This window comes from Microbacterium sp. 22215 (genome assembly GCF_052045655.1).
Taxonomy (GTDB): Bacteria; Actinomycetota; Actinomycetes; order Actinomycetales; family Microbacteriaceae; genus Microbacterium; species Microbacterium phyllosphaerae.
This window is the reverse complement of record NZ_JBQEPC010000005.1, coordinates 223,124-335,564: the sequence shown is the minus strand read 5'-3', so window position 1 is coordinate 335,564 and position 112,441 is coordinate 223,124. Positions and strand designations below refer to the sequence as shown.

110 protein-coding genes (2 of these 110 cut by a window edge) are annotated in these 112,441 nt (G+C 68.6%); 53 read left to right on the top strand and 57 right to left on the bottom strand.

Translation table 11 applies throughout. The annotated features are described in order from the left end of the window. The 4 genes from ACTJKH_RS11285 to ACTJKH_RS11270 form a co-directional block, all read right to left on the bottom strand. Positions 1-501: the 5' portion of a hypothetical protein gene (locus ACTJKH_RS11285; RefSeq protein ID WP_440736985.1), read on the bottom strand. 402 nt of this gene lie to the left of the window's left edge; 501 of the gene's 903 nt are visible here — the first part of the coding sequence; the start codon lies at positions 499-501; its stop codon lies beyond the left edge, outside the window. Beyond that, positions 498-1,121 carry a TetR/AcrR family transcriptional regulator gene (locus tag ACTJKH_RS11280; RefSeq protein ID WP_259161112.1) on the bottom strand — a complete coding sequence of 208 codons (624 nt, stop codon included), beginning with the start codon at positions 1,119-1,121 and terminating at the stop codon, positions 498-500. The genes ACTJKH_RS11285 and ACTJKH_RS11280 overlap by 4 nt, the downstream gene beginning before the upstream one ends. A gap of 230 nt (positions 1,122-1,351) precedes the next feature. Then, positions 1,352-2,785, bottom strand: coding sequence for an argininosuccinate synthase (argG, locus tag ACTJKH_RS11275; RefSeq protein ID WP_440736984.1), 1,434 nt, complete (start codon positions 2,783-2,785; stop codon positions 1,352-1,354). A gap of 50 nt (positions 2,786-2,835) precedes the next feature. Further along, complete coding sequence (locus tag ACTJKH_RS11270) at positions 2,836-3,249, bottom strand: winged helix-turn-helix transcriptional regulator (protein ID WP_440736983.1); 414 nt, start codon at positions 3,247-3,249, stop codon at positions 2,836-2,838. Between the two features lie 99 nt (positions 3,250-3,348). Here ACTJKH_RS11270 and ACTJKH_RS11265 point away from each other — a divergent pair, with 99 nt between their 5' ends. The 6 genes from ACTJKH_RS11265 to ACTJKH_RS11240 all read left to right on the top strand — a co-directional run bounded on the left by ACTJKH_RS11265 (position 3,349) and on the right by ACTJKH_RS11240 (position 8,773). Continuing rightward, positions 3,349-4,719 (top strand): MFS transporter, encoded by a 1,371-nt coding sequence (locus ACTJKH_RS11265; protein WP_440736982.1) that lies wholly within the window; start codon positions 3,349-3,351, stop codon positions 4,717-4,719. Positions 4,720-4,732: 13 nt separating this feature from the next. Further along, positions 4,733-5,524 carry an NAD(P)H-dependent oxidoreductase gene (locus ACTJKH_RS11260; RefSeq protein ID WP_440736981.1) on the top strand — a complete coding sequence of 264 codons (792 nt, stop codon included), beginning with the start codon at positions 4,733-4,735 and terminating at the stop codon, positions 5,522-5,524. A gap of 132 nt (positions 5,525-5,656) precedes the next feature. Next, complete coding sequence (locus tag ACTJKH_RS11255; RefSeq protein ID WP_440736980.1) at positions 5,657-6,364, top strand: ZIP family metal transporter; 708 nt, start codon at positions 5,657-5,659, stop codon at positions 6,362-6,364. A 300-nt stretch (positions 6,365-6,664) separates the two neighbouring features. Next, entirely contained in the window at positions 6,665-7,285 is a 621-nt protein-coding gene (locus ACTJKH_RS11250) for an ABC transporter ATP-binding protein (protein ID WP_440736979.1), read from the top strand. Further along, complete coding sequence (locus ACTJKH_RS11245) at positions 7,285-8,502, top strand: FtsX-like permease family protein (RefSeq protein WP_440736978.1); 1,218 nt, start codon at positions 7,285-7,287, stop codon at positions 8,500-8,502. Before ACTJKH_RS11250 ends, ACTJKH_RS11245 begins: the two co-directional genes overlap by 1 nt. Beyond that, positions 8,489-8,773: a response regulator transcription factor gene (locus ACTJKH_RS11240; protein WP_440736977.1), complete on the top strand. Its 285-nt coding sequence runs from the start codon at positions 8,489-8,491 to the stop codon at positions 8,771-8,773. The genes ACTJKH_RS11245 and ACTJKH_RS11240 overlap by 14 nt, the downstream gene beginning before the upstream one ends. Positions 8,774-8,812: 39 nt before the next feature. Here ACTJKH_RS11240 and ACTJKH_RS11235 read toward each other — a convergent pair whose 3' ends face one another. From ACTJKH_RS11235 to ACTJKH_RS11190, 10 genes are all read right to left on the bottom strand, one after another. Next, on the bottom strand, positions 8,813-9,229 hold the full coding sequence (locus ACTJKH_RS11235) for a PIN domain-containing protein (protein WP_440736976.1): 417 nt from the start codon (positions 9,227-9,229) through the stop codon (positions 8,813-8,815). Beyond that, positions 9,213-9,446 carry an AbrB/MazE/SpoVT family DNA-binding domain-containing protein gene (locus ACTJKH_RS11230; protein ID WP_440736975.1) on the bottom strand — a complete coding sequence of 78 codons (234 nt, stop codon included), beginning with the start codon at positions 9,444-9,446 and terminating at the stop codon, positions 9,213-9,215. The genes ACTJKH_RS11235 and ACTJKH_RS11230 overlap by 17 nt, the downstream gene beginning before the upstream one ends. Positions 9,447-9,485: 39 nt before the next feature. Further along, a complete protein-coding gene (locus ACTJKH_RS11225; protein WP_440736974.1) occupies positions 9,486-10,613 on the bottom strand; it encodes a hypothetical protein in 1,128 nt (375 codons plus the stop codon). Further along, positions 10,607-11,395 carry a hypothetical protein gene (locus ACTJKH_RS11220; protein WP_440736973.1) on the bottom strand — a complete coding sequence of 263 codons (789 nt, stop codon included), beginning with the start codon at positions 11,393-11,395 and terminating at the stop codon, positions 10,607-10,609. Before ACTJKH_RS11220 ends, ACTJKH_RS11225 begins: the two co-directional genes overlap by 7 nt. Next, a complete protein-coding gene (locus ACTJKH_RS11215) occupies positions 11,392-12,483 on the bottom strand; it encodes a VWA domain-containing protein (RefSeq protein WP_440736972.1) in 1,092 nt (363 codons plus the stop codon). The genes ACTJKH_RS11220 and ACTJKH_RS11215 overlap by 4 nt, the downstream gene beginning before the upstream one ends. Continuing rightward, entirely contained in the window at positions 12,480-13,466 is a 987-nt protein-coding gene (locus tag ACTJKH_RS11210) for a VWA domain-containing protein (RefSeq protein ID WP_440736971.1), read from the bottom strand. The genes ACTJKH_RS11215 and ACTJKH_RS11210 overlap by 4 nt, the downstream gene beginning before the upstream one ends. Continuing rightward, positions 13,457-13,948, bottom strand: a complete 492-nt coding sequence (locus ACTJKH_RS11205; protein ID WP_210096552.1) for a hypothetical protein — start codon at positions 13,946-13,948, stop codon at positions 13,457-13,459. Before ACTJKH_RS11205 ends, ACTJKH_RS11210 begins: the two co-directional genes overlap by 10 nt. Then, positions 13,935-14,822 (bottom strand): DUF58 domain-containing protein, encoded by an 888-nt coding sequence (locus tag ACTJKH_RS11200; protein WP_259161079.1) that lies wholly within the window; start codon positions 14,820-14,822, stop codon positions 13,935-13,937. The genes ACTJKH_RS11205 and ACTJKH_RS11200 overlap by 14 nt, the downstream gene beginning before the upstream one ends. A 7-nt stretch (positions 14,823-14,829) precedes the next feature. Next, positions 14,830-16,002 (bottom strand): AAA family ATPase, encoded by a 1,173-nt coding sequence (locus ACTJKH_RS11195; RefSeq protein ID WP_440736970.1) that lies wholly within the window; start codon positions 16,000-16,002, stop codon positions 14,830-14,832. Between the two features lie 167 nt (positions 16,003-16,169). Next, on the bottom strand, positions 16,170-16,889 hold the full coding sequence (locus ACTJKH_RS11190) for a Pr6Pr family membrane protein (protein ID WP_440736969.1): 720 nt from the start codon (positions 16,887-16,889) through the stop codon (positions 16,170-16,172). 109 nt (positions 16,890-16,998) lie between these two features. Here ACTJKH_RS11190 and ACTJKH_RS11185 point away from each other — a divergent pair, with 109 nt between their 5' ends. Then, positions 16,999-19,161 (top strand): adenylate/guanylate cyclase domain-containing protein, encoded by a 2,163-nt coding sequence (locus ACTJKH_RS11185; RefSeq protein ID WP_440736968.1) that lies wholly within the window; start codon positions 16,999-17,001, stop codon positions 19,159-19,161. A 1-nt stretch (position 19,162) separates the two neighbouring features. Continuing rightward, entirely contained in the window at positions 19,163-20,605 is a 1,443-nt protein-coding gene (locus ACTJKH_RS11180) for a mechanosensitive ion channel domain-containing protein (RefSeq protein WP_440736967.1), read from the top strand. A gap of 20 nt (positions 20,606-20,625) precedes the next feature. Here the strand turns inward: ACTJKH_RS11180 and ACTJKH_RS11175 are convergent, their stop codons facing one another. Then, a complete protein-coding gene (locus ACTJKH_RS11175) occupies positions 20,626-21,561 on the bottom strand; it encodes a DMT family transporter (protein ID WP_440736966.1) in 936 nt (311 codons plus the stop codon). 365 nt (positions 21,562-21,926) lie between these two features. Between ACTJKH_RS11175 and ACTJKH_RS11170 the strand changes: the two genes are divergently transcribed. The 9 genes from ACTJKH_RS11170 (at position 21,927) to ACTJKH_RS11130 (ending at position 31,226) form a co-directional block, all read left to right on the top strand. Further along, a complete protein-coding gene (locus ACTJKH_RS11170) occupies positions 21,927-23,213 on the top strand; it encodes an adenylosuccinate synthase (protein WP_440736965.1) in 1,287 nt (428 codons plus the stop codon). Between the two features lie 7 nt (positions 23,214-23,220). Further along, complete coding sequence (locus ACTJKH_RS11165) at positions 23,221-24,330, top strand: lactonase family protein (RefSeq protein WP_440736964.1); 1,110 nt, start codon at positions 23,221-23,223, stop codon at positions 24,328-24,330. A gap of 58 nt (positions 24,331-24,388) precedes the next feature. Further along, positions 24,389-25,762 carry an MFS transporter gene (locus ACTJKH_RS11160; RefSeq protein ID WP_440736963.1) on the top strand — a complete coding sequence of 458 codons (1,374 nt, stop codon included), beginning with the start codon at positions 24,389-24,391 and terminating at the stop codon, positions 25,760-25,762. A 223-nt stretch (positions 25,763-25,985) separates the two neighbouring features. Then, positions 25,986-27,419: a dihydrolipoyl dehydrogenase family protein gene (locus tag ACTJKH_RS11155; RefSeq protein WP_440736962.1), complete on the top strand. Its 1,434-nt coding sequence runs from the start codon at positions 25,986-25,988 to the stop codon at positions 27,417-27,419. A 171-nt stretch (positions 27,420-27,590) separates the two neighbouring features. Beyond that, positions 27,591-27,893, top strand: coding sequence for a DUF427 domain-containing protein (locus ACTJKH_RS11150; protein WP_194764477.1), 303 nt, complete (start codon positions 27,591-27,593; stop codon positions 27,891-27,893). A 64-nt stretch (positions 27,894-27,957) separates the two neighbouring features. Next, positions 27,958-28,845: an ABC transporter ATP-binding protein gene (locus tag ACTJKH_RS11145; protein WP_440736961.1), complete on the top strand. Its 888-nt coding sequence runs from the start codon at positions 27,958-27,960 to the stop codon at positions 28,843-28,845. Beyond that, on the top strand, positions 28,842-29,522 hold the full coding sequence (locus tag ACTJKH_RS11140; RefSeq protein WP_210096562.1) for an ABC transporter permease: 681 nt from the start codon (positions 28,842-28,844) through the stop codon (positions 29,520-29,522). The genes ACTJKH_RS11145 and ACTJKH_RS11140 overlap by 4 nt, the downstream gene beginning before the upstream one ends. Then, on the top strand, positions 29,519-30,250 hold the full coding sequence (locus tag ACTJKH_RS11135) for an ABC transporter permease (protein ID WP_259161056.1): 732 nt from the start codon (positions 29,519-29,521) through the stop codon (positions 30,248-30,250). Before ACTJKH_RS11140 ends, ACTJKH_RS11135 begins: the two co-directional genes overlap by 4 nt. A gap of 52 nt (positions 30,251-30,302) precedes the next feature. Beyond that, positions 30,303-31,226, top strand: coding sequence for an ABC transporter substrate-binding protein (locus ACTJKH_RS11130; protein WP_440736960.1), 924 nt, complete (start codon positions 30,303-30,305; stop codon positions 31,224-31,226). 88 nt (positions 31,227-31,314) lie between these two features. Here the strand turns inward: ACTJKH_RS11130 and ACTJKH_RS11125 are convergent, their stop codons facing one another. Then, positions 31,315-32,604, bottom strand: a complete 1,290-nt coding sequence (locus ACTJKH_RS11125) for an AI-2E family transporter (protein ID WP_440736959.1) — start codon at positions 32,602-32,604, stop codon at positions 31,315-31,317. Between the two features lie 94 nt (positions 32,605-32,698). Between ACTJKH_RS11125 and ACTJKH_RS11120 the strand changes: the two genes are divergently transcribed. Together ACTJKH_RS11120 and ACTJKH_RS11115 are read left to right on the top strand one after the other, a co-directional pair. After that, positions 32,699-32,998, top strand: coding sequence for a chorismate mutase (locus ACTJKH_RS11120; RefSeq protein ID WP_042541193.1), 300 nt, complete (start codon positions 32,699-32,701; stop codon positions 32,996-32,998). Positions 32,999-33,136: 138 nt separating this feature from the next. Continuing rightward, complete coding sequence (locus tag ACTJKH_RS11115; protein ID WP_440736958.1) at positions 33,137-34,303, top strand: ROK family protein; 1,167 nt, start codon at positions 33,137-33,139, stop codon at positions 34,301-34,303. A 142-nt stretch (positions 34,304-34,445) separates the two neighbouring features. Here ACTJKH_RS11115 and ACTJKH_RS11110 read toward each other — a convergent pair whose 3' ends face one another. The 3 genes from ACTJKH_RS11110 to ACTJKH_RS11100 form a co-directional block, all read right to left on the bottom strand. Further along, the gene (locus ACTJKH_RS11110) at positions 34,446-35,366 is read right to left on the bottom strand and encodes a carbohydrate ABC transporter permease (RefSeq protein WP_440736957.1); all 921 of its coding nucleotides are present in this window, start codon (positions 35,364-35,366) and stop codon (positions 34,446-34,448) included. A 2-nt stretch (positions 35,367-35,368) separates the two neighbouring features. Further along, complete coding sequence (locus ACTJKH_RS11105) at positions 35,369-36,181, bottom strand: carbohydrate ABC transporter permease (protein WP_440736956.1); 813 nt, start codon at positions 36,179-36,181, stop codon at positions 35,369-35,371. A gap of 178 nt (positions 36,182-36,359) precedes the next feature. Then, entirely contained in the window at positions 36,360-37,604 is a 1,245-nt protein-coding gene (locus ACTJKH_RS11100) for an extracellular solute-binding protein (RefSeq protein ID WP_259161041.1), read from the bottom strand. A gap of 290 nt (positions 37,605-37,894) precedes the next feature. Between ACTJKH_RS11100 and ACTJKH_RS11095 the strand changes: the two genes are divergently transcribed. The 5 genes from ACTJKH_RS11095 to ACTJKH_RS11075 are packed head-to-tail and all read left to right on the top strand — an operon-like array spanning position 37,895 to position 42,401. Beyond that, positions 37,895-38,791 (top strand): SIS domain-containing protein, encoded by an 897-nt coding sequence (locus ACTJKH_RS11095; protein WP_440736955.1) that lies wholly within the window; start codon positions 37,895-37,897, stop codon positions 38,789-38,791. Positions 38,792-38,815: 24 nt separating this feature from the next. Next, entirely contained in the window at positions 38,816-39,808 is a 993-nt protein-coding gene (locus ACTJKH_RS11090) for an ROK family protein (protein WP_440736954.1), read from the top strand. Further along, positions 39,805-40,746, top strand: a complete 942-nt coding sequence (locus ACTJKH_RS11085; protein WP_440736953.1) for a 1-phosphofructokinase family hexose kinase — start codon at positions 39,805-39,807, stop codon at positions 40,744-40,746. The genes ACTJKH_RS11090 and ACTJKH_RS11085 overlap by 4 nt, the downstream gene beginning before the upstream one ends. Beyond that, positions 40,743-41,597 (top strand): class II fructose-bisphosphate aldolase, encoded by an 855-nt coding sequence (locus tag ACTJKH_RS11080; RefSeq protein WP_440736952.1) that lies wholly within the window; start codon positions 40,743-40,745, stop codon positions 41,595-41,597. The genes ACTJKH_RS11085 and ACTJKH_RS11080 overlap by 4 nt, the downstream gene beginning before the upstream one ends. Positions 41,598-41,624: 27 nt before the next feature. Then, a complete protein-coding gene (locus tag ACTJKH_RS11075) occupies positions 41,625-42,401 on the top strand; it encodes a DeoR/GlpR family DNA-binding transcription regulator (RefSeq protein WP_210096573.1) in 777 nt (258 codons plus the stop codon). A gap of 774 nt (positions 42,402-43,175) precedes the next feature. On the opposite strand, the gene ACTJKH_RS11070 is transcribed toward ACTJKH_RS11075, so the two are convergent. From ACTJKH_RS11070 to ACTJKH_RS11050, 5 genes are all read right to left on the bottom strand, one after another. Then, on the bottom strand, positions 43,176-43,502 hold the full coding sequence (locus ACTJKH_RS11070) for a hypothetical protein (RefSeq protein ID WP_440736951.1): 327 nt from the start codon (positions 43,500-43,502) through the stop codon (positions 43,176-43,178). An 899-nt stretch (positions 43,503-44,401) separates the two neighbouring features. Continuing rightward, on the bottom strand, positions 44,402-46,837 hold the full coding sequence (locus ACTJKH_RS11065; protein WP_440736950.1) for a CHAT domain-containing protein: 2,436 nt from the start codon (positions 46,835-46,837) through the stop codon (positions 44,402-44,404). A gap of 274 nt (positions 46,838-47,111) precedes the next feature. Continuing rightward, complete coding sequence (locus tag ACTJKH_RS11060; protein ID WP_440736949.1) at positions 47,112-48,686, bottom strand: S8 family peptidase; 1,575 nt, start codon at positions 48,684-48,686, stop codon at positions 47,112-47,114. A 120-nt stretch (positions 48,687-48,806) separates the two neighbouring features. Next, a complete protein-coding gene (locus ACTJKH_RS11055; RefSeq protein WP_440736948.1) occupies positions 48,807-49,289 on the bottom strand; it encodes a hypothetical protein in 483 nt (160 codons plus the stop codon). Then, positions 49,286-49,912: an RNA polymerase sigma factor gene (locus tag ACTJKH_RS11050; RefSeq protein WP_440736947.1), complete on the bottom strand. Its 627-nt coding sequence runs from the start codon at positions 49,910-49,912 to the stop codon at positions 49,286-49,288. Before ACTJKH_RS11050 ends, ACTJKH_RS11055 begins: the two co-directional genes overlap by 4 nt. A gap of 168 nt (positions 49,913-50,080) precedes the next feature. Between ACTJKH_RS11050 and ACTJKH_RS11045 the strand changes: the two genes are divergently transcribed. Next, entirely contained in the window at positions 50,081-50,299 is a 219-nt protein-coding gene (locus ACTJKH_RS11045; protein WP_259161027.1) for an SCO4848 family membrane protein, read from the top strand. A 3-nt stretch (positions 50,300-50,302) separates the two neighbouring features. Here ACTJKH_RS11045 and ACTJKH_RS11040 read toward each other — a convergent pair whose 3' ends face one another. Together ACTJKH_RS11040 and ACTJKH_RS11035 are read right to left on the bottom strand one after the other, a co-directional pair. Beyond that, on the bottom strand, positions 50,303-50,761 hold the full coding sequence (locus ACTJKH_RS11040) for a GyrI-like domain-containing protein (RefSeq protein WP_440736946.1): 459 nt from the start codon (positions 50,759-50,761) through the stop codon (positions 50,303-50,305). 152 nt (positions 50,762-50,913) lie between these two features. Then, the gene (locus ACTJKH_RS11035; RefSeq protein WP_440736945.1) at positions 50,914-52,224 is read right to left on the bottom strand and encodes an MFS transporter; all 1,311 of its coding nucleotides are present in this window, start codon (positions 52,222-52,224) and stop codon (positions 50,914-50,916) included. Positions 52,225-52,299: 75 nt separating this feature from the next. Between ACTJKH_RS11035 and ACTJKH_RS11030 the strand changes: the two genes are divergently transcribed. Beyond that, positions 52,300-52,881: a winged helix-turn-helix domain-containing protein gene (locus tag ACTJKH_RS11030; RefSeq protein ID WP_440736944.1), complete on the top strand. Its 582-nt coding sequence runs from the start codon at positions 52,300-52,302 to the stop codon at positions 52,879-52,881. 105 nt (positions 52,882-52,986) lie between these two features. Here ACTJKH_RS11030 and ACTJKH_RS11025 read toward each other — a convergent pair whose 3' ends face one another. The 4 genes from ACTJKH_RS11025 to ACTJKH_RS11010 all read right to left on the bottom strand — a co-directional run bounded on the left by ACTJKH_RS11025 (position 52,987) and on the right by ACTJKH_RS11010 (position 56,266). Next, a complete protein-coding gene (locus ACTJKH_RS11025; protein ID WP_440736943.1) occupies positions 52,987-54,099 on the bottom strand; it encodes an FUSC family protein in 1,113 nt (370 codons plus the stop codon). Between the two features lie 168 nt (positions 54,100-54,267). Then, positions 54,268-54,954, bottom strand: coding sequence for a hypothetical protein (locus ACTJKH_RS11020; protein WP_440736942.1), 687 nt, complete (start codon positions 54,952-54,954; stop codon positions 54,268-54,270). Then, positions 54,954-55,871, bottom strand: a complete 918-nt coding sequence (locus ACTJKH_RS11015) for an ABC transporter ATP-binding protein (RefSeq protein ID WP_440736941.1) — start codon at positions 55,869-55,871, stop codon at positions 54,954-54,956. The genes ACTJKH_RS11020 and ACTJKH_RS11015 overlap by 1 nt, the downstream gene beginning before the upstream one ends. Further along, a complete protein-coding gene (locus ACTJKH_RS11010; protein ID WP_440736940.1) occupies positions 55,868-56,266 on the bottom strand; it encodes a GntR family transcriptional regulator in 399 nt (132 codons plus the stop codon). The genes ACTJKH_RS11015 and ACTJKH_RS11010 overlap by 4 nt, the downstream gene beginning before the upstream one ends. Positions 56,267-56,475: 209 nt before the next feature. On the opposite strand from ACTJKH_RS11010, the gene ACTJKH_RS11005 reads away from it, so the two are divergent. After that, complete coding sequence (locus ACTJKH_RS11005) at positions 56,476-57,525, top strand: S66 family peptidase (RefSeq protein ID WP_440736939.1); 1,050 nt, start codon at positions 56,476-56,478, stop codon at positions 57,523-57,525. A 588-nt stretch (positions 57,526-58,113) separates the two neighbouring features. Here ACTJKH_RS11005 and ACTJKH_RS11000 read toward each other — a convergent pair. From ACTJKH_RS11000 to ACTJKH_RS10990, 3 genes are read right to left on the bottom strand one after another with little or no spacing between them, the layout of a single operon-like run. Then, a complete protein-coding gene (locus ACTJKH_RS11000; protein ID WP_440736938.1) occupies positions 58,114-58,914 on the bottom strand; it encodes an ABC transporter permease subunit in 801 nt (266 codons plus the stop codon). Next, complete coding sequence (locus tag ACTJKH_RS10995) at positions 58,911-59,843, bottom strand: ABC transporter ATP-binding protein (RefSeq protein ID WP_440736937.1); 933 nt, start codon at positions 59,841-59,843, stop codon at positions 58,911-58,913. Before ACTJKH_RS10995 ends, ACTJKH_RS11000 begins: the two co-directional genes overlap by 4 nt. Continuing rightward, positions 59,840-60,496 carry a TetR/AcrR family transcriptional regulator gene (locus tag ACTJKH_RS10990; RefSeq protein ID WP_210096588.1) on the bottom strand — a complete coding sequence of 219 codons (657 nt, stop codon included), beginning with the start codon at positions 60,494-60,496 and terminating at the stop codon, positions 59,840-59,842. The genes ACTJKH_RS10995 and ACTJKH_RS10990 overlap by 4 nt, the downstream gene beginning before the upstream one ends. A gap of 61 nt (positions 60,497-60,557) precedes the next feature. Between ACTJKH_RS10990 and ACTJKH_RS10985 the strand changes: the two genes are divergently transcribed. From ACTJKH_RS10985 to ACTJKH_RS10965, 5 genes are all read left to right on the top strand, one after another. Further along, on the top strand, positions 60,558-61,673 hold the full coding sequence (locus ACTJKH_RS10985; protein ID WP_440736936.1) for a class I SAM-dependent methyltransferase: 1,116 nt from the start codon (positions 60,558-60,560) through the stop codon (positions 61,671-61,673). A gap of 434 nt (positions 61,674-62,107) precedes the next feature. Then, entirely contained in the window at positions 62,108-63,412 is a 1,305-nt protein-coding gene (locus ACTJKH_RS10980; RefSeq protein WP_440736935.1) for a quaternary amine ABC transporter ATP-binding protein, read from the top strand. Next, positions 63,412-64,440 (top strand): ABC transporter permease, encoded by a 1,029-nt coding sequence (locus tag ACTJKH_RS10975; protein WP_440736934.1) that lies wholly within the window; start codon positions 63,412-63,414, stop codon positions 64,438-64,440. Before ACTJKH_RS10980 ends, ACTJKH_RS10975 begins: the two co-directional genes overlap by 1 nt. An 82-nt stretch (positions 64,441-64,522) precedes the next feature. Continuing rightward, positions 64,523-65,440 carry a glycine betaine ABC transporter substrate-binding protein gene (locus ACTJKH_RS10970; RefSeq protein WP_440736933.1) on the top strand — a complete coding sequence of 306 codons (918 nt, stop codon included), beginning with the start codon at positions 64,523-64,525 and terminating at the stop codon, positions 65,438-65,440. Positions 65,441-65,603: 163 nt separating this feature from the next. Then, on the top strand, positions 65,604-67,073 hold the full coding sequence (locus ACTJKH_RS10965; protein ID WP_440736932.1) for a lipase maturation factor family protein: 1,470 nt from the start codon (positions 65,604-65,606) through the stop codon (positions 67,071-67,073). Between the two features lie 84 nt (positions 67,074-67,157). Here the strand turns inward: ACTJKH_RS10965 and ACTJKH_RS10960 are convergent, their stop codons facing one another. The 7 genes from ACTJKH_RS10960 to ACTJKH_RS10930 form a co-directional block, all read right to left on the bottom strand. Further along, a complete protein-coding gene (locus ACTJKH_RS10960) occupies positions 67,158-67,925 on the bottom strand; it encodes an ABC transporter permease (protein ID WP_440736931.1) in 768 nt (255 codons plus the stop codon). Next, a complete protein-coding gene (locus ACTJKH_RS10955; RefSeq protein ID WP_440736930.1) occupies positions 67,922-68,707 on the bottom strand; it encodes an ABC transporter ATP-binding protein in 786 nt (261 codons plus the stop codon). Before ACTJKH_RS10955 ends, ACTJKH_RS10960 begins: the two co-directional genes overlap by 4 nt. Next, complete coding sequence (locus ACTJKH_RS10950; RefSeq protein ID WP_259160990.1) at positions 68,704-69,075, bottom strand: DUF1048 domain-containing protein; 372 nt, start codon at positions 69,073-69,075, stop codon at positions 68,704-68,706. Before ACTJKH_RS10950 ends, ACTJKH_RS10955 begins: the two co-directional genes overlap by 4 nt. Before the next feature lie 2 nt (positions 69,076-69,077). Next, entirely contained in the window at positions 69,078-69,431 is a 354-nt protein-coding gene (locus ACTJKH_RS10945) for a PadR family transcriptional regulator (protein WP_440736929.1), read from the bottom strand. 242 nt (positions 69,432-69,673) lie between these two features. After that, entirely contained in the window at positions 69,674-71,029 is a 1,356-nt protein-coding gene (locus ACTJKH_RS10940; RefSeq protein ID WP_440736928.1) for an anaerobic C4-dicarboxylate transporter family protein, read from the bottom strand. Beyond that, complete coding sequence (locus tag ACTJKH_RS10935) at positions 71,026-71,766, bottom strand: Type 1 glutamine amidotransferase-like domain-containing protein (protein ID WP_440736927.1); 741 nt, start codon at positions 71,764-71,766, stop codon at positions 71,026-71,028. The genes ACTJKH_RS10940 and ACTJKH_RS10935 overlap by 4 nt, the downstream gene beginning before the upstream one ends. Before the next feature lie 120 nt (positions 71,767-71,886). Continuing rightward, a complete protein-coding gene (locus tag ACTJKH_RS10930; RefSeq protein WP_440736926.1) occupies positions 71,887-72,612 on the bottom strand; it encodes an SGNH/GDSL hydrolase family protein in 726 nt (241 codons plus the stop codon). 41 nt (positions 72,613-72,653) lie between these two features. Here ACTJKH_RS10930 and ACTJKH_RS10925 point away from each other — a divergent pair, with 41 nt between their 5' ends. Beyond that, positions 72,654-73,112: a cytochrome C5 gene (locus ACTJKH_RS10925; RefSeq protein WP_440736925.1), complete on the top strand. Its 459-nt coding sequence runs from the start codon at positions 72,654-72,656 to the stop codon at positions 73,110-73,112. A gap of 11 nt (positions 73,113-73,123) precedes the next feature. Here the strand turns inward: ACTJKH_RS10925 and ACTJKH_RS10920 are convergent, their stop codons facing one another. The 5 genes from ACTJKH_RS10920 to ACTJKH_RS10900 all read right to left on the bottom strand — a co-directional run bounded on the left by ACTJKH_RS10920 (position 73,124) and on the right by ACTJKH_RS10900 (position 79,199). Continuing rightward, positions 73,124-74,125: a magnesium and cobalt transport protein CorA gene (locus ACTJKH_RS10920; protein ID WP_210096606.1), complete on the bottom strand. Its 1,002-nt coding sequence runs from the start codon at positions 74,123-74,125 to the stop codon at positions 73,124-73,126. 280 nt (positions 74,126-74,405) lie between these two features. Further along, entirely contained in the window at positions 74,406-75,245 is an 840-nt protein-coding gene (locus tag ACTJKH_RS10915; protein WP_440736924.1) for an SDR family NAD(P)-dependent oxidoreductase, read from the bottom strand. Beyond that, complete coding sequence (locus ACTJKH_RS10910; RefSeq protein WP_440736923.1) at positions 75,242-75,991, bottom strand: spermidine synthase; 750 nt, start codon at positions 75,989-75,991, stop codon at positions 75,242-75,244. The genes ACTJKH_RS10915 and ACTJKH_RS10910 overlap by 4 nt, the downstream gene beginning before the upstream one ends. After that, the gene (locus tag ACTJKH_RS10905; RefSeq protein WP_440736922.1) at positions 75,988-76,887 is read right to left on the bottom strand and encodes a hypothetical protein; all 900 of its coding nucleotides are present in this window, start codon (positions 76,885-76,887) and stop codon (positions 75,988-75,990) included. Before ACTJKH_RS10905 ends, ACTJKH_RS10910 begins: the two co-directional genes overlap by 4 nt. An 89-nt stretch (positions 76,888-76,976) precedes the next feature. Continuing rightward, entirely contained in the window at positions 76,977-79,199 is a 2,223-nt protein-coding gene (locus ACTJKH_RS10900) for a glycoside hydrolase family 3 C-terminal domain-containing protein (RefSeq protein WP_440736921.1), read from the bottom strand. A 232-nt stretch (positions 79,200-79,431) separates the two neighbouring features. On the opposite strand from ACTJKH_RS10900, the gene ACTJKH_RS10895 reads away from it, so the two are divergent. From ACTJKH_RS10895 to ACTJKH_RS10870, 6 genes are all read left to right on the top strand, one after another. Beyond that, positions 79,432-80,766: an MFS transporter gene (locus ACTJKH_RS10895; RefSeq protein WP_440736920.1), complete on the top strand. Its 1,335-nt coding sequence runs from the start codon at positions 79,432-79,434 to the stop codon at positions 80,764-80,766. A 93-nt stretch (positions 80,767-80,859) separates the two neighbouring features. After that, positions 80,860-81,453, top strand: a complete 594-nt coding sequence (locus ACTJKH_RS10890) for a TetR/AcrR family transcriptional regulator (RefSeq protein ID WP_440736919.1) — start codon at positions 80,860-80,862, stop codon at positions 81,451-81,453. 152 nt (positions 81,454-81,605) lie between these two features. Then, a complete protein-coding gene (locus tag ACTJKH_RS10885; RefSeq protein ID WP_440736918.1) occupies positions 81,606-82,187 on the top strand; it encodes an ArsR/SmtB family transcription factor in 582 nt (193 codons plus the stop codon). A 10-nt stretch (positions 82,188-82,197) separates the two neighbouring features. Further along, complete coding sequence (locus ACTJKH_RS10880) at positions 82,198-83,739, top strand: serine hydrolase domain-containing protein (RefSeq protein ID WP_440736917.1); 1,542 nt, start codon at positions 82,198-82,200, stop codon at positions 83,737-83,739. 129 nt (positions 83,740-83,868) lie between these two features. Beyond that, positions 83,869-84,753 (top strand): alpha/beta fold hydrolase, encoded by an 885-nt coding sequence (locus ACTJKH_RS10875; RefSeq protein WP_440736916.1) that lies wholly within the window; start codon positions 83,869-83,871, stop codon positions 84,751-84,753. Further along, positions 84,750-85,850: a M20 family metallopeptidase gene (locus ACTJKH_RS10870; protein ID WP_440736915.1), complete on the top strand. Its 1,101-nt coding sequence runs from the start codon at positions 84,750-84,752 to the stop codon at positions 85,848-85,850. The genes ACTJKH_RS10875 and ACTJKH_RS10870 overlap by 4 nt, the downstream gene beginning before the upstream one ends. Positions 85,851-85,949: 99 nt before the next feature. Here ACTJKH_RS10870 and ACTJKH_RS10865 read toward each other — a convergent pair whose 3' ends face one another. Beyond that, positions 85,950-86,666, bottom strand: a complete 717-nt coding sequence (locus ACTJKH_RS10865) for a TetR/AcrR family transcriptional regulator (protein ID WP_440736914.1) — start codon at positions 86,664-86,666, stop codon at positions 85,950-85,952. Between the two features lie 167 nt (positions 86,667-86,833). Between ACTJKH_RS10865 and ACTJKH_RS10860 the strand changes: the two genes are divergently transcribed. From ACTJKH_RS10860 to ACTJKH_RS10830, 7 genes are all read left to right on the top strand, one after another. After that, entirely contained in the window at positions 86,834-88,666 is a 1,833-nt protein-coding gene (locus ACTJKH_RS10860; protein ID WP_440736913.1) for an alpha/beta hydrolase family protein, read from the top strand. Positions 88,667-88,796: 130 nt separating this feature from the next. Beyond that, positions 88,797-90,497, top strand: a complete 1,701-nt coding sequence (locus ACTJKH_RS10855; RefSeq protein WP_440736912.1) for an ABC transporter family substrate-binding protein — start codon at positions 88,797-88,799, stop codon at positions 90,495-90,497. A 40-nt stretch (positions 90,498-90,537) separates the two neighbouring features. Further along, a complete protein-coding gene (locus ACTJKH_RS10850) occupies positions 90,538-91,503 on the top strand; it encodes an ABC transporter permease (protein WP_440736911.1) in 966 nt (321 codons plus the stop codon). Beyond that, positions 91,500-92,402 (top strand): ABC transporter permease, encoded by a 903-nt coding sequence (locus ACTJKH_RS10845; RefSeq protein WP_440736910.1) that lies wholly within the window; start codon positions 91,500-91,502, stop codon positions 92,400-92,402. Before ACTJKH_RS10850 ends, ACTJKH_RS10845 begins: the two co-directional genes overlap by 4 nt. Continuing rightward, complete coding sequence (locus tag ACTJKH_RS10840; RefSeq protein WP_440736909.1) at positions 92,399-93,406, top strand: ABC transporter ATP-binding protein; 1,008 nt, start codon at positions 92,399-92,401, stop codon at positions 93,404-93,406. The genes ACTJKH_RS10845 and ACTJKH_RS10840 overlap by 4 nt, the downstream gene beginning before the upstream one ends. Next, positions 93,403-94,419, top strand: a complete 1,017-nt coding sequence (locus tag ACTJKH_RS10835) for an ABC transporter ATP-binding protein (protein ID WP_440736908.1) — start codon at positions 93,403-93,405, stop codon at positions 94,417-94,419. The genes ACTJKH_RS10840 and ACTJKH_RS10835 overlap by 4 nt, the downstream gene beginning before the upstream one ends. 46 nt (positions 94,420-94,465) lie before the next feature. Beyond that, a complete protein-coding gene (locus ACTJKH_RS10830; RefSeq protein ID WP_440736907.1) occupies positions 94,466-95,557 on the top strand; it encodes a tartrate dehydrogenase in 1,092 nt (363 codons plus the stop codon). 11 nt (positions 95,558-95,568) lie between these two features. Here the strand turns inward: ACTJKH_RS10830 and ACTJKH_RS10825 are convergent, their stop codons facing one another. From ACTJKH_RS10825 to ACTJKH_RS10815, 3 genes are all read right to left on the bottom strand, one after another. Beyond that, positions 95,569-95,919 carry a TraR/DksA family transcriptional regulator gene (locus ACTJKH_RS10825; RefSeq protein WP_440736906.1) on the bottom strand — a complete coding sequence of 117 codons (351 nt, stop codon included), beginning with the start codon at positions 95,917-95,919 and terminating at the stop codon, positions 95,569-95,571. Between the two features lie 277 nt (positions 95,920-96,196). Further along, positions 96,197-96,520, bottom strand: a complete 324-nt coding sequence (locus ACTJKH_RS10820) for a cupin domain-containing protein (RefSeq protein ID WP_440736905.1) — start codon at positions 96,518-96,520, stop codon at positions 96,197-96,199. 111 nt (positions 96,521-96,631) lie between these two features. After that, positions 96,632-99,172: an MMPL family transporter gene (locus ACTJKH_RS10815; protein WP_440736904.1), complete on the bottom strand. Its 2,541-nt coding sequence runs from the start codon at positions 99,170-99,172 to the stop codon at positions 96,632-96,634. A gap of 72 nt (positions 99,173-99,244) precedes the next feature. Here ACTJKH_RS10815 and ACTJKH_RS10810 point away from each other — a divergent pair, with 72 nt between their 5' ends. Continuing rightward, positions 99,245-99,814 carry a TetR/AcrR family transcriptional regulator gene (locus ACTJKH_RS10810; protein WP_440736903.1) on the top strand — a complete coding sequence of 190 codons (570 nt, stop codon included), beginning with the start codon at positions 99,245-99,247 and terminating at the stop codon, positions 99,812-99,814. A gap of 9 nt (positions 99,815-99,823) precedes the next feature. Here the strand turns inward: ACTJKH_RS10810 and ACTJKH_RS10805 are convergent, their stop codons facing one another. The 4 genes from ACTJKH_RS10805 to ACTJKH_RS10790 all read right to left on the bottom strand — a co-directional run bounded on the left by ACTJKH_RS10805 (position 99,824) and on the right by ACTJKH_RS10790 (position 104,308). Further along, positions 99,824-100,531, bottom strand: a complete 708-nt coding sequence (locus ACTJKH_RS10805; RefSeq protein ID WP_440736902.1) for a DUF2786 domain-containing protein — start codon at positions 100,529-100,531, stop codon at positions 99,824-99,826. 255 nt (positions 100,532-100,786) lie between these two features. Beyond that, a complete protein-coding gene (locus ACTJKH_RS10800; RefSeq protein ID WP_440736901.1) occupies positions 100,787-100,933 on the bottom strand; it encodes a hypothetical protein in 147 nt (48 codons plus the stop codon). A gap of 33 nt (positions 100,934-100,966) precedes the next feature. Further along, positions 100,967-103,297, bottom strand: a complete 2,331-nt coding sequence (purL, locus tag ACTJKH_RS10795; protein ID WP_440736900.1) for a phosphoribosylformylglycinamidine synthase subunit PurL — start codon at positions 103,295-103,297, stop codon at positions 100,967-100,969. Positions 103,298-103,366: 69 nt separating this feature from the next. Beyond that, a complete protein-coding gene (locus ACTJKH_RS10790) occupies positions 103,367-104,308 on the bottom strand; it encodes a helix-turn-helix transcriptional regulator (RefSeq protein ID WP_440736899.1) in 942 nt (313 codons plus the stop codon). Positions 104,309-104,408: 100 nt separating this feature from the next. Between ACTJKH_RS10790 and ACTJKH_RS10785 the strand changes: the two genes are divergently transcribed. Continuing rightward, positions 104,409-104,873, top strand: a complete 465-nt coding sequence (locus ACTJKH_RS10785; RefSeq protein ID WP_440736898.1) for a VOC family protein — start codon at positions 104,409-104,411, stop codon at positions 104,871-104,873. A 108-nt stretch (positions 104,874-104,981) separates the two neighbouring features. On the opposite strand, the gene ACTJKH_RS10780 is transcribed toward ACTJKH_RS10785, so the two are convergent. Continuing rightward, entirely contained in the window at positions 104,982-106,379 is a 1,398-nt protein-coding gene (locus ACTJKH_RS10780; RefSeq protein ID WP_440736897.1) for a serine/threonine-protein kinase, read from the bottom strand. Between the two features lie 260 nt (positions 106,380-106,639). On the opposite strand from ACTJKH_RS10780, the gene ACTJKH_RS10775 reads away from it, so the two are divergent. The 3 genes from ACTJKH_RS10775 to ACTJKH_RS10765 all read left to right on the top strand — a co-directional run bounded on the left by ACTJKH_RS10775 (position 106,640) and on the right by ACTJKH_RS10765 (position 109,004). Continuing rightward, positions 106,640-106,867: a DUF2188 domain-containing protein gene (locus tag ACTJKH_RS10775; RefSeq protein ID WP_259160906.1), complete on the top strand. Its 228-nt coding sequence runs from the start codon at positions 106,640-106,642 to the stop codon at positions 106,865-106,867. Between the two features lie 8 nt (positions 106,868-106,875). After that, positions 106,876-107,622: a 3-keto-5-aminohexanoate cleavage protein gene (locus ACTJKH_RS10770; RefSeq protein ID WP_440736896.1), complete on the top strand. Its 747-nt coding sequence runs from the start codon at positions 106,876-106,878 to the stop codon at positions 107,620-107,622. A gap of 200 nt (positions 107,623-107,822) precedes the next feature. After that, on the top strand, positions 107,823-109,004 hold the full coding sequence (locus tag ACTJKH_RS10765; RefSeq protein ID WP_440736895.1) for a MalY/PatB family protein: 1,182 nt from the start codon (positions 107,823-107,825) through the stop codon (positions 109,002-109,004). 198 nt (positions 109,005-109,202) lie between these two features. Here ACTJKH_RS10765 and ACTJKH_RS10760 read toward each other — a convergent pair whose 3' ends face one another. The 3 genes from ACTJKH_RS10760 to ACTJKH_RS10750 form a co-directional block, all read right to left on the bottom strand. Further along, positions 109,203-109,583, bottom strand: coding sequence for a type II toxin-antitoxin system VapC family toxin (locus ACTJKH_RS10760; RefSeq protein ID WP_440736894.1), 381 nt, complete (start codon positions 109,581-109,583; stop codon positions 109,203-109,205). Next, positions 109,580-109,843 (bottom strand): type II toxin-antitoxin system Phd/YefM family antitoxin, encoded by a 264-nt coding sequence (locus ACTJKH_RS10755; RefSeq protein WP_440736893.1) that lies wholly within the window; start codon positions 109,841-109,843, stop codon positions 109,580-109,582. Before ACTJKH_RS10755 ends, ACTJKH_RS10760 begins: the two co-directional genes overlap by 4 nt. Positions 109,844-110,285: 442 nt before the next feature. Next, positions 110,286-111,464 (bottom strand): MalY/PatB family protein, encoded by a 1,179-nt coding sequence (locus tag ACTJKH_RS10750; protein ID WP_440736892.1) that lies wholly within the window; start codon positions 111,462-111,464, stop codon positions 110,286-110,288. Positions 111,465-111,620: 156 nt separating this feature from the next. On the opposite strand from ACTJKH_RS10750, the gene ACTJKH_RS10745 reads away from it, so the two are divergent. Both ACTJKH_RS10745 and gnd read left to right on the top strand, forming a co-directional pair. Further along, entirely contained in the window at positions 111,621-111,965 is a 345-nt protein-coding gene (locus ACTJKH_RS10745; RefSeq protein ID WP_440736891.1) for a hypothetical protein, read from the top strand. 112 nt (positions 111,966-112,077) lie between these two features. Continuing rightward, positions 112,078-112,441 carry the 5' portion of a phosphogluconate dehydrogenase (NAD(+)-dependent, decarboxylating) gene (gnd, locus tag ACTJKH_RS10740; protein WP_440736890.1) on the top strand. 704 nt of this gene lie beyond the right edge of the window, so 364 of the gene's 1,068 nt are visible here — the first part of the coding sequence; it begins with the start codon at positions 112,078-112,080; its stop codon lies off the right edge, out of view.

The window sequence follows — 112,441 nt, the reverse complement described above, 5'->3', positions numbered from 1 at the left end:
CCATCCGTCGGGGCTGCCGCCGTGCCGGTCGGGGGAGACGAGCACGATGCCCTCGGTGCCCTTGCGCAGGATCGCCAGCTCGCACAGAATGCGCACGCGCGCGGCCGGATCGACGTTGCCGATCGGAACACCGGCCAGCTCGCCGAAGCCGAGCTGGGAGAGCCACCGGCGGGCGTGCAGAGGCGTCGCGCCGACGCCGGCGAACATAAGCTCCTCGCCGACGACGCCCGCGAGGGTGATGTCGGCGTGCGGGTCGCTGACGTCGGGGGCATCGACGAGAGCGATCGTGCGGCGCAGCATCCGGTTGTTCGCCGTGCCGTCGATCGTGACGCGGCCGGTGTCGGGCTTCATTCGGCCGCTCGCGATGAGGCCGAGCACGCTCGGGCGCTGCTCAGTCTCGGCGAGGGCGAAGCGCACGGCTCCGGAGTGGAACTCCAGGCTCATGGACGGCAGCGCCTGGCCACCCTTGCCCTTGCTGACGTCATGCAGGGTGACTCTCATGCGCTGACCTCCTGAAGGTCGACGATGTCGGGGTGGGCGGTCAGCAGCTCATCGGCTTCACGCCACGAGAGCCCCGCGATGCTGAGCAGCGTGCGGACGGCGAGGTTGGCGGCGCCGGTGCTGGCGGCATCCGTGCGCGACACGACCGTGCGGGCGACCTCTTCGATGAGTCGCGCCAGGGTGGGTGCCGCGAGGTCGGTGCGGAAGCTGCCGTCATCCTGACCTCGGCGGGCGAGCGCGGCGACCGTGCGGCGGAGGGGGGCGAGGGCGTCGGCGGTGTGCTCGACATGGGCCTCGTCGAGGGCCAGCGCTGCGGCGACCTGCACGTGCGCCGCCTCCTGCCAGAGCCGGGCGGCGAGGCGGGCGAGGGCGATGCGGGCGTCGGCGTCGGTCACGGATTCGGCGATCGCGTTGAATCGCTGCGCGCCGACCGAGATGAGCTCGCGGATCAGTGCCTCGCGGTCGTCGAAGTGGCCGTACAGGGTGCGACGCGAGAGGCCGGCGCTGCGGGCGATGACGTCGATCGAGGCTCGCGGGTCGGCGGCCAGGGTGGCGCGGGCCGCATCGAGGATGCCGGCGCGGTTCTCGACGGAGTCGCGGCGGGGAGCACGGGTGGTCATGGACCCATCGTACTTAATGTGCACAGGTGTGTGCAAGATAACTCGGAGGACTCACAGGGTCTGAACAGTGGGCCGTTCACAACTCAGCACGGATCGCCGCTCTGAGCCTTTACCAGCACGATCCAGCGTCGAGGCCCGACGTTCATGCTGAATTGTGAACGCCGAACCGCCGGACACACGCAAGAGGGGGCGGATGCCGCAGCATCCGCCCCCTCTCTGAAACCGACAGATCAGTCGAGTCCGGAGTCGAACGCAGCGCCCTCGGATGCGTTGTCGACCGCATCGGCGAGGTTCTCATCGACCTCCTCCACGGAACCCGTGATCTCACCGGACTCGCCGGCGGTGACGCGGCCGACGAGTTCGCCGGTGGCGCCGCCGATGAGGCCGAGACCCGCATACTGCTCGAGGCGCGAGCGCGAGTCCGCGATGTCGAGGTTGCGCATCGTCAGCTGTCCGATGCGGTCGACCGGGCCGAAGGCGGCGTCGCCGACGCGCTCCATCGACAGCTTCTCGGGGCCGTACGACAGGTTCGGCGACGTGGTGTCGAGGATCGTCCAGTCGTCACCGCGACGCAGGCGGATCGTGACCGAGCCCGAGATCGTGAGGCCGACCCAGCGCTGGATCGACTCGCGCAGCATGAGCGACTGCGGCTCGAGCCAGCGGCCCTCGTACATCAGGCGTCCGAGGCGGCGACCCTGCTCGTGGTACGTGGCGAGGGTGTCTTCGTTCAGGATGCCGTTGACGAGGCGCTCGTAGGCGATGAACAGCAGCGACATGGCCGGGGCCTCGTAGATGCCGCGCGACTTCGCCTCGATGATGCGGTTCTCGATCTGGTCGCTCATGCCGAGGCCGTGGCGTCCGCCGATCGTGTTCGCCTCCTGCACCAGCGCCACCGGGTCGGTGTACTCGACGCCGTTGATGGCGACCGGGCGACCGGCCTCGAAGGTGACGGTGACGTCTTCGGTCTCGATCGCGACCGAGGGGTCCCAGAACTTGACGCCCATGATCGGGTCGACGGTCTCGAGCGAGACGTTCAGGTGCTCGAGGGTCTTCGCCTCATGCGTCGCGCCCCAGATGTTGGCGTCGGTCGAGTACGCCTTCTCGACCGAGTCGCGGTACGGGAAGTCGTGGGCCTGGAGCCACTCGCTCATCTCCTTGCGTCCGCCGAGCTCGGTCACGAAGTCGGCGTCGAGCCAGGGCTTGTAGACGCGCAGGCGGGGGTTGGCGAGCAGGCCGTAGCGGTAGAACCGCTCGATGTCGTTGCCCTTGTAGGTCGAGCCGTCGCCCCAGATGTCGACGCCGTCCTCCTTCATCGCACGCACGAGCAGCGTGCCGGTGACGGCGCGGCCCAGGGGCGTGGTGTTGAAGTACGTCTTGCCGCCGGAGCGGATGTGGAAGGCGCCGCACGAGAGGGCGACGAGGCCCTCCTCGACCAGGGCGGTCTTGCAGTCGATCAGGCGCGAGGCCTCGGCGCCGTACTCGAGGGCACGGCCGGGGATCGACTCGATGTCGTCTTCGTCGTACTGGCCGAGATCTCCGGTGTACGTGTAGGGGACGGCGCCCTTGTCGCGCATCCAGGCGACGGCGACGGAGGTGTCGAGTCCTCCGGAGAAGGCGATGCCGACGCGCTCGCCGACGGGAAGTGACTGGAGGACCTTGGACATGGTTCCCAGTCTATCGGCGGCGTGTCGCCTGTTTCTGACGCACGGGTCGGTCAGCGTGCGTCGGCGGATTCGAGTTCGTCGAGCGTCTCCGGCTCGGCCGCCATGCGTGCCAGTCCGCGCCGCTGGTGCGCGGCGTAGCGACCTCCCCAGTCGGTCAGCGCCTCGACGAGCGGCATCGATCCGCGGCCGAGGTCGCTCAGGCGGTACTCGACCTTGGGCGGGACCTGTCGATAGACCGTGCGGATGAGCAGCCCGTCGTCTTCGAGTTCGCGCAGCTGGCGGGTCAGCACGCGGGCGGTCGGCTCGTCGAGCAGTCTGCTGAGCTCGCCGAATCGCAGCACGCCATGCTCGCCGAGGAGGCTGAGGATGCTCGGCTTCCACGCCCCGCCGAGCACTGCGATCGAGACCTCGGCGTCGCACGCGTCGCCCCATTCGCGGACGATGCGCTCCGTCTTCTCCCTCATCCGTCTGCCCTCCACTGGGCCCATAGTATCCAAACGGTCACTATGTACCAAGAATGACCGTACTTGTCTGAAGTGTACCCTCGGCGCGAGACTGAGGCAGTGACTTTCCCCCTTCCCGCGGCTGACGCCCGGCCTCGTGCGACTCGGCATCCGTGGCTCGCCATGATCCCCCTGCTCCTCGGCATCCTGATCGGTGCGCTCGCGATCAGCAGCATGTCGACCGCGCTTCCGGCGATCCGCGGCGACCTCGTCCTCAGCGACAGCGGCGCGCTCTGGCTCGTCGACGTGTATGCACTCTCTCTGGCGGCGACGCTGATCATCGCCGCCCGGATCGGCGACGCGTTCGGGCGCAAGCGGATCGTGCTCCTGGGACTCGCCGGCTTCGCCGTGCTGAACGCCGTGGGCGGATTCGCGCAGGACGGGATGCTGCTGATCGTCGTACGCGCGCTCCTCGGCGTCGCCGAGGCGTTCGTCGTGGCAGGCGTCGTCGCCACGATCGGTGCGCACTATCACTCACGTCAGCGCGTGCTGGCCTACGGGCTGTGGACCGCGACCTTCGGAGCCGGCAGCGCGCTGGGCCCGGTACTCGGCGGGCTGGTGACCGAGGGGCCGGGGTGGCGCTGGCTGCTGCTGGGCAGCGTGCCGCTCGCGGTCGTGGCGGGGGTGCTCGCGATCTGGCTCGTGCCCGACTCCCGCAGCTCGCGGCCGCCGTCATGGGACGTCCTCAGCATCGTGTCGTCGATCGTCGCCCTCGGGGCTCTCGTCTTCGCCCTGCATGAGGTGCTCGCAGCCCCGCTCGCCGCTGGCATCGCCGGGGTCGTCGCGGTCGGAACGCTCGTGTTCTTCATCCGCCGTCAGCGCACCCTGCCTGAGCCCCTCATCGACATGCGACTCTTCCGAGTGCCGGGATTCAGTCCCGCCATCGTGCGCATCGTGGCGAGCGGCGGCGTATCGACGGCGTCCGTGCTCCTGGTGAGCCTGCACCTGCAGGATGCGCGGGGGTACAGTGCGGCCGAAGCCGGCATCGCGATCCTTCCGCAGGCGGTGGCCATCGCGCTCGGCGGAGTGCTCGCCCCGCTGTTCCTCCGGTGGCTGACGTCACCCACTCTCACCGTGCTCGCGCTCGTGATGCAGGGCGCGGGCCTCGTCTGGCTCGCGACGGGCGTCGATCTCGTCGCGATCCCGCTCGTGCTGGTCGGGCTGGGATTCGGCGTCGCGGCCACGCTCGCCGCGACGACCCTCTTCGACGTGACCACCGAAGACGACGCCGGCCAGGTGGGGGCGATCCAGGAGGTCGGCTTCGCCCTCGGCGGCGGTCTCGGGATCGCCGTGCTCGGCACGATCGCCTCGATCACAGGGTCTCGCGGTTTCATCGTCGCGCTTCTCGTCGCCGCCGCGATGGTCGTCGTCGCCGCGCTGGCGCCGCTCCGGAGTCGCACCGCCGGGCCCTCGGTCCTCGAACCCCGCTGAGAGAAAGGCAACCGTGTCCGCATCACGCCCGACCGTCCACTGGATCTATGCACACCCCCAGGAGAACTCGTTCAACGCCCGGCTGTTCCGCGACGGAGTGGAGGCGCTGTCGCGCGACCATGACGTGGAGATCACCGATCTGTACGGTCAGGGATTCGACCCCGTTCTCGCCGCCCCCGACCTGGGCGAGCCTCTCGGCAGGGAGGGCAGCGTGGTCGACCTCATGGGGGAGGCGTACGCCTCGGGCCAGCTGCCGTCGGAGGTGATCGAGGAGCAGCGCAAGCTCGGGTCCGCCGATCTCGTCGTGCTGCAGTTCCCGCTCTGGTGGTACGGCCCGCCCGCGATCCTCAAGGGGTGGTTCGATCGCGTGTTCACGAACGGCTTCGCGTACGGTCCTTCCGACCCCGAGACCGGTCTTCCCCTGCGCTACGGCGACGGTCCGCTCTCCGGGCGTCGCGCCCTCGTGATCGTGACCGCGGGCGAGGACGACCGGTCGATCGGGGAACGAGGCGTGAGCGGAGACCTGGACTCGCTCCTGTTCCCGCTCACCCACGGGACCCTCTGGTACACCGGGATCGAGCCGCTCGACCTGCACGTCGTCCACGATGCCGACGGTCTGGCGCCCGCACAGGTCGACCTTGAGAGCGCGCGCCTGGTCGAGCGGCTCTCCGAGATCCGTGACGAATCGCCGACCAGCCCATATCGCCGACTCCGTGACGGTGAGTATCACGGCACCCGGGCGCTGCGAGCGGATCTGCTTCCCGGACGCACCGACCTCGGCATCCATCGCGTCCCGATCGACTGAGCGGAGGGCGTCGAGCGGCGAGCACTGCGCGAGCGAACCCGGTCGAACGGATGCGGCCGCTGCGCGCGTGCGCCCCGCGCCTCTGCCGATTCCGACGCAGCGGTGGCAGAGTGGCCCTGAAGGAGGCGGCACATGGGCGCAGCGATTCTCTGGGGTGTCGTCGCGGCCTCGCCCCTGTTCGTCGGAGCGGTGCTCGCACTCCTGCGTAAGTGGCCGCCGCGCTGGCTCGGCATCGTGCTCGGCTTCGGCGCCGGCGCGCTCATGGCCTCGATCGCGTTCGAGCTGTGGGAGGAGGGGCTCCACCTCGCCGGCCCGATCCCGCTGGTGATCGGCGTCGCGGCAGGAGCCCTGGCCTACTTCATCGCCGACCGGATCCTGGATGCCCGTGCCGCGAAGTCGAAGGACGGAGGGGCCGGTGCGCCTCTCGCCCTCGGTGCGCTGCTCGACGGCATCCCCGAGCAGCTGGTGCTCGGCATCGGCCTCGCATCGGGCGAACCCGTGAGCATCGCGCTCGTCGTCGCGATCATCGTCTCGAACCTCCCCGAGTCGATCGGCTCGGCCGCGGATCTGCTCGAGGGTGGGATGGCGAAGTCGCGCGTGCTGCTGCTCTGGGCCGGCATCGCCCTGCTCTGCGCGCTCGCCACGGTCGCCGGCTTCGCGCTGGCGAGCGCGACCGGTGATGCCTTCCGTGCTGGGGCGAGCGGTTTCGCGGCAGGTGCCCTGCTCGTGATGCTCGTCGACTCGATGGTGCCTGACGCGCAGGAGAAGGCCAAGCAGCTGACGGGGCTGGCCACCGTGTTGGGCTTCGCGCTCGCCGCCGGTCTGTCGCTCGCGAGCTGAGTCTCCTCCGAACGCGGCGACGGCGGTCATTCTGATGTGCCGTCATACGTGTTGCTGTGACCTCAAATGTAGACAAAAGTAGGATGCAGGGCTGCGATGGGGCATTCACACTGAACGAGTCAGTTCATCACAACGCTCGCGATCGTGAGCGGCGACGATCGGAGATGAGATCACGCGGCAGTGGAGCGACGACCTGGATTCGCTGCCCCTAATCGTGCGGCGCAGCGTCGCCGCCGACCCGCTCCTGCTCGACCGCCTCGGGATCTTCGAGCCTCGGGTTGGTTTTCGGAGGCCACCTCCATGATCGAGCTGATCGATGTCTCGAAGACCTACGGCACGGGCAAGGTCGCGCTGCATCCGACCTCGGTGCGATTCGGAAGAGGTGAGCTGGTGTGGCTCAGCGGCCGGTCGGGATCGGGCAAGAGCACGCTCCTCGGCATCGCCTCGCTGCTCGTCCTCGAGACCACCGGGACCGTGATCGTGGACGGCCAGACGGTCGCCCGCGACGATACGACCCGGAACCTCGTCCGCGAACGGCGATTCGGGATCGTCCCGCAGGCGCCGCGTCTCTTCGCCGAGCTGACACCCGTGCAGAACGTCATGCTCGCGGCACCCTCGATCACCCGGGAGGACGCGGAACGCGCGCTCGGTCTCGTCGGTCTCCGCCAGCGAGCGGCGCGCAGCGTGAAGACCATGTCGGGGGGCGAGCAGCAGCGCGTCTCGATCGCGCGAGCCCTCGCGAAGGACCCCGACGTCCTGTTCGCGGATGAGCCGACATCATCGCTGGATGACGCGAACGCGAGCGCGATCTGGGGGATCCTGCGGGACGCCGTCGACAGCGGACGCGCCGTCGTCGTCGCCTCGCACGACGCGCGGATCGCCGGTCACGCCGACCGTCGTGTGGCGATCGGAGGGTTGTGATGCGGCGTGCGAGCGCACTGGCGCGCTGGCTGATTCCCAGCCTCGTCCGGGCCAACCGATCTCTCGTGATCCTCTCCGTGCTCGGCATCGCCGTGTTCGGGACCCTCATCCCCCTCGGCTCCGACACCGCGGATTCGGCGGCCACGACGAAGGAGGGCCTCGGCGCCGCTGTGCTGCGCGCGATCATGATCAGCCCGTCGATCGAGTCCGACGCCCCGGGCGGCCTCTTCCATGCGGATGACCTCGCCGAAGTGCGGGCGGTCGAGGGCATCGAGGCCGCCGTCGGGTGGGCTCCGACAGGTATAGAGGTGTCCTCGGGGTCGACGACCGTCGGGCCTTTCCTGACGTCGCGATTCTCGCCGCTGCAGCCGCCCGTGACGCACGGTCGCGAGCCCGTGGCGGAGGGGGAGATCCTTCTCGCCGAATCCGACCTCGACGAGCTCGGCGCCGACGTCGGCGCTGTTCTGACCGCCCGGCACGATCGCTACGTCTCCGAGAACCTCAGAGAGGGCGTGGCCGTTCAGGTCACGGTTGTCGGCGCGTTCGACGATGGCTTCGCCGGTCTCGACGGAGAGGACGTCGCCTACGCTCTGCCGGAGTGGGTCGACAGCATCCGGGCCATCGGGCAGGGTGTGCCGGCGGATGAGATCCAGAGTCGACTGGAGTACCTGGAGATCTACGCGGTGGTGGACAGCGCCGATCGTCTCTCGGAGGTGGTGGACGAGCTGCGCAGCCGAGGGTACGTCGCAGGAGGTCTCGGCGCGCTGCTGTCCGCGGTGCAGCCGGTCCAGGCCGCACTGCAGATGGCGAAGGTCGTACTGGGAGCCCTGCTCGTCGTGTTCCTGCTCGTGGTCGGTGGAGGAGCGGCGGCGGCCCTCGTCGGCGCGAAGCGCGCGGAGATCGGCGTGCTCCGCGCCTTCGGATGGCGTCGAGGCCGTGTGCTGTGGGCGTTCGTGGCGCAGTTCACCCTGCTCGGCGCCGTGATCGCGGTCTCGGGTGCGACGCTCAGTGCTCTCGGCGCGGCTCTCCTGGCCCTCGTGTTCCCGACGGGCGTGTTCGGACTGCCCCTGGTGATGGGGATCACGGCCGACTCGGTCGCCTACTTCTCCGCGTTGCTGTTCATCCCGCCGCTTGCGTTCGCCGCCGCGGCGTTCCTCCCCGCGCTTCGAGCGGCATCCATCCCGCCGGACGAGGTTCTCCGCGATGTCGGCCGGTGACGCGAACGCGGAGCCCGAGCGCGACGACGATCACGTGATGGGCGACGCGCAGCACTCCCCGCAGCGTCCGGAGCTGACGGCGCGGGAGCTCGCCATCGTCGAGCTTCTCGCGCGGGGTCTCTCCAATGCGGAGATCGGCGAGCAGCTGCATCTTGCGGAGGCGACCGTGAAGGCCCACCTCGGCCGTGTCATGGCCAAGTGGCAGGTCAGAGATCGGCTTCAGGTCGTGCTGGTGTTCCTCGGACACCTCGAGCCGCGCTCCGCCCGATGAAGGGGACGCCGAACGGTCGCGTCGCCGGCCGGCATCCGATCAGATGATTCGGATGTCGGTCTTGAGCTTCGCGTAGGTTCCGATCGCGCGCCGATCGCAGGTGAGCAGCGTGATGCCGGCTGAGCGCGCCGCGAGTGCGACGAGGCCGTCGTACACGGCGCCTCCGGCGACGCCGGCGCCGGCCAGCTCGGATACGGCCCGCACCGCCTCGTCAGGGGGCAGAGCGACGGATCCGGGAAACTCGTGGTCGATCACCCGTGCGGCGGCCTCGGGACTCAGCCTGCTGCCGCCGGGAAGTCGGGTGAGCACCGAGTATGTCTCGAGCAGGGCGTGCCCCGACAGGCCGAGGACGAGGCCCGTGCACGCCGACCGGACCGCGTCGTGGCCAGCACTGTCTTCCATGACGAGAGCGATCGCGTCGCTCGTGTCGAGGAGCAGATCAGCGCTGGTCGACAAGCCGGAGCTCCCGGATGTCGTCTGGCGTGAGAGTGGCCCCGCCGCCGCGGACGACCAGGCGTCCGTCCTTCTCGACGAGGTCGTCAGGCGCGGCGACCTCGATCCGGATGCCGGTGCCGTCGATCATGATGTCGACCGGACCCGGAAGGATGCCGAGGCGTTCACGGATCGACGCGGGGATCACGATCCGCCCTGCTTCGTCGATGGTCGTGCGCATGCCATGACGCTACCTTCGCAGTGGTGGACACGACAGGGTTCACCGGAATCCCGGGTAGTCCTTCAGCTTCTCCTCGAACTCGGCGCGATCGGCCTCGCTGAGCACGGCGCTCGCGATCACGACCATCTGCAGACCCTCCAGCGGTTCTCCGGTGCGGGCGCTCTGCGCCTCGCGGTTCGTGAGGAAGTCGCCCGTCGGATCGTTCGAGAGGTCGTAGATGTTGGCGTACAGCCGCGTCGGGTCGGGGTAGTTGTCGGTGTAGTACTCCCAGGTGTGCTGCCTGCTGGGATCCTCGCTGCCGTACAGCTTCGCGATCACCGAAGGGTCGAGACCCGAGTACTCGCCGTTGAAGGAGTACAGCGGCGGCATCCCGTGCTCGGCGACGACCTGGTCGATCGTGTTCATGACATCGAGTTTGAGGCTGTAGCCGTGGATCGGCTCGGTCGTCGCCCACCCGACTGAGGTGTACTCGATCAGCATCGACTCCCCGCCGTACCCGTTGCGCTCCGGACGCAGATCCTCGTCGCCGACCTTGACCCACTCGTATCCGTACTCGGCGGTGATGCGCTCGCGGATGTCGGCGAACAGCGCGTCGGCCTCGGCCCTGACCTCTTCCAGCGACTGCTGGTTCAAGGCATCCTGCGGATCCGTGTCCTTGATGCCGGGGTAGGCCTCTTCGTGCTTCTGCTCGTCGGTCTTCATGCCGTCGTAGCTGCCCGAGGCCGACGTCTGCAGAGCGCCGATGCCGCCGACCGTGGCGACGTTGAACACGAGCGTGATCGCGAGCGCGATCACGGCGAATCGGCGCCCCCGCGACGAGAAGAGGGCCCCGATGATCACCGCGACGACCACGAGCTGCAGAGCCAGCATGGTCACGCCGTAGAGCGCATCGGTCGCGCCCACCGCCATCGTGATCAGCAGGATCAGCGCGAACAGGATGCCGACGATCAACGCGCTCCATCCGAGCGCGTTCGCCGGCTTCCGCTCGGCGGCGGAGGCCTCGGATGCCGTGGCCGTCGCGGTCGCCGCGGGAGCCCCCGGCACCAGCGTCGTGACGGGACCCGCCTGTCGGCGTGCGTTGCGGTAGCCCCCCGGTGGTGGGACGGGTGGCGCACCCTCGGTGCCGGCGACGTAGCGCGCCCGCTGCTTCTCGTGATCCATCACCATGGCTTGTCCGTCCCGGAGCCGCCGCCGTCATCGCCCTGCTGCTGGTCGCGCTCCTGCGTGCCCTGTTCGAGCTTGTCCTTGAGGTCGTCGAGCTTGTCGTCCGACGGCTGCTCGTCGGGTTCCTGCGGCTGCTCCTCCTCGGGGGGAGTCTGCTCCTCGCTCTGCTGCTTCTGCTTGAGCCGGTCTTCGAGGTCGTCCTTGCTCTGCTGCATGTCGCGATCAGGGTCCGAGGACTGCTTCTCGGCCTCGTCGCTGCCGCACTCCCCGGGCATCTCGGTCGTGATCGTCAGCGCCTCGCCGTAGAGCTCGGCGGCACCCGCTCCGTCACCGTCGGCGCGGGCCGCGTCGCCCATGCGCTCGATCACGAGGGCGAGGTTGATGCGCACGCTGCAGACCTCGACACCGGTCGCGAGCCCGAGGGACTCCTCGAGCTTCGCGCGCGCCTCGGGGAGCTTCTCGGAACCCGCGAGAGCCGTGCCCACATTGAACGGCGCCTTGTACGGCTCGAACCAGTTGAGGAACTCCTGGCCGCGTGCCGAGGACTCGGAGCCCGCGTAGTCGTCGGCCACATACGAGGTGATCGACTGGTGCGCGAACGCGTACATGCTGAGGATCTTGCCGACGAACAGCAGCGCGGCGAGCGTGAGCGGCAGGGTGCCGATCGCGATCCAGCGACGGATGAGGCGACGGCGACGATTCGAGGCGAGCAGTGCCGCGGCGGCCGCGGCCCTCAGATCGGCGGGGGCGGGAGCTGCGCCCTCACGGGTCGACAGGTCGGTCATGCGGCACCTCCGGCGGTGTCGGTGCCACGAGTCGCCCCGGTCGACGGGTCGGCGTCGGCACGTGGTTCCTCACGACGCCCGCGGTCGCCTCGGGCAGCACGGGCGGGCCGCGCGCGCAGCAGACGCAGGCGCGCGACGAGCATGCTCGCCCTCGCCAACTCCACCCCGAGCAGCGCCACGACCACGAGAGCGGCGATCCAGTAGAGCTCGGTGACGTTCCCGACCGATCCGGACTCGGAGTAGCTGGTGGTGGTCGACGGCGCGTCCGGCAGAGTCAGCTCGGCGTCCGCGCTGCGGTGCTGGTAGTCGACGCCGAGCTGTTCGGCGATCGCCTCGAGGTTGCCCTCGTCGATCACCGACAGCGCGTTCGACCCCTGGTACTCGATGTACTCGCCCGAGCCCGACCCGTCGACGCCGCCTGTCGTCAGCTGCATCGGACCGCCCTCGGCGGTGCCGTAGCCGAGGACGGCTCCGGCATCCGTGAACTTCGCACTGCCGTCGAAGGACTCCGGGTCGGTCGTGACGGTCTGCTCGCCGTCGCCGAAGTAGAACACCATGCGCGAGCGATCGGGAGACGCCGTCGCTGCGTTCGAGAGGGTGTCGGCGAGCAGCTGGTTCGCGAGGCCGATCGAGCTGCCGCGGGATTGGCTCGTTACCTCGGGACGAAGGACGTCGAGTGACGACACGAGCGAGGTGGTGTCGGTGGTGAGCGGCATCCGCAGATCGGCGGAGGCATCGAACGTGATCAGCGCGAAGCGGGCACCGGGGTACTCGTCGACGATCGCCTGCACATCGGACCGCACGCCGTCGAGGCGAGGCTGATCGCCGTCCCAGTCCTCGGCGACGATGCTGGCCGTGGTGTCGACGACGAGCACGATGTCGGTGTCGGTCGCGAGGGTCTCGGTGGCGCCGCCGGGGATGCCGGGCCGCAGGAACATCACGAAGCACGCGAGAAGCATGACCAGTCGCATGACCCACAGCGCCTTGTCGCGGCCCTTCGCCCTGATCAGTGCGATCACGGCCAGGGCCGCCACCGGAGCGCACAGCAGCACGAGGAGGAAGACGTTGAGCACGGGCTGGAAGATCACAGTCTCACCCTCCAGAGCACCACGAGGAACGAGAGCATCGAGATCATCAGCACGACGATCCAGAGGTTCGGGGTGTCGGTCCAGACCACCTGCGCCTGGCCCTTCAGCTCGGTCGCCTCCTGCTCCTGCACCTGCTCGACGATGTCGCCGACGGTCGTGGTGTCGCGGAGGCCGTAGGCGGCTCCGCCCGTCGCCTCTGCCGCCTTCGAGAGCTCGGCGCTGACGTCGGCATCCTTGCCCTGCACCGGATTGAGTGCGAAGACCCGCACGCCGATCGACTCGGAGTACGCGGCCGCCTCATCGAGCGTCACGATCGATGCGCCGTTGATCTCGTTGTCGGTCGCGAAGATGATCGACCGCGAACGCTCGTCGTCGGGGTGATCGAACGCCATCGCGCACGCGGCGAGGCCGTCGCCGATCAGCGAGGCGCCGTTGCCGTTCTGCGTGCCGACCCAGTGCTCGGGGAGCGGCTCGTTGTAGTCGAAGCTCTCGCGCATGCTCTGCAGGTGTCCGCGGATGAACTCGTAGTCGTCGGTCAGGGGGAAGATCTGCACGGGGGAGCTGTTGAAGATCGTCAGGCCGATGCGTTCGCCCTCGAAGTCCTCGAGCAGCTCCTCGAAGACGGTCAGCACCTCGACGTCGACCTCGCTCATCGAACCCGAGACATCGAGGCACAGCATGATGTCGCGGCTCGTGTTGACGGGCTGGATCGTCTGCGACGACATCGGGCGGGCCGACACGACACCGGCCGAGAGCGCCGCGACCACACCGAGCAGCAGGATGCTCGACAGCGCGAGGATCCTGCGGTTGAGCGCCTGGCGGAACGTGGGCAGTGCGCGGAGGCGCTCGGCGCGGGCGACACGAGCGCGCTCATGCGCCTCGGTCTTCGCACTGCCGCGCAGGCCGAGCACGGCGCCGATCACGATCGCGATCACGACGACGCCCGCGGCGACGAGGATCAGCCATCCGTTCGCTAGTGCCATGTGCGCACCACCGTTCGCGCGGCCTCGGCACCGGCCACCGGGTCGATCGCGGGGCCCTGACGGAAGATGCTGGGGTAGTAGTGGCGGCCCATCGCGTCGATCAGGGCGGGGTGCACCCCGCGCGACACGAGGTCGTCGAGGGCGAGAACCGGCGCTTCGAGGCCGCTGTACTCGTTGACGAACGTGCGCACGACGCGGCTGAACTCGAGGTTCGCGTTGCGGGCCGAGAGTGTGCGGGCGCGGTAGTCGTCTTCGATGCGCTGGATGCGGTCGAGGTACTCCACGCGCAGCTGCGACAGCACGTCGGTGGTGAGCAGCTGCGGGCCCTGCGCCTCGCCGGTCAGTGTGAGATCGCGCCGAGGGCGCGTCAGGGCGGCCACGAGCCAGGCGGCCGAGATCAGCAGGATCAGGATGCCGAAGGCGAGCAGGAGCCATCCCCAGCCGTACTGGGCCGGGGGATAGAGCTCATCAGAGCCGGGCATTCGACCTCCGATTCAGCAGCTGCAGCAGCTGCGAGACGGCGTCGTCCTGACCAGCCAGAACGCTGTGGCTGATCTCCATGCGCTTGAGGACCTCGGCCAGGTGGGCCGCATCCGCCTCGGTCTGGGCCGTGAGCTCGCGGATGATGTCGAGGTCGCCCTGCACGAAGTCGGGCACCTCCCACATGCTGTCGACGTCGCTGCGGATCGTGTTCGTCGTGTGGTCGAGCACCGGATCGGCATCGCTCACGGTGAGCCACAGGACGTCGTGCTGCACGCGCAGTCGGCGCAGCATCCGCTCGGTCTCATCGGTCACGGGGGCCTGGTCGGTGATCACGACCACGATCATGCGTCGCGAGATCGTGCGCGTGACGTACGAGAGCAGGGCGTCGCGGTCGCTCGACGCGGTGCTCGAGTCGATCGCGTGGTCGATCGTGCGCAGCGCGTGCTCGAGGGCGCCTTCGCTGCGGCCGGGCGCACGTCGGCGCACCCGGTCGGAGTCGCCGTAGACGAGCGAGAAGTCGTCGCCGTGGCGAAGAGCCAGCACACCGAGGACGCCCGTCGCGAGGATCGCGAGATCCTTCTTCGACTTCTCGTCGTGGGCGAGGGCGGCCATCGACCGCCCGGTGTCGACCACGAACAGGATCGTGTGCATCCTCATCGCGCGGTGCCGCTTGACGAGCGGCGTGCCCAGCCGCGCCGTCGCACGCCAGTCGATGTCGCGCACCTGATCGCCGTACTCGTACTTGCGCAGATCCTCGAAGTCGAGGCTGCGGCCGTGCAGCAGCGACGCGTACGCGCCGTCGAGCGCGTGCAGCGACTTGCGCGACGAGTGGATGAAGAGCTTGCTCTTCACCTGGGTGATCAGGCTGGCCATGGCGGGATCAGGGCGTGGGCACGGACGCGAAGATCTGGTCGATGATCTCCTCGCTGCGGATGCCCTCGGCGTCGGCCTCGAAGGTCAGCAGCACGCGGTGGCGCAGCACGAGGTGACGGAGCGAGCGGATGTCCTCCGGCAGCACGTGTGCCCGGCCGTTCAGCAGGGCCAGGGCGCGGGATGCCTGCAGGAAGGCGATGCTCGCACGGGGGCTCGCGCCGTACTTGATGAAACGGGCGCGCTCCTCGCCGATGTAGGGCGCGGGGTTCCTCGTGACATAGGCGATCGAGACGATGTAGTTGCGGATCGCCGGGTCGACGTAGATGCGGCTCGCGACGTCCTGCAGCATGTGCACGTCGTCGAGGCTGATCGCGCTCGACACGTGGCGGTCGGGGTCGAGCACGCCCGAGTCGATGCGCCCGAGGATCTCGAACTCCTCAGCGGGGCTCGGGTACTCGACGATCTCCTTGAGCAGGAAGCGGTCCATCTGGGCCTCGGGGAGCTCGTACGTTCCTTCCTGCTCGATCGGGTTCTGCGTCGCGATCACGAGGAACGGCTTCGGCAGGTGGTGGATCTCGCCGCCGATCGTGGTCTGGTGCTCCTGCATCGCCTCGAGCATGGCGCTCTGGGTCTTGGCGCTCGATCGGTTGATCTCGTCGAGCAGCACGAAGTTCGCGTGCACCGGGCCGAGCACGGTGCGGAAGGAGCCGGTCGCCGCGTCATAGATCTGGTTGCCGGTGATGTCGCTCGGCAGCAGGTCGGGGGTGCACTGGATGCGCTTGAACTGCGCCTTCACGGTGTCGGCGAGGGTGCTCGCCGCCGTGGTCTTCGCGAGCCCCGGGACGCTCTCGAGCAGGATGTGTCCGCCCGCGATCAGCGAGATCAGCAGGCTCATCCGCAGCCGCTCCTGACCGACCATCTTGGCGGAGTATGCGTCGGACACCGTCTTCAGCACCTCGCTCGCGCGGCGGAGCTCGGCCTCGGTGGGGGCCTCGGACTTCTTGCTCGCCGAGGTCGACGCGGCGGGGGCTGCCGGGGCTGAGGCCGGGGCTGCCGTGGCGGCTGCGGCGGCGCGGGTCGCGGGGGCGGGCGGAGCCGGCGGGACCGCCTGAGCAGAGGGCGCGGGCGGAGGCGGTGGCGTCGAACCTGCGGAGGGGCCGGGCGCGTAGGGCTCGTTCATCGGTGTGTCTCCTCGTTCCCACGGGGACGCGTCGACGATCCCCCGTCGACCAGCGTAACCGCATACTCTCCGGCGGCTCGGGCCCGCGGGTGGGGACTTCTCCCCATCGGTGAGAGCGGCGTCAGCCCGCCTTTCTCGTTCGAATCGCGCACTTGGCGACTTTCACGTCACGGTTTCTGCAAAGTGCGCGATTCAAAAGCGGGGGCGCCGCGCCTTCGACCGATCCAGACCACGAAGCACGCGACGCCGATGATGGCGATCGCGATGCCGACGATGTAGCCCGAGACTCCGAGGTAGCCGCCGGGCACCCGGTGCGGGTCCAGGAACGGATACGGGTACCACCACGGGTCTCCGGTGGCCGGAGCGATGATGAGGTTCGCCCGCACGAGCGTGTAGACCGCCCAGGCGATGGGGAAGAGCGCGGTGATGAAGACGGCACCCCAGCCGAGGGCCCGTCGCCGGGGCGCGAACAGCACGTCGGCGAGGAGGAACAGCGGGATGACGACATGCAGCACCTCGTTCGACCACGGAACGGTCACGCCCTGGGGCAGCTCGACGTTGCGGAGCAGGGTGTTGTAGACGATGCCGGTGACGATCATGTAAGTGCTCACGCACACCAGCAGAATCGCGAACCATTTCGGCTCCCGCTCGGCGCCGCGGCGGTGGCGCAGAGCCCAGATCGCGCCGACCGCGAGCACGATCGCGGCCAGCAGGTTCGACAGGATCGTGAAGAAGCTCAGGAAGTTCGCAGCCACCGTGGGAGTGTGCCGGCCCCACTCGGTGCTGGCGGCGAGGGAGTTCTCGATGCTGCGGGAGAGCTGCGCGATGATCGCCGCAAGGGCGAGCACGGCTGCTGCGAGTCGTGCAAAGGGCCACCAGGTCGTCATATCCGCCTCCGCGCACACTTTATCGGTCACGAAGTGTCATTGTCCCTAGACCGATATGTCGATATGTCGATAGCGTCAGCCGCAGAGCACACGCGGCCGGGAGGGGCACATGAGCGAGGGCACTGCGGGGACCACGACAGGCACGGAGACGCGAAGAAGACCGTGGCGGGGGAGGGTGGGCCTCAGCATCCAGTCGAAGCTGCTCATCATGCTGCTCGCGGTGAGCCTCGTCTCATCGGTGATCGTCGGGACGATCGGATTCCTCAACGGTCGGCAGTCGCTGCACGACTCGGCGGTCGACCAGCTCATCACGATCCGCTCGATGCGGGCGGCGGAGATCACGGATGCCCTCGAGACGGTGAAGCGCGACGCCTCACTGAACTCGCGCAACCTCAGCGCGCAGACCCTGTCGACCTCGATCAACGAGGGATTCGAGGAGTTGCAGACGCACGAGCCCGAGCCGGGTGAGCGCGAAGAGCTCGAGGCGTACTACGCGGATGTGTTCATTCCGAAGCTCGAGGAGCGCACCGGTGACGAGTACGGCGACAGCGCCTTCATCCCCGACTCCGTGGCCGGGCAGCACCTGCAGTCGCACTTCACGACGCAGAACCAGGACTTCGACGCCGACTATGACACCCTCCTCAACGACAACGACCCGGACGACGGGACGCTGTACGGCGAGGCGTCGGAGCGCTACGGCGACTACTTCACGCGTCTGGTCGAGGAGGCGGGGTATGAGGATGCTCTGCTGATGAACCTCGACGGCGACGTCGTGTTCTCGGCGTACAAAGGGCCGGAGCTCGGCACGAATCTTCTGACCGGGCCGTATCGCGACTCCGTCCTCGCGAGCGCGTACGCGGACGCGATCGCGACGAACTCGGTGAACACCGTCGTCCTCACCGACTTCGAACGCTGGATCCCCTCACTCAATGTGCCGACCATGTGGGTCATCTCGCCGGTCGGCAACAGCAGTCGCATCACCGGGGCCATCGCGTTCCAGGTGTCGATCGACACGATCAACGACCTCACCACGGGATCCGAGGGCTGGAAGGAGCAGGGGCTCGGCGACACCGGCGAGGTCTACCTCGTCGGCCGCGACGACCTGATGCGCAGCAACTCTCGGCGGCTGATCGAGAACCCCGACAATTACGCCGAGATCGCGATCAACGGCGGCGTCCCGCCGAGCGTCGCCGAGCGCGCCGTCGAGGTGAACGGCACTGTGCTGCTGCAGCAGGTGAACACGCAGGCGGTGGCGGATGCCCAGGCCGGCCGCACGGGAACGACGATCGGCCGCGACTATCTCGGCCGCGAGAGCGTCACCGCGTACGCTCCGCTGGAGGTCGAGGGGCTCGACTGGGTGATCATCGCGCGGATCGACTCGGAGGAGGCGTTCGCACCGGTGAGCGACTTCACCCGCACGGTGCTGCTGTCGTTGCTCGGCATCCTGCTGGGTGTCTCGCTGTTGTCGCTGCTGCTCGCCCAGGTGTTCACGCGTCCGGTGCACCGGCTCGTCGGTGCGGTCCATCGCGTCGCCGAGGGCGACCTCGATGTGCAGGTGCCGCAGGGCGCCCGCGACGAGTTCGGTGACCTCGGCAGCGCGTTCAACGACATGGCGTCGAGTCTGCGCATCAAGCAGGAATTGATCGACGAACAGCAGGCCGAGAACGAGAAGCTCCTTCTCACGTTGATGCCCGAGAGTGTCGCCGCGAAGTACAAGCAGGGTGACGAGGCGATCTCAGAGGCGCACGAGAACGTCTCGGTCGTGTTCGCCGAGCTCGTCGGCTTCGACGACTACGCCCGCGGACTCAGCACCGAGCAGGAGATCGGCCACCTCAACACCCTGATGCGGGGCTTCGACGAGGCCGCCGAGAAGGCGGGCGTCGAGAAGGTCCGCACCCTGCGCGGCGGATATCTCGCATCGTCCGGCCTCATCGTGCCCCGGGTCGACAATGTGCGCCGGAGCGTCGACTTCGCCAAGAACCTGCTCGGTGTCGTCGAGCGGTTCAACGCGCAGAACGGCTCGTCGATCGGCATCCGTGCCGGCGTCGACACGGGCACTGTGACGAGCGGTCTCGTGGCCCGGACGACCCTCGCCTACGACCTCTGGGGCGATGCCGTGAACCTCGCGTACCGGGTGCGCTCGGTGACAGGCGAGCCCGGCGTCTACGTGAGCCAGACCGTCTACGACCGCACTCGCGAGATCTTCACCTTCACCGAGGCGGGCACGGTCGAGGCGCACGGGAAGAGCGAGACCGTCTGGAAGGTGAGCTGACATGCTCGACGACGCGTTCCGCGACGGCTGGGGCTGGTGGGTCATCGCCCTCGCCGTCGGCGTGCCGGTGCTGCTCGTCGTCCTCACCGAGCTGATCAACGGACTCCGGCGCCGCAACAACCCGCTCGCGGGACCCCTGCGCCTGCTGCGCAACGGTGTCATCCCCGTCGGTGCCCTGTTCGCGCTGCTGGCCTTCGCGATCCAGTCGCCCGCTGACCAGGTCTGGACCCGCGTCGCCGCGACGATCTTCGGGTTCCTCGTGATCCTGCTGCTGCTGTCGTCGTTCAACGTGGCTCTGTTCGCGAACGCCGCCGAGGACTCGTGGCGCAAGCGCATCCCGACGATCTTCGTCGAGATCGCTCGGCTCGTGCTCGTCGCCCTCGGCCTCGCGCTGCTGTTCTCCTGGGTGTGGGATGCCGACGTGGGTGGCTTGTTCACGGCCCTCGGCGTCGGGTCGATCGTGATCGGCCTCGCGCTGCAGAACGCGGTCGGCGGCGTCATCTCGGGTCTGCTGCTGCTGTTCGAGCAGCCGTTCAAGATCGGCGACTTCCTCGATGCGGCCGGCGTCAGGGGCCGCGTGGTCGAGGTGAACTGGCGTGCCGTGCACATCGACACCGGTTCCGGCATCCAGATCGTCCCGAACTCGAGCCTCTCGGGGGCATCGTTCACGAACCTCTCCGAGCCGGACGGGCCGTATTCGGCATCCACCGACGTGAAGTTCGCGACCGATGACCCGCCTCACGAGGTCATGGCGCTGTTGGTCGAGGTCGCGGACGCCCTGCCGATGCTCGCCGATCGAGAGCGCGCCTCCGTCAGCTATTCCGGTGGCGGGGCCTACGGCGTCTCGATCCCGGTCGCGGGGCCGGCGGATGCCGGACGTGCACTCTCGATGTACCTGTCGTGGGTCTGGTACGCGGCGCGGCGGCGCGGCTTCGCACTCGACGGCGATGCCACCGACCCGATATCCGAGCCCGGCCGCCTGGCAGAAGCGCTCGTCTCGATCGCCGGGACGCTGCATCTGCACGACGATGATCTCGAGGCGATGACGCAGGCCTCGCACCTCGAGCGCTACGGCGTCGGCGAGGTCGTCCTGCCCAGTGGTGTCGTGCCCGACGAGGTGCGCGTCGTCGTCTCGGGCCGCGCGGTGCTCGCGATCGAGGTCGACGGCGGGCGGGTCGAGTTCGCGGCGGCCGAGAGGGGCGATCTGATCGGTCAGACGGCGCTCACTCGTGAGCGGACGCAGGCCGTGACGGTCGCGGGCGAGATCCTGACCGTGCTCGTGCTGCCCCTCGCGACGATCGACGAGCTGATCCGCACCCGTCCGCGCCTCGCCGCCGAGATCGGGGAGTCGCTCGAACTCAAGCGCAAGCTCGCGGGCGACATGCTCGCGAGCGTCGAGGCGCAGCGCGGGTCGATCCGTCAGCGCCGGTCGGTGTCGCGCTGAGCTGATTCGGCAGACCGAGGTCAGCGGATTCGGCGGCCCCACCGCATCCGGGTGACGAGTACGCCGAGCAGGCAGAGCGCGCCCCCGACGAACATGAGCGGAGTCGGCACCTCGCCGAGGATCGCCCATGACATCAGGATCGCGATCGCGGGAACGACGTAGGTCGTGGCTGACGTCTGCCCGGCAGTGCTGCGCTGCAGCACGTACGCCCAGGTCGTGAACGCGATCGCGGTCGGGAAGATACCGAGATAGACGACCCACAGCGTCGAGTCGAGCGGAGCCGTCTGCAGAGCGCCGATCAGGCTGCCCGTCCACGGGAGCAGTGCGACCGTGCCGGCGGCCGCGCCGAGGAACGTCAGGGTCGTCGCATCGGTGCCCACGCTGAGCAGGCGCTTCTGCAGCAGGGTGCAGCCGGCATACATCACGGCGGCCAGCAGTGCGAGCAGCAGCCCGGTGATGTCGGGCCCCTCGCTCGTCGACGAGTTCATACCGATCAGCACCACGCCGAGGAACGCGATCGGGGCTCCGATGATGAGCGGCTTCGGGAAGCCCTCGCGCAGGAACAGTCCGCTGAAGACGACCACCATCAGGGGCGCAAGGTTCACGACCATCGCCGCCGTGCCCGCATCGAGGGTGCGCTCGGCGGCGTTGAGCGCGAGGTTGTAGACGCAGAACCACCCGACGCCCCACACCGCGACGAGCCACCAGTGGCGGCGCTCGGGAAGACGGATGCCGTGACGCACCGCGATGATCGCGAGCACCACGGTGCCCACCGCCATGCGCAGTAGCGCCAGGGCTCCCGGGTCGAAATGCGGACCCGCACCGCGGATGCCGATGAACGCCGACGCCCACAGCACGACCGTCACGAGGGCGGCGATGAGCACGAGCGGACCCTGTGTGCGGGGCTTCGCGGGATTCAGGCTGTCGTCGCGCTGCACGCGACCGGTCTTCGGCATCCTTCGATCCTGGCACCGGCCACCGACATCGGCGATGCGCCGGAGCGACAGCATCCGTCGCTTTTCTGTCAGTGGTCTGCCGTGCTTCGCAGTTCGTCGTGCCCGCCGCACGTCTCGGCTCTTCCGGTCGCACTTCGTGTCGCGTCCGATTGCTCCGTCGCAGTTCGTGCCGCGTCGCGACCTTCCGAGCGGCACGAACCGCGACGGGAGTGGGGGTTCGACCGTCCGAGCGGCACGAACTGCGACGGGAGTTCACCCGTCCACACCCGAAACGGCTCCGAAACAGGCCTTCGGTAGGATGGAGTCGCCCGACAAGGGCCAGCTCATCAGCCGGTGCAAACCCGGCGAAAGCAAGGGGGATACCCATGCCAGGAATCGTTATCGTCGGCGTCCAGTGGGGCGATGAGGGCAAGGGCAAGGCCACCGACCTGCTCGGCGAGCGCACCGACTGGGTCGTCAAGTTCAACGGCGGCAACAACGCAGGCCACACGGTCGTGGTCGGCAACGAGAAGTACGCGCTGCACCTGCTGCCCTCGGGCATCCTGTCGCCCGGGGTCACCCCGGTGATCGGCAACGGCGTCGTGATCGACCTCGAGGTGCTGTTCAGCGAGCTCGAGGCCCTCGGCGGCCGAGGCATCGACGTCTCGCGTCTCAAGGTGAGCGCCAACGCGCACATCATCACCCAGTACCACCGCACGCTCGACAAGGTCACCGAGCGCTTCCTCGGCAAGCGCATGATCGGCACGACCGGCCGCGGCATCGGCCCGGCGTACGCCGACAAGATCAACCGCGTCGGCATCCGCGTGCAGGACCTCTTCGACGAGAACATCCTGCGCCAGAAGGTCGAGGGCGCCCTCGACCAGAAGAACCACCTCCTGGTGAAGATCTTCAACCGTCGTGCGATCACGGCCGACGAGATCGTCGAAGACCTGCTGTCGTACGCCGAGCGACTGCGTCCGATGGTCGCCGACACGGGCTACCTGCTCGATGAAGCCCTGCACCGCGGCGAGGTCGTCGTGTTCGAGGGCGGCCAGGCGACCATGCTCGACGTCGACCACGGCACCTACCCGTTCGTCACGTCGTCGTCGGCGACCGCCGGCGGCGCCTCGACCGGCTCGGGAGTCGGCCCCGGTGCCCTCGACCGCATCGTCGGCATCGTCAAGGCGTACACGACCCGTGTCGGCTCGGGTCCGTTCCCGACCGAGCTGTTCGATGAGCAGGGCGAATGGCTGCGCTCGCGCGGCTTCGAGTTCGGCACGACCACCGGCCGTCCCCGCCGGGTGGGCTGGTACGACGCCCCGATCACGCGCTACGCGACCCGCGTCAACGGCATCACCGACCTCGTGCTCACCAAGCTCGACATCCTCACGGGTCTCGAGCAGATCCCGGTCTGCGTCGCCTACGACGTCGACGGCACGCGCTTCGACGAGGTCCCGGTCAACCAGACCGACTTCCACCACGCGACGCCGATCCTCGAGTACTTCCCCGGCTGGAGTGAAGACATCTCGACGGCACGCACCTTCGACGACCTGCCGCAGAACGCCCAGGACTACGTGCTGGCGCTCGAGAGCATGAGCAACACCCGCATCTCGGTCATCGGCGTCGGCCCCGAGCGCGACCAGGTCATCGTGCGTCACGACCTGCTCGACTGAGCGCGCTGTGACCCGGTTCTGGCTCGGAGGCTACGGCTCCGCGATGGACGGCTCCGCCGACGGCATCGGCCTGCTGGCGGGGGATGCCGACATGCAGACCGCCCTCGAGTACCGCGGCGCGGTCACGCAGACCCCGTCGCCGTCGTGGCTGGCGCAGCATCCGACCCTCGACGTCGTCTACGCGGCGCTCGAGGGGGATGCCGCGGTGCAGGCATTCTCTCGAAGCGGTGAATCCACGCTGCGGCCGCTCGGAGAGCCGGTCGAGGCCGGCGATTCGGTCTGCCACGTGTCGGTCGCGCGGGACGGATCGTCCCTGATCGCGAGTTGCTACGGCGACGGACGGGTGGTGCGCATCGGCATCGATCCGCAGGGACGCCTGGTGCCGGATGCCGTGAACAAGGCCGCCGAGCTGCGTGCGGCGCTCCTCGGCGAACCGATCGAGACGTCGGCGCCGGCGGGGGTCGCCGCGGCGGCATCGGATCCGTACGCCGGCGAACTCACGGCCGGCGGAGAAGAGCGCATCTCGCACGCGCACGCCTCGGCGTTCCTGCCCGACGGGCGCATCGCCACGACCGACCTGGGCTTCGATCTGGTGCGGATCTGGCGCCAGGGCCCGGCAGGCCTCGTCCTCGATCACGAGGTCGTGCTGCCGCTCGGCACCGGCCCGCGCCACATGGTCGTGCACCCCAGCGGCCACCTGCACGTCGTCACGGAGTACTCGTGCGAGGTGTTCACGCTCGCCGCCGGCCGAGACGGCACGTGGGCCGTGGCCTCGTCGGTGCTCGCGAGCCCGATCGCCGAGATCGGCGTGGACTTCCCCGCCGAGCTCGCCCGCACGCGCGACGCGCAGTTCCTCTACACGGCGCTCCGCGGGGGCAACACGATCGCGGCGCTGCGCGTGCGCGGCGGAGGCGAGAGCCTCGAGCCGATCGCGCTCGCCGACTCGGGCGTCGACTGGCCGCGGCATCACCTCGTGCACGAGGGCAAGCTCCTCGTCGCCGGGCAGCGCTCCGACACCGTCGCACTGATCGACCTCGATGAGCGCACCGGGGCGCCGCTCGGCATCCGTCACACCGCCCAGGCTCCGACGCCGACGCACTTCCTGCCGGTTCGCTGACGCGCACCCGCTGATCCCGCTTGACCTCAACCTTTGTTGAGGTTCTACGGTCGTGCTTATGACCATCGACACGGGTGGGGCGCAGACCGCGAAGGTCGCCGCCCCCGGCATCATGAGCGGCGCCTACCTCTGGATCACCATCGGCGCCTGCGCCCTGGTGTTCCTCGGGGCGTTCGAATCCCTCGCCGTCACGACGGTGATGCCGGCGGTGAGCGCCGACCTCGACGGCGATCGTCTGTATGCGCTCGCCTTCGCGGGGCCGCTCGCCACCGGGGTGATCGGCATGGTCGTGGCGGGCAACTGGGCCGATCGCCGCGGACCCGTCGCCCCGCTCTACGCGTCGGTGGCGCTGTTCGTCGCCGGACTCCTCGTCGCGGGCCTCGCACCGACCATGGAGGTGCTCGTCGCCGGGCGCTTCGCCCAGGGCCTCGGCAACGGCGGGCTGATGGTGGCGCTGTACGTGGTCGTCGCCCGCGTCTATCCGCGCGAGCTGCATCCCGCGATCTTCGCCGGATTCGCCGCCGCGTGGGTCGTTCCGTCGCTCGTCGGGCCGACCGTCGCCGGGGCGGTCACAGAGCTGTGGAGCTGGCACTGGGTGTTCCTCGGCGTCGTCTTCCTCGTGGTCCCCGCCCTGCTGATGGTCGTCCCCGCGCTCCGCGGGCTCTCGGGCGACGGCGATGCCACGATCCCCTGGGCGTTCGGTCGGCTGGGATGGTCGGTGCTCGCCGCGGTCGCGGTGCTCGGTCTGAATCTCGTCGGCGACGTCCCCGGCGTCGGCCCCGTGCTCGCGGCGGCAGCAGTCGTCGTGGCGCTCGTCGCGGTCCGGGCGCTGCTGCCCACGGGAACCCTGCGTGCCCGACGCGGTCTGCCCTCGGTGCTGCTCGTGCGCGGACTCGCCGCCGCGGGGTTCTTCGGCGCCCAGGTGTACATCCCGTATCTGCTGACCGATCGATACGAGGTGTCGCCGACCATCGCGGGGCTCTCCCTCACCGGCGGTGCCCTCGCGTGGTCGGCCGCCGCCACCGTGCAGGGGCGCATGGGCGTGCGCCTCTCGAGCGTCACGGCCGTGCGGATCGGCACGCTCCTCGTCGTCGCGGGAGTCGTGCTCGCGCTCGCCGCAGCGGTGCTCACCGCGCCGGTCGTCGTCATCATCGTCGCGTGGATCGTCTCAGGGGCGGGCATGGGGCTGATGAGTCCGCGGACCAGCGCTCTGACCCTCGAGATGTCGGCGCCCGAGAACCAGGGCTTCAACAGTGCGGCCATGACGGTGGCCGACTCCTTCGGAAGCGCCCTTGCGCTCGCGATCACGGGCGTGCTGTTCACCGGGCTCCCGGCGGTGGCCGATCCGTTCGTGGCGGTCTTCGCCCTGGCCGGCGTCATCGCGCTCGCCGCGGCGGTGCTCGCGCCCCGCGTCGCTCCGCGGGGTGCGTGACCGCTGACGTTCGCTATTCAGCATGGAATCGGGCGGCTGAGGCGAAACCGGTCGTTTCCGGGTGGGTTCGGGGCGCTCGTGCTGAGTTGTGGACCGGGCGGGGGGCGAGAGTGGCCGACGCCGACGACGCGCCCGGAGCGCTCTTGCACAAGCTCCGGCGGAACACCACCCCGTGACTCGGCGTTGCTTCTGAGCAAGACTGGGCGACGGAGAGGTGCACCCCATGACTGCTGAGAAGACCGACGAATACGACCTGATCGTGCTGGGCGGAGGTCCGGTGGGCGAGAACGTCGCCGACCGCGCCGTGCAGGACGGACTGACCGCGATCATCGTGGAGAGCGAGCTGGTCGGCGGCGAGTGCTCGTACTGGGCGTGCATGCCGTCGAAGGCGCTGCTGCGCTCTGGGCAGGCGCTGCGCGCGGCCCAGCACGTGGCGGGAGCCAAGGAGGCGATCACCGGAAAGCTCGATGTGCGGGCCGTGTTCGACCGCCGCGACTCGTTCACGAGCAACTGGTCGGATGACGGACAGGTCAAGTGGCTCGACTCGGCCGGCATCGACCTGGCCCGAGGTCACGGTCGCCTGACGGGCGAGCGCGAGGTGACGGTGACGGATGCCGACGGCGGCACCCGCGTTCTGCGCGCCCGCCATGCCGTCGCGATCAGCACGGGATCGGATGCGGTGATCCCGCCGATCGAAGGCCTTCGCGAGTCATCCCCGTGGACGAGCCGTGAGGCGACCAGCGCCGAAGAGCTTCCCGAGTCGCTGGCCGTGATCGGCGGCGGAGTCGTCGCGGTCGAGATGGCGACGGCGTACGCGGCTCTCGGCTCGACGGTGACGATCATCGCCCGGAGCGGTCTGCTCGGCACGATGGAGCCGTTCGCGGGTGAGCGGGTGGCCGCGGGGCTGAAGGAGCTCGGCGTCGACGTGCGCACCGACACGGGTACCACCAGCGTCACGCGCGGTGACGACGGGGTGTCGATCGTGCTCGATGACGGATCGACGGTCACCGCGGCGGAGGTGCTCGTCGCGACGGGCCGTTCGCCGCGCAGCGGAGACATCGGGCTCGACGTCGTGGGCCTCGAGCCGGGGCGCTGGATCACGGTCGACGACACGCTGCGCGTCCCCGGATCCGACTGGCTCTACGCGGTCGGCGATGTCAACGGCCGCGTGCTCCTCACGCATCAGGGCAAGTACCAGGCGCGGGCGGCCGGCGATGTCATCGCGGCTCGGGCGCAGGGCGCGGATGTCGACGACGAGCCGTGGGGAAAGCACGTGGCGACGGCCGACAGGACCGCGGCCCCCCAGGTGACGTTCTCGTTCCCCGAGGTGGCATCGGTCGGGCAGACCGAGGCCGAGGCCCGTGAGGCGGGCACAGATGTCGCCGTGGTGGATTACGACCTCGGCGGGGTCGCGGGCGCCAGCCTCTACGAGGACGGCTTCGAGGGCCAGGCGCGCATCGTGATCGACAAGGAGCGCGACGTCATCATCGGCGCCACGTTCGTCGGCCCCGAGGTCGCCGAGCTCGTGCAGACCGCGACCGTGGCGATCGTGGGCGAGGTGCCCATCGCGCGCCTCTGGCACGCCGTTCCGGCCTACCCGACGATCAGCGAGGTCTGGCTGCGGCTGCTGGAGGGCTACGGGCGGGAATCGGCATGACCTCCCGCGCCATCCGTCCCGGCATCCGCTCCGAACAGACCGTGAGAGGCCGGGTGCGGTCGGCGTGCCCGGAGCAGGATTGTTTCTCACATTGACGCCCCCCAGCGCAAGCCTGGGGCGGATGTCGCACACCTCTTATACGCTCGAACCCACATCCGAGGAGGCAGGACCATGAAGGCTGTACTCGCAGGAACCGTCATCGCCGAGGCTGACGAGAGCGATCTCGCGCGCATCGAAGGCAACTGGTACTTCCCGCCGGCATCCATCACGGAGGGCGCGCTCGTCGAGAGCCCGACTCCGTACACGTGCCCGTGGAAGGGTGCTGCCCAGTACTACTCGGTGCAGGCCGGCGGCGAGCTGCACACCGACTACGCCTGGTCGTATCCGACCCCGTACCCGAGCGCCTTCGACCGTGTCGGCAAGGACTTCTCGGGCTTCGTCGCGTTCGACCCCCGTGTCGAAGTGTCCGCATGACCTCTGTATGCCGCAGCCGGGGCGCTGATGCCCGTCTCGTCGATCGATCGACCGGAGAGTAATCGTGATCGAATTCCGCAACGTCACCAAGCAGTTCCCCGACGGCACGACAGCCGTCAAGGACTTCAGCCTGGTGCTGCCCTCCCGCCAGACGACCGTCTTCGTCGGATCGTCCGGCTGTGGCAAGACCACTCTGCTGCGGATGATCAACCGCATGGTCGAGCCCACCTCGGGTGACGTCGAGATCGACGGCGAGAGCGTGCTCGGCGGCGATCCGGTCGCGCTGCGCCGCAGCATCGGCTACGTGATGCAGAACTCGGGCCTCATGCCCCACTTCACCGTGATCGACAACGTCGCGACGGTGCTGCGCCTGACGGGCGTGAAGAAGGGTCCGGCTCACGAGCGGGCGCGCGAGCTGCTGACCACCGTCGGTCTCGACCAGTCGCTGGCCGAGCGGTACCCGAGCCAGCTCTCGGGCGGCCAGCAGCAGCGCGTCGGGGTGGCCCGCGGCCTCGCGGCCGATCCGAACATCCTGCTCATGGACGAGCCGTTCGGTGCCGTCGACCCGATCGTGCGCGCCGACCTGCAGCAGGAGACGCTGCGGCTGCAGCGCGAACTCGACAAGACGGTGGTCTTCGTCACGCACGACATCGACGAGGCGTTCCTGCTCGGCGACCAGGTCGTGATCCTCGACAAGGGTGCTCGCATCGTTCAGGTGGGCAGCCCGAGCGAGATCATCGAGAACCCGGCAGACGACTTCGTCGCATCCTTCATCGGAGCCGACCGCGGACGCCGCGCACTGCACCTCAAAGAGACGCCGCACGGCACCGTGGTGGTCGACTCCGAGGGTCGCACCCAGGGCGCGATCGTGAGCGACGCCGAGAAGTCCGACGGTCCGCTGGCAGGACCGGATGCCGCCGCCCTCGGCGCGATCCAGGGCGAGCGCGCGTGAACTGGGTCACCGACAACCTCGGGTTGATCTTCGAGCTGACTCTGGTGCATCTGCGTCAGAGCATCATCCCGATCGTGCTCGGATTCGTGCTGTCGCTCCCGCTCGGCTGGGTCGCCTGGCGGTTCCGCCTCGTACGCGGACCCATCATCGTGCTCACCGGGCTGCTGTACACGATCCCCTCGCTCGCGCTGTTGATCCTGTTGCCCGCCGCACTCGGATATTCGGCGATCAGTGAATCCAACCTCGTGATCGCGCTGACCATCTACGCGATCGCGATCCTCGTGCGTGCGGTCTCCGACGGCCTCGACTCGGTCGATGACGGCGTCCGTCAGGCGGCGACGGCGACCGGGTTCGCCGCGTTCCGCCGCTTCTGGGCGGTCGAGTTCCCGCTCGCCGGGCCCGTGATCCTGGCGGGTCTGCGGGTCACGGCCGTGAGCACGATCTCGCTGGCCACGGTCGGCATCCTGATCGGCGTCACCAATCTCGGCTACCTCTTCACGAACGGCCTCGAGCGACGCATCATCGCCGAGGTCTTCGCGGGCGTCGTCGCCGTCGTCGTGATCGCTCTCGTGATCGACCTGATCCTGCTGCTTCTCGGCCGCGCGCTGATGCCGTGGACGCGTGCTGCGTCGAAGCCCGCCGCCGCCCGTGCTCTCGCCGTGGGGGCTCCCGCATGAACCTCTTCGCCGAAGCCATCGCCTGGATGCTCGCCCCCGAGCAGTGGCAGGGTCGCTATGCGCTGCCGGTGCTGCTCGGCCAGCACCTCGCCCTCACCGCGATCTCGGTGCTGATCGCGGCGGTCATCGCGCTGCCGATCGGCTGGCTCATCGGGCATACGGGTCGTGGCCGCGAGATCGCGGTCGCCGTCTCCGGAGCCGCCCGCGCGATCCCCGCCTTCGGTCTGATGGTGCTGCTCGTGCTGCTGCTCGGCGTGCTGCGCATCCCCGAGGCGGCCATCGTCACGTTCGTGCTCCTCGCCATCCCCTCGCTGCTCGCCGGCGCCTATACGGGCCTCGAGGCGATCGACCGTCGCGTGATCGACTCGGCCAAGGCGATGGGGATGACCGGCTGGCAGATCTTCTGGAAGGTCGAGGTGCCGCTGGGCCTGCCGCTTCTGGTCGGCGGCATCCGCTCGGCGCTCCTGCAGGTCATCGCGACGGTCACGATCGCCGCCTACGTCAACCTCGGCGGCCTCGGTTGGCCGATCATCCAGGGCATCCCCCTGCGCCGGTTCGATCAGGTGCTCGCCGGCGCGATCATCGTCGCCGTGCTCGCGCTGCTCGTCGACCTGCTCCTCGCGGCCGCGCAGCGCGCCGCCGTCCCTGCGGGCCTCCGCATCGGTCGCCCCACCCGCCGTCGGTCGCGAGGCTCCGCACAGCCGACCGCCGCAGCGGCCACCGCCTGAATCGTCCATCTCCGTGATGTCCCCCACAGCAGTTCCAGAGAAGAGGAAGTCCATGTTCACAGCACGAGGCAAGCGTTCTGTCTTCGCCGTCGGCCTGGTCGCCGCGGCAGCACTCGCCCTGTCGGCCTGCTCGTCGAGCAACCCGCTCGACGAGCCGTCCGACTCGACCGAAGGCTCGGGCAGCGGCGACACGATCGTCGTCGGCTCGCAGGCGTACTACTCCAACGAGATCATCGCCGAGATCTACGCCCAGGCGCTCGAGGCGGCAGGCTTCGACGTCGAGAAGAAGCTCAACATCGGTCAGCGCGACGCGTACATGCCCGACGTCGAGTCCGGCGACATCAACGTCTTCCCCGAGTACACGGGCAGCCTGCTCGAGTACATCTCGGACGACGAGGTCGACGTCACCAGCCCTGACGACGTCTACGCGGCTCTGCAGGATGCTCTGCCGGAGAGCCTGACGGCCCTCGACTTCGCCGAGGCGACCGACCAGGACTCCTACACGGTGCTGAAGAGCTTCGCCGAGGAGAACGACCTGAAGACGATCGGCGACCTGTCGAAGGTGACCTCTCAGGTCACGATCGGCGCGGCTCCCGAGTTCGAGCAGCGTCCGTACAGCCCGGCGAAGGCCAAGGAGGTCTACGGCGTCGACCTGGCGTTCTCGGCCACCGGCCCGACCACGCTCGAGTCGCTGCTCGCCGGCCAGATCCAGGTCGCGGACATCTACACGGCCGACCCGGCCTTCGAGACCGAAGACATCGTGGCGCTCGAAGACCCCGAGAACCTCATCATCTCGTCGAACGTGGTGCCGATCGTCTCGAGCGACATCGCCGACGACGTGTCGGACGTGCTCAACGCCATCAGCGCCAAGCTGACCGGTGAGGAGCTCGTCGCGCTCAACGTTCTCAGCACCGTCGACCAGCAGTCGTCGGCCGACATCGCCAAGAAGTGGCTCGAGGACAACGACCTCGTCTGAGTCGAGTCGTCTCGCGCGAAGCGCCCGGTCCCTCAGGGGGCCGGGCGCTTCTGCGTGCGCGGGGTGGTGTGAGCCGGCTCGGGGCGGGCTAGACCCGGGCATCCTGTCGCGGGATCAGCACCTGCTTGATGATGATGAGGATGGATGCCGCGACCGGCACCGCCACCAGGGCACCGAGCAGGCCGAGCAGCGTACCCCCGGCGAGGGCGCCGATCACGACGAGCGCCCCGGGAACGGCGACGGCCTTGTTCATCACGCGGGGAGTGATGACGTACGCCTCGATCTGCATGTAGACCACGTAGATGAGGGCGAACACGAGCGCCGCCACGGGATCGCTGAAGAGCGCGAGCCCACTGCCGATGATCCAGAAGATCACCGATCCGACGAGCGGGATCAGGGTGATGCAGAACGCGACGGTCGCCATCAGCGGAGGGAACGGCAGGCCGAGGAAGAGATAGAGCAGGAAGGTGAGGACGGCGTTGCAGAACGCGAGCACGACCATCCCCATGACGTAGGCGCCGACGGAGTCGGTGATCTGGTCGGTGATGTCGCTTGCGCGAGCGCGGTCACGGGCAGGAGCGAGACGCAGCATTCCCGTCTTGATCGAGGGCAGGGTCGCGACGAAGTAGAGCGTGAGCACGAGCACCACGATGATGCCCGAGATCGCATTCGCGATCGACGCGCCGACCTGCAGGGCCCCTCCGCCGATCGCGGCGATGTTGCCGGGGTCGGTGAGGAACTTCTGCACGTCGGTGACCAGGGATTCGAACTGGTCGCCGAACTGGTCTTCGAGGGTCGCGTAGATATCGCTGCGCATGAACTCCTGGATCATGCCGGGCACCGACCGGATGAAGCTCGCGATCTGCTCGATCACGACAGGCAGCACCATCCACACCACGAGGCCCGCCACGACGATGAGTCCGAGGATCGCGACGACCACGGAGATGGCCCGAGACAGCCCGCGCCGTTCGAGGAACCGCACGGTCGGATCGAGTCCCAGTGCGGCGAAGAGCGCGAGGGCGATGTAGATGAGAACGGTCGAGAGGTTCGCGACGGCCAGGCCGAGCACGAGCGCCGCGAGGCCCCCGAGGGTCACGAGGAAGCCGAACACGAACGGGCGGTCGATGCGCGTCCAGAACGAGCGGCTCGGCGTCATCGGCTCGACGACGACAGTGCGGGGAGCCTGTGACCCTGTCTGGTCGATGAGCGCGGTCGTGACGACGGCCGGGGACTCGGGCGCACCGCCGGTGACTGAGTCGCCGACGGCTGAGTCGCCGGCGGTCTCGGCCGGTGCCGACACCCGTGACTCCGAGGTCGGGGACGGGTCGGATGCGGCAGCGGACGCGCTCGACGACGGTTCCTGCTCTTCTCGGCTCATGTGCTCACGATAGCGCTCGACAGCGGCGCGACCGGGGAGCATCCGCGCTGTCGCATGGGGTCGTTCAGCCCCGTGTTTCCGTAGAGTAGGGGGCATGACCGCCGCCGAAGATCCCCGGGCTGAACTCCTCCGACTGCGCTCGAGCATCGACAACATCGATGCCGCACTCATCTTCATGCTCGCGGAGCGCTTCCGCGCCACGCAGCAAGTCGGGCAGCTGAAAGCCGAGCATGAGATGCCGGCATCCGATCCCGGTCGCGAAGAGCAGCAGGTCGCGCGCCTCAAGGCACTCGCCGAGGATGCGCATCTCGACCCCGAGTTCGCCGAGAAGTGGTTCAACTTCGTGGTGGCCGAGGTGATCCGCCATCACACGGAAGCCGCTGAGGGGCGATGATCCGGCCTTCCGGGCGAGTGACAGTGTGTGCAGCACTCACCCGCCCGGGGACCGAACTAAGTTTATTGAATAAACTATGACTGAGGGTACGCAGAACCCCCTGGTCTGTCAATCAATTCCGACAACGGGACCGGCTCCATGCTGAACGGCGACGATGCACTCGACACGCAGGCGTCGGTTCGTCGTGCCAACCTGCGGCGGGCGCTGCAGCTCGTGTTCCGTGAACCCGGCACGCAGACGCGCGCGGGTATCGCTCGCGCGACCGGGCTCACGGCGGCCACCGCCTCGTCTCTCGTCGCCGAGCTCATCGATCTCCAGCTGATCGCCGAGGGCGCCCAGGCCGCCAGCACCGGGGGCAAACGGGCGACGACACTCAGCATCGACGCCGCTCATCACCTCATCCTGGTGCTCGTGGTCCGGCCGACTGACGCGCGCATCGCGCTGGTCGGTCTCGACGGCGCCGAGGTCGAGACGCGCAGGGTCGCGTACTCGGAGGAAACGCGGGATCGGATGCTCGACGACGCGCTCGCCGACATCGCCACCGCTCATCGCGACCGTCTGCTCGTCGCGGGTGTGCAGCTCCCCGGCACGACCGACGGCCGACGCGTCTTCGAGAGCGTGCAGCTCGGCTGGACCGACGTCGCTCTCGCTGATCGGTTCGAGGCGCTGCTCGGCGTTCCGGTGCTGCTCGTCAACGACGTGGATGCCGAGGCGATCGCCGAGTCCGCCCGGGAGCTGGAGTCGTCGGGGTACCGCCTCTTCATCCACATCGGCACCGGGATCGGAGCGGCGGTCACGCTCGACGGCGAACTCGCCCCCGGGCCCCGTGACCGCGCCGGCGAGATCGGCCACGTGCAGGTGCAGTTCGGCGACGCCGCACGCCCCTGCCGCTGCGGACGGCAGGGATGCCTGGAGTCGGTGGCATCGATGACGGCCATGTTCGGCGACGACTTCGACGACGCGCTCGACGACCAGGCGATCGAGGCCCTCGCCGCGACAGCCGACGACGAGCGGCTGGCCGACGGCGCGCGCGCACTGGCGCGCACGATCAAGCTCATCGCGGCGGTGCTCGACGCCGCCGAGGTCGTGATCGGCGGCCCGGCGCGCGCGCTCGGCGATCGGTTCCTCCGTCTCGTCCAGGCCGAGATCGACTACACCGCCACCGGAACGGCGAACGTGCCCGTGCGGTATGCCGATGCGGACGCCTCGATCTCCACCGGGGTCGCTCAGGTGGCGCTGTCCAGCGCGCTGGGCGTGCGCTGGAGCCCGGCGCAGCTGCGCGCGGCATCCGCCTCTCGCGACTGACTCTCCGCGCTTCATCCGCTTCTCGCGACTGACGCTGCGCGCTTCCGTGCTCGGACCGGAACGAGCCTGAACGCTGCAGTCCGCCCGGAGACGGCGATGCGGAGCGCCACCGGGGTGGCGCTCCGCATCCGTTCCGATGGGTCTACTTGACGCTGCCGGCGGTGAGCCCGCCGACGAGGCGCTTCTCGATGAGCATGAACAGGATGACGACGGGCAGGATCGCGACGATCGAGACTCCGAACACGTACTGCCAGCTGGTCTCGTACTGACCCACGAACTTCGTCAGCGCGACCGAGAGCGGCTGGTTCTTGTCGGTGGAGAGGATGACGAGCGATGCGGCGAACTCGTTCCAGCAGGCCACGAACGTGAAGACGATCGCGGTCACGATGCCCGGCCACACCAGCGGCAGGTTGATCTTGAACAGCACCGTGAAGCGGCCGGCGCCGTCGATCTGGGCGGCCTCGTCGATCTCCTTGGGGATGCCGGCGAAGAACGAGTGCATGATCCACACCGCGAACGAGAGGTTGAACGCCGCGTTGATGAAGATCATCGCCGCCCACGTGTCACCGAGTCCCAGGGTCGTGAACTGGCGGAACAGGCCCGAGGTGAGCACGGCCGGCTGCAGCATCTGCGTCACGATCACGAGGAACAGGAACACCATGCGACCGGGGAAGGTGAACCGGGCCGTGTAGTACGCCGCGGGGAGCGAGACCACGAGCACCAGCAGCGTCGCGAAGACGGCGATGATGATCGTCGAGATCAGGTTGTACGGCAGCGGCGTCTCGGGGGTCGACCACATCGTGATGTAGTTCTCCCAGTGCCACTCGGTCGGGAGGTACGTCGGATCGACCGAGCGGATCTGCGGCTTGGTCTTCACGGAGCCGAAGAACATGATCAGGTACGGCAGCACGAAGATCGCGAGCACGAGGATGCCGGCGGCCATGCGCAGGATGACGCGGGGCAGCGTCACCTGGTCTTCGGTGTAGCGGCGCTTGCGCCCGGGGATGCGGGGAGCGGCGTCGTCTCCGGCGGTCGTGACGAGGGCGGTCTCGGTCAGGGTCATGATCAGACCTCCTTCATGGGCTTGACGGCCTTGACGTAGATCGCGACGATCACGATCACGATGAGGAAGGCCACGACTGAGAGCGCACTCGCGACGTCGACCTTCTTCTGCAGCTCGATGTACTTGAAGATCATCGTCATGATCGTGTCGGCGCCGTAGCCGGGGATCGACCCCGTCATCACCTTGAGGATCGGCAGCGAGTTGAACACGTTGATGATGTTGATGAGCACGGCGACTGCGAGAGCGCTGCGCAACTGCGGCAGCACGATGGTCCAGTACGTGCGGGTCGCTCCGGCGCCGTCCATCTTCGCGGCCTCGAGGGTGTCTGACGGAACCGTCTGCAGTCCCGCCAGGATCGTGTACGTCGTGAACGGCAGCGAGACGAAGACGGCGATCACGATCGACCACGCGAAGGCGGTCGCCGGGTTCTTCGTCCACCCGTAGCCGACCGCGTCATCGGAGAGCCCGATGTCGTACAGGAACTTGTTGAACACTCCGAAGTACGGCTCGAGGCTGTAATAGAAGACCATGGTCGTCATCACCACGGATGCCGCCCACGGCACGATGACGGCCATGCGCACGATCTGGCGGCCGGGGAAGGCCTTGTTGAGGATCTGCGCGAGGCCCAGCGAGATCATCACGGTGAAGCCGACCACGACGACGACCCAGACGACCGTACGGAAGATGATCGGCCAGAACTCGGCGAACGTGAACACCGTCACGAAGTTGTCGAAGCCGACCGAGCCCTTGTCGAGGCCCGACAGCGAGATGTCGCGGGTGGAGTTGAAGAACATCACACCGGCGGGGAACAGCACCACGCCGATGATGAGGAGCAGGGCGGGAGCGATCCAGGGCAGCGCCTGGAGCAGGTCCTTTCCGCCGGGCTTGCCGCGGGCGGCGCCCGATCGACGGCCCGGGGTGCGGNGCCCCCGCGAGGTTCGAGGATTCTTTCGTCTGGCTCATGGAATATCCGAACCTCTCCGTCGGCGGGGCTCAGCCCGCGTCGACCTGTGCCTGGATCTCGGTCAGGACATCCTGCGCGGACTTCGTCTGCAGCTGGCCGAACAGCGACTTGAAGGCGCCGTCGGTGGCCGACCACTTCTCGTTCGTCGACGGGTAGAACTGCGCGTCGGGCAGCACGTCGAGGAACGGCTTGAGGGCCTCCTCGCCGGAGAGCTGCTCGGCACCCGACTTGGTGACGGGCAGGAAGCCCTCGGCCTGCACCCACGGCACGTACACGTCGGCCGAGTAGTAGTAGTCGAAGAACTTGGTGATCGCCTCCTGCTTGTCACCGTCGTTCTGGAACGCCATCAGCTGGTCCATGACGCCGAGCGTGAACGGCGAGCCGTCCTTCGTCGGGATCGGCACGATGGAGTAGTCCAGCTCGGGGTTGCCCTCTTCGATCTGGCCCACCGTCGGCGGCAGACCCACCTGCATGCCGATCTTGCCCTGGATGAAGATGTCCATCAGGGGTGAGCGCTGGGTCGAACCCGGGTCGGCCTGCGTCGCGCCGGCGTCGATCATCTTCTTGATCTGCTCGGCACCGACGAGGTTCTCGGGGGTGTCGATCGTGATCTCGGAGGCATCGCCGAACGAGCCGCCGCCGCCCCACAGCCACACGGCGGCCTCGGCCTGCGCCTCTTCGGAGCCGAGGGGCATGCCGTATCCGGCCACGCCGCCGCCGAGTGCCGACACCTTGGTCGCGGCATCCAGCAGCTCGTCCCAGGTCTTCGGCGCCTCGACGCCGGCCTGGTCGAGCAGGGTGTTGTTGACGAACAGTGCACGGGCCGATGCGATCAGGGGCAGCGCGTAGGCGGTGCCGTCGACCTCGGCGTTCGCGAGGAACGCGTCCTGGAAGTCGGAGTACGTGTCTTCCGAGACGACGTCCTCGACCGGGTAGAGCAGCTCGTCGCCGACGAACCCGGCGAACGGGCCGCCGTTGTAGATGTCGGGAGCCTCGCCCGCCTGGATCTTGGTCGAGACGACCTTCTCGAGGTTGTCCCACGACTGCACCTCGAGGTCGACCTTGATGTCGGGGTTCTCCTTCTCGAACCCGTCGATCACGTCTTCCCACAGGCCCTTGGTGGCGTCGGAGTAGCTGGGGACGAGGAGGTTGAGAGTGGTCTCGCCCTCGGCGTCTCCGCCGCTTCCGGTGGAGCCGCCGAACCCGCACGAAGCGAGCGTGAGCGTGGCGGTTGCCGCCAGGGCAACGGCGCCGAATCGCAGTGACTTCTTCATGTGTATTGCATTCCTCACTGTGTAGGTGGTGCACAGTCGCAAGTACAACTCACGCGACGGTGCGTGTGATCGCCTTCCCTTGGTGGCTGGGCGATCGGTCAAGCCGGGTCGGCTCGGAGAACCCTCCATGGACCGGGTCGCCGGAGGGGCGGTGGAACTTGTTCGATTATTTGTCAGGAGAATAAACAAATCAAGAGGAACCTTGCGAGATTTCCTTGTGTCGAAATACTATGATCGAATCAGCACCTAAACAATCACAAACTTGCAACATCTGGTCCGGAGGGCCCGACATGACCGAACTTCTGCCCGGCGCACACATGCGCGAAGAGCTCACCTCGCAGCCCGAGACGTGGGCTCGCGCCGCCGATCTCCGCGACGCACAGGCGCTGCTGCCCGCATCCGGAGCCCGCATCGCCGTCGTCGGCTGCGGCACCTCGTGGTTCATGGCGCAGTCGTACGCGTTCCTCCGCGAGACCTCCGGCCAGGGTGAGACCGACGCGTTCGCCGCCTCCGAGTCGTTCGTCGACCGCGGCTACGACGCCGTGGTCGCGCTCACGCGCTCGGGCACCACGACCGAGGTCCTCGAACTGGTCGACCGCATCAAGGGTCGCGTGCCCACGATCGGCGTGATCGGAGACGAGACCTCGCCGCTCGTCTCTCTCGTCGACGAGGCCGTGCTGCTGCCCTTCGCCGATGAGAAGTCCGTCGTGCAGACCCGCTTCGCGACCACCGCGCTCGCGCTGTTCCGGGCGTCGCTCGGTGAAGACCTCACCGGTGCGATCGAGGATGCCGTCGCCGTGCTCGCCGCCGACTATGACGACGAGCTCCGCGACGCCGAGCAGTACTCGTTCCTCGGCCGTGGCTGGACCGTCGGCCTCGCGCACGAGGCCGCACTGAAGATGCGCGAATCGTCGCAGTCGTGGACCGAGTCGTACCCGTCGATGGAATACCGCCACGGTCCGATCGCGATCGCCGCGCCGGGTCGCGTGACTTGGCAGTTCGGTGAGGCGCCCGAGGGTCTGGCCGCGCAGGTCGAGGCCACGGGGGCGCGTTTCGTGCAGCATCCGATCGACCCCCTGGCCGACCTCGTGCGCCTGCACCGCGTCGCACTCGACCGGGCCGTCGCGCGCGGCCTCGACCCCGACCAGCCTCGCAACCTCACCCGATCCGTCATCCTGGATGCATGACCCGACCCACCTGCGGAGCAGTCGATGACCAGGCCTGAGGATGCGCAGCGCATCGCCGATGTCGTGAGCGACGCGTCGGGCGAGAGGCTCGCCGGCGCGCGGACGCTGGGCGCAGGCGCGCCCGTGCTCGCGTTCGACGTGGGCGGCACCGACATCAAATCGGCGCTGTTCGATGCCGACGGCACGGCACTGGGCCTGCGACGCACCCCGACTCCCGTCGCCGACGGCGACCGCACCGAGGTGCTCATCGAGCGCCTCGGTGTGCTCGCCGCCGAGCTGCGAGCCGACCACCCTGACGTCGTGCCCCGGGCGGTCGGCCTCGTAGTTCCGGGCATCGTCGACGCGGATGCCGGGCTCGGCGTCTTCGCCAGCAACCTCGGCTGGCACGATTCCCCGCTGCGCGATCTCGCGTCGGCGAAGCTGGGCCTTCCGGTGGCGTTCGACCACGACGTCCGTGCGGCGAGCTGGGCGGAGCATCGCCTGGGCGGCGCCCGCGCCTACTCGAACTCGGTGGTGCTCGTCATCGGAACCGGCATCGCGGGCGCCCTGCTCGTGGGGGGAGAGCCCTACACAGCCGGCGGCTACGCCGGCGAGATCGGTCACTCGCCGATCGCCGACGGGCCCGTGTGCGCCTGCGGCGCCCGCGGATGCCTCGAGGTCGTCGCCTCGGCGGGGGCGATCGCGCGTCGCTACCGCGAGGCGACGGGGATCACGCCCGACGGCGCGAAAGACGTGATCGCACGTGCCGCGGACGGCGATCCTGTCGCCTTCGAGATCTGGGACTCGGCGCTCGACGCGCTGACCCTCTCGCTCGCCCAGCTCACCGCAGTTGTCGCCCCGGAAGCCGTCGTGATCGGCGGGGGCCTCTCGCGCGCGGGTGGTGCGCTCTTCGACGAGCTGCGTGCGCGCCTCGCCGAGCGGCTGAGCTTCCACCGCATCCCCGAACTCGTGCCCGCCGAGCTGTCGGGCAACGCCGGCATACTCGGAGCGGCCCTGCGCGCGAGGGAGCTCGCATGATCCTCACCGTGACCCCCAATCCGGCGCTCGACCTCACCTGGCACGTCGCTCGGCTCATCCTCGGCGAGACGCATCGAGCGGATGCCGGTGCGGCCCGTGCGGGCGGCAAGGGACTCAACGTCGCGCGCGTCGCGCACGCCCAGGGCGCCTCGGTGCTCGCCGTCTCGACAGCCGGCGGTCGCGCCGGTGTCGAGCTCGCCGCCGAACTCGGAGCGAGCGGTGTGCCACACCGGCTCGTGCCGGTGGTCGGTGCCACGAGGCAGAGCATCGCGATCGTCGACCGAGAGCTCGGCGACACGACGATCGTGAACGAGCGCGGTGTGAATCCGACCGATCCCGAGTGGGCGACGCTGTTCGGCGAGGTCGTCGACGCTCTTCCCGGCGCGCAGGTGCTGGTGATCTCCGGCAGCCTGCCGCCGGGTGCGCCCGAGACGCTGCTGCCTCTGCTGATCGGCACGGCGCGGGACGCAGGTGTTCCCGTGATCGTCGACACCTCGGGCCCCGCCCTGCTGCTCGCGGCGGATGCGGGCGCATCCGTCCTCAAACCGAACGCCGCCGAACTCGTCGAGGCGACCGGCCTCGCCGACCCCATCGAGGGTGCTCGGTCGCTCCTCGAGCGCGGGGTCGAGCTGGTGCTGCTGTCGCTCGGCGCCGAGGGCATGCTCGCGGTCACGGCATCCGATGTGCTGCACGCTCGCCTCGATGCCGCGCTCGCCGGCAACCCGACCGGTGCCGGCGACGCCGGAGTGGCTGCCTGCGCGGTGCTCTACGCCGACGGCATCCGAGACCCCGAGACGATCCTCCGCCGAGCGACCGCCTGGTCGGCCGCCGCCGTGCTCATGCCGCTCGCCGGCGAGATCTCCGATGAGTGGGTCGCGCTCGAACAGAGCCTCGTCGTCGGCCCCTTCATCCCCACCGTTCGAGAGGAACGTCTGTGACCCTGGTCTCCGCCCGCGAGCTGGTGACGGATGCCGCGACGCGCGGCACCGGCATCGGCGCGTTCAACGTGATCCACCTCGAGACCGCCGAGGGGCTGGTGCGCGCCTCCGCCGACTCGGGGCTGCCGGTGATCCTGCAGATCTCGCAGAACTGCGCCGACTATCACGGCGGACTCGAGCCGATCGCGCTGGCGACCCTCGCGATCGCCCGTCGGGCCGCGACACCCGTCGCCGTGCACCTCGACCACGCCGAGCGGCCCGAGCTCGTCGACGAGGCCATCGCCCTCGGATTCGGCTCGGTGATGTTCGACGGCGGAACGCTGCCCTACGAAGAGAACGTCGCGATCACCGCTGCCGTCGCCGAGCGCGCGCACGCCGCGGGTGTCTACATCGAGGGCGAGCTCGGCGAGGTCGGCGGCAAGGACGGCGCGCACGCGCCGGGAGTGCGCACCGACCCCGACGAGGCGCGCGCGTTCGTCGCCGCGACGGGAGTCGACGCGCTCGCCGTGGCGGTGGGGTCGTCGCACGCGATGACCGATCGCACGGCATCCCTCGACCTCGACCTCATCGTGCGACTGCACGGCGCGCTCGACGTGCCGCTCGTGCTGCACGGCTCGTCGGGCGTCGCGGACGCCGTGATCGCCGACGCGGTGCGGGCGGGCATGACCAAGATCAACGTTTCGACCCACCTGAACGGCTTCTTCACCCGGGCGATCCGCACGACACTCGACGCCGACCAGAAGCTCGTCGACTCTCGCAAGTACCTGACGCCTGCCCGTGACGCGCTCGCCGGCGAGGCCGCACGGATGCTGCGCCTGTTCGCGCTCGAGACCGCCGAGGTGGCGGGGTGAGCTGCGCGAACCGGGCAGGATGGTGACATGAAGCGCGCCGCCCGCCTGAACGCGATCCTCGACCTGCTGGCCGCCGACGGCGAGGTCAACGTCGACGAGCTCGTCGAGCGGTTCGGTGCCTCGGCTGCCACCACCCGCCGCGACCTCGACTCGCTCGCCGAGCAGCGCCTGCTCACCCGCACGCACGGCGGCGCGGTCGCCCACTCCGTCGCCTACGAACTGCCGATCCGCTACAAGAGCCATCAGCGGTCGCAGCAGAAGGAGAGCATCGCACAGGCCGCCGCCGCACTCGTCGCCCCCGGCATGGTCGTCGGGCTCTCGGGCGGAACGACGACCACGGCGATCGCTGCGGCGCTCGCCGCGAGGGACGATCTCGCGGCCGGCCCCGGCATCACGGTCGTCACCAACGCGGTGAACATCGCCGCCCAGCTCGCGACCCGCCCCGACATCAAAGTGGTGGTCACCGGAGGCGTGATCCACTCGCGCAGCTACGAGCTCGTCGGCCCGTTCGTCGAGCAGCTGCTGCGAGGAGTGCGTCTCGACATCGCCTTCATCGGCGTCAACGGAATGGATGCCGACGCCGGCGCCACCACCCAGGATGAGCGCGAAGCGGCCGTGAACCGCATGATGGCCGAGCGTGCTCGCCGGGCCGTGGTCGTCACCGACAGCAGCAAGCTCGGCACGGTCGCGTTCGCGGCCGTCGGCGGTGCGGAGCTGTTCCCCGTTCTCCTCACCGACGACGGCGCGGACGCCGCCTCGCTCGCCGGCCTGCGCGCAGCCGGCTACGAGGTGCTGACCGCCTGAGCCCCGCGGTCGTGTCCTGCTGAACTCCTGGTGGGGATGCCGCGACCTCTCTCGCGACATCCCCGGAGCAGATGGTGTCTGTCGTTCCCTCACACTCCCCAGTGCACGAGGGTTTCCCCAATTCGACTGCGCCTCCCTCGCGCTTCGTTTCCGAAGCCCTCCGCGTGGCACCTTCTGCAGATAAGGAGCGAGGTGTCGATGTTCTGATACATCGACTGGAGAAAATCTTTCCTCCCACGAAGAACGAGTCGCGCCGTCGCATCGGTCGTCGCAATCGCAAGGAGGAGCACGAATGAAATGCACAGATCGGCGATGTGGTGCGGGCCCGATGATCGGCGGATACTCGATCATGCAGGCGACATGGCTAGATGCCCCTCAGGTTTCCCGTGTGCTGTCAGCGGGGCTCAGGCTGCGTTGAGGACCAGGCGGCTTGAACTGCTTCGCCGCCGAGAAGCAACAGTGGGGATTCACACTGCTCAGTGTCCTCGCTCAGGACTACGCTTGGCAACACTCACCCAGTGAAAGGCTGACATGGCACTTCAGCACACGAACAAGCGGTACTGGACGTACGCCCTCTCGTACACAGTGGTGGTTGCATTGAGCGTGGTTCTCTCGATTCTTTGGGTGGGGAGTTGGATGCCGGGTCTACCGATCGGAGTCCTGCTGGGGATCCCGATCGCGGCACTATTTAGTTGGCTAGTTCGACGTCGAGCCCAGAAGTCGCGCCCGTGAATCTACGCGCGGATTTCTGGGCCCAAGGGAAAGCGCTGGGTCTCACATACCTCCGCCACCCCCGTAGGTGGGTTTGCAGCTAATCATCGTTCCCTTTGCGAAGACGAGCGTTGCACCGCTGGATGTGAAGTTGTTGGTGCAGCTCTTGAGCTTGCCTTGTGTAAAGAAATCTCGCATCGAGAGCACTCCAAGAATTGAGCCAGCTCCCTTGCCCACTGCGCCGGGGATCCAGCCCGCGACAAGAGCCGCAACTCCGAGATAGCCGGACTGATCGCCGTACTTGTCGGCGAGTGTCTTGTAGGCGCACTTGTTCGTGTACATCGTGTAGAAGTACACGCCACCCGCATACTCCCCCTTTGCGGAAGCCACCGGCGTACACGAAGCCGCTTGGGCTTGGGGTGCGGGACCGGCCACGGCGGGGGCGACAGCCAGCGTCGCCACCAGAGCCATTCCCACGAGAGCTGATCTGAGCCTCCGGTTCGTTGCTCGAACCGTGCTGACTGGGGCGCTGGTTTCCGCGAAGATTCGCATACTTTCTCCATTTCAGTTTTGGAGGTGCCGCCGGCGAGCACCCAACGTGGTGCCGGGGTAGTCGCTCCATTGGGACATGAAGTGATCCTGATCCGACCCGCGAAAGAAACAAGTCAGCGCACTGTATGGACATCCACGTGGATGAGTGGGAGCATGCACTCCTATTTACCGGAGATTTGTCTATGCCCTCGCGTTTTCTCGGCCTGATCGCCGTGCAGCTGCAGTCATATCGGCGGGCGAACGGGTTCTCGCAAGAACACGTCGCCTTGGAGATCGGCTGTGCTATGGCGACATATCGGACACTCGAGTATCCGGGAGCCGAACCGGATCGCGTCCCAGATCCGAAAGTCAGCACGATCCTGCGTGTCCTCGCCGTACTAGACCTCGAGACGCCCGTTCTGGAGGCACTCGCCCGCAATCCACAGAGGGCCCCATCATCAGATAGGCGTTCCCCGAGGACGTAGCGCTGTAGCGGCTCATCGGTCAGCTCTGACTGGGTTCGCGGCACGAGTCGGTCTGGCCATTTCGTTGGCACACCTGTGGAAGGCGGACTTACCTGCGTAGCAGTCCCGAAAGTCCCGATCCTCGATCCGGCACCGCACTTGCGACGGCAAGCGCCGCATGTACCCCTGGCTCGAAAGACGAGCGGAATGACCGTGACGCTTCGATCCTTGAGGCTGGCCGCGACCGTGCTTCTGTGCCTGACCGGTCGCGTTGTGGCACGAGGTGAGGAAAGGTCAGAGGCCGCTTCCGTGGCACTGGAACGGGGCAGTGAGCCCGGTGGATTCGGATGCTACGGCCAGCGCGACCGCGGGAGCGACGCCCCTGGCGAGCTCGGTGTGCAAGGTTCCGAGCAGCTCGCAGGCGACGTCGTCCGCCACGACGACGGGGGCCGCGATCACGCACCGCGTGCCCGCGTGCAGCCAGACGCGGGTCATCCCGAGCGCCTCCTCGCCCCAGCGGACGGAGGAGCGACCCAACTCGCACGCCGACAGGATGACGGTGTCGGGCGCGTGCGGGATCAGGTCGACGTCGTAGCCGAACAGGGTGCCGTCGGCGAGTTCGAAGCCCGAGAAGAGGGGATTGTCGACCGCATGGCGGCCGTGCGCGGCGATGTGCAGCACGTCGACCTGTGCCGCGAGTTGCGTGATCGCCGAGACGCGGGCCTCATCACCCGTCACGACCCGCGCGCTGCTCCAGGCCGACGCCGCTCGGCGCACCTCCTCGCCGGCACGCGCCACGCGGGGGCCGGCGGCGAAACCGGCGGTGGATGGACTCGGCGACGTCGTGCGCTGACCCGAGTCGCCGAGCAGGCGCGAGACGGAGGTTGCGAGGGTGAACGGCGTGCCGGCCATGCCCGGGAGCATCGCCCAGGGGATGCCGCCGAGGATGCCGGGCACGGTGAGCGCGAGACGAACCGTCCCACCTGCCGCAGCGCGCGCCGGTGCGAGGAGAGCGTCGTCGAGCAGGCGCAGCCTCTCATCGAGCGACCGCTGCACGACCGACGCCATCGGTCCGGCATGTGTGAGGGCCGCGACATCGAGATCGGCGCGGAGGCCGTCGAGTGCGGCCTCGATGCGCGGCAGCGACAGCTCGACGATCGACGAGCCGGATGCCGTCACCACGACGCACAGCAGCTCTTCTCGGGTGAACACGTAGGCGAGGATCGCCGTCTCGTCATCGAGACGCGTCTGGGTCTCGAGCAGACCCAGACGTTCACGGCTGCCACCGGCCCCGGTCGACGACCACTGCCGGTCGCGCACCCGGTCGCGCAGCTCGCGCACGCGGGCGTCGGTCGTCCAATCCGAACCCGCGAGGTCGGCGCGGAGCATCCGCAGTTCGGCCAGGTCGGACGACAGGTCCGCGTCGTGCGGGGGACGCACGGGAGCGACCTGCTGGCTCAGGTGTCTGGCGCGCTCCGACCACTCGAACAGCACCTCGGGGTCGTGCGCACGGGCGGCGGCGGCGAGCCCCGTGAACATCAGCTCGGTGCCGTGCATCGCGACGGATGCCTGCAGGTCGAGGGCGCCGAACGACTGCTGCCAGGCGGTGAGCAGGTCGAGACCCTCGGCGGCGGCGCGGCGGGCCTCGGTGTGACGCCCCGCGGCGGATGCTCGTGCGGCGCGCACCTCGTGGGCCCGCAGCCGGAGCGGCGTCGGGGCGTCGGCGGTGAGCCGAGGCATCCGTCCTCCGTCGGCGAGACGTGCCGTGAGCGACAGGGCGGCGGCCTCGGTGCGGAACCCGCCCCGGGTAAGCGCTTCCGCGGTGCGGGCGAACTCGTCGGCGACGGGTGGCGTCGTCGGGCGGGCGCGCAGTCGGGCCTCGAGACGTACGGCCTCGGCGCGAGCGGCCCAGCCTTCGCTGCTCAGGGCGGCGAATCGGCGCGATGCCGTCGCAGCGGCGCGCTCCGCGGCGGGGGCGTCATGCCGGAGCAGGGAACGGGCGAGGTGGAACTCGGCTTCGCCGCGCGCCTGCCGCATCCGCTGCGCACCGAACTGCGTGGCGACCGCGCCGAGCAGTTCCTCGGCCTCGGTCGTGAGACCCGCATCGCGCAGCACCTCGGCCCGGTCGAGGTCGCTGATCGCCGCGGCGAGGTCGCTGGTGGCCGCGAGGATCGGTCGCGAGCTCGTCATCAGCCCGAGTGCGGTGACGAGGTCGCCGCCGAGCAGGGCCGCATAGCCGAGATTGTGGCGGGCCTCAGCGAGCGGTTCCTGTTGGTCGTGCGCCTCGTAGGCGGTGATCGCGCGCTGCAGATCGGCGGTGCAGTCGTCGAGGCGATGCCGCTGCATGCTGACGATCGACCGGCTCATCAGCAGGTTCGCGCTCTGGATCGACCCCTCGTCGAGGCCGTCGATCGCCTTCGTCAGGAACACGTCGGCCTCATCGAGGCGGCCGCCGTGCATGAGCAGGGTGCCGAGCTGCCCGTTCGCGAGGGCGACGGTCTCGGCGCTGAGCCCGGGTCGCGCCAGTGCCTCGCGTGACAGCCGCTCGGCCTCGGCTGGCTCACCCGTCTGCGCGAGCACGTACGCCAGGGTGCCGTCGATGCGGGCGCGCAGGTCGTCGTCATCGGTGCGGGCGGATGCCGCAGCCAGAGCGCGCCGCGCCTGCGCGAACCGCCGGGAGTTGGCCGCGTCGACGCCGCGCTGGTGCAGCTCGCGCGCAGACAGGGGCATCCAACCAGAATGCCGGTCGGTCGCCTCTCAGGGAAGGTCTGTGACGGCATCCGAGGTCCGGTGGGCGGTCTGCTTTCGCACGGATGCATGTCGAGATCGCGGATGCAGGCGCGGATCGGCGAATCCGACCTGCATCCGTGATCTGAGCATGCATCTGTGCACAGATCCGGCGAGGTGGCTGGACGATGCACGGATGGCTGACGATTCGGGCCTGTTCTGTCGGCCGTCGGCGACTTTCTCCAGCCATCCGCGCGCGTCCACCCCCGCCCGGGGCCTACCCCCGCTCGACCGGTGACGGCAGTGTCTTGAGCACGGCGGCGACGGCCTTGGCCGCGGCATCCGCTGTCACGCCCTGCGGAGGCACCGTGCCGAGCTGCGCCGCGATGCGTCCCGCGACGTAGGGTGCCGCGAACGACGTGCCGCTCCAGATCGCGAATCCGCCGCGGTAGTCATCGGGATCGATCGTCTCTCGGCGCAGGCCGTCGACGTCTGCCCTCGTCATCGCCTGCTCGCCGCCGACGAACGCCGGGGAGGTGCTGACGACGGCCGCTCCCGGCGCGTACACCTGCACCCACGGACCGACGTTCGAGAAGAGCGCGACCGAGCGGGCCGAGGGGTTGAGCGCTCCGACCGAGACGTGCGGGGCGTCCTTGTCGCGCGGGATGCCATTGTCGGCACCCGGCCAGGGCCAGAGGGATGCCGGGAACGACGGCCGGTCGATCGCGTCGTTCCCCGCCGAGCACACGACCACGCAGCCGAGCTCGCGTGCCTTGGTGAGCAGGGCGTTGAGCGTCGTGCTGAACTGACCGTCGACCGGGGTCTCGTGGTAGTACCCGAGCGACAGGTTGAGCACGTCGATCGGATGCCCCGTCTTCGGGTTCTCGCGGTGCCGGCGCAGCAGTTCGACGACCTGGGCGACGGTGGTGAGGAACGTGCTCTCGTCGATCACCCCGAGTGCCCCGGCCATGCGGATCGAGAGGATGTCGGCCTCCGGCGCCGTCTGCCGGATGATGCCGGCGATGAAGGTGCCGTGCCCGGAGACCGCGTCGATCTCGCCGTCGAGCTGCCCGTAGAGATCGGGGTAGCGCTCGGGGTCGGCGTCGTCGGTGAGTCCGACCGGCACCCCGTCGAGCTCGATGTGACGGGTGACGATGTCGTCGGGCAGCCAGTCGTGTACGCCGCATCCGGTGTCGAGCACCGCCACGACCGGCCGGCGACCGCGCTTCGGAGCGGCGGTGCGCTGAGGAGCGGGGCCGAGCCAGGCGACCGGCTGCCGTGCGCCGCGTCCTGGTTCGAGGTAGTCGTCGCTGCCACCGGCGCCTCCCGCGCCCCGCACCGGGTTGGTGCGGCTGAACGGGTTGGTGCGGCTGAAGGGATTCGTGCGGCTGAAGGGATTGAGCCCGACAGGGTCGATCGACAGCACGTGCTCGAGGCTGGTCCTCGGCATCGGGCTTCCCGTGCTGCGTCGGGCGCGTTGCAGCACGCGCCAGGCATCCGGGGGCACGGGTGACTCGCCGCGTGTCGGCTCATCGGGCGTCGTGAGGTGCGCGCGGAGGAACCCTGGCACTCCGGGCACCAGCTGGTCGGCGGAGCGCACCGCGCCGGGCGACTCGATGTCGAGATTCCAGCCGAACGACCCGGCCGCCTCCCGGAGCGCGCGGATCTCCCGGTCGTAGGCCTCCTGCCCGTTGTCGATCTGGTCCTGCGTGATCAGCAGACGCTCCTGCAGATACGCGGTCGGGAACGCACGGACGCCGTCGACCGGCTCGACGGACGGATCCAGCGCCGTCCCTCGACGGATCGATCCTTCCGCTCGGTCCTGCCAGCTCCACCCCTTGGGCTGCTCCATCGTCGGTCCTCTCCTCGCGGGCGGACCCGCGTCCTGTGCGGGGAATCCTGCGAGGTGCGGGACTTGCCCTGCGGTGTGTGCGGGCGGGCCCGCGGTGTGAGCGGGTCGCCCCGCGGTGGATCACAACTCGAACTGCGGGGTCGACAGGGTGCGCTGCTCGTCGCCGACCGTGGTGGTGAGGCGCACGAGCGTCAGCCCGTCGGGTACGTCGTCGAACACGAAGCGGCCCGTGTCGCTGGCGGTGGTCGTGCGGATGCGCTCGCCCTGGGCGAGCTCGATCAGGCCGGCCGCCGTGTCGACCCAGCCGTCGATGCGATGCGCACCGCTCGCCGTGGCCGTGACGTGCAGGAGGATGCTCGTCGTGCCGTCGCTGAACTGCAGGGTCAGCGCATCCGCATCACCGCGCACCGCGCCGAGCGGCTGGTCGACCAGGGTCAGCAGCGCGTACTCCGCCGACAGGCCCTCGGTCGCGACGGCCGCGATCATGCGATCGATCAGTGCGGCCGGCATCGGGTCGACGTCGCGCCACAGCGAGCGCAGGTGCGCGAAGAGCTCGGCATCCTCGTGGTTGTCGCCGCCGTTGTTGCCGTCGTTCTCGCTCATGAGGTGCCTCCCGTCCGTGGTGTCGGCGCATCGAGCAGGTCGCGCAGCTTCGCCAGGCAGCGCTGCCTCGTCGGACCGATGCTGCCCACGGCCATGCCGAGGTCGGCGGCGAGTCGGCCGTAGTCCGGTCGCTCCTCGAAGGCGATCACGCGCAGCAGTCGTTGACATCTCTCGGCGAGGCGCTGCACCGCAGACCAGAGTCGGCGGTTCTCCTCGCCGGTGGCGGCGTGGTCTTCGGCGGAGGCCTGCTCGGGGAGCAGTGCGTCGAGAGTATCCGCCTCGGTCGTGTCGAGTCGGTTGTGAGCTTTGCCCGCACGCCAGGCCTCGCGGCGGGCGGTGGTCGTCAGCCAGGCCGAGACGGCCTTCGGATCGGCGATCGAGCGGTGTCCGCGCACCAGCTGCAGCCAGGTCGTCTGGATCACGTCTTCGGCGAGCGTCCGCTCGAGACCGTAGGCGCGCACGACATGCCAGAGGACAGGCGTCATCAGCCGCACGAGGTCGTCCATCGCGCGGCTGTCGCCGTCTCGCCATGCCTCGAAGAAGTCGGCGGCTCGCCTCCAGCGTGCCGCGCCGTCGTCCGGTGCAGGATCGAGGGCGGCGCCGTCGGGTGCGCCGTCGATCATGAGTCCCATTGTGATCACACCAGTAAGGAGCACGGCAAGGGTTTGGTGATACATGGACTCGGTCAGTTTTCCGGAACATCGGTTTGGGCTCCGGGGGTGCGGGCATTCCGGCGGAAGGCGGGCGACGGCTGGCGGGGAGAGGGATGCCGCGGGCGATACCGTGGAGGGGTGATCGCCCTCGCTGTCGTCCTCTTCCTCAACGCCGCCTTCAACGTGCTGGTGTGGCCCCGCTTCTACAAGCGCGTCGCGACCGACCCGCGGGCGCGGGACGCCGACGGCAAGGCCACCACGTTCCTCAAGGTGCACGCCGTGCTGATCGCGATCGCCCTGGTACTCGCCCTGGTCTCGGTGCTCGTCGGCGTCGCAGCGCTCATGGGCGCACTCTGACGATCAGTTCGCGGAGACCGGCTGCTGCAGTTCGGTGATCCAGTCTGCCTGGTCTTCGGATTCCGACTGCAGATAGACCTCGCGGCATGGTCCCACCGCAGTGACTCCCCGCTCGGTGATCGCGTCATTCACCGCTCGCCAGCTGTCGTCGATGGTCGCCATGGACCCGTGATGGGTGGCGCTGAAAGCCGACTCCACGGCGGGCAGCTCCACGATCACAAGGCCCTCGATCGCGGGGCCGTCATAGGTGAAGCCCACCGTGATGCGCACGCCGTGCCGGTCCATGTCGTACTCGGCGATCGGCAGACCAGGGGTCGCCCCGGACGCCAGCAGCGCGTCGGCCACCCGATCGAACAGCGGCCCGACGACGGGGGCGACCTCAGGCTGCGTCGACACGGTCTCGGTCAGCGTCGCGAGGCGGACATAGGGAAGAGGCTTCTCGCTGATCTCCAGGGCTGACATCGTCGTCTCCTCACGTCGGGGTGTTCGGTGCCGCCGATCCTACGCACCAGCGCCGACATCGGCCAGGGCGCGGCGGCCGGCACCGGCATCGGCATCCGGCATCGACACCAACCAATCCGGGATCCGCGACCACCATCCGGCGGGATTGCGACTCAGGCGTTCTCGTACTGCTTCGCGTGCTCGGCCCAACGCGACTCGACCGGCAGGGCGCGCAGTGCTCGGTTGCCGAGCGCGAGCGCGACCGCGACGATGCAGAGCGCCGCGCAGACGAGGATCGTCCACTCGCGGCCGATCCAGGTGAGGCCGAAGCCGGCGATCAGCGGTGCGAGGGGCAGGGCGCCCATGCCCAGGACGCCGGCCGCGCTGTTCGCCCGACCGAGCAGCTCGGTCGGCGTCGCGACCATGAAGTAGCCCATCATCCCCGCGTTGAGTGCCGGAAGCAGGAGCACCGAGGCACCGAGCACGACGACGATGGCCCACGGTTCGGTGACCATCGAGAGCACGATCGTGCCGACCGCCACGACCGAGAGTCCGCTGATCGCGATCACGCCGGCGCGGATGCGGGGCACGAGCGTGGGGGCGACGACCGCTCCCACGAGCATCACGCCACCGACTGCGGCGCTGAGTGAACCGATGAGGAGTTCGGAGTAGCCGTCCTGCTGCAGCGCGTAGATCGTGGTCGTGATCGCGGCGTTGAAGCCCAGGTTGATGACCGTGATGATGAGCAGCACGCCGCCCAGGTCGGGGCGGGACAGAAGCCAGGTGAAACCCTCGCGCAGCTCGGCCCAGGCGCTGGTCTTGCCTCGTGCGCCGGCATCCGCTTCGGTGCCCGCAGCGACAGCATCCGCTCCTGCGTCGGCGATCCCGGCGCGGCGCATCTCGCGCTGCAGCATCCACGCCGTCACCGCCGCGACCGCATGGCAGAGCGTCATGACCGCGCCGACCAGCCATCCGCCGACGCCGAGCAGCAGGCCTCCGAGGGGGCCGCCGGCGAGCTGGATGGCGGCATCGCGGCCCTGGTTCGCGGCCTGCGCCCGGCCCATCGCCTCGCCGGGGACGATCTCCTTGATCGCACTCTCGCCGGCGACGTCGAAGAGTCCGCTGCGCGCGGCCAGCAGCACGTCGGCGATGAGGAGCGTGGCGAAGGTGAGTGCGCCGCCGAGCGCCAACAGGGTGAATGCGCCCGCGAGCAGGATGCCGATGAGTGAGCCGATCAGCATGAGGAGGATGCGCCGGTGGCGATCGGCGAGGATGCCGCCGGCGAGCGTGAGCAGCAGGCGGGCGACCATGCCCGCGCCGCCGATGATGCCGGCCTGCGCGGGGTCGTTCGTGACGATCAGCGCGAGCAACGGGATCGCGAAGGCGAACAGGGCGGCCGCGAGCCCCTTGCTCGTGTCGCTCACGAGCCAGGTCAGGTATCGGGTGTTGCGCCACAGACGGTGGGGCTCGGTCACGGTCGCCATGGTACCCACGGTAATTGCGCAAGAGAAGTTGCGCAATACTTATTGCGCAACTTCCGGTGCGGATACACTCTCGGTATGGCGGAGGCGAAGAAGGACGACGATCAGGTCTGGATGACGTCGGCGATGCTCAAGGCCTACGCCCACCCGCTGCGTCGTCGGATGATCCGTCTGTTCTCGCGTCGCGAGCACCTGCGTGCGGCCGACGTCGCCGCCGACCTCGACGTGCCGGCCAACAGCGCGAGCTTCCACCTGCGGGTCCTGGCCGACGCGGGCCTCATCGAGGAGGCTCCCGAGCATGCACGCGACCGTCGAGACCGCGTCTGGAAGTCGCGCAGGGGATCCTTCAATGTCGGAGACCCCGAGCATCCCGTACCCGACGAGGCCCTGGGCACCGCCATGGTCCGCTCGATCGCCGACGACCATCAGGACATGCTGAGCCGCGTGATCGCCTGGACGCCCGAGTACCTCTCGGGCCGCGCGACCGAGATGCATGCCGCGTTCTCGCAGCGCATCGTGCGCCTCACCGAGGCCGAGTTCGAAGCCGTGATGGACCGCGTGCAGGAGGTCATCACCGAGGCGGTCGATGCCCACGACGAGGAAGACCCGGCCGGACGACCGTGGCAGATCGACGTCCTCGCGGCCGACGACACCATCTGACGCGGCGGAGGGCCGTTCCCGGGCGTTCGAATCGCCTGAATGACCCGATCCGGAGTGAATATCGGGTCATTCAGGCGATTCGAACGGCTACCCCGGCGACGGCGGCTACTCCGGTGCGTCCGGTTCGCGGTGGCCACTGAGGATCAGGATGCGACGAAGGTGCATGGCCGCGAGCACGCCTGGACCCATCGAGCGGTGCACGTCGATCGTGCGGTCGTCGACCGTCTCGAGCAGCAGGCGGATCGCCCGCGCCGCCTCGGCCCTGGCGCGGTGATCTGCAGCGGTCAGCGGCTCCTCCTGGCCGACGACCTCGGCGACCGCATGACAGGCGGCCGACAGCGGCTCGGGCAGCGCGGGGTCGAGCACGAGCGCGCCCGGTCGATCCCAGATGGTGTCCGCGATCTCGTCGGAGATGTCGCGGATGAGGTGGGCGACTCGATCGAGGCGCGTCAGGTCCGCGTGGATGTGCTGCGTCTCGCCCCGTCGGCCGCGCGCCCTGACGTTGCCGCGTCGGCTGTCGTCCGCGTCGGCCAGAGCGTCGCGCAGCGCGGAGGTCGTATCGGCGAGGGACGCCGCATCGTTCGCCCATTTCTCGTGCTCGGGCGGCCAGGACTCCGACACGGCCGAGCCGATGTCGTGCAGATGCGTGCTCAGCTGCTCGCGGAATGCGTCGACCCGTGCGGCGGCGGCGAGCGTCAGCGGAGCCGGTGCGATCACCACGTTGACGATGAGCCCGATGGCGACGCCGACCGCCATCTGCACCAGGTACCCGAGCGAGTAGTCGTCGGCGTTCTGGCCGCCGATGATCAGTACGAAGAGCGCGGCGACCGGCACGTATTCGCGGGCGGCGCCGAACCAGCCGGTGCCGGAGATGAGCATGCCCACACCCACCACGGCGGGGATCGTCCACCAGGTCGGGCCGACCGTCATCACCACCAGGAGAGCGAGCCCGATACCGGTGGCGAGGCCCAGCAGCGTCTGCAGGCCCGACCGCAGCGACCCCATGAGGGTCGGATACATGCTCACGATCGCGCCGAGCGGGGCGTAGTAGGGGTACTCGTCGGTGATGCCCGGCATGTGCGGGGCGATCGTCCAGGCGAGACCCACGGCGAGCGTGGTCTTCGCCACGAGCAGGAGGCGGGCTGGATGCACGGCTTCGCGGATCTCGAGCGCGGCCCCCGAGCGGCGCGCTCGGAGTCGCGTGGTGATGTTGCTCACGGCATCCCTTCGTCATCCTCCCCGCAGGTGACGCTATCCGGTGCGCCACGGTGCCCGCACCGGGTTGCGTCCTGCGCTCGCGGCGGGTAGCGGGTGTGGACGCGACGACGCCGGCCGCCCCGCGAGGGGCGACCGGCGAGGGTCGAGCGGATCAGCGGAGCAGGAGGATCAGGGAATCGCCCGGCGGAAGGCGAGGAACGAGACCCCGACGAGCACCGCCGTGGCGACGAGTCCCCAGAGTGCGAGCCCGAGCGCACCCGCATCGAGGATGCTGGTCCACACCTGTACCCAGAGGTCGAGTCTGGTCGCGAGGAACGCGAGACCGACGAGGACCAGTGCGAGGCCGACACCGACGATGGTGAGCACCGTCGGCCCCCAGCTCTTGTAGATCGTCGCACCCGTGAAGCCGACGACGAACAGGAAGAGCGCGAGCGTGAAGTACACGGTGAACGCCCCGAGCGGACCCGCCTCCCACAGCCACGGCAGGTAGAACACGTAGCCGTTGACGCCGTAGCCGTTGGTCAGTGTCTCGATCGCGCCGCCGATCAGGAACAGCACGCCCATGAACGCGCTGCCGAGGATCGCCGTGAGAAGCGTGCCGAAGAAGAAGTCCCGTCGCGTGATGCTCATCGCCTGGGAGAACGGGAACGTGAGCGTCATCGCCGAGATGCCGATCGCGAAGAAGTACCAGAGCGGAGCCTGGCCGCCACCGCCGTACTTCGGGGTGTCGACGGGGATCATCGCGTAGATGAGCACCGAGAGCACGACAGCCGAGCCGAGGACGATCAGCGGCACCCAGATGAACGTCTGGCGGTTGATCAGCTGCAGGCGGATGACATTGAGTGTGCGTCGCATCAGCGCACCCCCTCCTTCACATCGGAACCTCTCGTGGCGGAGTCCGCCTCGGCCTTCTGGGTGAGTCGGACGATCAGCTGCTGCAGAGAGACGGGCGCGAGATCGAGACCGGAGGCCGTGACCTCGGCCCGCTCGGCGGGCGACAGCGCGCCGAGCACCGTGACGGATGCCACGCGGCCGAGCGCCTCGCGATGCAGCACCTCGCGGTCGGCGGCCCAGGCGTCGACCTTGGCGGCGTCGCCGACCACGGTGACGGCGCGGTCGCGCACGGCATCCGTGTCTTCGTTGAGCAGGATCTTGCCGTTGTCGATCACGATCACCTTCTCGATGAGGTTCGACACCTCGTCGATCAGGTGCGACGAGAGCACGATCGTGCGGGGATGCTCGGCGTAGTCCTCGAGCAGCCGGTCGTAGAAGATCTGCCTGGCCACCGCATCGAGGCCCAGGTAGGGCTCGTCGAAGAAGGTGAGCTCGGCGCGGGAGGCGAGGCCGATGATCACGCCCACGGCCGAGAGCTGACCGCGGGAGAGCTTCTTGATGGTCTGCTTCATCGGCAGCTGGAACTGGTCGACGAGCTCGTCGGCCAGGGGCTGATCCCAGTTGTCGAAGAAGAGGCTCGCGGCCTTGAACGCGTGACGCGGGTAGGCGTCATCCGGATACTTCTGGCTCTCGCGGACGAAGCAGATCCGATTCAGGACCCGGGCGTTCTCGTACGGGTGCTCGCCGAAGACGCGCACCGTGCCGGACGACTCGAAGTTCTGCGCGGTGAGGATCGACATGAGTGTCGTCTTGCCTGCGCCGTTGCGGCCGAGGAGTCCGTAGATCGCGCCCCCTTCGAGGCTGAGCGACACGTCGTCGAGCGCGTTCTTCTCCTTGTAGTGCTTCGTGAGGTTCTGGACCTCGATGACGGCGGTCATGCGGGGGTCTTCCCTTCTGTCTGCGATGTCTGTTCGGTGTGGGCCGCGCGCTCGCGGAGCAACGCGGCGAGATCGTCGGCGCCGAGCCCCAGCGTGCGGGCCTCGGTGAGGAGCGGGTCGATGTAGCGGTCGGCGAATGCGGCGCGGCGCTCGCCGAGAAGCAGATCCTTCGCCCCGGCGGCGACGAACATGCCGATGCCGCGGCGCTTGTACAGCACTCCCTTGTCGGTGAGCATGGCGACTCCCTTCGCAGCCGTCGCGGGGTTGATCCGGTAGAAGCCGGCGAGCTCGTTGGTCGAGGGCGCCTGTGACTCCTCCGGAAGTGAGCCGTCGAGGATCGAGTCCTCGATCTGCTCGGCGATCTGGAGGAAGAGCGGCTTGCCTTCTTCGATCACGAGTCCTCCGCCGTGGTTAGTGGGTTACTTACTCGACTAGGTAACCACTGAACCTCCATCGTGTCAAGGGGCGCTGGTTGCGGGACGGGGGTCGATGTTAGTTCCGCGTGAAGATGGCAAAGTCCACCGCTACTTGTCAGTCACTTGGCAGTACTGCCAAGTGCTCAAGTTCATTGATCCGGGTCTTAGTGGTCTGGTCTAATCGGTGGATGGTCGCGAGGTGGTTTGAAGCCGTCCCCAAAGCACGTCCCGGCGACCGTGTCGCCGTGATCTCGCCGGCATCCGCCGCGCCAGCGATCTCACCCGCACTGCACGAGCAGGCGATGCGACGTCTGACCGAGGCGACGGGGCTGATCCCGGTCGAGTACCCGACCACGCGTCAGTTGGGTGCGAGTGCGGAGGCCCGAGCCGCCGACGTGACCGCGGCGTTCGCCGATCCGGATATTCGGGCTGTGTTGGCGACAATCGGTGGCGATGACCAGGTGACGGTGGTTCCGCACGTCGATGCCGGCGTGCTCGTGGCGAACCCGAAGCCGTTCGTCGGCTACAGCGACAACACGAACCTGCACAACCTGCTCTGGAATCTTGGCGTGCCGAGCTTCTATGGCGGATCCACTCAGGTGCATCTCGGGCCCGGCCCGTACCTCGACGACGTCCACCTGCGGTCGCTGCGCGCTGCCCTGCTCGACGGCGGCACGCTCGAGCTCACCGAACCCGGCGAGTCCGAGGACTTCGGGCATCCATGGGACGATCCCCGCGCCCTGACGGAATTCGGCGCGCGCGAGGCCACTGAAGCATGGACCTGGGCTGGTCCAGGAGCTGCCGTGTCGGGGAGGAGCTGGGGCGGTTGCATCGAAGTCGTCGACCAGATCGCCGTCGCCGGTCGAATGCCCGCTCTGAGCGACTTGGAGGGCACGATCCTGCTGCTGGAGACCGGCGGACAGGCACCGCCCGCAGTTCATGTCAAGCGCTGGGTGCGCGCCCTGGGCGAGCGCGGAGTGCTCGACGTCGTCGCCGGTGTGCTCGTCGCCCGACCTCCGGTCAGTGAACTTGGCGCACTCGTGCCGCCCGCCGCCGAGCGTGCGCGACTGCGAGCCGCCCAGCGGGAAACGATCATCGAACAGGTCGCCCGGTATAACCCCGCCGCGGTCGTGTGCGTGGGCGTGCCTTTCGGACACACCCGTCCGCAGTGGATCATTCCGCACGGTGGTACGGTCACCCTCGACGGAACGAACCGGACCGTCGTCGGGGAATACTAGTTCCGGTCGATCGTCCTCGTCATCCTGGGCGAGGTGATCGCACGTTCTGGTGACGTGTAGGAATCCGCCATCTCGCATGGAATCCCGGCTGCGATACCGTTGCCAACTGCCGCGGAATCGCGCCCTTCCCCTGCCATCCCGGGCAGGAACCGACAGTCGACGACGGTCGGGCACGATTTCGGAGCGCGCGTGAGGAGCGCCGGCCTAGGCGTGTCGTCCCGCGGCGTGTCAGCCACGGCATCCGAAGTTGTGCCCGGGCCGGAGGGAGCCGGGCCGGGGAAGCGGGAGTGAGGGGTGCCGGCATGCGGTTTCGGCTCGCGCACCGCTCTCGTTCGCCTCAGCATGCGCGTAGCGATCAGCGGTGGTCGATTGCGCACCGCAGAACGCTGTTTCGGGTGCGAAAGTGACCTCGCACGCGTGGCACCACCCGCCCAGCCGATGCCGAGTCGTGCGCGGGGTCAGTTAAGCAGCGGAGAAGCCTGAGTCCGGTGCGGAAGTGACCCCGCATGGCGCGCGCGGCGCGGTGCGGAGTGGGGGCGGACGCGAAGAAGGGCGGATGCCGCAGCATCCGCCCTTCCGTCCGAGACGTCAGCCGCGCAGGTCGCGGGCGCGCAGCGCGAGGGCCGACACCGCGACGAACACCAGCGCCATTCCCCAGGTCAGCGCGAGGCCGCCGGGGTCGACGCCCTCGGCGAGCGGTGACTGCCGGTAGACCCAGGCGTAGGGCGAGAGGGCGTTCAGCCAGTCGAGGTCTTTCGACTGCTTCGCCAGTGCCTGCAGGATGTATCCGACCACCGCGATACCCGCGCCCGCCCCGGTCGCCCAGGCCTTGCGCCCGGTCGCGGCTCCCGCGAGCAGCGCGGCGGATGCCGTGAGGAAGGCGAGTCCGGTGAGCGCGGCGCTGGCCCCGATGATCCGCCAGCCCACGAGCCCGAGCTCGGCGGAGTCGTTCAACGCCCAAACGACGACGCCCGAGAACGCGCCGAGCCAGACCAGCCGAACGAGCACCGCGAGCGCCGACTCGAGTGCGTACTGACCGCGTCCGATGCCGTGTGCGAGGTCGAGTTCGGCGCGTCCGCTCTCCTCTGCCCCGCCTATCGCCGCAGAACCCCAGATCACCGCGGCGATCGTGAGCAGCAGAAAGCCCATCAGGCCGTAGAACGTGCTCTGCGTGTACCCCGCGCCGCTCGAGATCTGGTCGTACCCGATGGTCTCGACGAGCTGCTTCGGGAGGGCGTCGATGATGTCCTGCATCTGCCCGTTGCCCCCGATGCTCGGATACAGCGGCAGATAGAGGAACAGCACGGCGGCGAGTCCGACCGTCCAGCCGAGAAGGCTCCGCCACGAGTCGCGCAGGGTGCGCCGGAACACCGGCAGGATGCCGTTCATCGCTGCACCGCCGAGTCGCCGTACAGCCGCAGCACGGACTCCTCGAGGTCGGGCTCCTCGACCGTCAGGTCGCGTACCTCGAACGGGGCGAGGGCCTTGATGAACGGGTCGATCGCGCCGTCGATCGTGCCGGACAGCTGCACGATGCCGTCGGCGTCGCTCGCGTCGATGCCGCTGAGACCCGGGACTCGGTCGAAGGTGGCGCGGGCTGCCTCGGCATCCGCTGTAGCGAGCTCGACGCGCACCCGTCGGATCGAGCCCAGCCGCAGGGAGGCGACGTCGCCGTCGGCGACCACCCGGCCGTTCGCGAGCACCGCGACCTCGTCGGCCGTCTGCTGGATCTCGCTGAGCACATGCGAGCTGAGCAGCACGGTCTGCCCCGCATCCTTCGCCTCGCGCACCATCTGCAGGAACTCGCGCTGCACCAGGGGGTCGAGGCCGCTCGTGGGTTCGTCGAGGATCAGCAGCTCGGGTCGATGCATGAACGCCTGGATGAGTCCGACCTTCTGCTTGTTGCCCTTCGACAGTGTGCGGACGGGACGCGAGAGATCGACGCCGAGGCGATCGGCGAGATCGCGACCGGTGCGCAGGGTGGTGGCCGCGTCGCGGCTGCCCGAGACCTGGGCGTAGAACGACAGCATCCGGTGGCCGCTCGATCGCCCCTTGAGGTGAAGCTCGCCGGGCACGTACCCGATGCGTCGACGCAGTGCCGCGCCGCCGTGGCGGGGGTCTTCGCCGAGGATCCGTACGCTGCCCGACGACGGTCGGATGATGTCGACCAGCGTGCGCAGCGTGGTCGTCTTTCCGGCGCCGTTCGGGCCGATGAGTCCGAAGACGGTTCCGGGTCGCACGTGCAGGTCGAGCTCGTGCAGCGCGATGCGGCTGCCGTAGCGCTTGTGCAGACGGTCGATCTCGATCGTGTCGGTCATGATTCGTCTCCTTCCGAGGCGTTTCCCTGTGGCGTGAGTGCGTCGCGGGCGCTGTCGAGCAGCGCAGTCGTCGAGTAGATGCCGTGCGTGAGCAGCTCGAGCGTGGGCAGCGTCAGGCGGAGCAGCCCTGCGGGGCTCAGCTGGTCGGTGCCCAGGGCGCGCGCGATCTGACTGCGCATCACGACGGGTCCGAGGCCGATCAGCGTCACGAGCAACGTCGTCATCTCGGGGTCGCTCAGGGGCTCGAGCATCCCCGCCTCGCTCTGTTCGGCGAGCATACTGCGGGTGCTGCCCAGGAAGCTGTCGAACAGCCGGTCTGCCGCGGGCGAGCCGTCGACGAGCATGCGCGAGAGGTAGTCGACGTACGTGCCGTAGCGGTCGAGATCCTGCAGGGCGGCACGGATGCGGTCGCCGGTCGGAGCCTCGATGAGGTCGTGCTCCTCGTCGATGAAGACGCTGACCACGTGCTCGTCGCACTCGGTGCGGAGTGCATTCTTGTCGCCGAAATGGTGCACGATCAGCGCGGCGCTGACACCGGCCTGCGCGGCGATCGTCCGCATGCTGGTCGCATCGAATCCGTCGCGGGCGAAGGCGCCGATCGCGGCGTCGCGGATGCGGGCACGTGCGGTGAGATCGTCAGGAGCTGAACGCATGTACAGCAGACTAAACACTTGTTCAGCCTCCGTCAAGAGGCACCGCTCGTAGTCTTGAGACGTGGACTTCCCCTACAGCCGCCTGCGCCGCTGGCCCGACGTCGAGGCCGACAATCTGCAGGCTCACGACGCGACAGACCTGCTGCTCGTCGAGCGCGCTCTGTCGCTCGGGATCGACGGACACGAGGTCGCGGTGATCGGCGACGAGTACGGGGCGATCACGCTGGCGCTGATCTCTGCCGGCCTCGACGGCGTGCGGGTGCACCAGGATCTCGCGACGGGACGGCGGGCCCTCGCTCGCAATGCGGAAGAGCTCGAGCTCGCGGGATTCTCGTCGCACGAGCTCGATGCGACACTGCTGGATGGGGCGCGACTCGTGCTGCTGCAGCTGCCCAAGGCGCTCGCCGAGCTCGAGGAGATCACGGATGCCGTGGCGCGCTGGGCCGCGCCCGACGTCGTGCTCGTCGCCGGTGGCCGCGTGAAGCACATGACCATCGCGCAGAACGAGGTGCTCGGACGCGGTTTCGCGCAGGTCCAGGCGCAGCGGGCCGAACGGAAGTCACGATTGGTCGTCGCGAGCGAACCGCGGACAGTGCCCCCCGAACCGCCGTTTCCTGTCGTGGCACAGCACGACGGACTGACCCTAGCCGCCCACGGCGGCGCGTTCGCGGGTGCCAAGCTCGACATCGGCACGAGGGTGCTGCTCGAGGTGCTCGGCGTCGACGGCGGGCCGTCGACGCCGACTCCGACCGTCGTCGACCTCGGCTGCGGAACGGGTGCGCTCGCCGCGTCCTACGCCCTCGCGCACCCCGATGCGCGCGTCATCGCCACCGACCGGTCGGCCGCAGCCGTGGCCTCGGCTCGCGCGACCATGGCAGCGAACGGTGTCGCCGATCGGGTCACGGTGATGCACGACGACGCCGGATCCGAACTCGCCGACGCGAGCGCCGACGTCGTGCTGCTCAACCCGCCCTTCCACCTCGGCAGCAGCGTGCACACCGGGGCGGCGACGCGTCTGTTCGAGGCCGCCGCCCGCATCCTCCGCCCCGGCGGCGAGCTCTTCACGGTCTTCAACTCGTCGCTCGGATACCGTGCCGAACTGACCCGTCTCGTCGGCGCCACAGAGCAGCTCGAGCGCACTCCGAAGTTCACCGTGACGCGCAGCATCCGTCGCTGACCCGCCTTGGCGTGCGCCTCGTTCGGCCATATGCGCTTCCCGCGGCCGGATGCTCGGGATCGGGCCGACGCGGACGCGAATGGCCGACTGGAAACACCAGCCGGCACCCCGGCGCGTCGCATGGCCGAAACCCGCACAATCCCCCGGTCAGCCGACGGAACTGAATACCGGTGCAATCCAAGGATTTGCCCCTGACCGGCCATTTCGTTACGTTGGTTGGTGGGCCTGACGGCCCGAAGACCAGTCCGCGACCACGTCCTTCTTTCGAATGTGCTGTGCTGCGAAGAGGCGTGGACGTACGGTCGATGCTCTATCGCGGTGGATCCGAAATCCGCCGTCCGCGCCGCCACAGCATGCACTCGAAACGGCCCTGAGAACATCACCCGGGCGTAACCGAAGCAGGCTCAGCCGCAGAGGCGAGCCGCAGGGGAAACGTGTCCGAAATCGCTCTTGAAGCGCGCAATCTGTTCAAAGTGTTCGGGAAGAATCCGAGCAGTGCCGTCCGTCGACTGAAGGCCGGTGAGAGCAGATCCGCGGTCAGCGACGCAGGAACCGCCGCCGTCATCGACGCCAGTTTCACCGTCAACCGGGGTGAGATCTTCGTGATCATGGGGCTCTCCGGCTCCGGCAAGTCCACCATCATCCGCATGCTCAACGGGCTGCACGAGGCGAGCGACGGATCCGTCGTCGTGAACGGCGACCCCATCACGGGCATCCCGTCGTCGCGTCTGCGCGAGATCCGCCGCGACCGCATCTCGATGGTGTTCCAGCACTTCGCCCTGCTGCCCCACCGCACGGTCGCCGCGAACGTCGCCTACCCGCTCGAGCTCAAGGGCGTCGGCAAGGACCAGCGCCTGAAGAAGGCCGAGGAGATCCTCGCGCTCGTGGGTCTCGAGGGCCAGGCCGACAAACTGCCGTCCGAGCTCTCTGGCGGCATGCAGCAGCGAGTGGGCATCGCCCGTGCGCTCGCGGCCGACTCCGACATCCTGCTCATGGACGAGGCGTTCAGCGCCCTCGACCCGCTGATCCGTCGCGAGATGCAGGAGCAGCTGCTCGAACTGCAGGAGAAGCTCCAGAAGACGATCGTGTTCATCACCCACGACCTCAACGAGGCCATGTTCCTCGGAGACCGCATCGCCGTGATGCGCGATGGTCGCATCGTGCAGATCGGCACGCCGGAGGACATCCTCACGGACCCCGCCAACGACTACGTCGAGCAGTTCGTGCAGGACGTCGACCGTGCCCGCGTGCTCACCGCCGCGAACGTCATGGAGCGCCCTCGTCCGGTCGTCGCCGAGACGGCCGGCCCTCGCACGGCGCTGCGCCAGATGCGCGACGCGTTCATGTCGGCCACCTACGTCACGGGTCGCGACCGCAAGCTGCTCGGCATCGTCACCGACCGCGATGCCGTCAAGCTCGTACGCAAGGGCGTGTCGACCCTCGAGTCGATCATCAAGCCGGTGCCGCAGAGCGTCAGCAAGGACGAAGTCCTGATGAACCTCTTCATCCCGTCGGTCGAGTCGCCGCTGCCGCTGGCCGTGGTCGATGCCGAGGGCCGCCTCGTCGGCGTGATCCCCCGCATCACCCTGCTCGCAGCCCTCGGCCCCGGCCCGGGCGCGACCGGCGAGCTCACCCTGCCGCTTCTGCCGATGCCGCAGGCCGAGATCGATGCAGTGCTCGATGACGGATGGACGGCCGACACCCAGCCGGCCGCCGCGACGACGGAGGAGGTGCGCTGATGGATGGTTTCCGCATTCCCCTCGGCAGCTGGGTCGCCACAGGCGTCGACTGGATCAAGACGAACCTCGACGGTCTGCTCGACGTCATCTCGTTCGTCGTCAGCTTCCTGGTCGACGGCCTCACCCGCGCGCTGCTCAGCCCGCACTTCATCGTCATCATCCTGATCGCCGCGTTCATCGCGTGGCTCGTGCGCTCCTGGCAGCTCGCGATCGGCACCGTCGTGTCGTTCGGTCTCATCGTGGCCATGGGCCTGTGGGTTCCGGCGATGCAGACGCTCGCCCTCGTGCTCGTCGCCGCGGTGATCGCCGTGCTGATCGCGGTGCCGCTCGGCATCTGGTCGGCCCGAAACGCCACTGTGCGCGCGGTGCTCAAACCCGTGCTCGACTTCATGCAGACCATGCCGGCGTTCGTCTACCTGATCCCCGCGATCGTGTTCTTCAGCATCGGCGTCGTTCCCGGGCTCGTCGCGACCGTGATCTTCGCGCTGCCCCCGGGCGTGCGACTCACCGAGCTCGGCATCCGCGGAGTCGACTCCGAGACGGTCGAGGCCGGTCAGGCGTTCGGCGCGAAGCCGGGTCAGATCCTGCGCGGCATCCAGCTTCCGCTCGCGATGCCCACGATCCTCGCCGGCGTCAACCAGGTCATCATGCTCGCGCTGTCGATGGCGGTCATCGCCGGAATGGCGGGTGCGGACGGCCTCGGGAAGATCGTCGTCGAGGCGATCTCGACCATCAACATCGCCAAGGGTGTCGAGGCAGGTCTGGGCGTCGTGCTCATCGCGGTCTTCCTCGACCGCGTCACCGCAGCCCTGGGCGATCTCGGCAGCAACCGCTCGTCGCTGCTCGGTCTGCTCGCGCGTCGTCGCACGCAGAAGCGCCTCGAGGCGGCATCCGCCGAGGCGGAGTCGACGGCATCCGGATCCGCGTCGGTCTCGGCCGACGCGGCCGACTCGAAGGCCGCGGCAGACGCGGCCGATCGCGAGACGGCATCCCCGCGTCGCACCGCCGTCGGCGGCGGCGTGCACTGACTCATCCCTCCCACAAGAGAACACGCGACACCGCAGTACACAGCAACACAGCACCCATATATACGGAACGAGAGAGACACACATGAAGAAGAAGTTCCTGACGATCGCGGCCATCGGAGCCGCAGCGACCCTGACCCTCGCCGGATGCAGCGGCGACGGCATGGGCGGCACCGGTGGAGGCACCGGCGGTGGAGACACCGGATCGGGCGACGAGGGCACGATCACCCTCGGGTTCCTGCCCTCGTGGACCGACGGCCTCAGCACGGCGTACCTGCTGCAGGATCAGCTCGAGAAGATCGGCTACACCGTCGAGATGAAGACGCTGACCGAGGCGGGTCCGCTGTATACCGGCCTCGCCCAGGGCGACGTCGACATGTACCCGTCGGCGTGGCCCGAGCTGACGCACGCCGAGTACATGGACACCTACGGCGACGACATCGAGGACCTCGGTGCGTACTACGACAACGCGAAGCTGACCCTCGCGGTTCCGGAGTACTCCGACCTGAACTCGATCGAGGATCTCGCAGGCAAGGGCGCTGAGCTCGACGGCAAGATCTACGGCATCGAGCCGGGCGCCGGCCTCACCGCGCAGACCCAGAAGATGATGCCCGAGTACGGTCTCGACGGCGAGTACGAGCTCGTCACCTCGTCGACCGCGGCGATGCTCACCGAGCTGAAGTCCGCGACCGACAAGCAGGAGGACATCGTCGTCACGCTGTGGCGTCCGTTCTGGGCCAACGACGCCTTCCCCGTGAAGGACCTCGAAGACCCCAAGGGTGCCATGGGCGAGTCCGAGGCGCTGCACTTCCTCGGCACGAAGGGCTTCGCAGAGGAGTTCCCCGAGGCCGCCGAGCTGATCGAGCAGATCAAGCTCGATGACGAGCAGTACGGCTCGCTCGAGGACATGGTCGTGAACGAGTACGGCGAGGGCAAGGAAGCGGATGCCATCGACGCCTGGCTCGAGGAGCACGGCGACGAGTTCGACTGGGTCGTCAGCTGACCTGACCCTGCTCGCTCCTCGGTGGGCGGACATCACTCCGATGGGCGGAGGATCCGATGCGGATCCTCCGCCCATCGCTGTGTCCGACCTCCTCGGGCTCCTCCTTACGATGCGAACGCGCAACCCCCTCCGTGGCCGCTCGACCCGGGCGTAGCCTGTGCTCGTGGACGGGTTCGCGGCGGTCGACTTCGGGTTCGCCCGGGAGGTCCTGCAGCGGGGCATCGCGGCGTTGTACCTCGTCGCGTTCCTGTCGAGCCTGAACCAGTTCCGACCGCTGCTTGGCGAGCATGGACTTCTGCCGGCCCCGATGCTCCTCGACTGGATCGGTGAGGAGAGGGAACGGCGGCGGATGCTGCATCCGACGCTCTTCCTGCGCATCCGGTATTCCGACCGGCGGCTCGCGGTGCTGTGCGGAGCGGGGATCACCCTCTCGGCAGTCCTCTTCGTCGGCATCCCTCAGTGGGGCCCGCCCTGGGTGCCTATGATGTGCTTCCTCGCGCTGTGGCTCGGGTACATGTCGATCGTCAGCATCGGGCAGACGTTCTACTCGTTCGGCTGGGAGATGCTGCTGCTCGAAGCGGGGTTCCTCGCCGCGTTCCTCGGCTCGAACGACCAGCCGCCGCCGACCGTCGTGATCGTGCTGTTCTGGTGGCTGCTGTTCCGAGTGGAGTTCGGTGCCGGCATGATCAAGATCCGCGGTGGCCAGGAGTGGCGCGACCTCACCGCCCTGACGTACCACCATGAGACCCAGCCGATGCCGGGGCCGCTCAGTCGACAGGCGCACCTGTTGCCCCGGTGGTTCCACCGGGGTGAGGTCGTCGGCAATCACGTCGCGCAGCTCGTGGTGCCCTTCTTCGTGTTCGCGCCGATCGCGTCGATCTGGATGCCAGGCCCGGTGCCTCAGATCGTCGGTGCCGTGGCCGCGGCGATCATGATCGCGACACAGCTGTGGCTCGTGGCGACGGGAAACTTCGCCTGGCTTAACTGGGTGACGATCGTCGTCGCGTTCTCGGTGATCGGGCTCCCCGGGGTGGGTCGGCCGATCGACGCATCGGTCGCAGAGGCGGCGTGGCCGGGCATCCCGTTCTACTGGTTCGTGATCACCGCAGCGGTGGGGCTGCTGTATCTCGTGGTGAGCTGGCCGGCGCTGAGGAACCTGTTCGCGCGGCGTCAGGCGATGAACGCGAGCTTCAACCGCTGGCAGCTCGCCAACGCGTACGGCGCGTTCGGCACGGTGACGAAGGAGCGGATCGAGATCGTCGTCGAGGGGTCGGTCGGCGACGACGGTCTGCTCTGGCAGGAGTACGAGTTCAAGGGCAAGCCGGGCGACGTGCGTCGCATCCCTCGCCAGTTCGCGCCGTACCATCTGCGGCTCGACTGGCTGATGTGGTTCCTGCCGCTCGGGCGCTCGCTCGATGACTGGTTCACGGTGTTCCTGCTGCGGCTGCTCGAGGCAGATGCTCCGACGCTCGCCCTGCTGCGCACCGATCCTTTCGACGGCGAGCGGCCCCGGTGGGTGCGTGCCGTGTCGTATCGCTACCGCTTCGCCACGAGGGAAGAGAAGCGGCAGGACGGTGTGGTCTGGGTGCGCACGCGACAGGCCGTCGTACTCGGCCCGCTCGGACTGCGCTGATCCCCGAGGTCCCACGCCGAGCGCGGCGAAACGCCCCGGCCGGGCGCGGGGCCCGGACGGAGCGTTCCGTCTCACTGCAGACGTTCAACTGACCTTCTTGCGGTAGGCGATGATCGCGAAGACGTAGCCGACGATCAGGATGCCGACGCACCAGGCGAGAGCGACCCAGATGTCGGTGCCGACCGGCTTCTCGGCGAACAGCGCCTGGATGGTGTTCACGATCGACGTGACCGGCTGGTTCTCGGCGAACCACTGCACGGGTCCGGGCATGGTGTCGGTCGGCACGAAGGCCGAGCTGATGAACGGCAGGAAGATCAGCGGATACGAGAACGCCGTCGCCCCGTCGATCGTCTTTGCGCTCAGCCCCGCGATGATCGCCAGCCAGGTGAGGGCCAGGGTGAACAGCAGCAGGATGCCGATGACGGCGAGCCAGGCGAGGGGGCCCGCTCCGGTGCGGAACCCCAACAGGAACCCGACGGCGAAGATGATCGCCAGCGTGATGCCGTTCGCGACGAGCGAGGTGAGCACGTGGGCCCACAGCACGCTCGATCGGGCGATCGGCATGGAGTGGAAGCGCTCGAAGATGCCGCTCTGGAGGTCGTTGAACAGGCGGTACGCCGTGTAGGCGATGCCCGACGCGACGGCGATCAGCAGGATGCCGGGGAGCAGGTAGTTGACGTAGTTCTCGGAGCCGATGCTCTGCTTGAGCGCCCCTCCGAAGACGAACACGAACAGCAGCATCAGCGCGATCGGAGTGACCGCCGTGGTGATGATGGTGTCGGTGCTGCGGAAGATGTGCCGCATCGAGCGGCCGGTGAGTGTCGCGGTGTCGGCGACGACGTGCGTGCTCATGCTGCGTTCTCCTTTCCGGGTTCGGCGGTCGACGTGGTGCCGACGAGGGTGAGGAAGATCTCCTCGAGGGTGGGCTGCTTCTCGACGTACTCGACCTTCGCGGCGGGCAGCAGTCGCTTGAGCTCGGCGAGGGTGCCGTTGGCGATGATCCGACCCTCGTGCAGGATCGCGATGCGGTCGGCCAGATGCTCGGCCTCATCGAGGTACTGGGTGGTGAGCAGCACGGTCGTGCCGGTGTTCGCGAGCTCCGTGACCACGTCCCACACCTCGATGCGGGCCTCGGGGTCGAGGCCGGTGGTCGGTTCGTCGAGGTAGATGACCTCGGGGTGTCCGACGAGGCTCATGGCGATGTCGAGGCGACGGCGCATGCCTCCGGAGTACGTGCCGACCTTGCGGCCACCGGCATCCGTCAGTCGGAAGCGGGTGAGCAGGTCGTCGGCGATGATCCCCGGTTCGGGCAGATGCCGCAGCTTCGCGACCAGCACGAGGTTCTCGCGACCGGTGAGGATCTCGTCGACCGCGGCGAACTGGCCGGTGAGGCTGATCCGCTGACGCACGGCGACCGGGTCGGCGGCGACATCGATTCCCTGCACGGTGGCGATGCCGGCATCCGAGGTCAGCAGCGTGGAGAGGATGCGGACGATCGTGGTCTTGCCGGCCCCGTTTGACCCGAGGAGGGCGAAGATCGATCCCTTCTCGACCTCGAAGTCGACGCCGCGCAAGACGTGGAGATCCTTGTAGGACTTCTCGATGCCGCGGACGGCGATGGCGGGTGCGTTCATGATCGTGGACCCTTCTTCTTCGCGTCGGCGACCGCGCTGTTCAGGCGGGCGCGTTCCTTGTCGATCCAGTGGGTTCCGCCGTAGGCCTCGGCGTAGGTCTCGGCGAACGAGACGGCGTCGTCGCCGACGATGTCGTCGATCGGGGTGCCGTCGATGGCGGCGCGTTCCCACAGGTCGGCGAGGTCGAGGAAGATCTGCACGAGGATGTCGCCGTCGGTGATGCCCCCGTAGTACATCGTGTAGCGGTGCTGCGCGTTCGCGACCGTGCGGTACGGCTCGGGGAGGGCGTCGATGCGCTTCTTGGCATCGCGGTACTGCTTCTTCTGCTCGAGCGATCCGGTGAGCGCTTCGATCCACTTCGCGGCCATGGTCAGTTCTCCTTGTTCGTGGTGCTGTCGGTGTTGTTCGTGTTGAGTCGTTCGATGTGCTGCGCGAGGAAGCTCCAGGTCTTCCAGAACTCCTCGAGCTCCTGCGTGCCCGCCGCGTTCAGCGAGTACACCTTGCGGGGCGGTCCCTTCTCGCTCGGGACCTTCTCGACGTCGACGAGCTTCTTCTGCTCGATGCGCACGAGCAGGGCGTAGATCGTGCCCTCGGCGATCTCAGTGAAGCCGTGATCACGGATGCGTGTGGTGATCTCGTACCCGTATGCCGGCTGCTCAGCGAGGAGGGTCAAGACGATGCCCTCCAGGGTGCCCTTGAGCATCTCGGTCATCTGCTTGCCCATGAGGACCTCCTTCCGTTGTGTTCGGTACTCAGTGTTGCTGGGTACCGGTACAAAGTAACACCGAGTACCGGTACTTAGCAACACCGAATACTGAACTTTCTCGGCTGGGGTCGGGAGACCGGAGCGGGCCGGAGAACGCTGAGCGAACCGCGGGCGGGCTCAGTCTCGCGGCCGACCGCCCCGCCGCCACTCGCGTGGGGCCGTGCGGTCGACGGCTTCCGGCATGTCAGCGGACCCTCACGTCACGAGAACAGGAAGGAGAGCACCACGCCCACGATGATCGCGACGCCGACGTAGACGAGGTTCGGCAGCTGGAACGAGTGGTCGAAGACGAACTTGCCCATCTTCGTCGTACCGGTCTGGTCGAACGCCACGGTCGCGACCTGGCTGCCGTTGGCCGGCAGCGTGTAGATACCCATCGTCGACGGCCAGAGGCCGACCAGCAGCGGCGCCGGCAGCCCGATCGTGATGCCGATCGGAACGATCGCGTTGGTCGCGCTGGACTGACTCGTCGTCAGCATCGCGACCGCGAACAGGGCAAGCGCGAACAGCAGCGCCCCGAGGAACGCCGACGATCCGGAGACCACCGAGCCCAGCCCGTCGACGATGAGCGTCTGGTTCGCCGCGACGAACGTGTTCGCGAGCCACGCGATTCCGAACAGGGCGATCGCACCGACGATACCGGCGGGGAACGTCGGCTGCTTCGGCACCTCTGCGGCCTTGACCTTGCAGAACACGAAGATCAGAGCGGCGATGATGCCCATCACGACCTCGATGATGACGGTCACGCTCAGACGAACGGGGTCGCCGGCGTCATCCGTGCCGATCACCGGACGCAGCCCCTCGAAGAGCCCGAAGAACACGATGACGCCGACGCCGATCAGGAACAGCGCGGCCGACAGCACGGCGGTGCGCGGCAGCTTGGTGTCGTGCGCGTCGACGACGGGTGGCTGGATCTGGTGGCTCTCGAGACGGCGCTGGAACTCCGGGTCGTCTTCGAGATCCTTGCCGTGCCGCATCATCACGAGCGCGGCGACGAAGAGGCCGGCGATCGACGCCGGCCACATGATCAGCAGCAGTCCGCCGAGGTCGACGCCCTGGGGCGCCAGCAGCACCACCATCGACGCGGTCGCGGCCGAGACGGGGGAGCAGAGGATGCCGACCTGCGAGGCGACGGCCGAGACCGACAGCGCCCGTTCGGGGCGGATCTTCTGCTGGTACGACACGTCGTAGATGACGGGCAGCAGCGGGTAGAAGATGTTCCCCGTGCCGGCGCCCACCGTGAAGAGGAACGACATCGCGGGTGCGAGGAACACCACAGACCTCGGTCGGCGCCTGATCACCTTGGCGGCGACAGACACCATCCAGTCGATCCCGCCGGCGGCCTGCATCGTGGATGCGGCGGTGATGACCGTGATGACGATGAAGACGGCATCCACGGGGGCGTTGCCGGGGGCTTCTCCGAAGACGAAGATGAGCACGGCGACGCCGACGAGTCCCCAGACGCCCAGGCCGATCCCGCTGGTGCGGGTGCCCATGTAGATCGCGAGGATGACGACGATCAGCTGGGCGATGAGGATCCAGACGTTGTCGTTCACGACGACGGCCCCTTCGTGATGGGACCAGAGCCGGTGAGGATCTCGGTGGCCAGCTCGGTCTCGACGATCTTGCCGTCGATGGCTTCGACGCGCAGGGCCAGCGCGTTCTCGACCGGGCTGATCGCGGTCACGAACTCCGAGTTCTCGAAGTGCAGCGATTGCAGGTTGCCGACCGCGTACCCGGTGGCGAGCTCGCCGCTGAGCAGGGAAGCGTGAAACAGCGGTCGACGCTGGTCCTCGGCGTCGTAGTGCGGGCAGAAGCTGCCGTGCAGGAATCCGAGGCCCTCGGGGAGCACCTGCAGGGTCGGACCATAGCTGTCGGTCGTGCCGCCCTCGAACCAGCAGATGCCGCCGGCACTGCCTCCGGTGAACACGACGTTCGAGTCGGGGTCCTCCCACATCTCGCGCATGATCTCATCGAGACCCTGTCGCTTCCAGACGTCGAGCATGTTCGCGGTGTTGCCGCCGCCGACATGGATGACATCGAACCCCTTCACGAAACCGGCGAGGTCGTCGACCGACCGGTGGAAGAGGGGGAGGTGATGCGGCGCGCACCGGTCGGAGTCGTAGGTCGAGTAGAAGCTCACGATGTACGCCGCGTCGTCACCCGTCGCGGTACCGACGAACAGCACTCGAGGTCTCTTCTTTCGAGTGAGTCCGAGGATGTAGTCGTGCGTCGGGTCGTTCCGGCGCTCCATCATCGCTTTGCCCGCACCTGTTGCCACCACGTGAGACATGGCGTCCCCCCTTCATCGCTCCCCCGCGGTACGACTTCGGATGCGGCTCAAGCTACTGGTATACGAACCGATGCGCCAGTGTGACTTGCGGAGGGGCGGGCGACGTGGGGGCCGGGCGGCTCAGAGGCGAGCGGCCGCGACCCGCGCCTCGAGCAGCGGCCGCACACGGTCGTTGCCGGGCTGCGGGCAGATGTCGAGGGCGTTCGCGAGTTCGAGCGCGAGGGCCGCGTGGCCCGCGGCGTTCGGGTGGAACGGATCGTTCATCATCCCCCACGGCACGCCGCCGTTGCCCAGCTCGGTGAAGCGCGCGTGCTGGTCGACGAGGATCACGTCTTCTGACGTGGCGACCTCGCGCACGGCATCCGCGAAGGCGATGATCCGCTCGCGTCCCGGCGCGTTGGGGATGTCGATCGACGGCGGGGTCTGCAGCACGACGATCGTGCCCGCCGAGCGTGCACGGGTGACGAACTCCCGCAGCGAGGCGGCGAACTCGGCCGGCTCGACCGTGACCTGCCCCGGTCCGGTCGCCATGTCGTTCGTGCCGATCATCAGCGTGACCACGTCGGGGGTCCACGATGCGATGCGCCGGTCCCAGTCGCCCAGGATGTCGGTGATGCGGTGCCCGCTGATCGCCGTGTTGATGACCGCGTCACGCGTGCGTCCCAGTTCGCCGCGGATCAGTTCGTGCAGGTGCTCGGCATAGCTGCGTCCGCCCTGCGTGTGCACGAGTCCGTGCGTGATCGAGTCGCCGGTGATGACCCAGTTCAGCGGGTCGGTGCCTGCGAGCGCGTCGCGGAGACGGCGGAGATCGGATGCGGCGGATGCGGGGGACTCGGCGTTCGGCACGCCCTAAAGACTAGCGGCGGCGTCGGTGGAAGACTGGTCTCATGGCCTCTCCGCTGCTCGACGACCTCCTCGCCCGCATCATCGACAGCGGTCTGCTCGATGACCCCGTCGCCGAGAACGGTCTCGTCTACGGTCGGGCGACCATCGACGCGGCCGGCGCGGCGGTCACGGTCAACGTCGATCCCGAGCTCGAGGATGACGAGGAGAATCTCGACGTCGACGCCCTGCTCGCGGCGATCACCCGCATCCTGTCGGTGTCCGAGACGCGGTGGCGTGCGGTGATCGACGAGGTCGCCGACGACATCGACGAGGCGGTCGACGACGAGCCGGTGATCGAGCAGACCGACCTGCGCGACGACCTCGAGGCCACCTCCGTCGTCGTGTTCGCCGACGCCGTCCTGATCGCCTTCGACGCGCCGAAGCAGTTCCCCGACTCCCGGATCCTCGTGCAGCTCGATGACGAGCTCGAGGTGGCGAGCATCGAGGTGCGCGATCGCTGAGCCTGCCGGGCCTACAGCCACTTCTTGTACTTGAACACCCCGTAGAGGGCGACCGCGAAGGCGGCCATCGCGCCGATCGCCATCGGGTAGCCGTGCACCCAGTGCAGCTCGGGCATGACGTCGAAGTTCATGCCGTAGACGGTGCCGACGAGCGTCGGGGCGAAGATGATCGCCGCCCACGACGAGATCCTCTTGATCTCGTCGTTCTGCGCCAGCCCCGCCTCGGTCTGCCGACGTGCGACCAGGGCGGAATGCACCGTGAGGGCGTTCTCGAGGATCGCGCGGAACGAGTCGACCCGCTCGTTGACACGGATGACGTGGTCGAGCACGTCGCGCAGCGAGCGCTGCAGCTCCTCGTCGATGCGGTACTTCTCCGAGCCGCGGCGCAGCCATTCCAGCATCCCGGCGAGCGGGTGCACTGCTCGCTGGAAGTTGATGACCTCGCGAGAGAGCTCGTAGATGCGCCGCGAGAGGGCGTCGTCGTCGCTGTCGCCGAAGAGCTGGTCCTCGATCTCGTCGATGTCGTTCAGCAGTCCGGTGACGATCGGCTCGTAGCCGTCGACGACCTCGTCGAGGATCGCGTAGAAGACCGCCTCCGGTCCCATCGCGAGCAGTTCGGGGTGAGCTTCCATGCGGCGGCGGACACCGGCGAGGTCGGGCGACTCCGCGTGCCGGATCGTCACCACGAAGTCAGGACCGACGAACAGGTGCAGCTCGCCGAACTCGATCGACTCCTGCTCGTCGCGGTAGCGCGCGGGGCGCAGCACGGCGAAGAGCGTGTCGCCGTAGCGCTCGACCTTCGAGCGCTGGTGTCCCGAGAGCGCGTCTTCGACGGCGAGCGGATGCAGGTCGAACTCGCGCGCGACCGAGGTGACCTCCTGGGGGCTCGGCCGGTAGAGGCCGATCCAGGCGATGCCGCCGTGCGCGTCGAGCGACCGGTAGGTCTCGTCGAGGTTCTTCGGTGTCTCCACGCGACGTCCGTGGACGTACACGCCGTTGTCGATGAGGGCCATGGCTGGCTCCGTTCTCGCAGGCGCACGCCGAGTCAGAGAGGGCATGCGCAGAATTCGTCAGGGGGCGGAAGACGCCGCCGACGGCTGCGGAGCAGGACGTGCAGGTGCGGAGCGGGAGCTCAACGCACGGATGCAGTCAGACGCGACGCAACGAAGGCGGCGTCGCAACTATCACCGGACATCGCCATCACCGCCTCTCGCGCTCTGAACGGGTCACATGACCCGGTGTGCCAGCATACTCCTGCGTGCTGGACGTTCGATCCATGCGCGTCGGAGGCGGTCAGGCGTCGATTCCGACGAGCTCGGCGCTCTTGCGCCACAGGGCCTCGGCCAGCGGCGCATCCTCGATCCGGGGGTTGACCCGGCGGGTCAGCACCCGCTCGTCGTAGTACTCGCCCGAGATCCAGGTCTCGTCCGGCGTGCCCTCGACGAACCAGCTCAGCGTGCTGCCGCCCTTATCGCTGCTGATCAGCAGCAGGCGCTTGAGCGGGGTGCGGTAGACGAACCGCATGAGCGTGTTCGAGTCCGAGGCGAAGTTGGTCTGCACCGTTCCCGGGTGGAAGGCGACCGAGGTCAGCCCCTCGCCGTGGAACTTCGTGTGCAGGCTCTTCGTGAACAGCACGTTCGCGAGCTTCGCGTCGCCGTAGGCCCTGTTCGCGCTGAAGTTCTTGCGGTTGTCGAGGTCATCGATGTCGATGCGACCGAACAGGCGGTGGGCCACGCTCGAGGTGTTGATGATCGCCGCGTGGCCCGTGCGCAGATGGGGGAGCAGCAGGTTCGTCAGCAGGAACGGTGCGAGGTGGTTCACCTGCAGCGTCTTCTCGAAGCCGTCCACCGTCGGGGTCTGATCGCCGAAGATGCCGCCCGCGTTGTTCGCGAGCACGTCGATGCCGCCGTCGCCCACGGCATCCGCGATCTTCGTCGCCAGCTCGCGCACGTCATCGAGCCGGGCGAAGTCGGCGGTGAACCATTCGGCTCCGGTGTCTGCGGCCACGGCACGGGTCTTCTCGGGCGAGCGTCCGACCAGGATCAGCCGGTGACCGGATGCCGCGAGCTGACGTGCGGATGCCGCGCCGATGCCGTCGGATGCGCCGGTGAGGACGATCGTCTTCGGGGTCACGAGGCCGACCTCGGTGCGGACCCGGACGTCGTCTCCAGCCCACCGCGACTGCGCGCGACGTAGACGGTGTTCGATGACGTGCCGCCGGTGACGGCGTTCGAGAAGTCGACCACGTGGGCGACGGCGTCATCGAACACGGCGTGCATCTCGACCATGAACTCGTCATCCGGCGGGTCATCCGACCACAGGGCGAAGACCCCGCCGACAGCGAGGTACCGGTCGAGTGAGCGCAGGCCGGCCGCGGTGTAGAGGTCCGCGTGAGTCGGATCGAGCTGGTGACGCGGCGAGTGGTCGACGTCCAGCAGGATCGCGGAGTATCCGCGGTGGTCTTCCGGGGGTGCTGTCCGAACCAGGGCGAAGAAGTCGTCTTCGACCAGGCTCGTGCGCGGATCCTCGACGAGTTCCGCCGACACGGGCAGCAGCAGCCTCCGGTGCCAGCCGATCACCGCACCGAGCCGATCGACCACGGTGAGTGACGAGACACGATCGTCGCGCAGCGCCGCGACCGCGGTGTATCCGAGTCCGAGACCACCGACCAGGACCGAGAGATCATCGCCGTCGACAGCGGCCAGGCCCAGGTTCGAGAGCTCCTCCTCCGCCACCGTGAACAGGCTCGACATGAGGTACTCGTCGCCGAGCTTGACCTCGTAGATCTCCTGGCCGACCGCAGGCTCGGTGCGCCGGCGCAACGTCAGCTCGCCGATCGGCGTCTCCTGCCAGTCGAGCTCCTCGAATCTCGTGATCACTGCCGGTCCTCCCGGTCGTCCGTCGTGTTCGCAGGCCCAGGTGCGGGCGCTGCTGCTGCGGTCGGCGGCGCGGGAGAACTCGTCGAAGAGGGCAGGAAGATCCGTTCGGGTTCCGGTTCGGGTGCGGCCGCAGGGGCTGCGGAAGGCGCGGCCTGCGTGGCCGACGGATGGGCGGGGAGCTCGCGGGCGACCTGCTTCTCGAGCACCTGCACGGCCTCGTCGCTGAGCAGGATGAGCCCCTCGAGCTCGTCGCGCACACGGCGGTAGGCGACGTTGCGCTCGGCCTGCGTGGCCGATTCGTCGACGGCGACCTTGAGCAGCTGCTGCGCGCGGTCGAGGCGCTTGCGCTCGGGTTCGGTGAAGGTCGAGTCGCGCAGGCGCCGGGCATCCTTCTCGGCGATCTCGAACGCGACGGCGTAGGCGCCCACCGCGTCGAGGTACTCCGACACCTGCTGCTCGGTCACGGTCACGGTCGCCTCGGCCGACAGCGGTCGCAGAGCATCCGCCGTCTTCTTCGCCCTCAGGAACGCGGCGACCAGCGGCTGGCGCCCGTCGCTCATGGCGGGGAAGGCGATGAGCTTCGCGACGTCGAGCTCGTAGTCGAGCCACCGCGCCGTGATCTCGTCGTGCTCGGCGAACAGGCGCTCGAGCAGGGCGTTCGGGGCGACGGATGCCCGGGTGTCGACGACAGCCGGGCCGATCCGCCGCGCGTGACCTCCGCGGGCCTCGAGCTGGGCGGTCTTGATCTCGGCCTTGAGCCGCAGCGTCTCGAGGCGCCGTTCATGGCGGCGCTTCGCATTGCGCTCCCACGCCTTCGCCGCACCGCCGGCGACACCCATGATGGGGAAGATGATCCACCAGGGCACAGTGCCGAGCCACGCGAAGAAGGGTTCCATGATGGACTCAGCCTACTTCTCGGGCTCGACGGCGTCGCGGCTTCCCGGCCGGGCACAGCTTCGGATGCGGGGGCTGCGCCCGATCCGCCTCAGCCGCGCTGGGCGCGCTCCACGAGTGCGACGAGTTCGGCGCGAGGCAGCGGGAAGCCGTCGAGGCGGCCGACCGGGAAGTTGCCGAGCATCTTGAGCATCTCGTCGCCCTCCGATCCGAACTTCTCGGCGATGACCGCCGTGAACTCCGCACCCACGACGGGGTCGCTCAGCAGCTCGTCGAAGGACGATCCGAGGCTCACGGGCAGCACGACCTCGTCACCCGTGATCGAGATGGTCGTGCGCGCGTGCAGCTCGCGGCTCGACGACCCGAGGTCGATGACGTAGTCCCCGCTCTCGACGATCCAGCGGTCGACGCGGGTGTCCCAGTACGCCAGCTCCGAACGGCGAAGACGCAGCTCGACCTGGACGGTCTCTCCCGGTTCGATCAGCACCGACGCGAAGGCCTTGAGCTCGCGCGGCGCGCGCTGCACCGACGATCCGGGAAGGCTCGTGTACGCCTGCACGACCTCTCGGCCCGCGACCGCCCCGGTGTTCGTGATCGGCACCGTGACGACGACGTCGCCCGAGTCGATGACGGATGCCGTCGCCTCGCCGTACGAGAACGTCGTGTACGACAGGCCGTGCCCGAACGGGAAGGCCACCGGCAGGCGCCGTGCGTCGTACCAGCGGTATCCGACCAGCAGGCCCTCGCCGTAGAGCGAGTGGCCGTGCTCTCCGGGGAATGTCCCGAAGGCGGGGGTGTCCTCGATGCGCAGCGGGATGGTCTCGGCGAGCCGGCCTGAGGGGTTCACGACGCCGAACAGCACGTCGGCGGTGCCACCGCCGCCCGCCTGGCCGAGCAGCCAGGCCTCGACGATCGCCGGCACCCGGTCGGCGAACGGCAGGGCCACGACCCCGCCGTTCGACAGCACGACGACGACGTTCGGGTTCGCGGCGAGCACCGCGTCGAGCAGCTCCAGCTGCGCGGCAGGCAGGTCGATGTGCTCGCGGTCGAAGCCCTCGGACTCCTCGTGCGCGGGTACACCCAGGAACACGACGGCCACATCGGCGGCGGATGCGGCGGTGACGGCCTCATCGCGGAGCGCCGCAGCGTCGGCATCCGCGTCCTCGCCGATCGTGTACCCGGCGGCGAACGAGACGTCGGCGCCGTGGAGCGCGCGGATCTCGTGGAGAGCCGTGTCGACGCGAGTGGGGTTGATCTGTGACGACCCCGCGCCCTGGAACCGAGGCGTGCGCGCGAACTCGCCGATCACGGCGAGGTTCGCCGACGGCTGCAGAGGCAGGATGCCGCCTTCGTTGCGCAGGAGCACGATCGAGCGTCCGGCGACCTCGCGGGCCAGAGCGTGGTGGGCATCGACGTCGAGCACGCCGGATGCCGCCGGCCGTGACTGCGCCTTGCGTTCCAGGTCGATGAGGCGGTCGACGACGGTGTCGAGGGCCGACTCGTCGAGGCTGCCGTCCTGCACGGCGGCGACGATCTCGGCATCCGTCCGTCCGCTGCTCCCGGGCATCTCGAGGTCCATGCCCGCGATCACGCCGGCGACGCGGCTGTTGACCGCGCCCCAGTCCGAGACGACGATGCCCTCGAAACCCCACTCGTCGCGGAGGACGGTCGTGAGCAGCCACGGGTCTTCGGACGCGTAGACGCCGTTGATCCGGTTGTACGAGCACATGATCGTCCACGGCTGGGCGTCTTCGACGACCCGCTGGAATCCGCGCAGGTAGATCTCGCGCAGCGTGCGCGGGTCGACGTCGCTCGAGACCCGCAGGCGGTCGGTCTCCTGGTTGTTCGCGGCGAAGTGCTTGAGCGACGAGCCGACGCCCTGCGACTGGATGCCGCGCACGAGCCCGGCTCCCATCGCACCCGAGACGATCGGGTCTTCCGACATGTACTCGAAGTTGCGTCCGCACAGGGGCGAGCGCTTGATGTTGATACCGGGGCCGAGGATGACGGTGACGTCCTCGATGGCCGACTCGACGCCGAGCGCGACTCCGACGCGCTCGGCGAGCTCGGGATCGAAGCTCGCCGAGAGTCCGACGGCGGGCGGGAAGCAGGTCGCGGGAATGCTGCCGGCGAGGCCCAGGTGATCGGTGTCGCCGCCCTGCTTGCGCAGGCCATGGGGTCCGTCGGTCAGCATGAGCGAGGGGATGCCGACGCGATCGATGCTCTTGGTCGTCCAGAAGTCCGCGCCGCTGGTGAGCGCCGCCTTCTCTTCGAGGCTGAGGTCGCGGGCGCGTGCGCCGGTGGGCTCGGACATGTGATTCCCTCTCGCCGTTGAGCCGGATCGGGCCGCGTCGGGTGTGCGGCATCCGCTCGATGTGAAAACTTTATCTGTGAAGGTTTTGTTTCACAAGGCGCCGTCGACATCTGCGAAGAAATCACTTGCACTGAAAACCTGAACGGTCTAGGTTTTCAGCCACGGGAGCGAAACTCCGGCATTTCGCAGTGTGGCGATGCCTTCCGACTCCCACCGGCCGAAGGAGGCAGGCATGAGCGGTTCCGCAGCGGGTACGCCGTCGGGAATGACGACGGCGACGGCAGTCGCCCGCGAGCATCACTGGTTCAAGGAACCGACAGAGCCCGCGAAGAAGGGATACGTCGCCTGGCTGATCATCGCCCAGTTCATCTTCTTCGTCGCTCTGCTGGGGCCGGCGGTCGTCGGTATCGGTCTGAAGATCACGGACCTGCAGAACGCGGGGGCGATCGCCGAGGGCGCTGCGGGCTTCAACACCGCATCCGCGATCCTCGGTGGGGTGGGGGCGTTCTTCGCCACCGTCGCGAACGTGGTGTTCGGCCGGGTCTCCGACCGCACGACGAGTCGATGGGGGCGACGCCGGATCTGGATCGTCCTCGGCACAGTGATCATGACGATCGGATTCGTCTTCATGGCGACCGGCGCGAGCCTGCTCGTCGCCACGATCGGCTGGGCGATCGCGCAGCTGGGCGCCAACATGACGCTCGCGCCGTTCGTCGCGACGATCGCCGACCAGGTGCCCAAGTTCCAGCGCGGATCGATCACCGCGGGCCTCGGCATCGCGCAGAACCTCGGCATCGTCGGCGGTGTCTACGTCGCCGGCTGGTTCTCGTTCAGCCTCTTCATCGTGTTCGTGATCCCCGCGATCCTGGCGATCATCGCCATGGTCGTCTTCGCGATCGTGCTGCCCGATCGGGTGCTCCCGGTCAAGCCACCGAGGATCAGCTTCCGCGAGATCGTCCAGACGATCTGGGTCAGCCCGGTCGCGCACCCGGACTTCGCGCTGGCGTGGTGGTCGCGGTTCCTCATCACCTTCGCGAGCTTCGGGTTCACGACCTTCCGCTTCGCCTACATGGGCTTCCACCTCGGTGTGCCCGAAGAGGAGATCGGCCTCCTGATCGCGAACACGACACTCGTCTACACGGCGGCCCTCGTGGTCACGGCGTGGATCGCGGGCAAGATCTCGGACAGGATCGGCAGGCGCAAGATCTTCGTGTGGACGTCGACCGTGCTCTTCGCCCTCGGCACGTTCGCGCTGATCTTCATCCAGGACGTCCCGTCGTACTACGTGCTCGAGCTTCTGCTCGGCGCGGCCTACGGCATCTATGTCGGCGTGGACCTCGCGCTGGTCGTCGACGTGCTGCCGAACCCGGATGACTCGGGCAAGGACCTGGGCGTCTTCAACATCGCCAACGCGCTGCCGCAGACGGTCGCTCCTCTGATCGGAGGGTTCGTCCTGGCGGCGACCGGCGGCGCCAGTGGTGCCGACTACACGGTCTGGTTCACGGTCTGCGCGGTCGCGGCTCTGATAGGCGCTGTGGTGATCTTCCCGATCAAGAGCGTGAAGTAGCGGGGAAGGGGAGTGGAGATCGGACGCCTCGGGGGCGCATCCGGTCTCCGCGGCCCCACTTGGCCGTTCATCGGATTCTCTTAGACTGACGTGATGGCACGACGGGGGCAGTACGCGAAGGGCGCGGCGAAGCGTGCCGAGATCCTCGCCGTCGCGCTCGAGGTCGTCGCCGAGCAGGGAACCCGCAAGGCGTCGAACCGTGAGATCGCTGCGCGTGTGGGGCTGACGCAGCCAGGGCTGATGCACTACTTCAGCACTCGCGAAGAGCTCTTCCTCGAGGTCCTCCGAGCGCGCGACGAGCGCGACCATGAGCAGTTCTACTCGCCGGAGCAGGGGTTCCAGGGCTTTCTCGACGTGATCGCGCACAACGCCACCGTGCCCGGGCTCGTGAGGCTGTATGTCGAGTACTCCGCGGAAGCGACTCTCGAAGGCCATCTCGCCCGAGCGTTCTTCGAAGAGCGCTTCACCTGGGTGCGCGGCCTCATGGTCGAGGCTGTCGAGCAGGAGCAGGCCGCCGAGCTGATGGGGCCCGACGTCGACACTGCGTACGTCGCCGATCTCGTCATCGCCGCCGCCGACGGATTGCAGGTGCAATGGCTGCTCGACCCGTCGATCGACATGGCGGACCGTCTGTCCCGGCTCTGGCAGGGCATCCGCGCGGCATCCTGGCCTGTCGTCGTCGCCTGACCGTTCTCCGCCTGACGCTTTACGATCAGTGAGCCTGCGCGCGCTCTCGGCGGCTGTGCAAGGGGTCGTTCGACGACCGTCGCGCCGTGCGTGCGTGGGGAACATCCTTCAGGTGGTTTTCCGTAATTACGAACTTTTGATAGGTTCGAGTCATGGAACCGGATACCGCGAGTGCGATCGAGCGCCGACTGGCCGACCTCGAGCAGGAGGTCGCGCGGCTCTCCGCTCTGGCCGAACCGGCAGCTGCCCTCGCCGTGGATACGGCCCGCGAAGGAGATGCCGGGTCTGCCGGCGAGCACGCGCCCGTGGATGCTCCGGATGCCGCGTCTGCCGGCTCTGACGACCCGCTCTGGTTCGTCAACGAGCTCGGCCGTCGCGCCCCGGGCGCAGTCATGATGGCCGGTGCGGTCGAGACGGCCGCAGGTCCCGTCCGCTGGCAGTACGGCCTCATGGCCGACGGCCTGCTGTCGGAGGACTGGAGTGATCTGGCCCGCCCCCTCGAGGCGCTGGGTCACCCCGCCCGCATCGAACTCGTCCGCCAGGTGATGCGCGGTGCGCACACCACGTCCGAGTTGCTGCAGCTCGAGCATCTCGCGTCGTCCGGTCAGCTGTACCACCACCTGCGTCAGCTCGTCAGTGCGGGCTGGCTCGTCTCGCCCCGCCGCGGATACTACGAGGTGCCCGCGGCGCGCGTCGTGCCCCTTCTCGTCCTGACCATGATCGCTTCGAGCTGAGGAGCCCACCGTGACCACCCCCTCGACATCCCCGACGTCCATCGACTCCGAGGTTCGCGTGAGCGAATCGGAGACACCGCGCCGCCGCCCGACCCGCGCCATCCTCGCCGTGATCGGTGCCGCCGCCATCGTGGGTGTCGCGGTCGGTGCCGCGATCGGCCCGCAGCACCAGACCGTGAGCGCATCGACGGCGGGTGATCCCGGTCTCGCCGAACGCATCCGCTCTCTTCCCGGCAGCTTCGACAGCTTCCGCTCTCTCTCGGTCGCAGAGATCGGTCCGGATGGCGCGGTCTTCGCCGGTCTCGGCGACGCCGACCCCGGCAACCCCGGAGCGCCCACCGCCGACACGGTGTTCGAACTCGGATCCATCACCAAGACCTTCACCGGGGCGCTGTTCGCCGAGGCGATCGATCGTGGCGAGGTCAGCCCCGACGACACTCTGGCCCAGCACCTGCCCGAACTCGAGGGCACTGAAGCGGGTGACGTGACGCTCGCCTCGCTGTCGCAGCACTCGTCGGGCCTGCCTGGTCTCGGAGCCACGGCCGCCGAGGCAGCGGTCAGCGGGGTGCTGCTCAATGAGAACGCCTACGCGACCACCACGACCGAGCAGCTGATCGCCGATGCGGCCGTGGCGCCGGTCGACCCCGATCAGGGTTCGCTCTACTCGAACTTCGCCGTGTCGCTGCTCGGCACGGCGCTCGTCGAGGCGGCGGATGCCGGCGACTACGCGACCCTGCTCGAGCAGCGCATCACGGGTCCGCTCGGCATGGATGACACGGTCGTCGCGGCATCCGCCGACGAGGTTCCGGCCGATGCCGTGCCCGGGTTCCTGATCAACGGCGTCCCCGCTCCGCGGTGGTGGGGAGAGGGATATCTGCCGGCGGGGTCGTCGACCTTCACGACGGCGGCAGACCTCGCGCTCTGGGCGCAGGCCAACCTCGACGGCACAGCACCCGGCGCCGCGGCGCTTGAACCCACCGCGCCGATGGGTGAAGGCGCCGAGATCGGCTGGGGGTGGATCACCTCGGCATCCTTCTCGGGCGAGGGCCTGCAGACGTGGCACAACGGGGGCACCGCAGGCTTCCGCACGATGCTCACGCTCGACCGGGATGCCGGAACCGCCTTCATCGCGCTGTCGAACACTGTGGCCCCCGCCGACTACATCGCGCTGTCGTATGCATCCGGTGCGCCGATCGCCGAGGTCGACGCTCCGTCACAGACGGTCGCGTGGGGCGTCTTCGGGCTCGCCCTGCTGTTCGGCTTGATCGCGTTGCTCCGCTCGTTCCGCGCGAAGGGGCTGCTGCCGTCGGTCAGCGATCTGATCTGGGCGACCTTCGGACTGCTGCTGCTCTGGCACAGCGGACCCTGGTTCGCGGTCGGCGGGTGGCTGTGGGGCATCGCTCTCGCCCCCGCGCTCGCCGCGATCGGCGTGCTCGTTCTTCGCGCTTCGCGGGTGCCGCTTCCCTTCCTGCCTCCCCGTCGCCCCTGGCTCTGGTGGCCGGTCGCCGTGATCGGCGCGGTGCTGGCGGTCGGTGTCACCTTCCTCTGGTGACGTGATGGAGAGGTTCCGCGCCCNGGGCGCGGAACCTCTCCGACGATCGTCGACTCCCTCTTCCCAAATCCCTTGTCATTGATATAGTCAATGCAATTGACTTGCGCGTTGAGTTCCGAGAGTTGGACGATGATGACCCATTCCCGCACGCCGGCATCGATCACGGTGGACTGCGACGGCATCGAGATCGCGGCCGAGGTTCGCGGCTCGGGGCCCGCTGTGCTGCTGCTGCACGGCTACCCCGAGACGAAGGCAATGTGGAACGCGGTCGCCGCAGCCCTCGGTGAAGACCGCACCGTCGTCGCGGCGGACCTGCGCGGCTACGGTGACTCGGCCAAACCGCGCAGTGCCTCCTATGCCAAGCGCGACATGGCCGGCGATCAGTTCGCCCTCATGCGCGAGCTGGGGCACGAGCGGTTCGCCGTGATCGGGCACGACAGGGGAGCCCGCGTCGGGCACCGACTGGCGCTGGATCATCCGGATGCCGTCACCGCCCTCGCCGTGCTCGACATCGTTCCCACGCTGCACATGTTCGAGAACGTCGACCGCGAGATGGCGACGGCGTACTTCCACTGGTTCTTCCTCTCCCGCTCGGATGGTCTGCCGGAGGCGCTGATCGGTGCGGATCGCGAGACCTGGCTGCGCAGCCGCTTCACCGGCCGCCGGCATGACGGCGATGCTCTGCCCGAGGCGTACGACGAGTACCTGCGGTGCTTCGACCTCGACACCGTGCATGCGTCGGGGGCCGACTATCGCGCCGCCGCGACGATCGACCTCGATCATGACCGCGCCGATCGGGCGGACGGGCACCGCATCGGATGCCCCGTGCTCGCGCTGTGGGGTGAGCACAGCTACGTCGGCCGCAACTTCGACGTGGTCGAGACGTGGTCGCAGTATGCCGAGCAGATCAGCGGGGAGGCGATCGACGCCGACCACTACCTCGCCGAAGAGGCGCCGGAACCGACGGCCGCGGCCCTTCGAAGGTTCCTCGCGAGCGCGGAGGTGGCGTCGTGACGCGCCGGGATCGCGAGACTGAACGCCTCGCCGAACTCGTCACGATCGAGACGCCGACCGGGGATGCGGAGGGCATCGCCGCCGCGCAGGGACTCGTGCGCTCCTGGCTCGAGCCCGTGCTCGGCGAGAAGGGCGTGATCGAGACCGTCGACGGCATCCCTCATCTGCTCTGGCCGGGTGGTGATGCGCCCTCGGTGCTGCTGATCGGGCACCTGGACACCGTGTTCCCCGCGGGCACGATCGCCGAGCGCCCGTTCCGCCTCGAGGGTGACCGCGCCACGGGGCCGGGGGTCTTCGACATGAAGGCGGGCATCGTGATCATGGCGGCCGCGCTCGAGAAGGTCGCGCGACCTCGGGAGATCGCGGTGCTGCTCACGAGCGATGAGGAGGTCGGCTCGACCACCTCACGTGCGCTGATCGAACGCGAGGCCGCACGGGCAGGCACCGTGCTGGTGCTCGAGCCCAGCCTCGACGGTGCGCTCAAGATCGCGCGCCGCGGCGGCAGCATCTATCGACTGGCGATCACCGGGCGCGCGGCCCACGCAGGACTCGAGCCCTGGAAGGGGCGCAGTGCCCTGGCCGAGCTCGCGCACCAGGTGCTGGCGCTGCCGCAGCTCGCCGACGACGAGCGGGGGACTACCGTGAGCCCGACCGTGGCGCAGGCCGGAACCGTGACCAACGTGATTCCCGAGCACGCAGAGCTGCGGGTCGACGTGCGCGCGTGGACCCTCGATGAACTCGAGCGCGTCGACGAGCGGATGCACTCGCTCGGGGCTCACACCGACGACGTCAGCGTCGAGGTGTTCGGCGGCATCAACCGCCCGCCGATGGAAGAGAGCGTGTCGGCCGAGCTGTTGGCCTGCGCTCGCCGGGTCGCGGATGCGCTGGGCCACCCCGAGGTCGAGGCGGTGTCGGCTGGAGGGGCATCCGACGGCAACTTCACCGCCGCGGTCGGCGCCCGCACTCTCGACGGACTCGGTCCGCGAGGCGCCGGAGCACACGCCGATCACGAATGGGTGTCGATCGCGTCGATGCACGAACGGGTCGACCTGCTCGCCGGCATGCTCGACGACCTCGTCGGCGTTCGCGAGGGCTGACGCGCAGCATCCGTTCTCGAGCTCGGGCAGCGCGCGGGCCTCGGGGGCGCCCGAGTGAGCGCGCTCACGACGCGAGCCCGGGCGGCGGCGCAGCGGGAGTCAGGCCCCCGGCGCGTGCCGTTCGATGCTCTCGAGCAGCAGGTCGAGCGCGGTCTCCCACGCGCGAGGATCCCGGATGCCGGGAAGCGCGTCGCCCGCCCAGGCGATCTCGGGGTACTCGGCGGGATCGAGCCGGCGGTAGTCCATCTGCCAGGTCAGCTCATCGGCATCCTGCACGTCGGCGGGCAACGCGGTGAGGGCGGCCTGGATGCTGGAGGCCGAGCGGATGAGCTGGCCCAGCGCCCGCGCGTAGAGAGCCGCCTGCATCTGGTCGTAGCCGCCGCGTCGCAGTGCGCCGATCGAGAACTCCATCGACGCGAAGTCGGTCGGGCGTCGCAGAGCCATCTGCAGGGCGAACTCGGGGTACCGCATGTAGTGGTCGTGGATCAGGTGCGCCTGGGTGCGCAGATCGGCGAGCCAGTCGTCGGTCGCCACCATGCCGCCGCTGTAAGACCGGGCGCGCAGCGTGTCGATGAGCGCGAGGAGCAGTTCGTCCTTGTCGCGGAAGTGCCGGTAGATCGATGTCGGGTGCGCGCCGAGCTCCTCACCGATCGACTGGAAGGTCAGACGGTCGAGGCCCTCGCGCTCGACCACGCGGTCGGCGGCGGCGACGATGATCTCGCGGCTCAGCGAATCGCGCGCTCGCCGCGGACGCGCGGATGCCTTCGCCGGGGCCTTCGCCTTCGCCGATTCCGTGGCCTTCCGTGTCGTCGCCATCGAGAACTCCGTTCGCAGGTCGCGGCCGTGCGGCCGCGCAGACATCACGGTACCTCACCGCTGTCAGCCAGTCTGTCAGGGGCATCGACAATGCGACAAGCTCTGGCGGTGCGGGATAGCCACTGTTATAGTCAACGCCATTGGCAACGTGGTCAGAAGGAGTCAGGATGCTCGAGGTCCCCGCAGTTCCGTCCGACGAGGTGCTCGATGCGCGATTCGCCGTGCCCTCCCTCCTCACGGTGCGGCCGGTGCCGGGCGAGGCGGACCTGGCGCTGCTGGTCGAGAACCACCCCGACGGCGCCCGCGGTCGCGTCTGGCGGGCTCCCGCCGAGCCGAGCGAGCTGCTGCCGTTCCCGGTGAGCGTCGGCGCGATCCTCACCGCCGACGGGCAGTGGGTGATCGACCTCGATGATGAGGGTGGCTCGGAGGTCGGCGGTCTGGTCGCCTTCGCGGTCGACGGATCGGAGCGCATCGCTCTCACGCCCGGTCGCGCACCCTCTGTGCTGCGTGGGCTCGAATCGTCGTACGACGGATCGGCGATCGTCGCGACAGTCGTCGATGAAGACGGCTTTCACGTGCTCGTCATCCCGGCGGCACCCTGGGGTGAGCCCCGAGTCGTCTACTCGAACCCGATCGAGGCCTGGTACGGCCAGATCTCCCCCGACGGCTCGCTGATCTCGGTCGACACGACGGCTCACAACCCCGGCATCCGTCGCCCGCTGCTCACGGTCGTCGACGGGGCGACCGGTGAGAGCGTCGCGACGCTCGACGACCTCCCGGCCGGTCCTCTGCGCGGCGTGCGATTCGCGTCGGATGCGGGCGATGACCGCCTGCTGCTGAACACCGAGCGCAGCGGCTTCGCACGCCCTGCGATCTGGAACGTCCGCACGGGCGAACGCCAGGACTTCGACCTGCCCGAGCTCGCCGGAGAGGTGATCCCCGTCGACTGGCACTCGGCGACGGGCAGGATCCTCGCGGTGCACGTCGACGACGGCATCCATCGCCTGCTCGAGATCCAGGAGCGCGACGGAACCGCCCGCGTGGTGGCCGAGGGCGGCAGCTTCGCCGACCCCGACGTCGCCGATGTGCATCCGTTCCAGTGGGCGTCGTACTACGCGCCCGACGGTGCTATTCGGGCGGTCCGCTCGTCGTGGGACGTTCCGCTGCGCATCGAGGAGATCGGCAGAGACGGCAGCGCCAGGACTCTGATCGAACCCGCACCGGTGCCCGCCGGGCATCCGCTCGCCTCGGCCATGGTCGAGAGCGCAGACGGCACGCGTGTGCAGCTCTGGTGGGCGCGACCCGAGGGGGTCGACCCGCGGGGCACGGTGCTCGAGATCCACGGCGGACCGATGCTCGTCACCGTCGACGCGTACAACCCGTCGGCGCAGGCGTGGCTGGATGCCGGCTTCGCCTACGCCTCACTCAACTACCGCGGCTCGGTGACGTTCGGGCGCGCGTTCCGGGAGGGGTTCTGGGGAGCGGGAGGCGATCGCGAGATCGAGGATGTCGCGGCGGCGATCGCCTGGCTGCGCGGGCAGGGGCTCGCCGACCCGGCCTCGACCTTCATCACCGGCGCCTCGTACGGCGGTCACATGACTCTGCTGAGCGTGGGGCGACTGCCCGACCTGTTCGCCGGAGGGCTCGCGCACGTCGCCGTCGCCGACTGGTCGGCCGCGATCGCGGCGATGAACCCGGCCGTGCGTTCGGTGTGGAGCTCGTGGGTGCCGCCCGAGATGGTCGAGCGCTTCTCGGCGATCTCGTACCTCGAGGACGTGACGGCATCCGTCTGGATCAACCAGGGATCCATCGACACGAGAACGCCCATCATCGGGGTGCAGCGCTACGTCGACGAGCTGGCGGCGCGCGGCGGCGACGTCGTGCTCGACATCTTCGAGGGCGGCCATGAGCCCACGGGTCTCGAGGCTGCCGCGATCGACCAGCGGCGCATGCATGAGCTCGCTCTGCGGACGCTCTCGGGGGACCGCTGGGATCACTGATCTCGCCTCTAGTCACGAACATTGACTAAAAGGCTTGCTATCTTTCCGGGTCAGTTCTAGAGTCAGACCACCACAGCACGACAGCACTCCCGAACTGTCCCTCAGTAGCCCGATCACAGGAGATCCGACCATGTCGAAATCGCCCCTTCGCACTGTTGTACCCGCCTCCCGTCGTGGGCTCATCGGCGCCCTCACCGTTGCCGCGCTCGTCGGTTCGCTCACCGCCTGCTCGTCTTCCGGGACCACACCGGAGCCCAGCGAGGTCGCGGTCGTCGACGGCGGCGAGATCGTGATCGGCGCCGAGCAGGAGCCCGACTGCGCCGACTGGATCGCCACCTGCGGCGGCTCGATCTGGGGCACGTACATCATGCAGATCCCGACGCTGCCCGGTGTGTTCCAGACGCGGCAGGTCGATGACGAATGGGTGCCTGTGCCCTCGGACCTCGTCACCGGCGAGCCCGAGGTCGAGGTCGCCGATGACGGCACCCAGACCATCACCTACTCGATCAACCCGGATGCGGTGTGGTCCGACGGCGAGCCGATCACCTCGGCCGACTTCGAATACACGGCCCTGCAGATCCGCGACGGCGACGACATCTTCGACAAGACCGGCTACGACCGCATCGCCTCGATCGACGCGACCGACCCGGCCACCGCCGTCGTCACGCTGAGCTCGCCCTACGCCGGATGGCGCACCCTGTTCAGCGTCTACGGCATCATGCCGGCGCACCTGCTCGAGGGCCAGGACCGCAACGCGCTGATGGCCGACGGCTACGACTTCAGCGGCGGCCCGTGGAAGATCGACGAATGGACCCGCGGCACCTCGGTCACGCTCGTCCCGAACGAGAACTACTGGGGCGAGAAGCCGCACCTCGACAAGGTGACCTTCCTCTTCCTCCCCGACACCACCGCGGCGTTCCAGGCTCTCAAGAGCGGCCAGGTGAGCGCGCTCTACCCGTCGCCGCAGCTCGACGCGCTGAACCAGATCGAGGCGGGGCTTCCCGGCATCCAGTCGCAGGTCGATGCCCGCAGCGGCAACCTCGAGGCGATCTGGCTGAACAACTCGGCAGCGCCGTTCGACTCGGTCGCCGTGCGCCAGGCGTTCGCCTACTCGATCGATCGCGACGCGATCGTGAAGCGCCTGTTCGGCAGTCTCGGCATCGACGAGGCGCAGCAGAGCTTCAACTCGCCGATGGTCGCCCCGTTCGCGGCCGACGACTTCTCGGAGTACTCGCTCGACCTCGACAAGGTCGACGAGCTGATGGAGGGCGACGGCTGGTCGAAAAACTCCGACGGCGTCTGGGCGAAGGGCGGAGAGACGGCGACGTTCTCGATCAAGACCCTCGCCGGCAACAAGCGCCGAGACCTCACCGTGCAGGTGCTGCAGTCGCAGCTCGCGGATGCGGGATTCGAGATGACCATCGACCAGGTGACCCCGGCCGACCTGTTCGGCATGATCGCCCCGCAGGGTGATTTCCAGGCGGGCCTCTGGGCGCTGGTCGACACGTTCCCGGACCCCACGCTCAGCTCGACGTTCTCGTCGGTCAACATTCCGAGCGAGGCGAACGGCTACTCCGGCATCAACTTCTACCGCACCGACATCGAAGGCCTCGACGATCTCCTCGGTCAGGTCGACAGCGAGGTCGATCCGGATGCCCGCATCGCGGTGTCGCACGAGGCCGACGCCCTGATCGCCGAGAACGTGCCGTCGCTGCCGCTGGATGCCGTGCCCAACGTGCTCCTGTGGAGCGACACGGTCGGCGGCCCGCTGCAGATCAACCCGGTCGAGGGTCCGTTCTGGAACCTGGCCGAGTGGGGCCTGGCCGGCTGAGCCGGGCCGGGCAGCCAACGCAGGACAGGAACGAGGCGACATGATCACCTTCATCACACGACGGGTGCTGTACTCGATCCCGGTGATCCTCGTCGCCTCGTTCATCCTGTTCTGGGCGGTGCGGGCGACGTTCGATCCGCTCGCCAAGCTCCGCCAGGCGCACGACCCCGCCGTGATCGCCCGCGAGATCGAGCGACTGGGCCTGGACCGCTCGATCCCCGAGCAGTACTTCCTGTGGCTGCGTTCGCTGGTCGTCGGCGACTGGGGGCTGAGCACCCGCACCGGAACCGCGGTGCTGCCGCTGATCGGCGACGCGCTCTGGCCGACGCTGCAGCTCGCCTTCTGGGGGCTGATCATCGCGGTGCTCATCGCCGGCGGCATCAGCGTCTACTCGGCCGTCCGCCAGTACTCGCTCGGCGACAACCTGCTCACGGGTGCCTCGTACATCGGCATCGCGATGCCGGCGTTCTGGTTCGGACTCATCCTCATCCAGACCTTCGCGGTGTGGCCCAAAGAGGCGTTCGGTCTCAGCGAGCCGCCGCTCTTCTTCATCGGACTGCACTCGCCGGGTGAGACCGGGGTTCTCGACTACATCCGGCACCTGATCCTGCCGGTCGCCGCCCTCATGATCGCGCTGGTCGCCTCGTGGAGCCGGTTCGGGCGCGCGGCGATGCTCGATGCCCTGTCGAGCGACTACGTGCGCACCGCGAGGGCCAAGGGGGTGCCGCGTCGCCAGGTGATCTGGAGGCACGCGGTGCGCAACTCGATGGCGCCGTTCGTCACGGTCGTCGCGCTCGATGCGGCGATCCTCATCGGCGGCCTCGTCGTCACCGAGCAAATCTTCGCGATCCCTGGCATGGGGCGGCTGTTCCTGCAGTCGCTCGTCGCCGGTGACGTCTACGTGCTGCTCCCCTGGATGATCGTGGTCGCCATCGCGGTCGTGCTCTGCAACCTGATCGCCGACATCGCGTATGCGGTGCTCGACCCGAGAGTGAGACTGTCATGAGCGGTGCAGGCATCGCCGGGCGCGAGGAGATCCTCGCCGAGCAGGATCCGCAGAAGGCGCCCACCCGTCAGCTCATCAAGGGGTTCCTTCATCACCGGCTCGCAGTGACGAGTCTCATCGTGCTGAGCATCCTGCTGATCGCGTGCTTCGGCGCCGGATGGATCGCGCCCTACCCGCAGGGCCAGCAGGACCTGCTGCTCGGCCCGACGCCGCCGTCGGGGGAGCACTGGCTCGGCACCGACGAACTCGGCCGCGACTACCTGAGCGAGATCCTCTTCGCGGGGCAGATCTCGCTCGCGATCGGCCTCGCCGTCGCACTCCTGGCGACGGTCGTCGGCACAACCCTCGGGGCCATCGCCGGATACGTCGGCGGCTGGGTGGGCGAGCTCATCATGCGCATCACCGACCTGTTCCTCATCGTCCCGGCCATCGCGCTACTCGCGGTGATCCTGCAGGGGCTCGGGGCGTCGCCGACGACGATCGTGTTCGCGCTGACGGCACTCGGGTGGACCTACATCGCCCGCGTCGTGCGCGCCCAGGTGCTGTCGCTCCGCGAGAAGGACTTCATCGACGCGGCGCGCGGCATCGGAGCATCCGGCTTCCGCATCGTCGTGTCGCACCTGCTGCCGAACCTCGCCGGCGTCATCGTCGTGGCGATGAGTCTCGCCGTCGCCTCGTCGATCATCGCCGAGTCGACCCTGAGCTTCCTCGGCTTCGGCGTGCAGCCGCCGCAGACCAGCTGGGGCTCGATGCTCAGCCAGGCGGCTGGGTATGTGGGTACGCCCCAGGTGTACCTGCTGTACTTCCCCGGCCTGTTCATCCTCGTCACGGTGCTGTGCGTCAACTTCATCGGTGACGGTCTGCGCGACGCCCTCGACCCGCAGGGGAAGAACCTATGAGCACCGCAGAGATCCTCCTCGAGGTCGTCGACGTCACGATCAGCTTCCCGACGGATGCCGGGCTGGCGCGAGCCGTCGAAGGTGTGTCGTTCGTGCTGCGCACCGGAGAGACCGTCGGCATCGTCGGCGAATCCGGGTCGGGCAAGTCGATGACCGCGATGGCGATCATGGGGCTGCTGCCGAAGAAGGCGGTCGTCACCGGATCGATCAAGTTGCGGGGGCGAGAGCTCGTCGGGCTCTCGGATGCCGAGCTGCGCGAGATCCGCGGCAAGGACATCGCGATCGTCTTCCAAGACGCTCTGACGGCGTTGAACCCCGTCATGCGCGTGGGCGAGCAGCTGATCGAGGCGGTACGGGTTCACCGCCCCGAGTCGACGGCGGCCGAGTGCAGGGCGCGGGCGATCGAGCTGCTCGACGTCGTCGGCATCCCGTCTCCCGAACTGCGGGTCGATCGCTTTCCGCACGAGTTCTCGGGAGGTATGCGCCAGCGCGTGATGATCGCGATGAGCATCGCGAACGAGCCCGACCTGCTGATCGCCGACGAACCGACCACGGCCCTCGACGTCACGGTGCAGGCGCAGGTGCTCGAGGTGCTGCGCGAGGTGCAGCGGCGCACCGGCACGACCGTGCTGCTCATCACCCACGATCTCGGCGTCGTCGCCGGCACCGCCGACCGGGTGCTCGTGATGTACGCGGGCGGGCTGGTCGAGACCGCCGACGTCGACCCGCTGTTCTACGAGACCGCGCATCCGTACACGGCGGGGCTGCTCGCCTCGCTGCCGCGGCTCGACCGCCGCTCGTCGCGCGACGAGCGGCTCTATCAGATCGCAGGTCAGCCGCCGGTGGCGACGGCGTGGCCCAGCGGATGCCGCTTCGCACCGCGTTGCGCCCATGCGGTCGCGGGTCTCTGCGATGCCGCGGTGCCGCCGCCCGTCGAAGTGAGTGCCGGGCATACGGCCGCGTGCGTGCGAGTCGACGAGTGGCAGAAGGAGGTCGTGTCATGAGGGATCGCGTCGTGAGCGAGGTCGTGCGAGGGGGCACGGGACTGACCGTCGAAGGCCTGGTCAAGGAGTACCGGGTCGGCGGCGGCCTGTTCGGTCGCACACGCGACATCGTGCAGGCCGTGTCGGACGTGAGTCTGTCGATCGGCGCCGGCCAGACGTTCGGTCTCGTGGGCGAATCCGGGTGCGGCAAGTCGTCGCTCGGACGCAGCGTCGCGCGACTGCAGTCCAGTGACGGCGGCACGATCAGGCTCGGCGACGACGACATCACGACCCTCGAGGGCGGGCGGCTGCGGGCGCTGCGTCGCCGGGTGCAGTTCGTCTTCCAAGACCCCTATGCGTCGCTCAACCCGCGCAAGTCCGTGCGGGCGACGCTCACCGAACCGCTCGTGATCCACGGGTTGCACCGCGGCCATCACGAGCGCCGCGTCGAAGAGCTGCTGGCCCAGGTCGGATTGAACCCCGCCCACGCCGACCGCTTTCCGCACGAGTTCTCGGGTGGTCAGCGCCAGAGGCTCGGCATCGCGCGGGCGCTCGCCGTCGAACCCGAGGTCATCGTGCTCGACGAGCCGGTCAGCGCGCTGGATGTGAGCGTGCAGGCCGGAGTGCTCAACCTGCTCGACGACCTGCAGCGCGACCTCGGTCTCACCTACCTCTTCATCGCGCACGACCTCTCGGTCGTGCGGCATCTGAGCGACCGGGTCGGCGTCATGTACCTCGGCAAGCTCGTCGAGCAGGGGCCCGTCGATGAGCTGTACGAGCGGCCGCTGCATCCGTACACCCAGGCGCTGCTGTCGGCGATCCCCGTGCCCGACCCCCGAGCCGAGCGGGCGCGCGAGCGCATCGTGCTCACCGGCGATGTGCCGAGTCCGGTCTCGCCGCCATCGGGATGCCGCTTCCGCACACGCTGCTGGAAGGCCACCGAGGTGTGCGCCGAGGTCGTGCCCCTGCTCGTCGATCACGGCGACACCCACGGGGTCGCCTGCCACCACCCCGCCGAGCGGGACGTGCTCTGAGGAGCTCTCTTCTCTGTCGTCGCTGTTCGTATCCGGAAGGAACCCCATGACCACCACGCACCGCATCGCCGTGATCGCCGGCGACGGCATCGGCACCGAGGTGATGCCCGAGGGGCTGCGGGTGCTTCGCGCCGCGGCATCCCGCTTCGACATCGCCCTCGAGGTCGAGGAGTTCGACTTCGCGAGTGCTGCGTACTGGCAGAAGCACGGGCAGATGCTGCCGGATGACTGGTTCGAGGTGCTTCGGGGATTCGACGCCATCTACTTCGGCGCCGTCGGCTGGCCCGATGTCGTGCCCGATCATGTGAGCCTCTGGGGCAGCCTCATCCAGTTCCGGCGCGCGTTCGATCAGTACGTGAACCTGAGGCCGTGCCGCCTCATGCCCGGAGTCGTCTCGCCGCTCGCCGGTCGGGAGCCCGGAGACATCGACTTCTACGTCGTGCGCGAGAACACCGAGGGCGAGTACTCGTCGATCGGCGGTCGCATGTTCGAGGGCACCGAGCGGGAGTTCGTGCTGCAGGAGACGGTCATGACCCGCACGGGCGTCGACCGGGTGCTGCGGTACGCCTTCGACCTGGCGCAGAAGCGGGGCGGGCAGGATGGTGGTCACCTCACCTCCGCGACCAAGAGCAACGGCATCTCGATCTCGATGCCGTACTGGGACGAGCGGGTCGCCACGATCGCCGCCGACTACCCCGAGGTGCGGCGCGATCAGTTCCACATCGACATCCTCACGGCCAACTTCGTGCTGCACCCCGATTGGTTCGACGTGGTCGTGGCGAGCAACCTGTTCGGCGACATCCTCAGCGACCTCGGGCCGGCCTGCACCGGCACGATCGGCATCGCGCCGAGCGCCAACATCAACCCGGAGGGTCTGTTCCCCAGCCTGTTCGAGCCCGTGCACGGCTCGGCGCCCGACATCGCCGGCAAGGGCATCGCGAACCCGATCGGTCAGATCTGGTGCGGTGCGATGATGCTCGAGCACCTCGGACACCCGGATGCCGGAGCCGCCGTGCTCGGCGCGATCGAAGACGTCCTCAGCCGAGGAGCGGATGCTGCGCCCTTCACCCCCGACCTCGGCGGAACCGCCACGACCGTCGAGCTGGGGACGGCGATCGCGGAGGTCGTCGCCGGGTAGCGGGCTCCGGATCAGAGGCCGAGCTTCTCGGCGCAGGCGACGCAGTGCGTGGCGAACGGGCGGACCTCGAGGCGCGCGGTGGGGATCGGTCGGCCGCAGTTCGCGCAGACCCCGTAGGTGCCGGCATCCAGTCGTGCGATCGCGTCGTCGACCTGCTGGAGCTCGGATGCCGCCGCCTCGGCGAGCCCCGTCAGGCGTGACCATTCCGACGAGAGCGTGACGCCCTCGGGATCGTGCTCGTCGTCGTCGTTGGAGCCCTCGCGGTCGTGCATGAGCTCGGCGAGGGCGGCCGCTGTCGTGGCGACCCGCTCGCTCGCGAGGGTACGCAGCGATTCGAGGCGGGAGCGGGCATCCGACGTCATCCGCACACTCTAGGCCGCGGTTCCGACATCGGGCACCGTGACCCAAACACACCCGCATATCGAGAACACACCCGCATGCTGAGAACACACCCGCATGCTGAGAACACACCCGCATGCTGAGAATCCGGCACTTCGGCCCGCATCCGTCGTATGCGCGTGCATCTGTGCGTTCTCTTGCTGGTTCACCCGGCTGGTGGATCCCCAGGTGGCGGGCGAATCGCCGTAGCCCGCTCAGCCATCCGGGATCCGCTCAGCCATATGGAAGTTGAGTGAGCGGTTACTCGAGCCACTCCGTGATGAAGCGGTCGCTCGCATGGATGTGGGTGGCCTCGTACGTGCCGCCGTCGAGCACCTCGAATCGGTGGTCGACGAGCGCCGGAACCACCAGCACCTGCCCTCCGGCCCCGACGACCTGTTGGTCGCCCACGGTGAAGAGCGCGCGGCCTCGATGGATCACGAAGGTCTCGACGTACGGATGCCGGTGCAACCGCGGCCCGCTGCCGACGGCCGAGGTGAACTCGCGGATGATGCTCACGGGCGATCCGATGAGGTGACCCTCGATGTTCGCGTCGAGGGCCACGTCGATGGGTGCGACGGTCATGGTGCCTCCTTGCGGCCGAGGCTACCGACGGCAGCCTCGGCACGGAAGAGGCGCACGCCGTGCGCTCTCTCGTGGAAGAGGCGCACGTCGAGCCGGCGGGCCGGGCGCCGGTCAGCGTGTCTCGGTCGTCCCCGAGCTCGGCATGACCTGAACCGTGTCGGTCCGCACGCCGGGGTGGTCGCGCTCGAGGGCGGCACCCTCCATGTCGACGTTGGGCAGGATGCGGTCGAGCCAGCGCGGCAGCCACCAGGCCGACCGGCCGAGCAGGTGCATGAGCGCGGGCATGAGCAACATCCGCACGACGAAGGCATCGAGCAGCACGCCGAAGGCGAGGCCGAACCCGATCGAGCGGATGATGGTCGACTCCGAGAAGATGAACCCGCCGAAGACCGACACCATGATGAGCGCGGCGGCGATGACGACCGAGCGGCCGGCGCGGAAGCCCTGGGCGACGGCATCCCGTGCCGAGGCTCCGTGCACATACGCTTCGCGCATCCCCGAGGCGAGGAAGAGCTGGTAGTCCATCGCGAGTCCGAACAGGATGCCGACGAGGATGACCGGCAGGAAGCTCAGGATCGGCCCCGTGCTGTGCAGGCCGATGAGGTCTGCCGCCCAGCCCCACTGGAACACGGCGACGATCAGGCCGTACGTCGCGAACAGCGACAGCACGAAGCCACCGGTCGCGATGATCGGCACGAGCAGTGAGCGGAACACGACGATCATGATGAGCAGCGAGAGTCCGACGACGACCACGAGGTAGAGCGGCAGGACGCCCGCGAGGGCCTCGGAGATGTCGATGTTGATCGCCGCCTGACCGGCCACGCCGAGCGTGATGCCGCCGTCGAGCTGGGGCAGGGCGCGGATGTCCTGCACGAGCTTCTCTGTCGACGAGCTGTTCGGGCCTTCGGCCGGAAGCACCTGGAACGCGAGCAGTGTGTTGTCGTCGGACGTCGCGATCGGAGCGACAGCCACGACGTCATCCTGGTCGGCGATCTTCTGGGCGATCTCGACCTGCGTGGCGAGCAGGTCGTCGTCGCTCACCGCGTCGTCGAGGGTGGCTGTGACGAGCAGCGGACCGTTCGCCCCTTCGCCGAACTGCTCGTCGACGGCGTGGAACGCGCGGTAGCTCGTGGAGTCCGAGGGCTCACTGGCGCCGTCGGGGAGTCCGAGGCGCATCGACATCGACGGGATCGCGATGATCAGCAGGGCGATGATGCTGACGAGGGCGGTGACGATCGCGCGCAGAGTCGACATCCGCTTCACGGGCTTGCCTGCCGCGTGCGGCTGACCGATCGTGGCGCGGGCCTTGCCGCTGAGCAGGCGGGTGCCGACGAGTCCGAGGATCGCAGGAGCGAGAGTGATCGCGACGAGCACCGCGACGGCGACGCAGACCGCGCCGACGGTTCCCATGAGTCCGAGGAACGGCACACCCGTCACATTGAGCGCGAGCAGCGCGACGATCACCGTGGTGCCTGCGAACACGACGGCGGTACCCGAGGTGCCCGTGGCGAGCCCGATGGATTCCCGCACCGGAACACCGTTGAGCAGCTGCTTGCGGTGTCGGTTGACGATGAAGAGCGAGTAGTCGATGCCCACGGCGAGGCCCAGCATGACGCCGAGCACCGGGGTGACGGATGCCATGTCGACGACGCCGGAGAAGGCGAGGGATGCGGTCACGCCGACGCCCACGCCGACGATCGCCGTCACGATCGGCAGGGCCGCGCCGATGAGCGTTCCGAGCATCACGATCAGCACGACGGCCGCGAACGCGAGGCCGATCGCTTCTCCGACGCCGAAGATCTCGGGCACGCCCTGGGCGATGTCGGTGCCGAAGTTCACCTCGACGCCGTCGATCGGCGAGGACTCGAAGTGGTCGATCGTTCCCTGCTTGACCTCTTCGGAGAGTTCGAGACGGGGGTCTTCGAATGAGACGTTGACGATCGCCGTCGAACCGTCGTCGGACACGACGCCGATGCCGTTCGTCAGGTCGAGCAGCGTCGAGCCGAGTTCGACCTTCTCGGAGTTCTCCTCGAGCTCTGTGCGCGACTCGTCGATCTTCTTCTGCTGTGCGTCGAGGCCGGCGAGCTGGGCGTTGAGATCGGCGATCTGAGCATCGAGCGCAGCGAGCTGCTCGGAGGGAGCACCGCCTGCTTCGGCCTGCGACCGGGCGGTCGTCAGCTGGTCGAGACCGGCGTCGAGCTGAGTGCGCCCATCGTCGAGCTGCGCCTGACCGGCGTCGAGCTGTGCACGGCCGCCTTCGATCTCGTCCTTGCCATCGGCGAGATCCTGCGCCTGCGTTGCCTGCTGCTCCTGCGCATCGAACGGGTCGATGACCGAGGCGACGCCGTCGAGGTCTTCGGCGCTCGCGGCGAGCTTCGAGATCTCCTGCTTCTGCTGCTCGGTGAAGGCCGAGCCGTCGTCCGTCTGATAGACCACGGTTCCCGTGCCCCCGGCGGTGTCGGGCAGCTTATCGGCGAGCTGATCGGTCACAGCCCCGGACGCGGTACCCGGGATGTCGAAGCTGTTGCTCAGCGTGCCGCCGAGCGTGAGGAACGCGCCGACGCCCAGGCCGAGGATGATGACCCACGAGACGATCACCGTCCACGCCTTGCGCGCAGCGAAAGAACCCAGACGGTAGAGCAGTGATGCCAAGACGATCTCCTTCAGACGAACTGATCATACGGTGCGTCTCGTCTAGAGTTCTGTGGTTATCCTGAACGTGTGGTGAACGAGCATCGAAGCGGGCCCGTGCGCAGCACGGCTGCGCGTGAGGCGATCCTCGACGCGACCTCTCGCCTCTTCCACAATCAGGGATACGACCGGCTCACGATCGAGGGGATCGCGAAGGAGGCCGGGGTCGGCAAGCAGACCATCTATCGCTGGTGGCCGTCGCGTGGCGCCCTGATCGGAGAGTGCCTCGCCGAGGGGCGCCTCATCCCTGTCGATTTCCTCGTCCCGGACACCGGAGACCTCGCCGCCGACGTCGAGACGTGGCTGCGCAGCGTGCTCTCGATCCTCGAAGCGCCCGAGGGCGGGGCGCTGCTGCGATCACTCGTCGCGGCAGCCACCGAGGATGCCGGAGTCGGCGCGCACCTCGGAGACAGCCTCGGCGTGGAGAAGTACCTCACCGAGCGAATCCGCGGGGGTATCCGCGACGGACAGCTCGCCGAAGATGCGCCGGTCGACCAGCTCGGACGAGCCATCCTCGGCGCGATCATCGTCGAGTCGCTGGGGCGCGAGCACCACGACCCCGAGTCGATCGTGCAGCTGACCCGCTTCTTCTTCTCCCGCTAGCGCTCTGACTCACCGCGCCACCGCGGTCTGGCCGCCGGTCTGAGCATCGAGGCCCGATCGGTGCCCGTACGCGAACGACGCGGCATCCGCCCCTCGCCTCGGCCGTGCGGCCTTGGTCGCCATCTCGTCGACCGCGGCATCGACCCGGCTCCGCCGCGAGACGAGCACGAGTTCGGTGCCTGCGGTGCTCTCATCGACGACCACTCGCCGGCTATCGGCGATGCGGTTCATGACGCCCACCGCGAATCCGCGGAGGAATCCGCTGCGCGCCCGTCGTCTGTCGCCTTCGCGATGCCTGGCGTACAGGTCGCGATGCGTGAGCCACCAGTCGCGCATCGCGACCATGGCCTGCACCTCGAGGCTCGCGGTCAGCGTCTGCGCCTGGCGGACGTCGGATTCGTGCCCGACCAGATACAGCGCGGCCACGGGCGGGAACTCCCCGACGAGCGGCCGCACGGTCTCGAACGCCATGGCCACGCCGATGCCGATCTCGCGCAGATCCTTCGCATAGACGCCGCGGAACAGCATCCGCTCGGTGACGATCTGCTCCTGCGTCTGCCCGAGTCGCCCGCGTCTCTCGTCGATCTGCGCCTGTTCGATCCCGTACTTCATGATGAGGCGCTCGGCGTGCTCGGTCAGAGCCTCGGCCTCTTCGGGCGTCGTGCTCTCGGCCTTGGCGAGCAGTTTCGCGATCAGGTCGAGCTTGGCTTCGGTCATGGCATCCCCCTTGGATTCGTGATGCCGTGATCCTCCGCGGGGGTGCCTACATTGCGAGGCCGAATTCCAGGGACTGCGGAGAAGCCCAGATCACGCATGCCGGTGCAGAAGAGGATGCCGTCACAGACGCATGCTCAGATCACAGATGCATGCCGGAACCCGGGTTCTGGGCATGCACGTGTGTTCTGAGCATGCAAGTGTGAGCTGAGCGTGAGCGGCAGCGTCAGCCGAGCGGCAGCCGAAAGACCCCGAAACTCAGCCCAGGATCAGCGTGATGACGGTCGCGCCGCCGCCACCGAGGATCAGTGCGATGATGACCGTCCAGGCCACGATGCGCATACGGCGGTTGCGCTTCTCGCCCAGGTCGCCGTAGTCGTCGTCGGGTCGGCTGAGTTCGCTCATCGTCTCGTCTCGCTTCGCTCGGTCACCGACCGGTCAGCTGACCGGCTCGGCGACGGTCGGGCCGAAGGCGGCGGGCAGGGTGGCCTGCGAGCGCTCGCGGATCTCGGCGATCGGAACGGTGAAGACGTCCTGCACCTCGAGCTTGTCGCCCTCGCTGTCGGTCACGCCGATGCGCATGACCGGGTAGTTCCGGCCCTCGCAGAGGCCGCGGAACTTCACGTCGTCCTCACGGGGGACGGTCACGATGACGCGACCGGTCGACTCCGAGAAGAGGGCGGATGCCGCATCCACCCCGTCGCGCTCGATGATCTCGTTCAGCCAGACGCGCGCGCCGACGCCGAAGCGCGAGACGCCCTCGGCGAGAGCCTGTGCGAGGCCGCCCTCCGACACGTCGTGCGCCGACGAGATCAGCCACTCGTCACGGGCCGCGCCGAGCAGACCCGCGAGGCGCTTCTCGCCCGCGAGGTCGACCTTCGGGGGGAGTCCGCCGAGGTGCTGGTGCACGGTCTCGGCCCATGCCGATCCCGACAGCTCGGTCGAGGTCGTGCCGAGCAGGTAGATGTTCTGACCCTCGTCCTGCCATCCGGAGGGGATGCGGCGCGAGACGTCGTCGATGATGCCGAGCACGCCGACGAGCGGGGTCGGGTGGATCGGCACGTCGCCGGTCTGGTTGTAGAACGAGACGTTGCCGCCGGTGACCGGGGTGCCGAGCTCGTAGCATCCGTCGGCGAGACCGTCGACGGTCTGCCCGAACTGCCACATGACCTCGGGGTTCTCGGGCGAGCCGAAGTTCAGGCAGTCGGTGATCGCGGTCGGCACGGCGCCGGTGACGGCGACGTTGCGGTACGCCTCGGCGAGCGCCAGCTGTGCGCCCGCGTACGGGTCGAGCTGGCAGTAGCGGCCGTTGGCGTCGGTCGAGATCGCGAAGCCGAGGCCCGACTCCTCGTCGACGCGGATCATGCCGGCGTCGTCGGGGAACGAGAGGGCCGTGTTGCCGAGCACGTAGTAGTCGTACTGGTTGGTGATCCAGCGGGTGTCGGCGAGGTTCGGCGAGGCGACCAGGTCGAGGAACTGCGTGCGCAGCACCTCGGGGTCGTTCGAGCGGGGCAGCTTCTCGGCGGCATCCGCCTGCAGCGCGTCGATCCACGTCGGGTACGCGACGGGGCGGTCGTAGACCGGGCCGTCGACCGCGACGGTCGAGGGGTCGACGTCGACGATGCGCTCGCCCTGCCAGTCGATGATGAGGCGGCCGTCTCCGGTGACCTCACCGAGCACCGACGTCTCGACGTCCCACTTCTTCACGACGGCGAGGAACGCGTCGAGCTTCTCGGGGGCGACGATCGCCATCATGCGCTCCTGCGACTCCGACATGAGGATCTCCTCAGCCGTGAGCGACGGGTCGCGCAGCAGCACGTTGTCGAGCGAGACCTTCATGCCGCTGTTGCCGTTGGCCGCGAGCTCGCTGGTCGCGCACGAGATGCCGGCGGCGCCCAGGTCTTGGATCGCCTCGACGAGCTCGTCGCGGTAGAGCTCGAGGCAGCACTCGATGAGCACCTTCTCGGCGAACGGGTCGCCGACCTGCACCGCCGGGCGCTTAGTGGGTCCGCCGTCGGCGAAGGTGTCGGATGCCAGGATGCTGGCGCCGCCGATGCCGTCGCCACCCGTGCGGGCGCCGAACAGCACGACCTTGTTGCCGACGCCGGTGGCGTTGGCGAGCTTGAGGTCCTCGTGGCGGAGCACTCCGACCGCGAGTGCGTTGACGAGCGGGTTGGCCTGGTAGACGGAGTCGAAGACCGTCTCGCCGCCGATGTTCGGCAGGCCCAGGCAGTTGCCGTAGAAGCTGATGCCGCTGGTGACACCGTGCACGACGCGGGCGGTGTCGGGGTGGTCGATCGCGCCGAAGCGCAGGGCGTCCATGACCGCGACCGGGCGTGCGCCCATCGAGATGATGTCGCGGACGATGCCGCCGACGCCGGTCGCCGCACCCTGGAACGGCTCGATGAACGACGGGTGGTTGTGCGACTCGGCCTTGAAGGTGACGGCCCAGCCCTCGCCGACGTCGATGACGCCCGCGTTCTGGCCCATGCCCACCATCAGGCGTTCCTTCATCTCGTCGGACACCTTCTGGCCGAAACGGCGCAGGTAGTTCTTCGACGACTTGTACGAGCAGTGCTCCGACCACATGACGGAGTACATGGCCAGCTCGCCGGAGGTGGGGCGGCGGCCCAGGATCTCCTTGATGCGGGCGTACTCGTCATCCTTGAGGCCCAGCGCTGCGTACGGCTGCTCCTTCTCGGGAGTCGCGGTGGCGTTCTCGACGGAGTCGGGGACGTGCTTGTGGGCAGGTGCAGGGGCGGTGGTCACGCGCACTCCTAGATGAGGGGCCGGCGGGGCATGGCCAGTCTACCGGGGGATGCCGGGGCTGATCGCCGGTCAGGATGCGGCGCCGAGGCGGGCTGCGAGGGCGCGGGCGGCATCCGCGAGAGCGGGCGGCCCCTCGACGCGAAACGGGGCGTCGAAGCGGGCGATCGAGGCGAGGATGCCGGTCCACGACCAGGATCCGACTGTGACGCGGCAGGAGGCGTCGTCGACCGGCTCGACGCTGCCGTCGCGTCCGATCCAGCGTGCGACCTCGCGGGCGGGCACTTCGAGCACGAGCTCGCCGATGCAGGGCCAGCGGTCGCCGGCATCCGACCCCTTCGCCCGCGCCGCGAGGTAGGTCTGTGCATCGGCGGCGGGCAGCTCGCGCGGCGTGAAGGCGGGGCCGGTCGGGATGCGCGGGGTCGTCCGATCGAGCCGGAAGGTGCGCCAGTCGTCGGCCTCGAGATCCCACGCGAGCAGGTACCAGCGTCCTTCGCGGGCGACGACGGCGTGCGGCTCGGTGCGCCGGGCCGGGCGGTCGTGGTCGCCGTAGTCGAAGCGCAGCACGTGCCGGTCGCGCACCGCGGCGCTGACGGCCTCGAGCACCGCGGGATCCACCCGGGTCTCGTTCTCGACGCCGGTGAAGCGGATGCCGTCGACCCGATGCCGCAGGCGCGACGGCATCACCTGGCGCACGGTGGCGAGCGCACGAGCGGCGCCCTCGTCGATGTCGATCCCCGTGGCGGGCATGCTCTGCAGGGCGACGGCGATCGCGACGGCCTGCTCGTCGTCGAACAGAAGAGGAGGAAGCTCGGAGCCCGCGGCCAGCCGGTATCCGCCGTCCGGGCCCTTGATCGCGCTGATCCGGTAGCCCAGTTCGCGCAGGCGGTCGACGTCTCGGCGCACCGTGCGCGGTGTGACGTCGAGGCGGTCGGCGAGCACCTGCCCCGGCCAGTCGCGCTGCGTCTGCAGCAGCGAGAGCAGGGCGAGCATGCGTGAGGAGCTGCCTGTCATGGCATCCATTCTGCGTCAGGTAGAGGACCGAATCTGTCCGCTTCTGCTGTGAATGTGGTTCTCGACGGCGACTCCGCCGCACGACGATCGAGGAGACATCATGACCATCGCAACCACCACCCACCTCAACTTCCGCGGCACCGCTCGCCAGGCGCTCGAGTTCTACGGAGCCGTCTTCGGCGGCGAGGTGGCCCTTGCGACCTACGGCGACTTCGGGATGCCGGCCGGGGTGCCCGGCGCCGACAAGGTCGTGTTCGGGCAGGTCGAGAACGCCGAGGGCTTCCGGCTCATGGCGTACGACATCCCGGGCGCATCCGAGGATCTGCAGGCGACCGCCGGTTCGACGACGCGCGAGAACGGCGCGACCCTCACCGACCGGACGTTCTTCCAGTCGCTGCGCGCTGACTCGCTCGACGAGCTCACCGGATACTGGGATGCTCTCGCCGACGGCGGGTCGATCGTCGAGCCGCTCGCGGCATCGGCGTGGTCGCCCGGTTTCGGGATGCTGACCGACCGCTTCGGCGTGACCTGGGTGCTCGACGTGCGGGCTGCCTACGCGGGCTGATCCGGAGGCCGTTCACGGTTCAGCAGGAGACGTGGCGGACCGCCGCGAACCGTTGGTTTCGGGCGCGGACGATCACGACCATGCTGAATCGTGAACGGGCGACCCGGGTCAGTTCTTGCCGGAGTTGCCCTTCGACTTGTCGGCCTTGTCGGCCTTGGCGGGCTTGTCGGCCTTGCCCGAGTTGCCGCTGTTTCCGGAGTTTCCCGAGTTGCCGCTGTTGCCGGAGTTGCCCGGGGTCGTCGTGTCGGTGACCGCATCGACGGTCGTGTCGGCCGGTGTGGTCTCGGCGGGCACGGACACCGTGCGGACGACGGCGCCCGACGCGACGCGACCGATGTCTGTTGCCGGTGTCGTGAACGCGGCGAGTCCGACCACGAGCGCTCCGGTCGCAGCCAAACCGGCGGCTCCGGCGATCACGCGGTTGCGCGTGCGGTTGCGGGAGCCGGTGCTCGGTCGCGCCCCGGCGACGTCGGCTGCCGGAAGCACCGCGGTCGCGCCGGTGGATGCCCGGCTCGCACGGCTCGGCGGAGTCCCAGGGGCCATTGCCGCCATCGCAGCATCCGACTCCGGCATCGCGGCCGTCGCCTCTTCTGCGGGTGGACTTCCGGCGCCCGCGACGATGGCGGCAGCCGCGGCAGCGACGGCCACTCCGTCGCTGTTCGCGGCGTACCCGCGCAGCAGGCCGCGGGCGGCTCGGGCCACCTCCGCCGCAATCGGGCGCTCTTCGGGCTCGAGCCGCGTCATGCGGGTCAGCAGGTCGCGCCACTCCGTCGGCACGGTCTCGGAGATCCTCGGCGCCTCCGCGAGGCGGGCGATCGCGGCGGCGCGGCCGGATACGAGCGACGGATACCCGGGCTCGCCGGTGAGCGCCTCCAGCAGCACGAGGCCGAGAGCGAAGATGTCGACCGGAAAACCGGGGTCGAGGTCACGCAGCTGCTCGGGTGCCATGTAGGTGAGTGTGCCGAGCACGATTCCCGGTGTCGTCAGCCTCGTGTTCTCGATCGAGCAGGCGATGCCGAAGTCGGCGAGTTTCGCGGCCATCGGGCGCCCGGCCCGGCCGCGTGCGAGGAGCACGTTCGACGGTTTGACGTCGCGGTGCACGATCCCGGCGCCGTGCACGGCGGTCAGGCCCTCGGCGAGGTCGCGGGCGATGCGCGCGACGTCGCGGGGCGGGAGAGGACCGGCTGCCATGCGCTCGGCCAGGGTCGGCCCGTCGACGAACTCCATCACCAGGTACTGCGGCCGACCGGGCACGAGCTGCGCATCGTGCAGCGTCACCAGCGATCGGTGGCTCAGCGACGCGAGCAGCGCCTTCTCGGTGTGCGCGCGCTCGATCGACGCCACGGGGCCTTCACCCTCGTGGATCATCTTGATCGCGACGGTGCGTCCGAGATGTGAATCCTCGGCGCGGTAGACGGTCGCCATGCCGCCCTTGCCGACGCGTTCGTGCAGTACATATCGTCCATCGAGCAGTGCCGCCGTCGGCGACATCACTTCCAGCGCCATGGCTCGCTCCTCGGGTGCATCCGGGTCATGCATCAGACGAACCTATCGCCGTTCGCCGGCGGGATCATCGGGGTTGACGCGAGAGTGAAACGATGGTTGCCGTCGCCGTGCGTCGAGTGGTGCGAGGTCGAATCGGCATCCGACACCTCGGGATCCAGCGCGTGATCGACCTCGTGAAGCCGATGCCCGCAGACCTGTCAAGGGGGTCTTCGTGTGTCCGAGGCCCCGGGTAGGAAAGAGGGAGATCGAAAGGATTGGGCATGGCCGCAGGCGACATCGAGACGTTCCAGCGAGACGGAATCTGGTTCAACCGCATCGAGGGAGAATCCCGCACACTGGGGTCGAGTTTCGTGACGGAAGACGAGGCAGTCCGGGTCGGTCGCGGAGCGGCGGCTGCGCGTCAGGTCGAACATGCCGTGCGCACCGAAGAGGGGCCGTCCGATACCGGAAACCTCCACGACTGGCATCCACGCGACCTCATGAACTGATCGGCGCGGTGCCCGACGAATCGACACGGCGGATGCTGCTGCAGGCGTGCCTCAACGGGGCGCGCGAGGTGACCGCGCATCCAGGGCTCAGCGCCGACGCGACCCTCGCCGCAGCCGATGCGGCACGGGCGGTCGCGGCCGGAGCGCAAGCGGTGCACGTGCACCCCAAGGACGCCGAGGGACGAGACTCCCTGGCCGCCGATGACGTCGCGACCTGGGTGAGGGCGCTGCGGTCTGCCTGTCCTGGCGTGCCGATCGGTGTGACGACGGGAGCATGGATCGAACCCGACGTCGAGAAGCGGCTGACTGCCATCGCCGAATGGACCGAGCTGCCCGACCACGCTTCGGTCAACTGGCATGAGACAGGCGCCGATCGTGTGGCGGCGCTGCTGCTGAGCCGGGGCGTCGGGGTCGAGGCGGGTGTCTGGGACGCGACGGGTCTCGAGGCGTGGAGCACCTCACCGTCGCGCGCAGCGTGCACCCGGGTGCTGATCGAGCTGCCCGACGAGGCGGCCGAGGTGGTGCGGCGGCACGCCGAAGGGCTGATCGCGCACGTCCGGATCGATGAGCCGAGCGTTCCGATCCTGCTGCACGGCGAGGAGCGCTCCGCCTGGCCGGCACTCACTCTCGCGGTCGAAATCGGCGTCGACTCGCGCATCGGTCTGGAAGACACCCTCACGTTGCCCGACGGCAGGACGGCACCCGACAACGCGTCGCTCGTGCGCGCGGCATCCGCACTCGTGCACTCGAGGTGACGGAGGGCGGGCGCCGGGCACCCGGCCGTCACTCACCGAAACCAGAATCGCGCCGACAGCGTGAGCGTCTTTAGGCTGGGATCTCCCGTTGCGAAGGAGTGCCCGTGTCTGAGACCTCGACCATGACGAGTGAGCGCCCGAGCATCCGACGCAGGGGTGCTGTCGTTCGATGTCGGCTCGCGGACTGAGAGCCGCTCGCCATGACCTCCGATTTCGCCGCTGAACAGCATCCGTTCGATTCCCGCACGAGGTCCGACCTCGACCGGCCCGAAAGCCGCAAGTGGAGTCTGCATCCAGGACACATCGGTGCCTGGGTCGCCGAGATGGACTTCGGGGTCGCTCCGGTGATCGCCGAGGCCATGCACCGCGCGATCGACGAGGAGAACCTCGGGTACCTGTCGCCGCCGCTGGCCGCCCGCCTCGGCGAGGCAACGGCAGGCTGGATGCAGAACGAGTACGGCTGGACCGTCGACCCCGATCGGGTGCATCCGGTGTCCGACGTCATGGCGGCTCTGCGCGTCGCGGTCGAGGAGTACGCGCCCGCGGGATCGCCGGTGATCGTGCCGACTCCCGCATATATGCCGTTCCTGACATATCTGCCGGCGATCGGGCATCCGGTGATCGAGGTTCCCGGTGTCGAGGTCGATGGTCGCTGGCATCACGATCTGCAGCGCATCGAGGAGGCGTTCGCCGCCGGCGCCCGCACGCTCGTGCTCTGCAACCCGCACAACCCGACCGGCACGGTCGTCGAGCGCTCCGAGCTCGAGGCGCTCGCCGAGATCGTCGAGCGGCACGGCGGACGGGTGTTCGCAGATGAGATCCACGCGCCGCTGCGCTTCGACGATCGGCCGTTCATCCCCTATGCATCGCTGTCGGAGGCCACGGCCGCGCACACGGTGACCGGCACGAGCGCGTCGAAGGCCTGGAACATCCCCGGTCTCAAGACCGCTCAGTTGATCACGTCGAACGATGCCGACCAGGAGCTCTACCGCCGCTTCGGATTCTCAGTGCAGCACGGCGCAGCGACGCTCGGTGTGGTCGCCTCGACTGCCGCATATCGCGAGGGCAAGCCGTGGCTCGACGGAGTGCTCTCGTATCTCTCCGACTCGCGACAGGTGCTCGGGGCACTCGTCGACGAGCACCTCCCGGGTGCGGTGTATCGCGCACCGGAGGCCACGTACATCGGCTGGATCGACACGAGCGCGCTCGAGATCCCCGGTGCGCCCGCGGCGTTCTTCCGCGAGAACGCGGGGGTCGTGCTCACCGAGGGCGCGCTGCTCGGGCGCGGGTACGAGGATTTCGTGCGTGTCGTGTTCGCGACGCCGCGGCCGATTCTCGCCGAGGCGTTCGCGGCGATGGGGGATGCCGTTCGCGCGCGCTGACACGCTCGATGGCGCGGCGACGGGCTGGCGCGGTGAAGGGCCGACGGGCCGACGCGCTGACGCGCTGACGCGCTGACGCGCTGACGCGCTGACGCGCTGACCTGCTGACGCGCTGACGCGCTGACGCGCTGACGCGCTGACGCGCTGACGCGCTGACGCGCGTCCGGTCGCCGAATGAGCCGCCGGGTCGGCCGGGGCTCAGACTCGGGAAGATGCCGGGATGCCCAGTCGCGTCGCCGCCGCGGTGAACTCGAGATCGAAGGTCAGGATGCTCGTGAGCGCGTCGCCGATCTCGATCGCCGTCGCGAGGTGCAGTGCATCGAGCGTGCGCAGCCCGCTGTGCATGTCCACCGCTCGGGTCAGTGTGTCGTCTGTGAGCGACACGAGTGCGACCCGGTCGATGAGCTCCTGCGCGGCATCGGCGCTGACCGCGCGACGGTCGGCGACGGCGTGCAGTTCCACCGCCAGCAGCCGTGAGGAGACGAACTCGATGCCGTCCGCGAAGGCCTGGCGCACCGCATCGCTCCCGTTTTCGTCGATGAGAGCCTTGGCCGCTGCGGAGGTTTCGAGGTAGATCACAGACGATCGCTCCGGAGATCGTCGAGGATCTCTCGGGTCGAGCGGGCGCTGGTCGTCGGGGGTGTGCGGAGGGCTCCGGTCTTCGTCGGGAGCGAGACGCGGCCTGACGCCACCAGTCGCTCCCATGAGCTCTGCGACGGGGGAGTCAGCTCGGCGATCGGGCGGCCACGATCGGTGATGGTCAGGCGCTCACCCGCGGCGACACGAGCCAGGACCTTCGCGGTCTGCTGGTTCAGTTCGGTCTTCGACACCGTGGCCATTCCCCGATTCTACGCTCGAACTAGTAGAAGTAGTAGATCCTGTAGCGGTCGAGCGTGCTGCCATCATGCGCGCAGCATCCGACATTCGCCCGCATGTTCGGGACCCCTCGCGTGAGTGGTCAATTTCGCATCCAAAACAGCCGTTTGAGATGCGAAATTGACCCCGCTGAGGTGGGGCCAGGGTGCGGCGGTGTGGAGACGGCTGGGGTCGGCGGTGCGTGGTCACTTTCGCATCGGAAACAGCCTTTTAGCGTGCGAAATTGACCCCGCTGAGGCAGATGCGACTGGCGGTGGTGGTGCGTGGTCGATCCCGCATCCGAAACAGCCGTTTAGCGTGCGAAATTGACCACTCACGGTGCGGAGCGGCGGCCGTGCGGAGCGTGGCAGTGGCCACGAACGGCGGAGCGGAGTGGCGCAGCGAGGCGGCAGAACGCGGCCGCGGCTAGACCGAGAGCGCGGCCCGGTCGGCGAGCGCCGTGGCGATCCGCTCGACCGCCTCGACCATCACCGGCCGGGGCAGCGCGAACACGAACCGTGTGTGCCCGATGGCCGCGACACCGCAGGCGGCGCCGTCCGTCATCGCCACGCCGGCGTGCTCGCGGAACCACTCGCCGAGATCGCCCGTGAGCCCGGTCTCCCGGAAGTCGAGCAGCGCGATGTAGCTGCCCTCGGGCACGACCATCCGCACGCCGGGCAGCTTCTCGTCGACGAGTTGTGCCAGCATCCGCCGGTTGCCGTCGAGGTACTCGACCACTCCGTCGAGCCACTCGCGTCCGCCCGAGTACGCGGCGACGTTCGCGACGACGCCGAGCGTCGAGGTGCCGTGTCCCGCCCAGAACCCCAGGCGCTCCCAGAGTTCAGCGTCGGCGTCGTTCGAGAGGATGACCTGCGCGCACTTGAGGCCCGCGAGGTTCCAGGCCTTCGAGGCGGAGGTCGCGGTCAGCGTGTGTGCGGCAGCCTCGTCCGACACCGACGCGTACGGGATGTGCTGCGCCGGCGCGTAGACGATCGGCGCGTGGATCTCGTCGGAGAACACGCGACCTCCGGCCTCCGTCACGACCGCGGCGATGGCCAGCAGCTCGTCGCGCGTCGCGACCGTGCCGAGGGGGTTGTGCGGGTTGCAGAGCACGAGCATCTCGCCGCCGTCGCGGAACGCCTGCGCGACGGCATCCAGATCCATGATCCAGCGTCGGTCGATCTCGATGCTCGGCACCTCGATGACGCGTCGGTCGCGCATCGGCGGCACCATGAGGAACGGCATGTACGCCGGAGTGGGCACGATGATCGCCGATCCGGGTGACGTGAAGTGCTCGATCGCCAGCTCGAACGCGGCGATGACATCGGGCACGTGGTGCACGCGCTCAGCGGGAATCTGCCACCCGTACGAGTCGGAGTACCAGCGCGACACCTCCTCGGAGAGGCTCTTGGCGAGGTGCTCGGGCAGATACCCGGTGACGCCCAGATCGAGGGCATCCTTCACCGCACCGGTGATGGCCGGCGCGAGTCCGAAGTCCATCTCGGCGACGAAGGCGCCGATCGTGTCGGGGAAGGTCGTCCATTTGACGCTGCCTGCGTGGCGCAAGTCGGCTTGCGTGATCTGGTCGAACGCGCCGGGGGTCATCCCGCCTCCTCTGCGGTCGGAAAGACCGCCTCGTTGCTCTGCGGTGTGAACATCACCAGCGTTTCAATCCTCGCATCCGACACTCCGGCAAGGGTCGCGTCGGCGACCTGTCACGCCGGTCTGGTCCGTGTGACTCCCGAGCTATATGGTGCAGGCATGGACAGCACACCGGACGCGTCGCGCGAGCGCACCACCGAGCAGGGTCGCACGGATGCCACGGATACGCCGCCGCCTCCGCTCAGCCGCACGGGGATCCGCCGGCTGTCGTGGACGCTCGCCTGGGGCATCCCGCTGATCGCTCTGGTCGTCGGTATCGCGCTGACGGCCACGGGTGCGGTCGAGCAGTGGGAGCCGATGGGAGACGACACCTACGAGGTCACGCTGCTCGCCGTCTGGCCGGCAGGCCTCGTGCTTCTCGCCGTGGGTGCGCTCGGGGTCACGGCCGTCGCCATCGCCACCGCGCTGATCACGACGCAGCGGCCGAGCCTGCCCGCCGACTGACGCATCCGCGCGCGTCGGTCGCACAACACCATTGAGCACCCCTTCGGACCGTGCCAGGATTGCCCCGACTCGGCTCGCGGCATCGCGGGTCGGCTGTGACGAAGGGATTCTCATGCAGCTGGCGATGATCGGACTCGGCCGGATGGGCGCCAACATCGTGCGCCGCCTCATGCGGGCGGGGCACGAGTGCGTGGTCTACGACGTGAATGCGGATGCCGTGCAGGCCCTCGTCGCCGAGGGAGCCGTCGGTGCCGACAGCATGGCAGATCTCGCGTCGAAGCTCGAGGCACCGCGGGCCGTGTGGATGATGGTGCCCGCATCGCTCACCGGATCCGTCGCCGACCAGGTCGCGGAGGTGCTCGACGAGGGCGACATCCTGATCGACGGCGGCAACTCGAACTACCGCGACGACGTCAGGCGCGCGAAGGCGTTCCATGAGCGCGGCATCCACTACGTCGACGTCGGCACCAGCGGCG

Bases quoted from the DNA above. Each gene is read 5' to 3' on its own strand.
- ACTJKH_RS10835 (WP_440736908.1), top strand. From the start codon at position 93,403: ATGAGGGATCGCGTCGTGAGCGAGGTCGTGCGAGGGGGCACGGGACTG.
- ACTJKH_RS11095 (WP_440736955.1), top strand. From the start codon at position 37,895: ATGACCGAACTTCTGCCCGGCGCACACATGCGCGAAGAGCTCACCTCG.
- argG (WP_440736984.1), bottom strand. From the start codon at position 2,785: ATGTCCAAGGTCCTCCAGTCACTTCCCGTCGGCGAGCGCGTCGGCATC.
- ACTJKH_RS10765 (WP_440736895.1), top strand. From the start codon at position 107,823: ATGACCTCCGATTTCGCCGCTGAACAGCATCCGTTCGATTCCCGCACG.
- ACTJKH_RS11155 (WP_440736962.1), top strand. From the start codon at position 25,986: ATGACTGCTGAGAAGACCGACGAATACGACCTGATCGTGCTGGGCGGA.
- ACTJKH_RS11065 (WP_440736950.1), bottom strand. From the start codon at position 46,837: ATGCCCCTGTCTGCGCGCGAGCTGCACCAGCGCGGCGTCGACGCGGCC.
- ACTJKH_RS10830 (WP_440736907.1), top strand. From the start codon at position 94,466: ATGACCACCACGCACCGCATCGCCGTGATCGCCGGCGACGGCATCGGC.
- ACTJKH_RS10955 (WP_440736930.1), bottom strand. From the start codon at position 68,707: ATGAACGCACCCGCCATCGCCGTCCGCGGCATCGAGAAGTCCTACAAG.
- ACTJKH_RS11170 (WP_440736965.1), top strand. From the start codon at position 21,927: ATGCCAGGAATCGTTATCGTCGGCGTCCAGTGGGGCGATGAGGGCAAG.
- ACTJKH_RS11240 (WP_440736977.1), top strand. From the start codon at position 8,489: ATGTCGGCCGGTGACGCGAACGCGGAGCCCGAGCGCGACGACGATCAC.
- ACTJKH_RS11075 (WP_210096573.1), top strand. From the start codon at position 41,625: ATGAAGCGCGCCGCCCGCCTGAACGCGATCCTCGACCTGCTGGCCGCC.
- ACTJKH_RS11055 (WP_440736948.1), bottom strand. From the start codon at position 49,289: ATGAGCGAGAACGACGGCAACAACGGCGGCGACAACCACGAGGATGCC.
- ACTJKH_RS11100 (WP_259161041.1), bottom strand. From the start codon at position 37,604: ATGAAGAAGTCACTGCGATTCGGCGCCGTTGCCCTGGCGGCAACCGCC.
- ACTJKH_RS10975 (WP_440736934.1), top strand. From the start codon at position 63,412: ATGGATGGTTTCCGCATTCCCCTCGGCAGCTGGGTCGCCACAGGCGTC.
- ACTJKH_RS10785 (WP_440736898.1), top strand. From the start codon at position 104,409: ATGACCATCGCAACCACCACCCACCTCAACTTCCGCGGCACCGCTCGC.
- ACTJKH_RS11040 (WP_440736946.1), bottom strand. From the start codon at position 50,761: ATGTCAGCCCTGGAGATCAGCGAGAAGCCTCTTCCCTATGTCCGCCTC.
- ACTJKH_RS10800 (WP_440736901.1), bottom strand. From the start codon at position 100,933: ATGAGCGAACTCAGCCGACCCGACGACGACTACGGCGACCTGGGCGAG.
- ACTJKH_RS11160 (WP_440736963.1), top strand. From the start codon at position 24,389: ATGACCATCGACACGGGTGGGGCGCAGACCGCGAAGGTCGCCGCCCCC.
- ACTJKH_RS11190 (WP_440736969.1), bottom strand. From the start codon at position 16,889: ATGACGACCTGGTGGCCCTTTGCACGACTCGCAGCAGCCGTGCTCGCC.
- ACTJKH_RS10935 (WP_440736927.1), bottom strand. From the start codon at position 71,766: ATGTCTCACGTGGTGGCAACAGGTGCGGGCAAAGCGATGATGGAGCGC.
- ACTJKH_RS11220 (WP_440736973.1), bottom strand. From the start codon at position 11,395: ATGACCGACCTGTCGACCCGTGAGGGCGCAGCTCCCGCCCCCGCCGAT.
- ACTJKH_RS11120 (WP_042541193.1), top strand. From the start codon at position 32,699: ATGACCGCCGCCGAAGATCCCCGGGCTGAACTCCTCCGACTGCGCTCG.
- ACTJKH_RS11090 (WP_440736954.1), top strand. From the start codon at position 38,816: ATGACCAGGCCTGAGGATGCGCAGCGCATCGCCGATGTCGTGAGCGAC.
- ACTJKH_RS10755 (WP_440736893.1), bottom strand. From the start codon at position 109,843: ATGGCCACGGTGTCGAAGACCGAACTGAACCAGCAGACCGCGAAGGTC.
- ACTJKH_RS11035 (WP_440736945.1), bottom strand. From the start codon at position 52,224: ATGGCGACCGTGACCGAGCCCCACCGTCTGTGGCGCAACACCCGATAC.
- ACTJKH_RS10805 (WP_440736902.1), bottom strand. From the start codon at position 100,531: ATGACCGAAGCCAAGCTCGACCTGATCGCGAAACTGCTCGCCAAGGCC.
- ACTJKH_RS11130 (WP_440736960.1), top strand. From the start codon at position 30,303: ATGTTCACAGCACGAGGCAAGCGTTCTGTCTTCGCCGTCGGCCTGGTC.
- ACTJKH_RS10860 (WP_440736913.1), top strand. From the start codon at position 86,834: ATGCTCGAGGTCCCCGCAGTTCCGTCCGACGAGGTGCTCGATGCGCGA.
- ACTJKH_RS11205 (WP_210096552.1), bottom strand. From the start codon at position 13,948: ATGCCCGGCTCTGATGAGCTCTATCCCCCGGCCCAGTACGGCTGGGGA.
- ACTJKH_RS10960 (WP_440736931.1), bottom strand. From the start codon at position 67,925: ATGAGCACGCACGTCGTCGCCGACACCGCGACACTCACCGGCCGCTCG.
- ACTJKH_RS10950 (WP_259160990.1), bottom strand. From the start codon at position 69,075: ATGGCCGCGAAGTGGATCGAAGCGCTCACCGGATCGCTCGAGCAGAAG.
- ACTJKH_RS11125 (WP_440736959.1), bottom strand. From the start codon at position 32,604: ATGAGCCGAGAAGAGCAGGAACCGTCGTCGAGCGCGTCCGCTGCCGCA.
- ACTJKH_RS11050 (WP_440736947.1), bottom strand. From the start codon at position 49,912: ATGATCGACGGCGCACCCGACGGCGCCGCCCTCGATCCTGCACCGGAC.
- ACTJKH_RS10780 (WP_440736897.1), bottom strand. From the start codon at position 106,379: ATGGCGCTGGAAGTGATGTCGCCGACGGCGGCACTGCTCGATGGACGA.
- ACTJKH_RS11195 (WP_440736970.1), bottom strand. From the start codon at position 16,002: ATGAACGAGCCCTACGCGCCCGGCCCCTCCGCAGGTTCGACGCCACCG.
- ACTJKH_RS11085 (WP_440736953.1), top strand. From the start codon at position 39,805: ATGATCCTCACCGTGACCCCCAATCCGGCGCTCGACCTCACCTGGCAC.
- ACTJKH_RS10970 (WP_440736933.1), top strand. From the start codon at position 64,523: ATGAAGAAGAAGTTCCTGACGATCGCGGCCATCGGAGCCGCAGCGACC.
- ACTJKH_RS10905 (WP_440736922.1), bottom strand. From the start codon at position 76,887: ATGGAACCCTTCTTCGCGTGGCTCGGCACTGTGCCCTGGTGGATCATC.
- ACTJKH_RS11280 (WP_259161112.1), bottom strand. From the start codon at position 1,121: ATGACCACCCGTGCTCCCCGCCGCGACTCCGTCGAGAACCGCGCCGGC.
- ACTJKH_RS11245 (WP_440736978.1), top strand. From the start codon at position 7,285: ATGCGGCGTGCGAGCGCACTGGCGCGCTGGCTGATTCCCAGCCTCGTC.
- ACTJKH_RS10750 (WP_440736892.1), bottom strand. From the start codon at position 111,464: ATGACCCCCGGCGCGTTCGACCAGATCACGCAAGCCGACTTGCGCCAC.
- ACTJKH_RS11110 (WP_440736957.1), bottom strand. From the start codon at position 35,366: ATGACCCTGACCGAGACCGCCCTCGTCACGACCGCCGGAGACGACGCC.
- ACTJKH_RS10790 (WP_440736899.1), bottom strand. From the start codon at position 104,308: ATGACAGGCAGCTCCTCACGCATGCTCGCCCTGCTCTCGCTGCTGCAG.
- ACTJKH_RS11000 (WP_440736938.1), bottom strand. From the start codon at position 58,914: ATGAACGGCATCCTGCCGGTGTTCCGGCGCACCCTGCGCGACTCGTGG.
- ACTJKH_RS10840 (WP_440736909.1), top strand. From the start codon at position 92,399: ATGAGCACCGCAGAGATCCTCCTCGAGGTCGTCGACGTCACGATCAGC.
- ACTJKH_RS10990 (WP_210096588.1), bottom strand. From the start codon at position 60,496: ATGCGTTCAGCTCCTGACGATCTCACCGCACGTGCCCGCATCCGCGAC.
- ACTJKH_RS11200 (WP_259161079.1), bottom strand. From the start codon at position 14,822: ATGGCCAGCCTGATCACCCAGGTGAAGAGCAAGCTCTTCATCCACTCG.
- ACTJKH_RS10825 (WP_440736906.1), bottom strand. From the start codon at position 95,919: ATGACGTCGGATGCCCGCTCCCGCCTCGAATCGCTGCGTACCCTCGCG.
- ACTJKH_RS10995 (WP_440736937.1), bottom strand. From the start codon at position 59,843: ATGACCGACACGATCGAGATCGACCGTCTGCACAAGCGCTACGGCAGC.
- ACTJKH_RS11180 (WP_440736967.1), top strand. From the start codon at position 19,163: ATGCTCGACGACGCGTTCCGCGACGGCTGGGGCTGGTGGGTCATCGCC.
- ACTJKH_RS11225 (WP_440736974.1), bottom strand. From the start codon at position 10,613: ATGGTGATGGATCACGAGAAGCAGCGGGCGCGCTACGTCGCCGGCACC.
- ACTJKH_RS10925 (WP_440736925.1), top strand. From the start codon at position 72,654: ATGGCCTCTCCGCTGCTCGACGACCTCCTCGCCCGCATCATCGACAGC.
- ACTJKH_RS10875 (WP_440736916.1), top strand. From the start codon at position 83,869: ATGATGACCCATTCCCGCACGCCGGCATCGATCACGGTGGACTGCGAC.
- ACTJKH_RS11270 (WP_440736983.1), bottom strand. From the start codon at position 3,249: ATGAGGGAGAAGACGGAGCGCATCGTCCGCGAATGGGGCGACGCGTGC.
- ACTJKH_RS10775 (WP_259160906.1), top strand. From the start codon at position 106,640: ATGGCCGCAGGCGACATCGAGACGTTCCAGCGAGACGGAATCTGGTTC.
- ACTJKH_RS11210 (WP_440736971.1), bottom strand. From the start codon at position 13,466: ATGGCACTAGCGAACGGATGGCTGATCCTCGTCGCCGCGGGCGTCGTC.
- ACTJKH_RS10850 (WP_440736911.1), top strand. From the start codon at position 90,538: ATGATCACCTTCATCACACGACGGGTGCTGTACTCGATCCCGGTGATC.
- ACTJKH_RS11115 (WP_440736958.1), top strand. From the start codon at position 33,137: ATGCTGAACGGCGACGATGCACTCGACACGCAGGCGTCGGTTCGTCGT.
- ACTJKH_RS10945 (WP_440736929.1), bottom strand. From the start codon at position 69,431: ATGGGCAAGCAGATGACCGAGATGCTCAAGGGCACCCTGGAGGGCATC.
- ACTJKH_RS11175 (WP_440736966.1), bottom strand. From the start codon at position 21,561: ATGCCGAAGACCGGTCGCGTGCAGCGCGACGACAGCCTGAATCCCGCG.
- ACTJKH_RS10865 (WP_440736914.1), bottom strand. From the start codon at position 86,666: ATGGCGACGACACGGAAGGCCACGGAATCGGCGAAGGCGAAGGCCCCG.
- ACTJKH_RS11255 (WP_440736980.1), top strand. From the start codon at position 5,657: ATGGGCGCAGCGATTCTCTGGGGTGTCGTCGCGGCCTCGCCCCTGTTC.
- ACTJKH_RS11135 (WP_259161056.1), top strand. From the start codon at position 29,519: ATGAACCTCTTCGCCGAAGCCATCGCCTGGATGCTCGCCCCCGAGCAG.
- ACTJKH_RS10885 (WP_440736918.1), top strand. From the start codon at position 81,606: ATGGAACCGGATACCGCGAGTGCGATCGAGCGCCGACTGGCCGACCTC.
- ACTJKH_RS10845 (WP_440736910.1), top strand. From the start codon at position 91,500: ATGAGCGGTGCAGGCATCGCCGGGCGCGAGGAGATCCTCGCCGAGCAG.
- ACTJKH_RS10895 (WP_440736920.1), top strand. From the start codon at position 79,432: ATGAGCGGTTCCGCAGCGGGTACGCCGTCGGGAATGACGACGGCGACG.
- ACTJKH_RS11250 (WP_440736979.1), top strand. From the start codon at position 6,665: ATGATCGAGCTGATCGATGTCTCGAAGACCTACGGCACGGGCAAGGTC.
- ACTJKH_RS11005 (WP_440736939.1), top strand. From the start codon at position 56,476: ATGGTCGCGAGGTGGTTTGAAGCCGTCCCCAAAGCACGTCCCGGCGAC.
- ACTJKH_RS11230 (WP_440736975.1), bottom strand. From the start codon at position 9,446: ATGCGCACGACCATCGACGAAGCAGGGCGGATCGTGATCCCCGCGTCG.
- ACTJKH_RS11030 (WP_440736944.1), top strand. From the start codon at position 52,300: ATGGCGGAGGCGAAGAAGGACGACGATCAGGTCTGGATGACGTCGGCG.
- ACTJKH_RS11150 (WP_194764477.1), top strand. From the start codon at position 27,591: ATGAAGGCTGTACTCGCAGGAACCGTCATCGCCGAGGCTGACGAGAGC.
- ACTJKH_RS11185 (WP_440736968.1), top strand. From the start codon at position 16,999: ATGAGCGAGGGCACTGCGGGGACCACGACAGGCACGGAGACGCGAAGA.
- ACTJKH_RS10900 (WP_440736921.1), bottom strand. From the start codon at position 79,199: ATGTCCGAGCCCACCGGCGCACGCGCCCGCGACCTCAGCCTCGAAGAG.
- ACTJKH_RS10855 (WP_440736912.1), top strand. From the start codon at position 88,797: ATGTCGAAATCGCCCCTTCGCACTGTTGTACCCGCCTCCCGTCGTGGG.
- ACTJKH_RS10920 (WP_210096606.1), bottom strand. From the start codon at position 74,125: ATGGCCCTCATCGACAACGGCGTGTACGTCCACGGACGTCGCGTGGAG.
- ACTJKH_RS10745 (WP_440736891.1), top strand. From the start codon at position 111,621: ATGGACAGCACACCGGACGCGTCGCGCGAGCGCACCACCGAGCAGGGT.
- ACTJKH_RS10890 (WP_440736919.1), top strand. From the start codon at position 80,860: ATGGCACGACGGGGGCAGTACGCGAAGGGCGCGGCGAAGCGTGCCGAG.
- ACTJKH_RS11020 (WP_440736942.1), bottom strand. From the start codon at position 54,954: ATGCGACGCACACTCAATGTCATCCGCCTGCAGCTGATCAACCGCCAG.
- ACTJKH_RS10820 (WP_440736905.1), bottom strand. From the start codon at position 96,520: ATGACCGTCGCACCCATCGACGTGGCCCTCGACGCGAACATCGAGGGT.
- ACTJKH_RS11015 (WP_440736941.1), bottom strand. From the start codon at position 55,871: ATGACCGCCGTCATCGAGGTCCAGAACCTCACGAAGCACTACAAGGAG.
- ACTJKH_RS11060 (WP_440736949.1), bottom strand. From the start codon at position 48,686: ATGGAGCAGCCCAAGGGGTGGAGCTGGCAGGACCGAGCGGAAGGATCG.